118 protein-coding genes, 1 pseudogene and 1 riboswitch (2 of these 120 cut by a window edge) are annotated in these 111,314 nt (G+C 67.6%); of the genes and pseudogenes, 73 read left to right on the top strand and 46 right to left on the bottom strand.

Annotated elements, in window-relative coordinates:
- Positions 1-1,112 carry the 5' portion of a TrpB-like pyridoxal phosphate-dependent enzyme gene (locus tag FHX72_RS02080; protein WP_338110015.1) on the bottom strand. It extends 199 nt beyond the left edge of the window, so the window shows 1,112 of its 1,311 coding nt (coding positions 1-1,112); the start codon lies at positions 1,110-1,112; its stop codon lies beyond the left edge, outside the window.
- Positions 1,113-1,202: 90 nt separating this feature from the next.
- On the opposite strand from FHX72_RS02080, the gene FHX72_RS02075 reads away from it, so the two are divergent.
- On the top strand, positions 1,203-1,694 hold the full coding sequence (locus FHX72_RS02075; protein ID WP_183622748.1) for a SixA phosphatase family protein: 492 nt from the start codon (positions 1,203-1,205) through the stop codon (positions 1,692-1,694).
- A gap of 21 nt (positions 1,695-1,715) precedes the next feature.
- Here the strand turns inward: FHX72_RS02075 and FHX72_RS18745 are convergent, their stop codons facing one another.
- Both FHX72_RS18745 and FHX72_RS02070 read right to left on the bottom strand, forming a co-directional pair.
- Complete coding sequence (locus FHX72_RS18745; RefSeq protein ID WP_244963959.1) at positions 1,716-1,928, bottom strand: hypothetical protein; 213 nt, start codon at positions 1,926-1,928, stop codon at positions 1,716-1,718.
- Complete coding sequence (locus tag FHX72_RS02070; protein ID WP_338110014.1) at positions 1,898-2,692, bottom strand: cation:proton antiporter; 795 nt, start codon at positions 2,690-2,692, stop codon at positions 1,898-1,900. Before FHX72_RS02070 ends, FHX72_RS18745 begins: the two co-directional genes overlap by 31 nt.
- Between FHX72_RS02070 and FHX72_RS02065 the strand changes: the two genes are divergently transcribed.
- The 7 genes from FHX72_RS02065 (at position 2,682) to FHX72_RS02035 (ending at position 7,767) form a co-directional block, all read left to right on the top strand.
- Complete coding sequence (locus FHX72_RS02065; RefSeq protein ID WP_183624055.1) at positions 2,682-2,987, top strand: hypothetical protein; 306 nt, start codon at positions 2,682-2,684, stop codon at positions 2,985-2,987. The two genes, FHX72_RS02070 and FHX72_RS02065, sit on opposite strands and share 11 nt — an antisense overlap.
- Before the next feature lie 92 nt (positions 2,988-3,079).
- Positions 3,080-3,646 (top strand): hypothetical protein, encoded by a 567-nt coding sequence (locus FHX72_RS02060; RefSeq protein ID WP_156475856.1) that lies wholly within the window; start codon positions 3,080-3,082, stop codon positions 3,644-3,646.
- Between the two features lie 77 nt (positions 3,647-3,723).
- Entirely contained in the window at positions 3,724-4,287 is a 564-nt protein-coding gene (locus tag FHX72_RS02055) for a DUF6199 family natural product biosynthesis protein (protein ID WP_183622746.1), read from the top strand.
- Positions 4,288-4,401: 114 nt separating this feature from the next.
- Positions 4,402-5,808 carry an NAD(P)-binding domain-containing protein gene (locus tag FHX72_RS02050; RefSeq protein ID WP_183622744.1) on the top strand — a complete coding sequence of 469 codons (1,407 nt, stop codon included), beginning with the start codon at positions 4,402-4,404 and terminating at the stop codon, positions 5,806-5,808.
- Between the two features lie 9 nt (positions 5,809-5,817).
- The gene (locus FHX72_RS02045) at positions 5,818-6,177 is read left to right on the top strand and encodes a hypothetical protein (RefSeq protein ID WP_183622742.1); all 360 of its coding nucleotides are present in this window, start codon (positions 5,818-5,820) and stop codon (positions 6,175-6,177) included.
- An 85-nt stretch (positions 6,178-6,262) separates the two neighbouring features.
- Positions 6,263-6,514 carry a helix-turn-helix domain-containing protein gene (locus FHX72_RS02040; RefSeq protein WP_068495068.1) on the top strand — a complete coding sequence of 84 codons (252 nt, stop codon included), beginning with the start codon at positions 6,263-6,265 and terminating at the stop codon, positions 6,512-6,514.
- Positions 6,514-7,767: a type II toxin-antitoxin system HipA family toxin gene (locus FHX72_RS02035; protein WP_183622740.1), complete on the top strand. Its 1,254-nt coding sequence runs from the start codon at positions 6,514-6,516 to the stop codon at positions 7,765-7,767. Before FHX72_RS02040 ends, FHX72_RS02035 begins: the two co-directional genes overlap by 1 nt.
- Before the next feature lie 19 nt (positions 7,768-7,786).
- Here the strand turns inward: FHX72_RS02035 and FHX72_RS02030 are convergent, their stop codons facing one another.
- A complete protein-coding gene (locus tag FHX72_RS02030) occupies positions 7,787-8,212 on the bottom strand; it encodes a hypothetical protein (RefSeq protein ID WP_183622738.1) in 426 nt (141 codons plus the stop codon).
- 189 nt (positions 8,213-8,401) lie between these two features.
- The gene (locus FHX72_RS02025) at positions 8,402-9,085 is read right to left on the bottom strand and encodes a hypothetical protein (protein WP_183622736.1); all 684 of its coding nucleotides are present in this window, start codon (positions 9,083-9,085) and stop codon (positions 8,402-8,404) included.
- A 78-nt stretch (positions 9,086-9,163) separates the two neighbouring features.
- Positions 9,164-9,278, bottom strand: a riboswitch (SAM riboswitch).
- Between the two features lie 220 nt (positions 9,279-9,498).
- On the opposite strand from FHX72_RS02025, the gene FHX72_RS18740 reads away from it, so the two are divergent.
- From FHX72_RS18740 to FHX72_RS01995, 6 genes are all read left to right on the top strand, one after another.
- Positions 9,499-10,119, top strand: a complete 621-nt coding sequence (locus FHX72_RS18740; protein ID WP_183622734.1) for an excalibur calcium-binding domain-containing protein — start codon at positions 9,499-9,501, stop codon at positions 10,117-10,119.
- 94 nt (positions 10,120-10,213) lie between these two features.
- Positions 10,214-10,615 carry an NUDIX domain-containing protein gene (locus tag FHX72_RS02015; protein ID WP_183622732.1) on the top strand — a complete coding sequence of 134 codons (402 nt, stop codon included), beginning with the start codon at positions 10,214-10,216 and terminating at the stop codon, positions 10,613-10,615.
- The gene (locus FHX72_RS02010) at positions 10,608-13,538 is read left to right on the top strand and encodes a DUF3427 domain-containing protein (RefSeq protein WP_183622730.1); all 2,931 of its coding nucleotides are present in this window, start codon (positions 10,608-10,610) and stop codon (positions 13,536-13,538) included. Before FHX72_RS02015 ends, FHX72_RS02010 begins: the two co-directional genes overlap by 8 nt.
- Positions 13,539-13,652: 114 nt before the next feature.
- Positions 13,653-14,978 carry a sensor histidine kinase gene (locus tag FHX72_RS02005; protein ID WP_183622728.1) on the top strand — a complete coding sequence of 442 codons (1,326 nt, stop codon included), beginning with the start codon at positions 13,653-13,655 and terminating at the stop codon, positions 14,976-14,978.
- Positions 14,975-15,655, top strand: coding sequence for a response regulator (locus FHX72_RS02000; protein ID WP_183622726.1), 681 nt, complete (start codon positions 14,975-14,977; stop codon positions 15,653-15,655). Before FHX72_RS02005 ends, FHX72_RS02000 begins: the two co-directional genes overlap by 4 nt.
- 128 nt (positions 15,656-15,783) lie before the next feature.
- A complete protein-coding gene (locus FHX72_RS01995; RefSeq protein ID WP_183622724.1) occupies positions 15,784-17,073 on the top strand; it encodes an acyltransferase family protein in 1,290 nt (429 codons plus the stop codon).
- Positions 17,074-17,116: 43 nt separating this feature from the next.
- Here FHX72_RS01995 and FHX72_RS19860 read toward each other — a convergent pair whose 3' ends face one another.
- The 5 genes from FHX72_RS19860 to FHX72_RS18495 all read right to left on the bottom strand — a co-directional run bounded on the left by FHX72_RS19860 (position 17,117) and on the right by FHX72_RS18495 (position 19,879).
- On the bottom strand, positions 17,117-18,253 hold the full coding sequence (locus FHX72_RS19860) for an alcohol dehydrogenase catalytic domain-containing protein (protein WP_183622722.1): 1,137 nt from the start codon (positions 18,251-18,253) through the stop codon (positions 17,117-17,119).
- Positions 18,246-18,551 (bottom strand): putative quinol monooxygenase, encoded by a 306-nt coding sequence (locus tag FHX72_RS01985; RefSeq protein ID WP_068483728.1) that lies wholly within the window; start codon positions 18,549-18,551, stop codon positions 18,246-18,248. The genes FHX72_RS19860 and FHX72_RS01985 overlap by 8 nt, the downstream gene beginning before the upstream one ends.
- A 44-nt stretch (positions 18,552-18,595) precedes the next feature.
- The gene (locus FHX72_RS01980; protein WP_338110013.1) at positions 18,596-19,129 is read right to left on the bottom strand and encodes a glycerol-3-phosphate responsive antiterminator; all 534 of its coding nucleotides are present in this window, start codon (positions 19,127-19,129) and stop codon (positions 18,596-18,598) included.
- Between the two features lie 94 nt (positions 19,130-19,223).
- The gene (locus tag FHX72_RS18500) at positions 19,224-19,598 is read right to left on the bottom strand and encodes an FAD-linked oxidase C-terminal domain-containing protein (RefSeq protein ID WP_221186687.1); all 375 of its coding nucleotides are present in this window, start codon (positions 19,596-19,598) and stop codon (positions 19,224-19,226) included.
- Entirely contained in the window at positions 19,595-19,879 is a 285-nt protein-coding gene (locus tag FHX72_RS18495; RefSeq protein WP_221186686.1) for a hypothetical protein, read from the bottom strand. The genes FHX72_RS18500 and FHX72_RS18495 overlap by 4 nt, the downstream gene beginning before the upstream one ends.
- 66 nt (positions 19,880-19,945) lie before the next feature.
- On the opposite strand from FHX72_RS18495, the gene FHX72_RS01970 reads away from it, so the two are divergent.
- Entirely contained in the window at positions 19,946-21,343 is a 1,398-nt protein-coding gene (locus tag FHX72_RS01970; protein ID WP_183622718.1) for an IS30 family transposase, read from the top strand.
- A 7-nt stretch (positions 21,344-21,350) separates the two neighbouring features.
- Positions 21,351-21,662: pseudogene (locus tag FHX72_RS01965) on the top strand (integrase core domain-containing protein); the annotation flags it as partial.
- A 341-nt stretch (positions 21,663-22,003) separates the two neighbouring features.
- On the opposite strand, the gene FHX72_RS01960 reads toward FHX72_RS01965, so the two are convergent.
- Both FHX72_RS01960 and FHX72_RS01955 read right to left on the bottom strand, forming a co-directional pair.
- Entirely contained in the window at positions 22,004-22,618 is a 615-nt protein-coding gene (locus tag FHX72_RS01960; protein ID WP_068483720.1) for a DUF305 domain-containing protein, read from the bottom strand.
- Positions 22,619-22,705: 87 nt separating this feature from the next.
- On the bottom strand, positions 22,706-23,176 hold the full coding sequence (locus FHX72_RS01955; protein WP_183622715.1) for a hypothetical protein: 471 nt from the start codon (positions 23,174-23,176) through the stop codon (positions 22,706-22,708).
- Between the two features lie 521 nt (positions 23,177-23,697).
- Here FHX72_RS01955 and FHX72_RS19570 point away from each other — a divergent pair.
- A complete protein-coding gene (locus FHX72_RS19570; RefSeq protein ID WP_183622713.1) occupies positions 23,698-24,510 on the top strand; it encodes a peptidoglycan DD-metalloendopeptidase family protein in 813 nt (270 codons plus the stop codon).
- Between the two features lie 113 nt (positions 24,511-24,623).
- On the opposite strand, the gene FHX72_RS01945 is transcribed toward FHX72_RS19570, so the two are convergent.
- Entirely contained in the window at positions 24,624-26,687 is a 2,064-nt protein-coding gene (locus tag FHX72_RS01945; protein ID WP_244964021.1) for a heavy metal translocating P-type ATPase, read from the bottom strand.
- 150 nt (positions 26,688-26,837) lie between these two features.
- A complete protein-coding gene (locus FHX72_RS01940; RefSeq protein WP_082775565.1) occupies positions 26,838-27,500 on the bottom strand; it encodes a recombinase family protein in 663 nt (220 codons plus the stop codon).
- 296 nt (positions 27,501-27,796) lie between these two features.
- Between FHX72_RS01940 and FHX72_RS01935 the strand changes: the two genes are divergently transcribed.
- Positions 27,797-28,150, top strand: a complete 354-nt coding sequence (locus FHX72_RS01935) for a hypothetical protein (RefSeq protein ID WP_183622709.1) — start codon at positions 27,797-27,799, stop codon at positions 28,148-28,150.
- Between the two features lie 431 nt (positions 28,151-28,581).
- On the opposite strand, the gene FHX72_RS01930 is transcribed toward FHX72_RS01935, so the two are convergent.
- Positions 28,582-29,732, bottom strand: a protein-coding gene (locus FHX72_RS01930) for an IS3 family transposase (protein ID WP_183622707.1) whose coding sequence is annotated in 2 segments (ribosomal slippage) — positions 28,582-29,462 and positions 29,462-29,732 — 1,152 coding nt in all. Because the reading frame shifts where the segments join, the coding sequence is not laid out codon by codon here.
- 334 nt (positions 29,733-30,066) lie between these two features.
- Here FHX72_RS01930 and FHX72_RS01925 point away from each other — a divergent pair.
- Positions 30,067-30,576, top strand: coding sequence for a hypothetical protein (locus tag FHX72_RS01925; protein WP_338110012.1), 510 nt, complete (start codon positions 30,067-30,069; stop codon positions 30,574-30,576).
- A 430-nt stretch (positions 30,577-31,006) separates the two neighbouring features.
- On the opposite strand, the gene FHX72_RS01920 is transcribed toward FHX72_RS01925, so the two are convergent.
- The 3 genes from FHX72_RS01920 to FHX72_RS18730 all read right to left on the bottom strand — a co-directional run bounded on the left by FHX72_RS01920 (position 31,007) and on the right by FHX72_RS18730 (position 34,505).
- Positions 31,007-31,489 carry a hypothetical protein gene (locus tag FHX72_RS01920; protein WP_183622703.1) on the bottom strand — a complete coding sequence of 161 codons (483 nt, stop codon included), beginning with the start codon at positions 31,487-31,489 and terminating at the stop codon, positions 31,007-31,009.
- 1,275 nt (positions 31,490-32,764) lie between these two features.
- Positions 32,765-34,017, bottom strand: a protein-coding gene (locus FHX72_RS01915) for an IS3 family transposase (RefSeq protein ID WP_183622701.1) whose coding sequence is annotated in 2 segments (ribosomal slippage) — positions 32,765-33,735 and positions 33,735-34,017 — 1,254 coding nt in all. Because the reading frame shifts where the segments join, the coding sequence is not laid out codon by codon here.
- A gap of 125 nt (positions 34,018-34,142) precedes the next feature.
- Positions 34,143-34,505 carry a hypothetical protein gene (locus FHX72_RS18730; protein ID WP_183622699.1) on the bottom strand — a complete coding sequence of 121 codons (363 nt, stop codon included), beginning with the start codon at positions 34,503-34,505 and terminating at the stop codon, positions 34,143-34,145.
- Positions 34,506-34,589: 84 nt separating this feature from the next.
- Here FHX72_RS18730 and FHX72_RS19855 point away from each other — a divergent pair, with 84 nt between their 5' ends.
- The 5 genes from FHX72_RS19855 to FHX72_RS01885 all read left to right on the top strand — a co-directional run bounded on the left by FHX72_RS19855 (position 34,590) and on the right by FHX72_RS01885 (position 41,735).
- On the top strand, positions 34,590-34,763 hold the full coding sequence (locus tag FHX72_RS19855) for a hypothetical protein (protein WP_183622697.1): 174 nt from the start codon (positions 34,590-34,592) through the stop codon (positions 34,761-34,763).
- A 306-nt stretch (positions 34,764-35,069) separates the two neighbouring features.
- Positions 35,070-36,536: a DUF3375 family protein gene (locus tag FHX72_RS01900; RefSeq protein ID WP_183622695.1), complete on the top strand. Its 1,467-nt coding sequence runs from the start codon at positions 35,070-35,072 to the stop codon at positions 36,534-36,536.
- A complete protein-coding gene (locus tag FHX72_RS01895) occupies positions 36,533-37,213 on the top strand; it encodes a DUF4194 domain-containing protein (RefSeq protein ID WP_183622693.1) in 681 nt (226 codons plus the stop codon). Before FHX72_RS01900 ends, FHX72_RS01895 begins: the two co-directional genes overlap by 4 nt.
- On the top strand, positions 37,210-40,545 hold the full coding sequence (locus FHX72_RS19565; RefSeq protein WP_183622691.1) for an SbcC/MukB-like Walker B domain-containing protein: 3,336 nt from the start codon (positions 37,210-37,212) through the stop codon (positions 40,543-40,545). Before FHX72_RS01895 ends, FHX72_RS19565 begins: the two co-directional genes overlap by 4 nt.
- On the top strand, positions 40,542-41,735 hold the full coding sequence (locus tag FHX72_RS01885) for a Wadjet anti-phage system protein JetD domain-containing protein (RefSeq protein ID WP_183622689.1): 1,194 nt from the start codon (positions 40,542-40,544) through the stop codon (positions 41,733-41,735). The genes FHX72_RS19565 and FHX72_RS01885 overlap by 4 nt, the downstream gene beginning before the upstream one ends.
- Positions 41,736-41,851: 116 nt before the next feature.
- Here FHX72_RS01885 and FHX72_RS01880 read toward each other — a convergent pair whose 3' ends face one another.
- Positions 41,852-42,292, bottom strand: coding sequence for a pyridoxamine 5'-phosphate oxidase family protein (locus FHX72_RS01880; RefSeq protein ID WP_244963958.1), 441 nt, complete (start codon positions 42,290-42,292; stop codon positions 41,852-41,854).
- A 199-nt stretch (positions 42,293-42,491) separates the two neighbouring features.
- Positions 42,492-43,517: an NUDIX domain-containing protein gene (locus FHX72_RS01875; RefSeq protein ID WP_338110011.1), complete on the bottom strand. Its 1,026-nt coding sequence runs from the start codon at positions 43,515-43,517 to the stop codon at positions 42,492-42,494.
- A 185-nt stretch (positions 43,518-43,702) separates the two neighbouring features.
- On the opposite strand from FHX72_RS01875, the gene FHX72_RS01870 reads away from it, so the two are divergent.
- Complete coding sequence (locus FHX72_RS01870) at positions 43,703-44,128, top strand: hypothetical protein (RefSeq protein ID WP_167349032.1); 426 nt, start codon at positions 43,703-43,705, stop codon at positions 44,126-44,128.
- A gap of 50 nt (positions 44,129-44,178) precedes the next feature.
- On the opposite strand, the gene helR is transcribed toward FHX72_RS01870, so the two are convergent.
- Together helR and FHX72_RS01860 are read right to left on the bottom strand one after the other, a co-directional pair.
- On the bottom strand, positions 44,179-46,344 hold the full coding sequence (helR, locus tag FHX72_RS01865; RefSeq protein WP_338110010.1) for an RNA polymerase recycling motor ATPase HelR: 2,166 nt from the start codon (positions 46,342-46,344) through the stop codon (positions 44,179-44,181).
- Positions 46,345-46,507: 163 nt separating this feature from the next.
- Positions 46,508-47,629, bottom strand: a complete 1,122-nt coding sequence (locus FHX72_RS01860; RefSeq protein ID WP_183622685.1) for an FUSC family protein — start codon at positions 47,627-47,629, stop codon at positions 46,508-46,510.
- Positions 47,630-47,867: 238 nt separating this feature from the next.
- Between FHX72_RS01860 and FHX72_RS01855 the strand changes: the two genes are divergently transcribed.
- The 4 genes from FHX72_RS01855 to FHX72_RS01840 all read left to right on the top strand — a co-directional run bounded on the left by FHX72_RS01855 (position 47,868) and on the right by FHX72_RS01840 (position 51,900).
- Positions 47,868-48,884, top strand: a complete 1,017-nt coding sequence (locus FHX72_RS01855; RefSeq protein ID WP_183622683.1) for a siderophore ABC transporter substrate-binding protein — start codon at positions 47,868-47,870, stop codon at positions 48,882-48,884.
- Positions 48,885-49,089: 205 nt separating this feature from the next.
- Positions 49,090-50,103 carry an ABC transporter permease gene (locus tag FHX72_RS01850; protein WP_183622682.1) on the top strand — a complete coding sequence of 338 codons (1,014 nt, stop codon included), beginning with the start codon at positions 49,090-49,092 and terminating at the stop codon, positions 50,101-50,103.
- Positions 50,096-51,145 (top strand): iron chelate uptake ABC transporter family permease subunit, encoded by a 1,050-nt coding sequence (locus FHX72_RS01845; protein WP_082805523.1) that lies wholly within the window; start codon positions 50,096-50,098, stop codon positions 51,143-51,145. Before FHX72_RS01850 ends, FHX72_RS01845 begins: the two co-directional genes overlap by 8 nt.
- Positions 51,142-51,900, top strand: coding sequence for an iron ABC transporter ATP-binding protein (locus FHX72_RS01840; RefSeq protein WP_183622680.1), 759 nt, complete (start codon positions 51,142-51,144; stop codon positions 51,898-51,900). Before FHX72_RS01845 ends, FHX72_RS01840 begins: the two co-directional genes overlap by 4 nt.
- Before the next feature lie 15 nt (positions 51,901-51,915).
- Here the strand turns inward: FHX72_RS01840 and FHX72_RS01835 are convergent, their stop codons facing one another.
- Both FHX72_RS01835 and FHX72_RS01830 read right to left on the bottom strand, forming a co-directional pair.
- Positions 51,916-52,644: a glutamine amidotransferase gene (locus FHX72_RS01835; RefSeq protein ID WP_338110008.1), complete on the bottom strand. Its 729-nt coding sequence runs from the start codon at positions 52,642-52,644 to the stop codon at positions 51,916-51,918.
- A 59-nt stretch (positions 52,645-52,703) separates the two neighbouring features.
- The gene (locus FHX72_RS01830; protein ID WP_183622678.1) at positions 52,704-53,372 is read right to left on the bottom strand and encodes a GntR family transcriptional regulator; all 669 of its coding nucleotides are present in this window, start codon (positions 53,370-53,372) and stop codon (positions 52,704-52,706) included.
- A 181-nt stretch (positions 53,373-53,553) separates the two neighbouring features.
- Between FHX72_RS01830 and FHX72_RS01825 the strand changes: the two genes are divergently transcribed.
- The 5 genes from FHX72_RS01825 to FHX72_RS01805 are packed head-to-tail and all read left to right on the top strand — an operon-like array spanning position 53,554 to position 59,581.
- Complete coding sequence (locus tag FHX72_RS01825) at positions 53,554-54,846, top strand: NRAMP family divalent metal transporter (protein ID WP_183622676.1); 1,293 nt, start codon at positions 53,554-53,556, stop codon at positions 54,844-54,846.
- 29 nt (positions 54,847-54,875) lie between these two features.
- Positions 54,876-55,673 carry a LamB/YcsF family protein gene (locus FHX72_RS01820; RefSeq protein ID WP_183622674.1) on the top strand — a complete coding sequence of 266 codons (798 nt, stop codon included), beginning with the start codon at positions 54,876-54,878 and terminating at the stop codon, positions 55,671-55,673.
- A gap of 8 nt (positions 55,674-55,681) precedes the next feature.
- Complete coding sequence (locus FHX72_RS01815; RefSeq protein WP_183622672.1) at positions 55,682-57,376, top strand: 5-oxoprolinase/urea amidolyase family protein; 1,695 nt, start codon at positions 55,682-55,684, stop codon at positions 57,374-57,376.
- Positions 57,373-59,148, top strand: a complete 1,776-nt coding sequence (locus FHX72_RS01810; RefSeq protein WP_221186684.1) for an acetyl/propionyl/methylcrotonyl-CoA carboxylase subunit alpha — start codon at positions 57,373-57,375, stop codon at positions 59,146-59,148. The genes FHX72_RS01815 and FHX72_RS01810 overlap by 4 nt, the downstream gene beginning before the upstream one ends.
- A 52-nt stretch (positions 59,149-59,200) precedes the next feature.
- Positions 59,201-59,581 carry a VOC family protein gene (locus tag FHX72_RS01805; RefSeq protein WP_183622670.1) on the top strand — a complete coding sequence of 127 codons (381 nt, stop codon included), beginning with the start codon at positions 59,201-59,203 and terminating at the stop codon, positions 59,579-59,581.
- A 61-nt stretch (positions 59,582-59,642) separates the two neighbouring features.
- Here the strand turns inward: FHX72_RS01805 and FHX72_RS01800 are convergent, their stop codons facing one another.
- Positions 59,643-60,638: a Gfo/Idh/MocA family protein gene (locus FHX72_RS01800; protein ID WP_183622668.1), complete on the bottom strand. Its 996-nt coding sequence runs from the start codon at positions 60,636-60,638 to the stop codon at positions 59,643-59,645.
- 171 nt (positions 60,639-60,809) lie between these two features.
- On the opposite strand from FHX72_RS01800, the gene FHX72_RS01795 reads away from it, so the two are divergent.
- On the top strand, positions 60,810-61,376 hold the full coding sequence (locus tag FHX72_RS01795) for a dihydrofolate reductase family protein (protein ID WP_183622666.1): 567 nt from the start codon (positions 60,810-60,812) through the stop codon (positions 61,374-61,376).
- 62 nt (positions 61,377-61,438) lie between these two features.
- Here FHX72_RS01795 and FHX72_RS01790 read toward each other — a convergent pair whose 3' ends face one another.
- Complete coding sequence (locus FHX72_RS01790; protein WP_338110006.1) at positions 61,439-62,110, bottom strand: response regulator; 672 nt, start codon at positions 62,108-62,110, stop codon at positions 61,439-61,441.
- A complete protein-coding gene (locus tag FHX72_RS01785; RefSeq protein ID WP_183622664.1) occupies positions 62,107-63,321 on the bottom strand; it encodes a sensor histidine kinase in 1,215 nt (404 codons plus the stop codon). Before FHX72_RS01785 ends, FHX72_RS01790 begins: the two co-directional genes overlap by 4 nt.
- A 117-nt stretch (positions 63,322-63,438) precedes the next feature.
- Here FHX72_RS01785 and FHX72_RS01780 point away from each other — a divergent pair, with 117 nt between their 5' ends.
- Positions 63,439-64,257, top strand: coding sequence for a GAP family protein (locus FHX72_RS01780; RefSeq protein WP_183622662.1), 819 nt, complete (start codon positions 63,439-63,441; stop codon positions 64,255-64,257).
- A 39-nt stretch (positions 64,258-64,296) separates the two neighbouring features.
- Here the strand turns inward: FHX72_RS01780 and FHX72_RS01775 are convergent, their stop codons facing one another.
- From FHX72_RS01775 to FHX72_RS01765, 3 genes are all read right to left on the bottom strand, one after another.
- On the bottom strand, positions 64,297-64,737 hold the full coding sequence (locus FHX72_RS01775) for a thioredoxin family protein (RefSeq protein ID WP_156475593.1): 441 nt from the start codon (positions 64,735-64,737) through the stop codon (positions 64,297-64,299).
- Positions 64,738-64,810: 73 nt separating this feature from the next.
- Positions 64,811-65,266: a thioredoxin domain-containing protein gene (locus tag FHX72_RS19315; RefSeq protein WP_183622660.1), complete on the bottom strand. Its 456-nt coding sequence runs from the start codon at positions 65,264-65,266 to the stop codon at positions 64,811-64,813.
- 13 nt (positions 65,267-65,279) lie between these two features.
- On the bottom strand, positions 65,280-65,771 hold the full coding sequence (locus FHX72_RS01765) for a DUF4395 domain-containing protein (RefSeq protein ID WP_068477375.1): 492 nt from the start codon (positions 65,769-65,771) through the stop codon (positions 65,280-65,282).
- A 156-nt stretch (positions 65,772-65,927) separates the two neighbouring features.
- Here FHX72_RS01765 and FHX72_RS01760 point away from each other — a divergent pair, with 156 nt between their 5' ends.
- Complete coding sequence (locus tag FHX72_RS01760) at positions 65,928-66,857, top strand: aldo/keto reductase (RefSeq protein WP_183622658.1); 930 nt, start codon at positions 65,928-65,930, stop codon at positions 66,855-66,857.
- Positions 66,858-67,252: 395 nt separating this feature from the next.
- Here the strand turns inward: FHX72_RS01760 and FHX72_RS01755 are convergent, their stop codons facing one another.
- Positions 67,253-68,707 (bottom strand): ABC transporter permease, encoded by a 1,455-nt coding sequence (locus tag FHX72_RS01755; RefSeq protein WP_244963957.1) that lies wholly within the window; start codon positions 68,705-68,707, stop codon positions 67,253-67,255.
- Positions 68,704-69,453 (bottom strand): ABC transporter ATP-binding protein, encoded by a 750-nt coding sequence (locus FHX72_RS01750; RefSeq protein WP_183622656.1) that lies wholly within the window; start codon positions 69,451-69,453, stop codon positions 68,704-68,706. Before FHX72_RS01750 ends, FHX72_RS01755 begins: the two co-directional genes overlap by 4 nt.
- Positions 69,454-69,583: 130 nt before the next feature.
- Here FHX72_RS01750 and FHX72_RS01745 point away from each other — a divergent pair, with 130 nt between their 5' ends.
- The 19 genes from FHX72_RS01745 to FHX72_RS01655 all read left to right on the top strand — a co-directional run bounded on the left by FHX72_RS01745 (position 69,584) and on the right by FHX72_RS01655 (position 86,002).
- The gene (locus FHX72_RS01745; protein WP_183622654.1) at positions 69,584-70,945 is read left to right on the top strand and encodes a cryptochrome/photolyase family protein; all 1,362 of its coding nucleotides are present in this window, start codon (positions 69,584-69,586) and stop codon (positions 70,943-70,945) included.
- 128 nt (positions 70,946-71,073) lie between these two features.
- Complete coding sequence (locus FHX72_RS01740; protein WP_183623952.1) at positions 71,074-71,490, top strand: VOC family protein; 417 nt, start codon at positions 71,074-71,076, stop codon at positions 71,488-71,490.
- 53 nt (positions 71,491-71,543) lie between these two features.
- A complete protein-coding gene (locus tag FHX72_RS01735; RefSeq protein WP_183622652.1) occupies positions 71,544-71,939 on the top strand; it encodes a DUF4342 domain-containing protein in 396 nt (131 codons plus the stop codon).
- Positions 71,940-72,057: 118 nt separating this feature from the next.
- Positions 72,058-72,765, top strand: a complete 708-nt coding sequence (locus FHX72_RS01730) for a helix-turn-helix domain-containing protein (protein WP_338110005.1) — start codon at positions 72,058-72,060, stop codon at positions 72,763-72,765.
- 164 nt (positions 72,766-72,929) lie between these two features.
- Positions 72,930-73,427: a 2-oxo-4-hydroxy-4-carboxy-5-ureidoimidazoline decarboxylase gene (gene uraD, locus FHX72_RS01725; protein ID WP_183622650.1), complete on the top strand. Its 498-nt coding sequence runs from the start codon at positions 72,930-72,932 to the stop codon at positions 73,425-73,427.
- A complete protein-coding gene (uraH, locus tag FHX72_RS01720) occupies positions 73,424-73,777 on the top strand; it encodes a hydroxyisourate hydrolase (protein WP_183622648.1) in 354 nt (117 codons plus the stop codon). The genes uraD and uraH overlap by 4 nt, the downstream gene beginning before the upstream one ends.
- 2 nt (positions 73,778-73,779) lie before the next feature.
- Positions 73,780-74,697, top strand: a complete 918-nt coding sequence (gene pucL, locus FHX72_RS01715; RefSeq protein ID WP_183622646.1) for a factor-independent urate hydroxylase — start codon at positions 73,780-73,782, stop codon at positions 74,695-74,697.
- A 100-nt stretch (positions 74,698-74,797) separates the two neighbouring features.
- A complete protein-coding gene (locus tag FHX72_RS01710) occupies positions 74,798-76,321 on the top strand; it encodes a nucleobase:cation symporter-2 family protein (protein WP_183622644.1) in 1,524 nt (507 codons plus the stop codon).
- A 149-nt stretch (positions 76,322-76,470) separates the two neighbouring features.
- Positions 76,471-77,298, top strand: a complete 828-nt coding sequence (locus FHX72_RS01705) for an NAD-dependent epimerase/dehydratase family protein (protein WP_183622642.1) — start codon at positions 76,471-76,473, stop codon at positions 77,296-77,298.
- 32 nt (positions 77,299-77,330) lie between these two features.
- Positions 77,331-78,122 (top strand): helix-turn-helix domain-containing protein, encoded by a 792-nt coding sequence (locus FHX72_RS01700; protein ID WP_183622640.1) that lies wholly within the window; start codon positions 77,331-77,333, stop codon positions 78,120-78,122.
- A gap of 229 nt (positions 78,123-78,351) precedes the next feature.
- The gene (locus tag FHX72_RS01695) at positions 78,352-79,380 is read left to right on the top strand and encodes an iron-siderophore ABC transporter substrate-binding protein (protein ID WP_183622638.1); all 1,029 of its coding nucleotides are present in this window, start codon (positions 78,352-78,354) and stop codon (positions 79,378-79,380) included.
- Positions 79,380-80,426, top strand: a complete 1,047-nt coding sequence (locus FHX72_RS01690; protein WP_338110003.1) for a FecCD family ABC transporter permease — start codon at positions 79,380-79,382, stop codon at positions 80,424-80,426. Before FHX72_RS01695 ends, FHX72_RS01690 begins: the two co-directional genes overlap by 1 nt.
- Positions 80,423-81,541, top strand: coding sequence for a FecCD family ABC transporter permease (locus FHX72_RS01685; RefSeq protein WP_338110002.1), 1,119 nt, complete (start codon positions 80,423-80,425; stop codon positions 81,539-81,541). Before FHX72_RS01690 ends, FHX72_RS01685 begins: the two co-directional genes overlap by 4 nt.
- Positions 81,538-82,398, top strand: coding sequence for an ABC transporter ATP-binding protein (locus FHX72_RS01680; protein ID WP_183622636.1), 861 nt, complete (start codon positions 81,538-81,540; stop codon positions 82,396-82,398). Before FHX72_RS01685 ends, FHX72_RS01680 begins: the two co-directional genes overlap by 4 nt.
- 56 nt (positions 82,399-82,454) lie before the next feature.
- Positions 82,455-82,916, top strand: coding sequence for a LexA family protein (locus FHX72_RS01675; protein WP_183622634.1), 462 nt, complete (start codon positions 82,455-82,457; stop codon positions 82,914-82,916).
- Positions 82,909-84,240 carry a Y-family DNA polymerase gene (locus FHX72_RS19560; RefSeq protein ID WP_183622632.1) on the top strand — a complete coding sequence of 444 codons (1,332 nt, stop codon included), beginning with the start codon at positions 82,909-82,911 and terminating at the stop codon, positions 84,238-84,240. The genes FHX72_RS01675 and FHX72_RS19560 overlap by 8 nt, the downstream gene beginning before the upstream one ends.
- Before the next feature lie 98 nt (positions 84,241-84,338).
- Positions 84,339-85,061 (top strand): DsbA family oxidoreductase, encoded by a 723-nt coding sequence (locus FHX72_RS01665; RefSeq protein WP_338110001.1) that lies wholly within the window; start codon positions 84,339-84,341, stop codon positions 85,059-85,061.
- On the top strand, positions 85,058-85,216 hold the full coding sequence (locus tag FHX72_RS01660) for a hypothetical protein (protein ID WP_156475595.1): 159 nt from the start codon (positions 85,058-85,060) through the stop codon (positions 85,214-85,216). The genes FHX72_RS01665 and FHX72_RS01660 overlap by 4 nt, the downstream gene beginning before the upstream one ends.
- Positions 85,217-85,252: 36 nt before the next feature.
- The gene (locus tag FHX72_RS01655; RefSeq protein ID WP_183622630.1) at positions 85,253-86,002 is read left to right on the top strand and encodes an SGNH/GDSL hydrolase family protein; all 750 of its coding nucleotides are present in this window, start codon (positions 85,253-85,255) and stop codon (positions 86,000-86,002) included.
- A 73-nt stretch (positions 86,003-86,075) separates the two neighbouring features.
- On the opposite strand, the gene FHX72_RS18695 is transcribed toward FHX72_RS01655, so the two are convergent.
- Positions 86,076-86,222: an SRPBCC family protein gene (locus tag FHX72_RS18695; RefSeq protein ID WP_244963956.1), complete on the bottom strand. Its 147-nt coding sequence runs from the start codon at positions 86,220-86,222 to the stop codon at positions 86,076-86,078.
- A 28-nt stretch (positions 86,223-86,250) separates the two neighbouring features.
- Positions 86,251-86,427, bottom strand: coding sequence for a hypothetical protein (locus FHX72_RS18690; RefSeq protein ID WP_244963955.1), 177 nt, complete (start codon positions 86,425-86,427; stop codon positions 86,251-86,253).
- A 230-nt stretch (positions 86,428-86,657) separates the two neighbouring features.
- Here FHX72_RS18690 and FHX72_RS01645 point away from each other — a divergent pair, with 230 nt between their 5' ends.
- On the top strand, positions 86,658-87,020 hold the full coding sequence (locus FHX72_RS01645; protein ID WP_183622628.1) for a hypothetical protein: 363 nt from the start codon (positions 86,658-86,660) through the stop codon (positions 87,018-87,020).
- A 55-nt stretch (positions 87,021-87,075) separates the two neighbouring features.
- On the opposite strand, the gene FHX72_RS01640 is transcribed toward FHX72_RS01645, so the two are convergent.
- The 4 genes from FHX72_RS01640 to FHX72_RS01625 all read right to left on the bottom strand — a co-directional run bounded on the left by FHX72_RS01640 (position 87,076) and on the right by FHX72_RS01625 (position 90,742).
- A complete protein-coding gene (locus tag FHX72_RS01640) occupies positions 87,076-87,303 on the bottom strand; it encodes a hypothetical protein (protein WP_156475596.1) in 228 nt (75 codons plus the stop codon).
- Positions 87,304-87,637: 334 nt separating this feature from the next.
- Positions 87,638-88,063 (bottom strand): BP74-related protein, encoded by a 426-nt coding sequence (locus tag FHX72_RS01635; RefSeq protein ID WP_183622626.1) that lies wholly within the window; start codon positions 88,061-88,063, stop codon positions 87,638-87,640.
- On the bottom strand, positions 88,063-89,394 hold the full coding sequence (locus tag FHX72_RS19555; protein ID WP_338110000.1) for an alpha/beta fold hydrolase: 1,332 nt from the start codon (positions 89,392-89,394) through the stop codon (positions 88,063-88,065). The genes FHX72_RS01635 and FHX72_RS19555 overlap by 1 nt, the downstream gene beginning before the upstream one ends.
- A 130-nt stretch (positions 89,395-89,524) precedes the next feature.
- Positions 89,525-90,742: an MFS transporter gene (locus tag FHX72_RS01625; RefSeq protein ID WP_183622624.1), complete on the bottom strand. Its 1,218-nt coding sequence runs from the start codon at positions 90,740-90,742 to the stop codon at positions 89,525-89,527.
- A gap of 121 nt (positions 90,743-90,863) precedes the next feature.
- Between FHX72_RS01625 and FHX72_RS01620 the strand changes: the two genes are divergently transcribed.
- The 7 genes from FHX72_RS01620 (at position 90,864) to FHX72_RS01590 (ending at position 96,152) form a co-directional block, all read left to right on the top strand.
- Positions 90,864-91,310, top strand: coding sequence for a MarR family winged helix-turn-helix transcriptional regulator (locus FHX72_RS01620; RefSeq protein ID WP_068477407.1), 447 nt, complete (start codon positions 90,864-90,866; stop codon positions 91,308-91,310).
- Positions 91,311-91,424: 114 nt separating this feature from the next.
- Positions 91,425-93,074: an ABC-F family ATP-binding cassette domain-containing protein gene (locus FHX72_RS01615; protein ID WP_068477409.1), complete on the top strand. Its 1,650-nt coding sequence runs from the start codon at positions 91,425-91,427 to the stop codon at positions 93,072-93,074.
- A 64-nt stretch (positions 93,075-93,138) separates the two neighbouring features.
- Positions 93,139-93,876 (top strand): MSMEG_4193 family putative phosphomutase, encoded by a 738-nt coding sequence (locus tag FHX72_RS01610; protein WP_068477411.1) that lies wholly within the window; start codon positions 93,139-93,141, stop codon positions 93,874-93,876.
- A 16-nt stretch (positions 93,877-93,892) separates the two neighbouring features.
- Complete coding sequence (locus FHX72_RS01605; protein WP_183622622.1) at positions 93,893-94,501, top strand: DUF3090 domain-containing protein; 609 nt, start codon at positions 93,893-93,895, stop codon at positions 94,499-94,501.
- Positions 94,498-95,352 (top strand): SCO1664 family protein, encoded by an 855-nt coding sequence (locus tag FHX72_RS01600; RefSeq protein ID WP_338109999.1) that lies wholly within the window; start codon positions 94,498-94,500, stop codon positions 95,350-95,352. The genes FHX72_RS01605 and FHX72_RS01600 overlap by 4 nt, the downstream gene beginning before the upstream one ends.
- A gap of 372 nt (positions 95,353-95,724) precedes the next feature.
- Positions 95,725-95,937 (top strand): DUF2975 domain-containing protein, encoded by a 213-nt coding sequence (locus FHX72_RS19550; RefSeq protein WP_338109998.1) that lies wholly within the window; start codon positions 95,725-95,727, stop codon positions 95,935-95,937.
- On the top strand, positions 95,937-96,152 hold the full coding sequence (locus FHX72_RS01590; protein ID WP_183622620.1) for a helix-turn-helix domain-containing protein: 216 nt from the start codon (positions 95,937-95,939) through the stop codon (positions 96,150-96,152). The genes FHX72_RS19550 and FHX72_RS01590 overlap by 1 nt, the downstream gene beginning before the upstream one ends.
- 34 nt (positions 96,153-96,186) lie before the next feature.
- Here FHX72_RS01590 and FHX72_RS01585 read toward each other — a convergent pair whose 3' ends face one another.
- Positions 96,187-97,401 (bottom strand): alcohol dehydrogenase catalytic domain-containing protein, encoded by a 1,215-nt coding sequence (locus tag FHX72_RS01585; RefSeq protein ID WP_183622618.1) that lies wholly within the window; start codon positions 97,399-97,401, stop codon positions 96,187-96,189.
- Between the two features lie 151 nt (positions 97,402-97,552).
- On the opposite strand from FHX72_RS01585, the gene FHX72_RS01580 reads away from it, so the two are divergent.
- The 3 genes from FHX72_RS01580 (at position 97,553) to FHX72_RS01570 (ending at position 100,076) form a co-directional block, all read left to right on the top strand.
- A complete protein-coding gene (locus tag FHX72_RS01580; RefSeq protein ID WP_183622616.1) occupies positions 97,553-98,164 on the top strand; it encodes a maleylpyruvate isomerase family mycothiol-dependent enzyme in 612 nt (203 codons plus the stop codon).
- Positions 98,161-99,135, top strand: a complete 975-nt coding sequence (locus FHX72_RS01575; RefSeq protein WP_183622614.1) for a carbohydrate kinase family protein — start codon at positions 98,161-98,163, stop codon at positions 99,133-99,135. Before FHX72_RS01580 ends, FHX72_RS01575 begins: the two co-directional genes overlap by 4 nt.
- A 188-nt stretch (positions 99,136-99,323) precedes the next feature.
- A complete protein-coding gene (locus FHX72_RS01570; RefSeq protein ID WP_338109997.1) occupies positions 99,324-100,076 on the top strand; it encodes a sulfite exporter TauE/SafE family protein in 753 nt (250 codons plus the stop codon).
- 104 nt (positions 100,077-100,180) lie between these two features.
- Here the strand turns inward: FHX72_RS01570 and FHX72_RS01565 are convergent, their stop codons facing one another.
- From FHX72_RS01565 to FHX72_RS01555, 3 genes are read right to left on the bottom strand one after another with little or no spacing between them, the layout of a single operon-like run.
- Entirely contained in the window at positions 100,181-100,420 is a 240-nt protein-coding gene (locus FHX72_RS01565; protein ID WP_068477426.1) for a hypothetical protein, read from the bottom strand.
- Positions 100,421-100,460: 40 nt separating this feature from the next.
- On the bottom strand, positions 100,461-101,492 hold the full coding sequence (locus FHX72_RS01560) for a heme-dependent oxidative N-demethylase family protein (protein ID WP_338109996.1): 1,032 nt from the start codon (positions 101,490-101,492) through the stop codon (positions 100,461-100,463).
- Positions 101,489-101,707: a 2Fe-2S iron-sulfur cluster-binding protein gene (locus tag FHX72_RS01555; RefSeq protein ID WP_244964012.1), complete on the bottom strand. Its 219-nt coding sequence runs from the start codon at positions 101,705-101,707 to the stop codon at positions 101,489-101,491. Before FHX72_RS01555 ends, FHX72_RS01560 begins: the two co-directional genes overlap by 4 nt.
- Between FHX72_RS01555 and FHX72_RS18680 the strand changes: the two genes are divergently transcribed.
- Together FHX72_RS18680 and FHX72_RS01545 are read left to right on the top strand one after the other, a co-directional pair.
- The gene (locus FHX72_RS18680) at positions 101,695-102,012 is read left to right on the top strand and encodes a hypothetical protein (RefSeq protein WP_183622610.1); all 318 of its coding nucleotides are present in this window, start codon (positions 101,695-101,697) and stop codon (positions 102,010-102,012) included. The two genes, FHX72_RS01555 and FHX72_RS18680, sit on opposite strands and share 13 nt — an antisense overlap.
- On the top strand, positions 102,009-103,076 hold the full coding sequence (locus tag FHX72_RS01545) for an oxidoreductase (RefSeq protein WP_183622608.1): 1,068 nt from the start codon (positions 102,009-102,011) through the stop codon (positions 103,074-103,076). Before FHX72_RS18680 ends, FHX72_RS01545 begins: the two co-directional genes overlap by 4 nt.
- A 156-nt stretch (positions 103,077-103,232) precedes the next feature.
- Here the strand turns inward: FHX72_RS01545 and FHX72_RS01540 are convergent, their stop codons facing one another.
- The 3 genes from FHX72_RS01540 to FHX72_RS01530 all read right to left on the bottom strand — a co-directional run bounded on the left by FHX72_RS01540 (position 103,233) and on the right by FHX72_RS01530 (position 106,318).
- Positions 103,233-104,594, bottom strand: coding sequence for a glucose-6-phosphate dehydrogenase (locus tag FHX72_RS01540; protein WP_183622606.1), 1,362 nt, complete (start codon positions 104,592-104,594; stop codon positions 103,233-103,235).
- A 171-nt stretch (positions 104,595-104,765) separates the two neighbouring features.
- Positions 104,766-105,569: a DUF4166 domain-containing protein gene (locus FHX72_RS01535; RefSeq protein ID WP_068477438.1), complete on the bottom strand. Its 804-nt coding sequence runs from the start codon at positions 105,567-105,569 to the stop codon at positions 104,766-104,768.
- Positions 105,566-106,318 carry a TetR/AcrR family transcriptional regulator gene (locus FHX72_RS01530; RefSeq protein WP_082805728.1) on the bottom strand — a complete coding sequence of 251 codons (753 nt, stop codon included), beginning with the start codon at positions 106,316-106,318 and terminating at the stop codon, positions 105,566-105,568. The genes FHX72_RS01535 and FHX72_RS01530 overlap by 4 nt, the downstream gene beginning before the upstream one ends.
- A 26-nt stretch (positions 106,319-106,344) precedes the next feature.
- On the opposite strand from FHX72_RS01530, the gene FHX72_RS01525 reads away from it, so the two are divergent.
- From FHX72_RS01525 to FHX72_RS01510, 4 genes are read left to right on the top strand one after another with little or no spacing between them, the layout of a single operon-like run.
- The gene (locus FHX72_RS01525) at positions 106,345-107,403 is read left to right on the top strand and encodes an epimerase (protein WP_183622604.1); all 1,059 of its coding nucleotides are present in this window, start codon (positions 106,345-106,347) and stop codon (positions 107,401-107,403) included.
- A 44-nt stretch (positions 107,404-107,447) separates the two neighbouring features.
- Complete coding sequence (locus tag FHX72_RS01520; protein WP_183622602.1) at positions 107,448-108,401, top strand: WcbI family polysaccharide biosynthesis putative acetyltransferase; 954 nt, start codon at positions 107,448-107,450, stop codon at positions 108,399-108,401.
- Complete coding sequence (locus FHX72_RS01515; RefSeq protein ID WP_068477441.1) at positions 108,398-109,375, top strand: glycosyltransferase family protein; 978 nt, start codon at positions 108,398-108,400, stop codon at positions 109,373-109,375. The genes FHX72_RS01520 and FHX72_RS01515 overlap by 4 nt, the downstream gene beginning before the upstream one ends.
- On the top strand, positions 109,372-110,835 hold the full coding sequence (locus tag FHX72_RS01510; RefSeq protein ID WP_082775092.1) for a glycosyltransferase family 2 protein: 1,464 nt from the start codon (positions 109,372-109,374) through the stop codon (positions 110,833-110,835). The genes FHX72_RS01515 and FHX72_RS01510 overlap by 4 nt, the downstream gene beginning before the upstream one ends.
- A gap of 13 nt (positions 110,836-110,848) precedes the next feature.
- On the opposite strand, the gene FHX72_RS01505 is transcribed toward FHX72_RS01510, so the two are convergent.
- Positions 110,849-111,314, bottom strand: partial view of an ABC transporter permease subunit gene (locus FHX72_RS01505; RefSeq protein ID WP_183622600.1) — the 3' portion only. Its footprint extends 335 nt past the window's final position; only the last 466 of its 801 coding nucleotides appear in the window; its start codon lies off the right edge, out of view; it ends in the stop codon at positions 110,849-110,851.

Raw genomic sequence — 111,314 nt, 5'->3', positions numbered from 1 at the left:
ATGGCGTCCATGAGGCCGAGGTTTACAGCGTGGGACACCATGGGCGACATGCCGTGGTACCGGAGGCCGCCGGCGTGGATGGACGGCGGCACGAAGTCCTTGCCGAGCGTGTGCATCTTGAGCAGCGGCGTGAGCCCGGCGACGTCGCCGAAGTCGTAGCGGTACTCGCCCTGCGTGAGCGACGGGCAGGCCGCCGGCTCGCAGGCGACGAGGCGCGTCTTGGTGCCCTCCCGTAGATTGCGTCCGAGGAACGGGAAGGTGAGGCCCGCGAGGTTCGAGCCGCCGCCGGCACAGCCGAAGATGATGTCGGGCACGGCGTCGCCGGCTTCCGCGAGCTGCTGCATCGCCTCCTGGCCGATGACCGACTGGTGCAGCATGACGTGGTTGAGCACGCTCCCGAGCGCGTAGTGCGCGTTCGGATCCTGGGCGGCGACCTCGACGGCTTCGCTGATGGCCATGCCGAGCGACCCCGTGGTGTTGGGGTCCTTGGCGAGCATCGCGCGACCCGCTTCGGTGAGGTCGGACGGCGACGGATGGCAGACGCCGCCGTACACCTCCATCTGCGCCTTGCGGTATGGCTTGGAGTCGTAGGAGGCGCGCACCTGCCACACCTCGACCTCGAGCCCGAGCAGCGCCCCGGCGAACGAGAGGGACGCACCCCATTGACCGGCGCCGGTCTCCGTCGTGAGCTTGGTGGTGCCCTCGAGCTTGTTGTAGTAGGCCTGCGCGACCGCCGTGTTGGGCTTGTGCGAGCCGGCCGGGCTGCCGCCCTCGTACTTGTAGTAGATGCGTGCCCCCGTACCGAGCGCCCTCTCGAGGCGTAGCGCGCGAACGAGCGGCGCGGGCCGCCACAGCGCGTACAGCTCGCGGATGGTCTGCGGGATCTCGATGTAGCGCTCGGTCGAGACCTCTTGCGCGATGAGCGCCATCGGGAAGAGCGGGGCGAGATCGTCCGGCGTCAGCGGTTCCTTGGTGCCCGGGTGCAGGTGGGGCGGCGTCGGCTCAGGGAGATCGGCGGCCAGGTTGTACCAGTGGGTGGGAACCAGCGACGGCACTTCAACGCCGAGCGGGTCGATGGAACGGGACTGGGTGGGCGACGGCGTTGTCGACACGGACTCTCCTTCACTGGATGCGGTCCCGCGATAGTAGCGGACGCGGTCAGCCTGCCCCGAGTTGCCCTCCGCGTTCTCTAGGCTGACCTCATGCCCCGCACTCTGATCCTGCTCCGTCACGCTAAGGCCGAGCATCCGATGACTATCGATGATCGCCAGCGCTCGCTTGCTGATCGTGGCGTCCGCGAGGCCGCTGAAGCCGGTGACTGGCTGCGTGAGAATGCGCCGAAGGTCGACAAGGTGCTGTGCTCCCCCGCCGCGCGAACGCGGCAGACGCTGGAGACGGCCGAGATCCTGGCTCCCGCTGAGTTCCCGAGCGCGCTCTACATGGGCGGCGAGGACGACTACCTCGAGCAGGTCAAGGAGACCGATGCCGAAGTGCAGACGCTGCTCGTCATCGGGCACGAGCCGACGGTCTCCGGCACGGCAATCGCGTTGGCCGCGGACAAGGACTCCGAGCTGGCGCTCGAGATCCGCCACGGCTACCCAACTTCGGGAATCACGGTGCTGACGTTCCACGGCGAATGGGATGCGCTGCGCTGGAACTCCGCGAACATCACGGCGTTCCGCGCACCTCGCTAGACCCCCGCTACAGCGGCGCCGCTAGAAATCCGCAGCCAGGTCGCGCTGTGCATCCGCTGGCCGAAGTGCCATGCCGATGATCGGGAAGAGCAGCACGGAGAGCATCCCGGCCCCGACCAGCGATGAGGCGAGGGCAGGCTCGAGCACTTTCTCGTCGACGCCGATGGCCGTGACGGCGACGATGATGGGCAGCGCCGTCGAGCTCAGCAGCCCGAGGCTCGCCCGCTCGCGCACCGCGGCCCCTTGGACGCGACGAGCTGCGAGGGTACTCCCCTGATGAGCAGCAACAGTGCGAGGAACACTGGCAGCAGGATGAGCACCTGCGTGCTCCCGAGGAGCGCGTCGAGGTTGAACGTGACCCCCGTGTAGATGAAGAAGAGCGGCACGAGGAACCCGAACGCGATCGCTTCGATCTTGCTCTCGACCTGCTCCCGGTCTGATTCCGGGGCGCTGCGCATGATGATCTGCCACATGACGCCTGCTGCGAAGGCGCCGAGCAGGATGTCGAGGTCGAGCACAGCGCTGAGCCCGACGAGGCAGGCGAGCGTGAAGATGACAACCCGCACCGCGAACTGGCCGGACGTGTGGAGGCTCGCGCTGACGAGCCGGTGCAGGTGCCCGTGTTGCATGCGCACGGCGATGAGGATCGCGATGCCGGTGATGACGACGAAGAGCGCGAGCACCAGCGCCGAGATGCCGGGCGAGCGGGTGCCGAGGAAGACGGAGATCGCGACAAGCGGACCGAACTCGCCGACGGCCCCCATCGCCGTTGTCGCTTTGCCGAACGGGGAGCCGAGCTCGCCGGCGTCGCGGAGGATGGGGATGAGCGTTCCGAGGGCTGTGGAGCTCAGGGCGATGGCGATGATGACCGCCGCTTCGCCTGGCGCGATGAGGAACCCTGCTGCGAGCCCCATGGCGAGACTCACGACCCACGCCATCGACGCCCGGCCAAGCACGCCACCGCCGAGGCTGCAGAAGCGGATCTCGTTGCCTGCCACGAAGCGGTACTCAGCCTCGACGCGCATCCTCGACAAGCGAGCGAAGCAGCGCTTCGACAAGAATATGACCGTCGGCATCTTCGACCAGATCGCGCACGCGCCCTACGCGCCGGCCGCTCCCGTCGTGCCGTCCACACTGGTTCTCTCGTCGGAGGGCAAGGCCGTCGCCCCGGCGCCGATCCCCGCCGAGCTCAAGGCGTTGGGCTGGGATGTGCGGCACCTGCCTGAGGTCGGTCACCCGTTCTGGCTGCACGACGCCGATGCGACGTTCGGCGCGATCAGCGACGCGATCTGAGCGGTTGAGGGCGGATGCGGGCGGGCACTTCTCCCCCACGCGTTCGTCGCTCGCTCCCCTAGGCTGAGCGGCAAATCGATCAAGGGGTGCGCATGTTGTCCGTCGAATATCCGAGAGATGTCATCTTCACTGCGTCCTTGTTCGGCTTCGCGACGTTCGTCTGGGCGGGGTGGGCGCAGGAGCGCCCCAGGCACTGGGCGTGGCGCATCGTGTTCGGCGTGCTGGGCCTCGCGGGGGTCGCCCTCGTCGGCATCACCTTGCCAACCGCGATCAAGAACTGGTCGAGCGCGACGGCCCTCCAGGTCGATTCGGTGCCGTTCACGATCTACATCGCCATGGTGGCGGTCGAGGTTGTTGGCGGCGTCATCGCAGCGATCATCCTGCTGCGCCGCAAGAAGGGCGAGCTCATGGCGCCCGTCATGCTGCTCATCGTCGGGCTGCACTGGGTGCCCATGATCTGGGTGTTCGAGCAGCCGTTCCTCGCCCCGGTCTCGATCTGGGCGATTGCCGTCGCGATCGTCACGTTCTTCCTCCCGAGCGAGAAGCAGGCGCCGAGCTTCTGGTGCGGAATCCTGGGCGCACCGGTCTTCCTCGTCACGGGAGTCATCTTCGCGATCGTCGGACTCCACGAGTTCGCGAACATGCCCTGCGCTTGCTGACGAGGTCGTAAGCGACCAGTGACCGGCCGTTCACGAGGCGCATCCCTGCCCTCGGCGTGGGCATAGCATCGGCCCTCGTGGACTTCCTCCCGATCTTCGCGATGGCCGCGGTCTTCGCCGTCCTCGGCATCTGGCAGGCAGGTTGGCCGGCCTCGGCAGCGTCGATGGGCCAGCGGTGGATGTTCCGCGACCGCGAACCCAACTGGAGTGACGCCTACCTCGGCTACATCAGGTTCGGCGGGGTCGTCTGGTGCCTGCTGGCAATCGGCGCGACCGTGATGGCGTTCTCGTTCTCGTACCGGGCGACGCTCGCCGCGCGCTGCGAGCTGGAGCTCAAGCCCGACCTGGATGAGACTCGCAGCGCCGAGGGTTGGTCTGCGTCGGCCATGCAGGTGTTCGCGGACGAGCACGAGCTCACGTTGAAGACGGACACCACGAAGATCGACCTGCCGGAGCTGCCCGACTACGGCTCCATCTACGGACTCGACACGGAGGCGCCCGCGAAGCCGACGCCGCTGGTCACGACGACGTACACGTTCTCGACGATGGGAACGGCTGTGCTGGAGGCGTCGGTGCAGTCGGGCGGGTACGAGTCGTCGAAGCGCGACTTCGGACCAGACCCGGCTGTGTGCATGCCCTGAGTGGTGCATCCGGCGCCCCGTCTCGGCGGTATATCGCACAACTTGTTAACCTGGTGGTCAGCAGAGCGTCATACGTAACTCGACCAGACATACAGAACCAGGGAAAAACAGAACATGAGAATTGCGATCATCGGTGCGGGCCCGAGCGGCATGGCACAGCTTCGAGCGTTCGAGTCGGCGGCCGAGCAGGGGCGGGAGATCCCTGAGATCGTCTGCTTCGAGAAGCAGGCCGACTGGGGCGGGCAGTGGAACTACTCGTGGATGACGGGCCTCGACGAGCACGGCGAGCCGGTCCACTCGAGCATGTATCGCAACCTCTGGTCGAACGGACCGAAGGAGGCCCTCGAGTTCGCTGATTACAGCTTCGACGAGCATTTCGGTCGCCCTATCTCGTCCTATCCCCCGCGCCCCGCGCTGTGGGACTACATCTCGGGCCGCGTCGAGCGGGCGGGCGTCCGGAAGCACGTGCGCTTCAGCACCGTGGTGCGTTGGGTCGACTTCGACGAGGCGACGCAGCAGTTCACGCTCGTGAGCGAGGACCTTGAGTCGCGGAAGACGACGCGCGAGGTGTTCGACCGCATCATCGTCGGGTCCGGGCACTTCTCGTTCCCGAAGATGCCGACGTTTGAGGGCCTCGAGACTTTCCCCGGGCAGGTGAGCCACGCGCACGAGTTCCGCGGTGCGGAGAACCTGCGCGGCAAGGATGTGCTGGTCATCGGTTCGAGTTATTCGGCGGAGGACATCGGCAGCCAGGCCCACAAGATGGGCGCCCGCTCGGTGACGGCGAGCTACCGGACTGCGCCGATGGGCTACGACTGGCCCGTTGGCTTCGAGGAGCGCCCGCTGGTGACGAAGTTCGACGGGTCGACGGCACACTTCGCTGATGGCACGCAGAAGGACTTCGACGCGGTGGTGCTGTGCACGGGGTACCTGCACAAGTACCCGTTCCTGCCAAGCGAGCTGGCGCTCGACTCGCCAAACAACGTGTACCCGGAGGGCCTCTACAAGGGGGTCGTGTGGGAGCAGAACCCGCACCTCTTCTACCTGGGCGCGCAGGACCAGTGGTTCACGTTCAACATGTTCGACGCGCAAGCGTGGTTCGTGCGCGACGTCATCCTCGGCGACGTTGTGCTGCCCGGGGTGGATGCACGCCAGGCCGACATCGACGCGTGGCTCGATCGTTTCCGTGCGATCGGTGGGGCCGCGGATGAGATCCGCTTCCAGGCCGATTACACGCGCGACCTCATCAAGGCGACGGACTACCCCATGTTCGACCTGGACGAGGTTGTGGAGATCTTCCTCGAGTGGAAGCACGACAAGGCGGAGGACATCATGGGGTACCGCGACCGCGCGTACCGGTCCGTCATGACGGGCACGATCGCATCCACGCACCACACGAAGTGGATCGACGAGCTCGACGACAGCCTCGCGAGGTACCTGGCGCCGCTTCCGGCTGCCGAAGTTGCTTCCGATGCCGCTCCGGACCCTGCTGCGGACTCTGCTGGCGCGCCTGCGCTCTAGGCTGTCGGGATGAAGCTCAGCCGACATGACGCCGCGATCCGTCTCGACATCCCGCTCGAGATGGCGAAGCGGAACGGCCTGCCCCCGTATATCGCCGAGGAGGCGTTGGCGGAGCTGGATGCGAACCCGCCGGCTTGGCTGGCTCAGTCGCGGGCGAACCGTACGGGCAAGCGCCCGGTTTGGGCGACGCTGACGTGCGAGGTGTGCGGCACGGTCGAAAAGGTTCGGCCAAAGAAGTGGTGGCCCGAGTTCACGTATGTGTCATGCGACAACCACGATCTCCACGAGCTGCCGGAACCTGCCGCGGGAACGACTCGGGAGTTCTCGTACGGCATCGGAACTCGCTTCACGGGTGTCGTCGACTCATAGCAATATCTTGTTTTTCAGATAGGTGACTCCCATCTGAATATTCAGATACTCGAGTAGTATCTGAATATTCAGATAGGAGTTCATCATGGTCGCTCGTGCTCGGCTCAACGCTCCGGCCGATTTCGGTCTCGCGGTGCAGCAGGCGCGCCTCGAGGCCGGCCTCAGTCAGGCTGAGCTCGCCGAGCGCCTGCAGTTGTCGCAGAGTGCGGTGAGCGAGATCGAGAGCGGGAAGACGACGATCTATCTGCGGCGCCTCTTCGATCTGATGCACGAGTTGGACATCGAGTTGTCGGCGAGCTGGGAGCAGCGGGCCGACGAGTCCACGGGGCCGCGCTGATGCGCTTGGCGGTGGAGCTCTACGGCGTCGAGGTCGGACTGCTCGAGGGTGACGACTCTCGGTCCTTCGACTTTGTGGCATCCACGGCCGGTATCGCCGAGTTCGGAACAAACAGCAGCATCCTGGGGGTCGAGCTCCCGCTCGTCGCTCGCCAGACCCGGGCGAAGGCGGGCAGGCGTCGCAACTGGTTCGCGGAGCTTCTGCCGGAGGGCGATCAGTACGAGTACCTGCGCGCTCAGGCGGGACTTCGCCCCGGAGACATCCTGGGGTTTCTTGCTCGCTACGGGCGCGACGTGGCGGGTGCGGTGCAGCTCTGGGACGTCGACGATCCGACGGAGCCACGGACGCCCGGCACGAAGGCCGTCGACGACAGTCAGATTCGGGCACTCCTCGAGAACCCGCTGTCGGCTTCGCTCGGCAATCTCGCTGACGTGGGCAAGTCGTCGCTGGCGGGCGTGCAGCCCAAGATCGTACTTGCAGCGACGGAGTCCGCGACGAGTGGGACGCTCTGGAGCCAGGCATTCGGTGGCTTCCCGTCGACGCACATCCTGAAGCCGAGGCTGTCGGCGAACCCGACAGTGATCTTCGACGAGGAGTATGGTGCGCGCCTGGCGCGGCGGCTTGGGCTGGCGTCGTTCTCGACGACCGTTGCCGAGTTCGATGGCCTGCCGGCGCTTGTTGTCGAGAGGTTCGACCGGATCGATGGTAATCGGGTGCACCAGGAGGACTTCAGCCAGGTCCTCGGGGCGTCGGGCAGTCAGAAGTACCAGGAGCTGGGCGGCGTCACGAGCTTGAAGCGTGTCGCCCAGGCGTTGCGCGGTCAGTCGCGTTCGACAGATCTGATCCTGCTGGCACGGATGCTCGTGCTCGGTATCGCCGCCGGCAACCTGGACATGCACACCAAGAACCTTGGCTTGTTGCACCCTGTTGACGGTCGCACTCGATTGGCTCCCGCGTACGACGTGGTGCCGCAAGCGCATCAGGCTGGGGTGGATGGTCGACTCGCGTTGTCCGTGAACGGCCGCTACGAGCATCACCTGATCGAGCGTTCGGATGTCGTCTCGGAGATCATGTCGTGGGGACTGCGCGGCGCAGAGCGACTTGTCAACGAGACGCTCGACGAGGTTGTCGCCGCGGTCGCAACCGAGCAGCCGCTCGTGGGCGCGTACCCGAACTTGGCCGCGCAGATCCGGACTTTTGCGGAACGATTGCGCTCGGGGGAAGCAGCCGGGCGCCCTCTAGTAGTGGAGTAACGCCTGACGTTCGCGTGAGTTACGACTCGCTGATCGCCGGGCGCCACCCGCCGTCGACGGAGAGCAGGTGCAGCTCTCCGCCGATGGCGGCGTACTGCGTGAACTTGTTCGCCGACATGTCGTTCCAGATCGACCCGATGATGCGGTCTCCCGCGGTGTAGTTGGCGATCAGTTCCATGAGGAACTGGTCGTGCTGGATGAAGTCGTCGTGGAAGTCGGAGGCGAGCCAGAACCGCTCGGTGTCGGACGTCAGGCCAGCGGTCAGGCCGCAGGGAACCCAGGTGAACCAGTCACGCTCGGGAAGGAACTCGGCCCAGCGATAGTGCGGTGCGCCCGCCGCTAGGTTCGGCCCGCGGCCGGCAGCCGGGTCCTTCGAAACGATCGATTGCAGGTACTCCGTGACCCAGGCGGGCCGGTCTTTACGGAGTTGGGTCTGAATGGTCATCGAGATCGCGTAGCTCACGCGACCACCCTACGGACCGGGCTTCGGTTCGTCCTTCGCTGACTTCCAGAGCAGGTGCCGGTCGCTCGTTGCCCGCCGGACCACGGCTTCCGGGACTGGGATCTTTCCCTCGAAACCACTGAACGGTGTTCATGGCACGCGGTGCAGTGGCTTCGAGAGGTCCCGTTCACCTCAGCCTCGCGTGTTGGCCTTCCGGCTCAGGTGCTCGAGGTTCCGGTCGCGGAGCCTGCCGTCGCCGCGCGGCCCTTCGTCGCGGAAGGCGCGACGCTCGAGCTTTCGGGCGACGCAGGTTGCGCATCCACTCGGGGTGTCCCCCGCCTTGGTCAGCCAGTACCCGACTGCGCTGGCGAAGTCGCCGTTCTCGTAGGCCTCTGGGATCGCCTTCCAGTCGGCCGGCCGCAGGTGGCCTGCCCGGTAGCCGACCCTGCCCTGCTCGAACCCGGCACGCTTGAGTGCTTTCTTCGGAGAAGGGGTTTCCAGATCCTTCTCGTGAGCGTCGAGTTGGAGCCGCGCCCTGCTCTGCGCCGTGACGTTGAGCCGCAGGAACAGCATGGGTGAGTAGCCGAGCTGGTGCCATCGCCCCGCGAACTCCTGCCAGTCGGGTTTGGTGTCGAGCTGGCCCTTGCGGAACGTGCCGGAGAGGAACGCCATGGCGAAGGTCGGGGTGGCGTGCGAGTGCGGGGGCCAGCGCAGCACGGCGAGCAGCCAGTCGCGGCGCAGCTCGTGGGGCAGGTCTCGGAACGCGGCGAGGGCGTCCTGGTCAAGCTCGGCATCCCAGTCGCGCTTCGCTTGAATCAGGTAGATGCCGCTCTGATTGCGGGTGGTGTCTCTAGTAGGGGTTGATGCTTCGGGCATGGTGCGCTCCTCACGGGGACGCCACGCGGCCAGCGGATGCGCGGCGCGGGTCAACCGCGCTCAGCACCGCTTGGTGCGTGAACTGACTTGCCGCACACCGGACGGTGTCGACCCGTTCTTCCCCTGGGGCACCCCACTCAGGTGGAGGGTTGCCGTGCAGCTAGCCAGGTACTTGACGCTGCAACTCGTGAACGTGGGATGGAGATTAGCACGAAGGAAGAGATGTGACGCCGCTAGGCAGTCGCCGAATAGTTTGCGCGCAGTCCGTCGACACGGACATTCCCCTCGTCCCCGGGGAGGTTTATCGACTCCATTTTGCGGTTCTAGGCTCAGAGAATCCCTCGAAATCAGGAGACCGAATGTCGTTCTACCCTGCCCCCGTGCAGCCGCCGCAATCAACCTGGCGTTCTCGCATGACCACGTTCTCCTGGATCGTGGCAGGCGTCATGGTCGTGCTCCTCCTCATCGCGGCAACAAATGGAGGCATCGGGACATTTCTCGCGCTTGCAGGGCTGATCGGATTTTTGACCGGACTCTACGTCCTGATCACGCGTAGGAGCAGCTGGGCGGGTCTACCGCGCTCGCGCAAGCTGGGTGCGATCGTCCTTGGGGCAGGCCTCGTCGTCAGCATTGTTGGCAGCTCCATCGGTGGAGCTCAAGCTTCTCGTGAAACTCCAGTTGCCGCACCTGCTCCGACCGTTACGGTGACTTCTACCGTTCAGGCACCCACAGAGACCGTGTTCGTCACTGTCACCGCCGAGCCGGTCGCTGCTCCCGTTGCCGAAGCAGTCCCTGTTGCCGATCCAGTTCCCGTGGCGGACCCGGAGGTGGATGCGGCGCAGAATGCCCCAGCTCCGCTTTATGCAGCACCAGAACCTGAGCCCGTGGCTCCTGCACCGGCTCCCCAGCAGAGCGCTTACTTCGCGAACTGCACCGAGGCCAGAGCCGCAGGAGCTGCCCCTGTGTACATCGGCGATCCCGGGTATGCCTCACATCTTGACCGCGATGGCGACGGCGTCGGCTGCGAAAACTGAGGCAGAAACGCCTGCTCGCTAGCCCCCGCGAACTCGAATCTTCCTCGCACCATAGACTCGTCGCTACGCACGAGCTGTAGGAGAGAATCCCAAAGTGAAGAGAATAGATGTCGTCGGCGCTGTCATACTCAGGGACGGTCGAGTGCTCTGCGCTCAGCGGGCTCACGGCGGTGCCCTTGGCGGCATGTGGGAGTTTCCGGGAGGCAAAGTCGATGCCGGTGAGACACGTGAGGCCGCGCTCGTCCGAGAAATCGTCGAGGAACTTGCCTGCGATGTCAAGGTAGGCGAGCTCGTAGTCACAACCGTTCACGCCTACGATTTTGCCGAGATCACCCTAACGACGTACTACTGCGATCTGTTGGGCAGCGAGCCACGGCTTCTCGAGCACGCAGACAGCAAATGGCTATTCCCCGAGGAACTCCAGGAATTGGATTGGGCGCCTGCCGACATTCCAGCTGTCGAGAAAATCGCAGAACAGCTAGGACCTCGTGGTTGATTACGTCGACCCGCCCGGACCTTTCGAACTTGATCTCCGCTTCGGATATCTCGACAAGCATCTGACTTCTCCGCGAGTCCGCTCGCCGCGCATTGTCTGGAACGCACACGAAAACACGATGCTGAGAGTCCTCAAGCATCACCTCTCTGAGAGCGACGATTTCACGTTCAGCGTCGCCTTTGTAACGGCGCGAGCAATAGCCATGTTGAAGCAAGCCTTCGTGGACTTTCGTGGGCGAGGTCTCATTGTCACTTCCGACTATCTTAGCTTCAACGCTCCGGACGCATTTCAGGAGCTGCTGGGACTAAGAGATCTCGGCGTAGAAACACGCATTCACGGCTCATCGGCATTTCATCCCAAGGGGTACATTTTTCAACGCGACGACCATGTCACGTCCATCTTCGGTAGCTCCAACCTGACCGAGAAGGCTCTGGTCTCGAACCACGAGTGGAACCTGCAGGTTTCCGCCAATCGCGGCAGCAATCTTGCTGAGCAGCTCGACACCCTGGTTACAGAAGAGGTTCAACTGTCGGAGCCCCTCACGCAGGCTTGGATTGACGAGTACACGGTCGGCTATCAGAGACAAAAGTCCTTCGAGGTTTTGGCCCGAAAGCTCGCAGCTGCCGATCGGCGAAACACCCCTACCGACACGGGCCGCGATACGCCCGCCGCCACGGTCGCTCCCAACTCGATGCAACTCGAGGCCCTTGAGGCGCTGCGGGACTTGCGGCTGAGCGGGCAGACCAAGGGGCTCATTGTCTCCGCAACGGGCACTGGGAAGACCATTCTTGCGGCCCTTGACGTGCGCGCCGTAGAACCAGAGACGATGCTCTTCGTGGCACACCGCGAGCAGATCATCGACAAGGCGATGACTGAGTTCCAGCGCGTTCTCGGTGAACCAGGTCACGAGTTCGGCAAGCTCTCCGGGACAAGCAAAGACCGCTCAACGAAGTACCTTTTCGCCACTGTTCAAACACTGTCGCGACCCGACATGCTCAGGTGGTTTACTCCTGAGGCTTTCGACTACATCATCCTGGACGAAGCGCATCGCAGCGGGGCTCGGTCGTTTGAGCGAGTTCTTGAACAATTCCGCCCCAAGTTCCTCCTGGGAATGTCAGCCACTCCCGAACGAACTGACGGCTATGACATTTTCAAGCACTTCGACTACAACGTACCCTACGAAATTCGCCTCAAGCAAGCGTTGGATGCTGACATCTTGACCCCGTTCCACTACTACGGAATTGCTGACGTCACGCTCGAAGACGGCACGATCGTCAGCGATCAGACCGACGTCAAGAACCTCGTGTCTTCGCTCCGGGTCGAGCACATCGTGAAAACTATCGAAACCTACGGCCAGAAGGCCGAACCACCGCGTGGCCTGATCTTCTGCAGCAGTAAGGCCGAGGCGCACGAACTATCCGACCGACTGAACTCCCGCAATGTGCACGGAGAGCTCTTGCGCACGCGCGCGCTTACGGGAGAGGATTCGGTGGCAACGCGCGAACTTGCTGTCGCAGCTCTCGAACGCGGTGAGCTCAATTACCTACTCAGCGTAGACATTTTTAACGAGGGTATCGACATCCCCACGATCAACCAGGTCGTGATGCTCCGTCAAACCCAGTCCAACATCGTGTTCATTCAACAGCTGGGTCGCGGCTTGCGTAAGGCGCCCGGCAAGGAATACGTCGTCGTCCTGGACTTCATCGGGAACTACCAGAACAACTTCATGATCCCGATTGCACTCCTCGGAGATGAGAGCCTAAATAAAGAGTCGCTGAGACTCAATCTTTCGAGAGCAACCGAAGCCGATACGCTTCCTGGTCTCTCCAGTGTGAGCTTCGATCGCATCGCACTGGAGCGGGTACTCCGATCTATCTCGGAAACAAAGCTCAACGGGGCCCGACTCATTCGACGCGCGTTCGAAGACCTCAAAGCTCGCCTCGGCCACCCACCTCGACTCACTGATTTCCTGCGCTTCGAGTCCACGGATCCCTACGAGATCATCGCGAGCTACCAGAACTATGAAAACTTCGTGAGCAAGATGCTCCGACAGCCAAGCCCGATGAGCCAGGCGGGCATTGACTTCTTGACGTACGCCTCGATCGAGGCCTTCTCAAGCCGGCGACCCCACGATGTTCTAGTCATAGATTCGTTGCTGCGACAAGGAGCCGCGTCGCGCGAGCAGCTCACCCGGCGCATCGCGGAGATCGTGCCGACCACGGCAGAAGACATCGAAAGTGTCATCCGGAACCTAGATCTGAGCTTTCACACGGAACCGGATCGAGAGAAATACAAGCAGGCGATCTTGGTCGTGGACGCCAGCAGAATTGTGGACCTCAATCCCGCATTTCGTGAACTGTACACAGCGGACGAATCTTTCCGCCTGGACGTAGATGACCTGCTCCAGGCCGGGATCACCGTGAACCTCGCCCGTTACGCGAAGGGTACTCCGATGGTGCCCGGCAAGCAGTACACACGCAAAGACGCATGCCGACTCTTCGGCTGGACGAAAAATGCCTCGTCAACGCTGTATGGGTACCGAGCAAACTACACCCAGGGAGTCTGCCCCATCTTTGTGACCTACCACAAATCCGGAGAGATCTCCGCCAGCACGGCCTATGGGGACCAGTTTGTTGATCAAGCAACAATGCTTTGGTACACCCGCAGCAATCGCACTCTCGACCGACGTGAAGAGAATGCTATAGCAACTAACCAGGTGCGGCCGGAGGTTTTCGTCAAGCGAGATGACACTGACGGTGGTGATTTTTACTATCTGGGGCGTGCAACCGCAGCAGACGCCAACGACTCGCAAATGGTTGACAGTGACGGCAACGAAATTCCGGTGGTCACGATGCACCTAGAACTCGAAACCCCTGTAGCTGCCAGCCTCTACGAGTACCTGTCAGGCACACACGCGGACTGAAGGTGCCACGTTTCTTGTAACCCGTACCCGGGTACCGGCCTTCACCATCCACCGAGTGACGCCCCCGCATCCACTCCCCCACTAGCGTCGTCCTCGACGAAAGGCGTGACGCTCATGGACATCACGATCGACCAGTTGGTTCGACAGCTGCGGGAGGCACGAGACCCCGCGCCAAGGCCACTTACCCGGCTCGAGTGGATTCTGCTCTCCATCGCCACCGCCGTGCTCTTTGCCGTGTCCGCGTCGATCCTCGGTGCCGTGTACGGCGTGCACGTCGGATTCGCGCTCGGAATCTCGGCCCTCAGCACTGCGGGCCTGCTCCTCGCGCCGGTACGACCGCGCCTCGCGATCCTCCTGCACTTCGCCGGCACAGCGCTCTTCCCGTTCCCCTACGCAATGTATGCCGAGGCCTGGCCGCTCCCGGTGCCCCAGCTCATCTCCCTCAGCATGCTCCTCGCCATCATCGCGCTCCGCGAGACACTGACGCTCACGATCACCGCATGGCTCCTTAACCTCGCCGCCCCTGCCCTCGCCCTCATTCTCTTGGGGTTCGCTGCCCTGCAAGACGGCGGCAACGTGTCCCAGGAGTCCGCGAGCCTCATCGCCATCACCATCTACACGGGACTCATCGTGGCCGCCGGCTACAACCTCAGCCGCCGCAACTGGACGAAACTCGAACTCGTACAGGCGAAACGCACCGCCGAAGTGGAACACGAGCGCCGCATGGGGGCCGAAGAGCGCTCGCGCATCGCCCGGGAAATGCACGACGTCGTCGCCCACAGCATGAGCATCGTGCACATGCAGGCCAGCTCCGCACCGTTCCGACTCTCAGGGCTCAACGACGACGCCAAAGCCGAGTTCGAATCCATCGCAGGCTCAGCCCGCCGGGCCCTCCGCGAGATGCGCACCCTCCTCGGCGTCCTCCGCCTCGACGAGGACACCGAGCTCGCCCCACAGCCGCAGCTCACCGACCTCGAAGCACTCGTCGAAGGCAGCAGAAACGGCGGTATCGAAGCCGCACTCCACCTCGACACCGACCGCGACCCCAGCACGCTCCCCGACACCGTGCAACTCACCGCCTACCGCGTCGTCCAAGAAGCGCTCAGCAACGTCATCCGCCACGCGCCCGGCGCCCACGCAGAAGTGTCCGTGATGCTCCTCGGCCCCGAGCTCACCGTGCGGGTCACCAACACGGCACCACGCGCATCCACTGACCCCACAGGTGAAGCCGAAACGCAGTCGACCAGCGCGGGCTCGCCCCTCACCCCCGGCGGCATGGGCATACTCGGGATGCGCGAACGCGTCACGACCCTCGGCGGGCACCTCACCGCGAGGCCACAATCGTTCGGCGGCTACGTCGTCGAGGCCCGCCTCCCCGCGGCCGAACTTGAACAGACCGCACGACCAGCGCAGCAAGCGCCGGAACCGGAGAACGCATGACCCGCATCCTGATCGTCGACGACCAGCCCATGTACCGCATCGGGCTCGCCGCGATCCTCGGCGCGCAGGACGACCTCACGATCGTCGGCGAAGCCGGCGACGGTCAGGAGGCCATCGCTCGAGCCCGCAGCCTCCAACCCGACGTTGTCCTCATGGACGTGCGCATGCCGAACCTCAACGGCATCGAAGCGACCCGCGCGATCGCGGCCGCCGCCAACGACGGCGGGCACCCCACCCGAGTTGTCATGCTCACGACGTTCGACATCGACGACTACGTCTTCGACGCCCTCCGCGCGGGCGCCAGCGGATTCCTGCTCAAGGACGCGACGCCCCACGAACTCGTGGCTGCGGTGCGCACGGTCGCGGGCGGCGACGCACTCCTCGCGCCGAAGGTGACCCGCACCCTCATCGAGGCGTTCGCGCAGGCGCCCGCCAAGCGCAGCGTCTCCCCCACCCGCTTCAACGACCTCACCGAGCGCGAACGTGAGGTCTTCGAACTCGTCGCGAAAGGCCACTCCAACTCGGAGATCTCGAAGGCCCTCTTCATCGCCGAGCAGACCACGAAGTCGCACGTGAGCCGCATCATGGCGAAGCTGCACCTCCGCGACCGCGTGCACGCCGTCGTCCTCGGCTACGAATCCGGGCTCATCACGCCCGGCGAGACCCAACAGCAGTAGCCCGCTCGAGGGGCCGTACCAGGAACTCACCCTCTCGTACGGTTTACCGCAGCCCGCGGAGTGATGCCCCGCCCGCAAGCCGCTTTCTACGGTTCGGATGTCCGAGCCAGTAGAGAGAAGGCAGCCCCGTGACCCAGCTCACCCTCCCGCGCAGCGCAGCATCCCCAGAGCCCGACGACCGCAGCCCGTGGCGCGGATCGCAGCGCGACGCAGCCGTCGACCTCGTCCGCGCGGTCTGCCTCACGATCGTGCTGGTGCTCCACATCTCGATGGCCGGGGTCTCCGTGGTCGGCGGCGACATCAGCATCACGAACGCCGTCGAAAACGAAGGCTGGTTCGCTCCCCTCACCTGGCTACTGCAGGTCATGCCGCTCTTCTTCATGATCGGCGGCTTCGCGGCCCGAGCTCAGTGGATGCGCCTGCGGGCACGCGGGGGCACGTCGCGCGACTTCATCGCCACCAGAACGCGGCGCCTCCTGGTGCCTTCGCTCGCATTCACGGCGATCGTCACCGCGGTGCTGACCCTCGCCGCGCTGTCTGGCGTCGACGCGGCGCTCCTCGCCGAAGCGTCCCTCCGCATGACGCAACCGCTCTGGTTCCTCGCCGTGTACCTCGGCGTGACCGCCCTCGTTCCCCTCATGCTCCGTGCCCACGCGGCCGCGCCCCACGCCACACTCGTCGCGCTCGTCTCCGGGGCCATCCTCGTCGACGCCTTCCGTGCCCTGACCGGAGTGGATGCGGTTGGCGTCGTCAACTACGCCTTCGTCTGGCTCGCAATCCAGCAGCTCGGGTTCTTCTTCGCGGACTGGAAGGAGCGAGGCTCGGTCGTAGCCCCGCGCTCGCGTCGCCTGCCCATCGCCCTCGTCCTCGGCGGTGTGCTGACACTTGCTCTCCTCGTCACGGTTGCCGGCTACTCCCCCGAGCTACTCCTTGACAACAACAACCCGGCGAGCATTGCCCTCATCTTGCTCGGAACAGCGCAGCTCGGCGCGCTCATGCTGGCGCACCCCTGGTTGACGCGCGTCGCTTCCGGTGCGCGCGGCTTCGCGTTCTCGCGCTTCGTCAACGCCCACTCCATGTGCCTCTACCTGTGGCACATGCCGGTCCTCGTCCTCGTCACGGCCGTGCTCCTCGTCGCCGGAGCGTGGTGTCCAGAACCCCTCAGCCTGGCTTGGTTCGCGACACGACCGCTCATGATCGCCGTCGTCCTCGCCGCGACCGCAATGCTCATGCCCTTGCCACACGGATGGAAGCGCCGACCGAGCGCCTCGTGGAAGTCGCGGTCACGCACATCCATGGACTACGTCCCAGCGCACCGACAGCAGTCTGGCTGGGTATCGCGAGTGTTGTCACGCTGCTCCTCTTCGGCTTCTGGCCGGCGTGGGCCGGGATGCTGGCTTGCGCGCTCATGGTGCTGAGCCTGCGGGTCCGCACTCCGGCGTCGTGAGCATCCACCCGTGCTCAGTGAGGACCCGTGCCTTGGTTCGGAGCGAAGAGGCGACGAACAACACGACCATCGGCGAGAGCGTCGAGGCCGTCATTGATGTCCTCGAAGGCGGCCGTGTCGGTGTGCAGGAGCTCCATCGGGAGTCTCCCCGCGCGCCACATCTCGATGTACCGCGCGATGTCCCGGTCGGGGACGGCGTCGCCCATGTGGGAGCCAAGCAGTCGCTTCCCGGACCCGGCGAACTGCAGGGCGGGCACAACGAGCTGCTGCACGGGATGCGGAAGACCGACTGAGACGACCGCTCCGCCGCGAACGAGCATCTCGAGGCAGGCACCCATCACATTGGCGTTCCCGACCGCCTCGATCGCCAGGTCGATGCCGCCGGGCACCAACTCGGCAATAAGCGCGGCCGCGCCCTCCGGGGTGGTGACCGCGTCGGCCCCGGCCCGCAGGGCGAGCCCGTGCTTGTCGAAGTTCGGGTCCACGGCGATCACCGTGGCGTCAGGAACGGTGGCGGCCGCCATGACGGCCGCCAACCCGACGGCGCCGAGACCGAACACAACTACCGACTGTCCTGGCTGCATCTGGGCGGTATTGAACACGGCCCCCATACCCGTGAGCGCAGCACATCCGAACATGGCAGCGACGTCGAACGGCACGTCGCGGTCGATGACAACGACGGACTCGGCTGCAACGACGGCGAACTCGGCAAACGCCGAGACGCCCAGGTGATGGTTCACGCGCGCACCGCGAGCATCAGAAAGCACGGACGCGCCGTGGAGCAGATCGCCAGAACCATTCACCTCTGCCGCGCGTGAGCACAGCGCCGGCCTGCCGGCGAGGCACTCGCGGCAGCCACCGCAGCTCGGCACAAAGACCAACACAACATGGTCGCCGACAGCCACGCCCTTGACGCCAAGTCCAACGGACTCCACGACGCCCGCCGCCTCATGCCCCAGCGCCATCGGGAGAGGGCGCGGGCGCGCCCCGTTCACGACGGAGAGATCGGAGTGGCAAAGGCTCGCACGCTCGATGCGAATCCCGACCTCGCCAGCACGGGGCGGTGTGACGGCGAGAGTTTCGATGGAAAGCGGGCGGCTGTCGGCGTATGGGCGCGAAGCTCCCGCCTCGCGGAGGACCGCGCTACGCATCCGTGGCCTCGTGAAAGCGCTCGATGACCCGGTCGGCCAGGAGCGGGATGATGCGACCGACACCGATGCGCTGGAAATGCTCAGAGTCACGGTGCGCGGCGAAGCCGGCCTCGTCGTCGTAACGCTCGAGGATCACGATCTCGTCTGAATTCGTCACCCCGCGGTAAAAATCGTACGCCCGGTTGGCGGGTTCGGTGCGGCTCGCGGCGGCAAGTTCGCCGAGCAAGGTGAGGACGGCTTCCGTCTGGCCAGCCTGCGGAAAATACCGGGCGATGACCTGGAACTGCGGTGTAGACATGCGAAATACCTCTCAAATCGGGGTGGCAGTGCGAAGGCACCTGGTCAGCGTCGAGTGATCGACCAGAGCTCGACGTCACTCGTCGACACGGCCTTCGCGCCGCCCTTGAGGGCAGCTATGACGTCGTCGCGATTCTGGACGAAGCCTGCTGCAACGTATGGCGTGAGCTCAGCCAGTTCCTGCTGGCCGATGTGCGGGATCACGGGCCAGGGCATCAGCTGCACGAGGTGCGGCCGCTTCTGTCGAACGGCGTTGGTACTCCGCGGCAACGCGGATCGGTCGGTGACGAAGACCTTCTGCATCGTCACCATGCCGAGCTGGTTGGCTTTCTGGATGAGCATGGTGCGGGTCGTGATGAGCCCAGGCGTTCCTATCTTGCGCAGGTACTCCACGCCGCCACGGTCCTGCGCGAGGCCGTCACTGTTGTCGATGTTCACGAACACGAACTTGCCCGCAGATGAGAGCTTCGAAACGAGCGCCTCAAGGTCAGGGAGCGCCACGTTGGCGGCGATCGCGACCTGGCAGGGACCGGCGAGGAACGCATCGAGCCCATCGGTTCCGTACAGCGATGCGATCACGGGGTTCCGGAACAAACGCTCCTCAAGTGATCGTGGGAAATCGGTCACACTCACCGCGCACCTGCCCTCATCTCCGGACTCATTCACAGCACCATCAGGCGTCGAGCCCGAGCTTGCCGGGGTTCAGAAGATTCTTCGGGTCCAGCGCCGCCTTCACGGCGCGCAGCACCTGGAATCCCGCCCCAAACGATGCAGCCATGTACGGCGCGCGCAGGAGCCCCACGCCGTGGTGGTGGCTCAGAGTCGCCTTGTGCTTCAGGATAACGGCGTTCGCCGCATCCCATGCTGCCCGGTACCACTCGGCTCGTTGATCGACGGCCACGTCACCACGCAGCGAGAAGTACAGGCAGGCGCCGTCGACGTACGCGTGCGACTGGTGTGCTGAGCCGGCGAGCGTGCCCGGAACGGCGTTGATCGCGGCGACAACTTCGTCGTAGATCGCAGGTAGGTCACGCCACCGGCCGATCATCTCCAGAGTGTCGACCACGAAGCCGGGACTGCGTTGAAGCCCTCTGCGCTCTTGCCCGTGAGGTAGCGGGTATCGAGCCAGCGCTCGAAGATCACTGCATCGTCGAGCTTCACCCCGGTCTCAGCGCAGATGCGTTCGCTGATCTCGAGCCCGTCGTCGACGATCTCGAGTGTGCCTTCGTCGGCGACGAGCAGCACGTTCTGCTCAGGCAAGTCAAACTGCACGCCGCTCTCAAGGTTGTCGTAGAGCCGAAGCGCCGCTGGGTTCGCACCCTGTTGCATGATCTGCCGGCACGCTTCAAGGCGGATTCAATCGGTCGTCGCAACACCCTCATCCGGAGGTGTTCGATGGTTCGACGACAGCAAGCAGCAGACAAGGCGATTCGACCGAAGCTTCGGTCTCCCGTGCATCCCAAGTTCCAGCGGCCGGTCGAGGCGGCGTTCTGGGGACACATGGCGGCGGGATTGTTGGCGGAGGGAGCAGCTCTTCTTGTCGGCGTGGCGCCCGCAGTCGGTGCCCGCTGGTTCCGTCACGCTGGCGGCATGGCACCGTTCGACATCACCCAGCAGCCAACAGGCCGCTACCTCTCCTTCGCGGAGCGTGAGGAAATCGCGCTGCTAAAAGCGCAAGGCAAAGGCGTGCGTGAGATCGCACGCTCGATCGGTCGTGACGCGGGAACCATCTCTCGTGAGCTGCGACGCAACGCCGCGACACGGGGCGGGAAAGTGGAGTACCGGGCCTCGGTCGCCCAATGGAAAGCTGACCTGACCGCGAAGCGACCGAAAGTCGCGAAGCTTGTTGCATTCCCGCGATTGCGCGCCTACGTCGAGGACCGCCTCTCGGGAAAAATCACTCGCCCGGATGGCACGGTCGTCACGGGGCCCGAGCCGCCACGGTTCACGGGCCGAGGCAAGCCGCACCGCAAGGACCGAGCGTGGTCATGGGCATGGAGTCCGGAGCAGATCTCGCACCGCCTGAAGATCGATTTCCCGGATGATGAGTCCATGCGCATCAGTCCCGAAGCGATCTATCAGTCGCTCTACATCGAGGGGCGCGGCGCGCTCAAGCGCGAGCTCGTGTGGTGCTTACGCACCGGACGGGCGCTGCGCGTCCCACGGGAGCGATCACGGCGAAAGACCTGGGCGCACGTCACACCCGAGACCCTCATCAGCGAGCGCCCGGCAGAAGTAGAAGATCGCGCCGTTCCAGGGCACTGGGAGGGCGATCTGGTGATCGGGCTCGAGCGATCGGCCGTGGGCACCGTCGTCGAACGCAAGACTCGATACACGTTGCTCGTTCATCTGCCTCGCGAGGAAGGCTACCAACACAAGGCGACACCGAAGAACGGCCCGGCGCTGGCCGGCTACGGGGCGCTCACGATGAAGAACGCCCTCGCAACCACGATGTCCAGGCTGCCCGCGCAACTGACACGCTCGCTGACCTGGGATCGCGGCAAAGAAATGTCCGCGCACGCGCAGTTCCGCGTCGAGACGGGCATCCCCGTGTTCTTCGCCGACCCACAATCTCCATGGCAACGCGGCACGAACGAAAACACCAACGGGCTGCTGCGCCAGTACTTCCCGAAAGGCACCGACCTCTCCCGCTGGGATGCCGAGGACATCGATGCCGTCGCTCACGCGCTCAACACACGCCCCCGCAAATCACTCGATTGGAAGACACCCGCGGAAGCAATCAACGAGCAGCTACTCTTGCTCCAACAACTCGGTGTTGCAACCACCGGTTGAGTCCGGTCAGTACACGTCGATTCGGCTCACTGAGCACCTTGCGATCGAGGGCATCGCTCCCTCGATCGGGACCGTCGGCGACGCGTACGATAATGCACTCATGGAGACCATCAACGGCCTCTACAAAGCCGAGTGCATCCGCACGACCGTGTTCCACGACGGTCCGTACAAAACGGCCGCGGACGTCGAATTCGCCACCGCCGGCTGGGTCGATTGGTACAACCACCGAAGGCTCCACGGTAGCCTCGGAATGGTCAGCCCCCACGAATACGAGGCGGCCCACTACGCGACTCTCAACAGAGAGCCGATCCCCGCATAGAAGCGGCACAGAACCTGGGACGGTTCATTATGAGAATCGCGTGTCGCGGATTTCCGGTCCCCACTCCCCCGGTTCGTTGTCTCAGTCGCGGCGTCTCAAAACCCATGGGTTTCGCATCACCTCCACACCGAGGGAGGGATTGGTGGGGGTGGCCTGCGGGTTTCATTTTTTATGTGTCGGGATGGTCGTGCTCCCTGTCGCGGAATTCCCCGCAAGTGGCGAGCTGTGCCGTGTTGCTCGTGTTCTTGACTTGGTGATTCGTGGGGCGTGAGAGGTGCCCCGGGCTGGCGCTGGCGTGCGCTGCGCCCGGGGCACTTGTGTTGAGCTTCGTTGACCGTGCGTTACGCGAGGGAAGTGAGAAGCTCTCTCATGGTCTCGATCTCGGTTGTTTGCGTGTCAACGATCGTCTGGGCGAGGGCTGTGGCGTCCGAGTTGAGACCATTGTCGACTTCTTCTTGAGCCATCGTGATGGCTCCTTCGTGGTGCTCGATCATCTGCTCGAGGAACAGGCGAGATGCTTCGTCGCCGGCAGCGGCGTCGAGGTTCGCCATGTCCTCGTCGCTCATCATGCCGTCCATGCTGTGGTCCATTCCGGACATGGACGCAGCGCCCCAGTCGCTCAACCATTGGTTGAGTTGTTCGATCTCGGGTCCCTGCGCGGCTTTGATTTCCTCGGCGAGGGTGGTGACCTCGGGGTCGATGTCGCTCTTGGCGAGGATCATGTCCGACATCTCGACGGCTTGTTCGTGGTGGGGGACCATCATCTGCGCGAACATCACGTCCTGGTCGTTGGCGTCGCCGGTTGCCTCGGATGACGGTGATGGCGTGGTTTCAGTCATGGTGCTGTGGTCCATGCCGCCCATGTCTTCGGGTGCGCTGGTGGGTGAGCACGCGGCGAGCGTGAGGGCTACGGCGAGCGTGGTAGTTGAGAGCAGCGCGATGCGTGAGTGCTTCATGAGGGGTTGTCCGATCTGAGTCTGTGGGTGGGGATCTGCACGTTGCCCCGTGGGGACGGAGCGGTCGCGTCGCGACCGGACGAGCAATCAGATCCGGCAGACAGTCAGAACGGTCAGGGGTATGCGGAAGACATGGAACTCGGCTCTGGGTGTGGGGCCACGAGGCGGCCACGCCGTGGCCATGGTTCTGTCCGTCCCCGTCGAAAGGTGGCGGAAGAGGACGGCTGCGGCGGCCACAGTGAGGAGGAGGAATGCGCACAGCGCGACCATCACGCCCGCTGGCCCCATCAGGCAGTCGTCGCAAGGCATGACGGGAACGACGCTTCGCTGCTCGCCGTACTGGAGGCCGTCGATCGCGGCAACGTGGCCCGCCTGCGCTGCGGACGGAGCGTGTCCTGCTGGCTCGCTGACGAGGGTGTGGCTGTGCGCGGTTTCGTGCAGAGAGTGAGTCACGAGCGCGTGCACGCTCGCCAGCCCGAGCAGTATCCCCAGGAGCAGGAGCACCGTGACGGTGGTACGTGCCAGCATGCCGCGAGGTCGTTCAGGAGTGGTCTCCATGACGCCACCTCTCTCCGTTCGCACGCTCATCAGTTACCCCGGAGGGTACCCGATCATTGGCGGCAATCTCTGTGTTGCCCGCGAGTCAGTCGCCGCCCCGTGACACCTATCAGAACCTTACGTTATGAATCCGAGACAAACGTGATAATTCTGTTATCTTTGCCGGGCGGCTCCCATCCAGGGGTGGCTTGATCTGCGGGAGTGTCCACATGCACCATGACTCACACGCGAGTACTCGTCGGGAACTGCGCGCGCAGGAGCGCGCCCTGGCTGAGGCGGGTCGTGGCCCGGTCACGAGTGCAGCGCCAGTTCTGTCGACGCGGCGGGAGCGACGTGACGCGGAGCGCGCAGGTCGCATCGACCGGCGCGAGTCGCCAGCGCCAGCGTCCACGCCCAGCCTTCCAACTAGTGTTCCGGCGAGCCGGCCGGAGACCAACCATAGCTCTACGCCCGCTTTGGTGTTGGCTGAGGTCGACGCAGAATCCTCGGAGTGTGAGGGCACTGGCCTCCACAATCTCGATGTGGAGGGCGCGACGATCCGTTCGGGACGCCCCCACCGCAGCGGCAAGACCGCGCTCCGCTTCGCGGGTGGTGCGCTCGGACTGGGGATCGCCGGCAGTGTCGCCGCGTTCGCTGCGCTGCCAGCCACGGCAGTCCCAACCAACCATGATCGGGTTGCCGAGACTGGGGCGGCGGCGCTCGTGCAGCCCGCGTCCGGTGCTCCAAGCCAGACGCTCACCGTGACTGGTGAGGGAACGAGCGCGCGTGAGCGCGACTCTGTCTACTCGGTGACGACGGTGGGGTCGGCCGCCACCGCGAACCTCGCGACGCTGGTTGACAACGGCGCGTTCACGAACAACCTGTCCGCCCCCGTGCAGTGGCCGTTCCCGGTCGGTGTCGCGATTACGGACGACTTCGGACCTCGGGTCTCCCCGGGCGGCATCGGAAGTACGAACCACATGGGCGTGGACTTCGCGCCAGCCCAGGGCACACCCATCGGGGCGATCGCGGATGGCGTCGTCACGAGCGTCACCTCCACGGACAACGGTGGTCTGGGAGTGAACATCACCCTCGAGCACGTCATCGACGGGGCCACGTACCGGAGCGTGTACGCACACATGCTCGAGGGCTCCGCGACGCTCCAGGTGGGAGCCGTGGTCGGAGTGGGCGACCAGATCGGCCAAGTTGGCAACACCGGCACATCCACAGGACCGCATCTGCACCTCGAAGTCCAAGACTCCGCAGGTCAGAAGCTCGACGGCCTCGCGTTCCTCAAGCAGTACAACACCCCCAGCACCGTCGTTTCCCCACCCCTGCAAGGCGCGAGCGCCTAACCCACGCAGCCCACCAGCCGGCGCGCGGCGTGCCGTGCCCCAGCTGCGCCAGGGAGTGGCCTGCGCGGCCGGGGCAGGGAACCCACCCCAGCCGCGCACGCGCCTTCCACCCACTATCGGTCGAGAATGCGTCGTGCGCTGAGCGCGGGAGCGATGTCGAGGCGTCGGAGCAGCTGCGCGTTGAGGGCGACGACGACGGTGGACGCGGACATGAGGATCGCGCCGATCGACATGGGGAGGACGAATCCGATCGGGGCGAGGATGCCCGCGGCGAGAGGGACAGACAACAGGTTGTAGCCAGCTGCCCACCAGAGGTTCTGCCGCATCTTGCAGTAGCTCGCCCGCGAGAGCTCGATGACCGAGAGCACCGAGCGGGGGTCGTCGCTGGCGAGGACCACGCCGGCCGACGCGATGGCCACATCCGTTCCGGCACCGATCGCGATGCCCACGTCCGCCTGCGCGAGGGCAGGGGCGTCGTTCACGCCGTCACCGACCATCGCGACCTTCTTGCCTTCGCTCTGCAGTTCCGCGATCTTCGCTGACTTGTCCTCGGGACGCACCCCCGCGAAGACTCGGTCGATGCCGAGCTCGTCGCCGACGGCGGAGGCGACCGCTTGCGCGTCGCCCGTGATCATGACGACCTCCACGCCCAGCTTGTGGAGTGCGTCGACGGCCTCGCGGGATTCGGGGCGGATCTCGTCGGCAAGACTGAGCGCCCCGATGACGCGGCCCTCTCGCGCGACGTGCAGGATGATCGCGCCCGCGGCCTTCCAATCGGCGGACGCGTCGAGTTCCTCTTCGCCGAGCTCCGCGAGGAGGCGGGGGCCACCCACGCGAATCTCCGCGCCGTCCACGTCCGCGCGCACGCCGACGGCGGGCGATGACCTGAACCCGCTCGCGGTGGGCACCGACAGCTCCCGGTCCGCGGCTGCGCGCAGGATCGCCCGGGCGAGTGGATGCTCGCTGTCGGATTCGGCGGCAGCGGCGAGCGCGAGGACCTGCTCAGCGGAATGCCCAGTGGTAGGGGCGATGGCCGTCACGATCGGTTCCCCTCTGGTCAGTGTGCCCGTCTTGTCGAAAAGCACGGCGTCGACGGTGCGCATGCTCTCGAGTGCCAGGCGGTCCTTGATGAGCACGCCACCTCGTGCTGCGCGTTCGGTTGCGATTGACACCACCAGTGGGATCGCCAGCCCCAAGGCGTGGGGGCAGGCGATCACTAAGACGGTGATCGTGCGGATGACGGCCGCATCCGGAAAGCCGAGCAGCGTCCACACGAGCGCGGTGATGGCTGCGGCGATCAGCGCGAACCAGAAAAGCCAGGCTGCGGCGCGATCCGCGATTCGCTGCGCGCGCGACGTGGAGTTCTGCGCATCGGTGACCAGCCGCTGGATCCCGGCGAGCGTCGTGTCCTCGCCGGCTGCTCTCACGGCGACACGGAGCCCGGAATCAGTCGCGACGGTGCCCGCGGTGACCGGATCACCGACACCTCGTGCGACCGTGCTCGATTCGCCGGTCACCATGGACTCGTCCATGTCGGCTTGCCCGTCGACGATCACGCCGTCGGCAGGAACGCTCCCGCCGGGGCGCACGATCACGACGTCACCGACCGCCAAATCGGCGGGCGCGACCTTCGACACAACGTCCCCCTGCACTCGTTCCGCCTCATCGGGCAGCAGTGCGGCGAGCGAATCCAACGCCGAGGTCGTCTGGGCCAGGGAGCGCATCTCGATCCAGTGCCCGAGCAGCATGATCACGATCAGCAGCGCCAGCTCCCACCAGAACTCGAGCTCGTGGTGGAGCAGCCCTAGGCTCGCACCCCACGACGCGACGAACGCGACCGTGATCGCCAGAGCGATCAGGAGCATCATTCCGGGCTTGCGGGAACGGAGTTCGGCAACAGCACCCGAGAGGAACGGAGCTCCGCCCCACACGTACATGACCGTGCCGAGGATCGGTGACACCCACATCGCCCACGCCGCATCAGGGAGTTGATAGCCGAGGAGCATCGCGAACATCCCCGAGAAGACGATCACTGGGACCGCGAGGATCAGGTTCGCCCAGAACAACTTCCTGAACTGCGCGACATGGTCTCCGTGTCCAGAGTGCCCGCCGTGCCCCGCGTGCTCACTCTCCGGTTGATGGTCGTGGTGGGCGTGCTCGTTGTGATGTGCATGCATCTGGACCATGAGGTCCTCCTAGGTGCGCTGATCGGTCTCTGTTCTGAGATACCCCTAGGGGGTACAGGCGAAACAGCAAGGCTCGACGCCGTATTCCCGTACGCATGCGGACGATCGCACCCGACTCAGCAGATGCCCGCCTTGTGGTAATTACAGGCGCTTGACTGGGGTCGTTAGGCCGTGAAGTGCCGGAGGGTGTGTTCCCTCTGCGACTTCGTGTAGCTCCGCGGCTGCGGGGTTTACCTCTGACAGCCGCCGGTACAGCGTGGCGCGGGAGATGCCGAGGTTCCGGGCAACTTCGGCCACCGGGACGTCGGCCGCGATCAACTGGGCGGCGTTGCGCAGTTGGCTGTCTGTGATCTTCCGGGGGCGTCCCCCGAGGTCAGCTCCAGATGCTCGACGCTTACTCACGGAGTCCAGGACGCGTTCGCGTTTGATCTCCAACTCCATCTGCGCGAGCGCAGCCATGACGGTGAACACCATGGACCCCATCGGGGTCGACGTGTCCACGTCTCCCCCGCCCAAGTTCAGAACCCGCAGTGCGACTCCTTCGTCGCGGAGCTCTTCGGCGAGCGTGAGCATGTTGCCGGTCGAGCGTCCGAGGCGATCAAGGGTCGTCACCACGAAGGTGTCGTCACGTTCGAGCGCCCTCAACGCTGCGTCGAGTGCGGGTCGGGAGGCGTTCGCGCCTGACGCTCCTCGATCCAAGTAGAGGTCGTCGGCGCGAACACCGGCTGCGCGCAGATCGACTTCCTGTCGATCGGTGTCCTGGTGTCGGGTCGAGACGCGGGCGTAGCCGATGAGCTTGGTCATTCATGCACCATACGTCTCGCAAAACCGACCCCTGCGACACGTCCTGGGTGAGTCGGTTACGAAACATGGTTTTGAGAATCTGACTGCCGCGAGATTCCGCCGCCCGCTCCTCCGGTCCGGTGTCTCATCGGCGCTGTCGCGTAACCCTAGGGTTTTGTGACGATCTAACTATGGCGTGATTCAGCTGTGATCAGCGGTGGCGTCGTGTGCACAATCGTTAGCTGGTCCGGCAAGAACGCGGTTCTGGGCGTGGCTAGAGTGCATCAAGGTCGGGATCCAAACGGGAGGAGCTCTGAGTGACGTATCCACGCAAACTCCTCGGTGTATTCGTCGGACTAGTCACGGCAGCACTGCTCAGCACCCCCTTCGGCTTGGGTGTGATGCTCATCTTCATGTTCGCGGGCAGCTACGACGCGTCGGGCGCAGGAGCTCCGTTCAAGTCCTGCACAGAGGAGACCACCGACTGCTCTGGACCCAATGTCCTTGGAGTGATCACCGTGGGGCTGCTGCTCGCTGTTCTCACCATTTTCCCTAGCGCGGCAGGGGTCCTGGCGGGTAACTTCTCGAAGCCCGCGAGAGCGTTCTGGGCGTTGCTGATCGTTACGATTACGGCCTACGGGGTGGGGACCTGGCACTTACTGGGGGGATGACTTCTCGTGCCTACGAACGAGCCGTGAGACATCTCAAAACCCATGGGTTTCGAGATGTCTCACTCGGTGGGTGCAGCCGGGGGAGGGGTGTCACTGCAGAGGCGCGTCCGAAGAGCTCACTCGGTCGCTCATTACTCGCGCGCTGTGTGTGCTTTCTTGTGTCGGTACAGCGTCGCGCGGCTCCAGCCAACGAGGAGAACAGCTTTCTCCGCCATTCTGCCCGAGTTCTGATCACGCCAGTGCGAGAGCGCTAACCAATCGAGTCATCAGTGCGCCGACTGATCTGACGGAGCCGACCGTGCAAATCCAGAGGCTCGGGGCCACGAGCCAGCTCGGCTCTTCTGCGAGCAGCTCGGCCGTCTTGGTGGCGAACATGCTCTTCGCGGCGCTGCGCGGACCCTCATGAATGCCAAGCAGTTGAGCCGCCCCCTTCATTCGGTCCGGACGTTCTGTGAGTCGTCGGTTTCCATTTGATGGGTGCACTGTCGAGCGTACTCGGCTGGGGGTAGGTAGCCGAGCGAGGAGTGCCGGCGGTGGTGGTTGTACTCGTCCTTCCAGTCGCCGATGATGACCTGCGCGTGCAGCAGCGAGTAGAAGCTGTTGATGTTGAGGCACTCGTCGCGGATCCGGCTGTTGAACGACTCGACGTACCCGTTGCGCCACGGCGAGCCCGGAGGGATGTAGGACAGGCCGGTGCGGGTGCCGGCCCAGTCGGCCATCGCCTCGCTGATGAACTCCGGCCCGTTGTCCGACCTGAGCACCGCCGGGGCGCCCCGGGCGGCGACGAGGTCCTCGAGGTGGGCGGTGAGTCGGTCGGCGGTAATCGAGCGCTCCACGAGGCCGCCGATGCACTCCCGGGTGTGTTCGTCGACGATCGAGCAGATCTTGATCGGTCGGCCGTGCTCGTCGGCGTCGAACTGAAAGTCCACTGCCCACACCACGTTCGGCGCGTCCGCCGTCGGCGCGTCGACGGTCGAGGACCCGACGCGCTTGCGTCGACGCCGCTGCGGGACCCGGAGCCCTTCGTCACGCCACAGGCGTTGGATCTTCTTGTGGTTCACCACCCACTCCTCGGCGCGGGCGTCGTGATACGCCCGCCGGTACCCGTAGCGGGGATGGTCCTTCGCCCAGGCGCGCAGCCACTCCCTGAACGCCCGATCCGGGTCCGCGACCGTGTCGCCCTTGAGCGGTCGCCGATGCGCGGAGCGGCTCAGCCCGACCAGACGGCACGCCATCCGTTCGCTCACCCGCAGCTTGCGCTTGAGGTGATCGACGGCGGCGCGGCGCCTGTCCGGGCTTAGAAGTTTCCCTCAGCCAGCTCCTTGAGCGCGGCCTTCTCCAGCTCCGCTTCCGCGAGCAGACGCTTCAGGGTCGCATTCTGCTTCTCCAGCTCCTTCAGGCGCTTTGCGTCGTCGGCCTTGAGGCCGCCGTACTGGTTCCGCCACCGGTAGTACGTCTGCTCGGACACCACGAGCTCCCGGCACACCGCCGCGACGTCCTGACCGTCGGCGAGCATCCTGTCGGCCTGCCCGAGCTTACGGACGACCTGCTCCGGGGTGTGACGCTTCCTGCTGTTCGTCATGATCTGACCAGTCTCCCTGCCCGCGACCGCGGACAACAGGACGACTCTCATAACGACTGGACCTACGAAACGGGGTCAGCCCACAGTTTCCGGTCACGGAGACCCTGTGGATTGTGAACAACGTCCTAAGAGGCTTCCCGTAGCCTTCACATAGCTTGGTGGTTGCCAAACCAGAACTACGACAGACAGGAACGCTATGTCCTCTCTCATTCGCCAGCCCAACCCCGCCCTGCTGGCTCGCTCCGCGGCACTCTTTGCCGCGGCTGCGCTCGCTCTAACTGCGTGCAGCACTCCGGAGGCAGACACCTCCGCGGCGCCAACCACAGACACCAGCGTGACCGCAGAACAGACCACGGCCGCGCCTGAGGCGAGCGCTGAAACCACCGCCCCGGTCGGCGATGCCACCTCGATTCCGATCGGAACTGAGTTCACGGACGCAGAAACAGGTGATGTCGTCACCATCGTGTCCGCGGTGCGCGGCAACGCGACCGAGTACTACGAAGCCACGGACAACCCAAACGGCGAGATGATCTACCTCGAGGTGGCCGTGACCCCCGGGGAAGAGTTCGGTGGCACGATCAGCGCCGCAGACTTCTATCTTTTGAGCGGCGGTGAAGAAGTGAACTACGCTGCGAGCGCCAGCGATGAACTCGAAGCCGCCGGGTACACCTACTTCGACAGCGCATCACGCCGCGATGGAGCACACACGGGATTCATCCCCATCTACGTCTCCGAGACGGCCGCCACGCTCCCCGGTGCGTACATCCGACCTGAAGCAAAGATCCTCGGAGAGGACACCACTATCCCCGAGTTCCGCGGCGATTTCGAACTTCCCGCCGCATAACCAACTGTCGACCGAAACCAGGCGTCGAGGCTGATGCCGTCGCGCCCACCACTCAGGATATGAGCAGTGGGCGCGCCGGCACTCGACTCAACACCTACCACCCGCCGTACGGGTGCCGCTAGTTGTGTTGAAACCCTAGAGTTTCGCCCGTTGCGCATGGCGGGGGAGCGAGCGATACCCTCCTAGCGTCTGCCCAAGGCGTCCTTCACTCCCCACGGGGGGCGTCCTGCCCGCAGCATGGAGAGAGTGGCAGCCCGTTTGAGCCGGGCCAGATGCGTGGAGCCTCGTGCTGCGGGCGCGAGGCTCCCACCTACCTTCACCGCCGCCAGGGTTGTTGCGAAACCCATGGGTTTTGAGATGTCTCACGGTCGTTCCGCTGATGTGCGCAGTGGCTCTCTGCACGTGGAGCAGGTCGAACAACTCACGCCGACTAGGAGAGACCCTGGAACTCTCGAACTCTCTGGTCCGCGACGTCGAACTGCTGTTGTAGCTGCGCCATCGTGACAGCCAGCTGGCTCTCGCCGTCGACAAAGCCGACGTTGAAGGTCTCCCCTTCTTGCTCGCACCAGATGTCAGTGTCGTTATCCACAACGAGCGTGTCAACGTAGGCGGCGAGCTCGGGGTCCGACGCGTAAGGATGCCCCGGGGGATAGTCATAGTTGGCGCCTTGGTTCTCGAACACGTACCGGTTCCCCTCGACCCGAACGTCATCGAGGTTGAAGCGGTCGTTGAAGGTGCTGTCGAGGTAGAAGTAGTAGAGCGCGTCTCCACAAACACTGATTGCCTCGTCGCTGCCTACCTCAGGTGGAGCGGGTACATCCGGAGTCGCTGCTGCCTCCAGAGCGCTTGACGACCCACTGGGTGGCTCGCTCTCAACAGCTGAGGACCCTGAGATGCCTTCAGGCTCATCCATCGAGCCGGCTTGAGTGCAAGCCACCAGGGAACCAGTCAAGCCAAACAACACAAGGCCAGATGCGACCCTCAATTGGGAACTCATGGCCAACACTGTACGCACGGCAACGCCCACGTACGGACGAAGAGCGCAACGGACGTAGATGAAGTTGGCCAGCGTGAGCCACTCCCGGCGTTGGGGTGCATATCCCATGAGTTTTGAGAACTACCCTCAGGAGGGAGCTCGTCTAGATCCAGTGGGGCAACCAAGCAGGACGCCACCCACTGGCCGACGCGGTACGCGGGCATTTGCTGCTTTCGGTCATCGACATCTGGTGCGCACCTTCCTCGTCGTAGACACAGAGTTGTACGAGTCGTGCCATCGAGGCAAGGTAGGCGGGTGGCTCTTGCAGAGCACTCACATTCTGGCCGCGTGCTTCATCGGATAGGCCGGTCGAAACCCTGACATCGACTCTCACCGTGGTGGGTCCGTTCCTGAAATGGGACACGTGGTAGGCCGTGGCGCCGTTGAGTGAGGTGGCCAGATCGACCAACGCAGCCTCACGCCCGAATGGGTCCGACGCTGCTCGGAGAAACATGTTCCCGCCCCACAGGAACAAGAGGCAGAGCACCATGGCAGACGCTGCCGTGAACAGTCCTATACGGCAGCGGTTCACTCTGCTCTCTCGCTCGGCCGTAGTGTTCTCAGCCTGTTGCCCGCTCGGGCCGAGTCCTACGGGACCGCGGCTTGCCTCAGGCAGCGCGTGACCGTCCGTTCTCGCGTGTGGGTCCATGGCATCGAACGTACTGCGAACGGTGCAGTGTGCCGCTCTGGTCCTCGACTGATGGTCTAACGATCCGATGTACTCGCTAGAAGCTCGGTCACGAGAAGATCACGGGTTGTCGTCGCGCAACGCGATGACTGTCCCCGTGTCGCCTAGTTTCAATGTCCCGAAACCTATGAGGTGCATGGTCATTCGCGGAGAGTTTCACCGCGCGTGACTGTCGCGAGGAAAGACAGCTCGGCCCCCGCAGCTACCGCCCCAGCGACGCAGTCGCACGCATGCTTCAGCTAGTGGCTGAAGATGCGCAGACGCAGCTGAGCTCGATGGCGACCGGCGAGCTCACCTTGCGCGGAACAGAATCTAAAGTTGGCGCATGACGGAGGTGGCGTTGCTGGTTGCTCTGGGCCCCGGTCTTCTCCAACCCCAGGTGGTGGCCAGACAGATCCCCTCCCCTTCCTTCGCTATCCCTAGGGTGACTCGCCCCGGTGTGTCCGGAGAGCTGTTTGCTGGTGTCAGCCGGCTCTTTCAACCGGTTCGTTGCGAGCGTAGTCGAGTTGCTCGACCTCGAGGGGTGTGAGGTCGTCGATGGAGCCGTGGGTGCGTTCGGTGGTGAACCAGAGCACCCAGGATGCGGTCGCCGCCTCGACCTGATCGACGTCACGCCAGGGACCTTGGTGGTGGATGAGTTCGGACTTGTAGAGCCCGATCTGCGATTCCGCGAGAGAGTTGTCGTAGGCGTCGCCGACGGATCCGACGGACGGGTCGATGCCTTCGTCGACGAGCCGGTCGGTGAAGGCGATTGACGTGTAGACGCTGCCCGCGTCGGTGTGATGCGTGAGCCCCTCGAACCCGGTGATGCCTTCGCGGCGGCGGGTGAAGAGAGCCATGTCGAGGCAGTCGAGCACGAGCGGTGTGGTCATGCTCGTCGCGGCGCGCCAGCCGATGATGCGGCGGGAGTGCGCGTCGAAGACGAACGCGACGTAGACCCATCCAGACCACGTCCACACGTATGTGAAGTCCGCGACCCAGAGCTGGTTCGTGCGGAACCGGGCGAAGTGTCGGTCGACGAGGTCCGCGGGGCGGGTCTCGCGCGGATCCGTGTCGACGGGACGCTTCCGCTTCCCGCGGAGCACGCCGGCGATCCCAAGCTCACGCATGAGGCGCTCGAGCGTGCAGCGCGCGATGTCGTGACCGTCACCGCGGAGCCGCAACCAGAGCTTTCGGGCCCCGAGCACCTTGCGGTGCGCCTGCCACGCCGCCAGGATGATCGGCTTCCACCGCTCATCCGACACGGCCTGGGATGACGGTCCGCGCCCGCGGGCGTCGTAGTAGGTCGATGGGGCGATCTTCACGCCGTGCTGGGTGAGCACAGCGCAGATCGACTCGACACCCCATCGGAGCCCGCCCTCGGTGCGGTCCTTGTGTTCGTCGATGAAGGCGACTATCGCTTGTGTGGCCGGTCGAGTTCGGCCGCGAAGAAAGCTGAAGCCGCCTTCAAGATCTCGTTCGCCCGCCGCAGCTCGGCGTTCTCCCGCTTCAGGCGCTTGATCTCCACCGCCGCGTCAGTCGTCACACCGGGCCGGTCTCCCGCGTCGACCTGCTCCCGACGGATCCAGGTGCGAATCGTTTCCGGCGACCCGATGCCGAGCATCTGCGCGACCGCGGTCATCGCCTGATACTCGCTCGGATAATCGGCCCGCACCTCGACGACCATACGGACAGCGCGCTCACGAAGCTCGCGCGGATACTTACTGGGACGTCCCATAAGACAGATCCTTCCAAGGAATCCTGTCTCCGGACACACCGGGGCGAGTCAGGCACACCCAGCCCGCAATCCACGGTCTATGCGATAGGAGGCCTCAGCTCAATACCCATAGCGTCTAGGAGCATTCAAGCAATGGCGTCCGCACTCCTCGTCGTGCCGACACCCTTCGAGGGGTCAGCGCTACGCCAGTCGATGGACTTCGCGAGCAGGCCGGTGACGGCGATGAGCACCGCGACCGCGAGGGCGACAACACCAACAAGCGTCGACTCGGGTGCATCCGAGAGCCGGCCGAAGCCGACCCACGCGACGCCCCAGATGATCGCCGCCGAGACGGCCAGGTTCTTCCAGCGCCACACATAGAACGTCGCGAGACCGAGCACGGCGACGAGTGCCGCCACTGTGGAGACCTCGCCGAGCGTGCTCTCCGCAGCCACACCGGTCGAAACGATCGCGGCCCCGAGGTTCGCGAGCGTCGCGACCGATACCAACCGAGGTACAGGCCGAACGTGGTGTCGACGGCGAGGCGCTCGCCCCAGCTCTCAGCGGGATTCGCGGCGATGCGACTCACGAGCATGATGCACACCACAAGCAGCGCGACGATGACCCCGACGCTCACCCAGATCAGGCCGAACTGGGTGACCAGCAGCCACCCCGCGTTCAGGAGCATCGAGAGTGCAGCCAGCCAGCCCGTCGCGCGTGCCTTCGCTGAGGTCGTCTGCTTCGGCAGCCACTGCCAGATGACGTAGGCGAACAGGCCGATGTAGATGACCGACCAGATCGAGAATGCGGTGCCAGCGGGGGCGATGAGCGTCGCATCGGCGGCGAGGTTGCCGCTCGACGACTGATTGACCTCCGTGCCGCCAAAGAGTCCCACTCCGAAGAGGGTCCCGATGACGCAGAGGATTCCGGAAACGGTCACGAACAGGCGGCGAAGCAGATCGGGGGGCATACCAAAGAAGCTAAACGATCTAACTGAAGAGGGCGTGGGTGTTGACACGTCGGGGAGAGGACCTCGCGCAAGGTTTGTCGGTGGCATCGACCATGATGGTGAGGTGTCCGCACTTGCTTCAGCTCTCGCGTACCAGCGCCTCGTCACGAACGATGTCACGCTGCAACTCCTCCGCGCGAACACCGCACCTATCATCGCCGCCGTCCTCCGCACGCACCTCGGCAGCCCGGGCGCCCGCATCAAGGCGGAAGAGCTCTACGAACTCATCGACTCCGATCTGGAGGATCTGCGAGACCACTTCGACATGGGCGACCGAAACGGCAAGAGCTACTGCGCTGACTGGCGTGCCGCCGGTTATCTCATCCGCCGCCCCGACCCCGAGAGCCGTGGAGAGACCTTCGAGCTCTCCCCCGCCGCCTTCAACGCGCTGCGCATCCTCGAGCAGATCGAGCGACCCCGCTCCACGGCAACCGAGTCTCGACTCATGAGCCTCGCGGCCCAACTCCATCAGCTCGCCGTCGACACCGACCCGGACTCGACGAGACGCCTGGCGACGCTTCGACAAGAACGTGACTCATTGGACGACCAGATCGACCGCATTGAGCGGGGCGAGCACGTCACCCTCGACGCCAATCGCGCTGCAGAGCGCGTTCAGGACATCGTCCAACAAGCCGAGAACCTCCCTGCAGACTTCAGCCAGGTGCGCTCGAGGTTCGAGGAACTCAACCGACGTCTCCGCGCCGAGATCTTGGCCTCCGAAGATTCACGACGCCGTGTGCTCGACGACATCTTCCGCGGAGTCGACGTCATCGAGAGCTCCGACGAGGGACGCACCTTCACCGCGTTCTCCGACCTGGTCCTCGACCCGGAAAACAGTGCGACACTCGACGCCGACATCGCAGAGATACTCCGGCGAGACTTCACGGCCGACCTCGACGACCCGGCGCGTGCGCTCCTCAACACCCTCGTGCGCGACCTCAAGCGAGGAAGTCGAGACGTGCATGGAGTGCTGACGGACTTCGCTCGAGGGCTCCGTCGCTACGTCCGATCTCAAGAGTTTCAGCGCGACCGGATACTCCGCGCCTCCATCACGAAGGCGCTCTCGGCCGCGACGGAGGCGGCGCGTACCGTGAAGCCGTTCACTCCGACGTCGCACAGCGTCACGCTCACGAGTAGTCGGATCGGCAGCATCGGCGCGCTCGTGCTGCACAACCCGAGCGACTACGACATCGGCGATCCGCTGCAGGAATACGAGCCCGATCCGATCGATCTGGACCTGCTCCGACAGCTCGCCCGCGAAACAGAAGTCGACTTCGACGAACTCGAACGCAACATCGCGGCCGTCCTGAGGACCAGACAGGCTGCGACAGTGAGCGAGGTCCTCGACGCCTACCCTGCCTCGCAGGGAGTCGCGAGCGTCGTCGGGCTTCTCACACTCGCCGTGCGCGACGGTCGGGCCGACGCTGAGGCAACCGAGCGAGTCACGTGGACAAGCGCAGACGGCCACAGCCGACAAGCCACCGTCGTGACCCACACCTTCACAGCCCCTCGGGATGGAGCCTCCAGATGACAGCGCAAGTCGAGCCGACCCCGGTTGAGGAAACGGTAAGCTCCCATCCTTCGACCGGTTCACTCTGGCGGGGAGACACGGGCACCCTGTCAGAGGGATCTCGTCGTGCCCTACTCGAGGTGCTCAAAGGCCCCTACCTGTCGGGGTCACAGCAACCGAAGATCTGGGCCTCTCTCGTCGCGGACGAGACAAGCGTCCGCTCACGCCTGCACGACCTCTTTCTGGAACTCGTGATCGACCGCACTGACGAGTTCGCCTTCGTCCGCAAGATCGAGACGCAAGAGATCGACGCACCAAGCGCCCTCCGGAGCGAGCGACTCGCGTTCATCGACACCACGATGCTCCTCGTCCTGCGACAGCTGCTGCTCGCCGGCCAAGGCGAACGCCGGGTGATCATCGACAAGGATGAGGTCTTCGAGCGGCTCGACATCTACCGAGGCGACAGCGACGAATCCACATTCGCGCGCAACCTGAACGCCGCTTGGGGTCGCATGCAGAACAAGCTGCGAATTCTGCATCCGGCCGGCGACGACCGCTACGAGATCTCACCCGTCGTGAAGTTCCTCGTCGATGAGGACGAGGTCGCGGCCCTCACTGCAGAGTTCCAGCGTCTCGGAAGCACTTCCGAAAGCGCCGCGTCAGCCCCGGCGACGATCACCGACAGGAGCCCAGCGTGACACAGCTCGACCTCACCATCGAACCCCCCGAGCATGACAAGATCATCGCGCCAGGGCAGTGGCGCCTCGCCGAGGTTCAGGTCGCAAACTGGGGAACCTTCGACCAACAGATCTACCGCGTACCCATCTCCCGAAAAGGGCACCTCGTCACCGGGGCATCCGGCTCCGGCAAGTCGTCGCTACTCGACGCGATCGCCACCGTCATCACCCCAGACAAATGGCTGCGATTCAACCAGGCAGCCCAAGGCAGCAGCCGCAGCACCGACCAGCGCAGCATCGTCAGCTATATCCGCGGCGCCTGGTCACGCACCGCCGATGACGAGCTCGACCGAGTCGTGAGCGCTTTCCTCCGCCCCGCAACGACCTGGTCGGGCATCGTCCTGCGGTACGACAACGGCACCGGAGAGTCCGTCACGCTGGCTCGCCTCTTCTTCCTCCGCGGCAGCAGCGTCTCCAAATCGGACCTCGCCGACGCGTGCATCATTGAGCGCGGCCCACTCGACCTCAGTGAACTCGAGCGCCACGTGCCTCGCGGCATCGACGTTCGCGGCATCAAGTCGCAGTGGCCGGATGCACTCGTCACCTCGAATTGGTCGCACAAAACGTTCTACGCTCGCATGCGTAAACTCCTCGGCATCCGCGACGAGAATGCCCTCCAGCTCCTGCACAAAACCCAGTCGGCGAAGAGCCTCTCCAGCCTCGACCAGCTGTTCCGCGACCATATGCTCGAGATGCCCGGAACCTTTGCTCAAGCCGACAACGCCGTCGAGCAGTTCGGAGAGCTCAAGGACACCCACCAGCACGTCGTCGACCTCCGCCGACAGCGCGACCACCTGGCGAAGCTCGCCGAGCACACGGGCACGTACGACGACGCGATCGCTATCGCGGCCGAGCGCGCAGAACTTGCCGAGAGCGTCATCCCGTATCAAAAAGGCGAAGGCCTGCGACTCGCGGAAGCAGAGACACGCGCCCTCGAAGCACGCACATCGACCCTCGCGGATGCCCTCACCGAGGCGGACTCGCGGCACCGTGCAAGCGATGAATCCCTCAGCATCGCGCAGCAACGTGTCGACCGATCCGGTGGCGGAAGCGCGGCAGAACTGAGGCGACACGTCGACGCCGCCCGCCTTGGAATCGCCTCTTCCGAGCAACGCGTCGCCCAGTTCACCGCTCAGCTGAAGATGGCCGGCATCGACGACCTGCCCCGATCAGCACGTGAATTCGCGGAGCTCACCTCGAGCATCACACAGGAGCTCGAATCGCTTCACACCACACCGCCCAGCCTGCACGCCGCGCATGCCGCGCACGCGGAGGCCAAAGCCGAAGGCGAACGAATCGATCGAGAGCTCGCAGCGGTTCGAGCGTCCGCGACGGCCGTTCCAGCTCGCCTGATCAACATTCGAGACCGCATCGCGCAGGAGCTCTCGATTCCGCTCCGAACGCTGCCGTTCGCCGCTGAGCTCATCCAGGTTCGCCGAGAATACGCTTCCTGGACGGGAGCCATCGAGCGCGTGCTGCGTCCGTTCGCCCTCACCCTGCTCGTCCGGGATGAGCACCTGCGCGAGGTTCGTGGCTGGGTCGACGAGCATCACCTCGGTCAACGACTCGTGTACGAAGCCGTCTCGTCATCCGTCGAATCACCGAAAGCCTCGTCGAACGACCGTTCCCTCGTGAATCGGGTAGAGGTGCGGAGCGGCACATTCCAGGCCTGGGTGGCGCGCGAGCTTTCGACGCGCTACGACTACACCTGCGTCGAGACCACCGACGAGTTCGACCGCTACACGCGCGCAGTCTCGATCAATGGGCAGATCAAGACCTCAAAGACACGCTACGTGAAGGACGACAGCAGCGCGTTGAATCAGCGCCAGAACTGGGTGCTCGGCGACAGCGAGACGAAGCTCGAGGCGCTTCTCGAGGCCAAGAAGCTCGCGGACCCAGAACTCGCTCAAGCCGCGCAGAAACTCGATTCCCTACTGACCGAGGCGCGAGCACACGACGAGCGCCGAGGTGCCATGCGCGCTGTCGTCTTGCAGTCCTGGAACGACCTTGACGTCGGCGCGGCACGGCTACGTGCCACCGAACTCGCGGCCCAACTCGACGAGCTCACTCGTGAGAACGCCGATTTGCAAGTTGCGTTGCGGGCCGTCGAGACCGCACGCACCCAGAGGGATCTCACCGACGCGGCAAGGCGCGAAGCAAGAGCCGCCGTCGACCTGGCGGAACGCGAACTCCGAGACGTTCGCGGTGCCGCCTCCGAGCTGCGCGCCGAACTCGCGTCCGGGAAACTCGTGACGCCGAGCGAGGAGCTGCGAGCCAGCCTCGAAACACGATTCAGAGCAGTGCAGAGGAAGATCTCCCGCTCCAACATCGCGGAGGTCGGTACGACCGTCATGGTGCGACTCAACCAAGAGCGATCCGCCGCCGAGCGCGGCGCTAGGGAATCAGCGAACAGCATCGTGCAGTCCGCCACCTCATTCAAGGAAAGGTGGCCTGCAGCCGCCGCAGATCTTGGCGCGAATATCGACGACCGAGGGGGCTACCTGAGCTTGCACGACAGCATCGTCGCGCACGGGCTGCCCGACCATGAGCACAACTTCCTGCGGCTCCTCCGCGAGAGATCACGGGAGCTCATCGGCTTCCTGCTCGACGAGATTCGAGGAGCACCACGGCAGGTCGAGGAGCGCATCCGCGAAGTCAACGTCTCCCTGCGCGCGTCGGCATTCGACGCCGGCACGCACCTGCAGATCAAGGTCAAGACCCGCCGAAGTGAGACAGTGCTGCGCTTCCTCGACGACCTGCGCGCAGTAGCCGGAGGGAAGTGGATCGACGACTCGCTCACGGCAGCCGAAGCGCGCTTCTCCGTCCTAGCCGAGCTGATGAGAAAGTTCGCATCAAGCGAGCACGCCGACCGAGTGTGGAGGACAGAATGCCTCGACACAAGACGACACGTGACGTTCCTCGCCGAGGAGCGAAACGCAGAAGACGTCACCATCGCCACCTACGATTCGGGCGGCGCCATGTCGGGAGGTCAACAGCAAAAGCTTGTCTTCTTCTGCCTCGCAGCTGCCCTGCGCTACCAGCTCGCTCGGTCAGGGAACGATCTCCCTACCTACGGCACCGTCGTGCTCGACGAAGCTTTCGATAAGGCGGACACCACCTACACCCGCATCGCGATGGACGTCTTCTTCGAGTTCGGTTTCCACATGGTCCTCGCGACGCCTCACAAGCTCCTCCAGACAATCGAGCGGTACATCACGGGCATCACCTCGGTCGCCAACCCGACACGTCGGCAGTCAGAGCTCACCGAGCTTGAGTGGACTGAAGAGCCATGATCACCGTCAAGGACGCGCGCCAACGAGCGAAGGATGCACTCTCGAAGCGGATGGCCTCGCTCGCCGCGTCCACGGCCGAAGCTGAGGCGTATGAGTTTCGCCTTGCGCTCAAGGTGCCGACCGAACGAGCCGTGCTCGACGACATCGAATACGCAGAAACCTGGGCTCGGGACTGGGCTCACGTCGCTCCGACGCTGCCCCGCAACGCCACACTCGCCTGGGCAGATCGTCGCTGGTCCCGAGTTGGCCAACAACGCATCCCAACCGTTCTCGAACTCCACGGCGCTGAGGAGGTCGCGAGGTTCGTCGGCGGCCAGACAAAGCACGATTGGCTGACACTGCAGGAACGGTGCAGCGCACTGCTTCGGCTTGCGCAAGAACAATCGGGCAGCGCCACTGACGACGGGCAAGTTCGTGCGGCACTCAAGCGACACAGCAGCTACCTCATGCAGGCGAGCGACGGCGACTTCGCAACCCTCCTGCAAGTGTGCGACTGGCTCGTCATCAATCCCGACAGCGGGCTCCGTCCACGGCAGCTCCCGATTCGTGGGGTCGACACGAAATGGCTCGGAACACATCGTGGGATCGTCACCAGCTTCGTCACCGCCTGCACGGCTCGCCCCGGCCTTGGCCTCACGGAATCGACCCACACGATCCGGATGCGCATCCTCGACCCCGAACTTCACCCCAGCGGTCCGCTCGATTTTGCCGCCACAGAGGGAACGATCCAGGCGCTCGGCCTGAAGCCGCAAGTTGTGTTCGTCTTCGAAAACCTCGAGAGCGTGCTCGCCATGCCGACCTGGCAAGGCGCCGTGGTGCTCCACGGATCCGGATATGCAGTCGACTCGGTCGCTCGTATCTCCTGGATCCACAACGCACCCCTCGTGTACTGGGGTGACCTCGACGAGGCAGGCTTCGGCATCCTCAACAGACTGCGCAGTCACGCAAGCGAAGTGCACACCGTACTCATGGACGAGGAGACTCTTATCGGCCACCGCGACCTCTGGGGATCAGATTCTTCTGCCCGGGGCTCACGTTTCCCTCGCATCACGACCAGCGAGGGCACAGCGCTTCAGCGCCTCCGCGACGAGGGCAACGTCCGACTGGAGCAGGAACGCATTCCCTGGGCGACAGCTCTGCTCGCATTGCAACAGAAGGCGCGTGCGGTTCGCAGTCAGCAGGTCAGCTGAGGGCCGCAATTCTCTTCATTCCCAGCACGTTCGCCACACGAAGAACGGACTCAAACGCAACGCCCGCTGTCAGCGCCCTCTCACCGCTTTCTTGCTCGTGATCAGAATCGAAATTTTCATGCGAAAGTGGCCCGGCCCCGCACAGCTGGGATCGGGCCAATCGAGCTTGTTGAAGTCGCGCTACAGCTCAACCTTGCCACTGTCGCCCTCGATCGGCTCGCCAGACACCTTCGACTTGATGAAGCTGAAGACGGTCGCGACGCGACCACCGGGGTGTCCCAGTACTCGCCTCCGCTCGCCGTGAACTTCAGCACGCCGACATTCGGGTCCTCGGGCCCGTCCGGGAACCACGCCTCAGCCGCCGGGTTCCACAGCTCGCCGTCGAACTCCGCCTCCTGGATCGTGAGGGGATGCGCGACCAGCGACCCGGAACCCTCGATGGTCGTGAGCATGCCGAAGCGGAACTCCTTCACGAGCTTCGCGATCTTCGCGACCTCGTCGGCGTGGGACGCGTTCGAGTGCGTGCCGTGGCCGTCGTGGGTGGTGTGGTCAGTCATGTGTTGCTCCTGGGGGTAGGATCCTGCGCGCTGAGGCGCCCAACAACGGGCGCTCCCGTATCCGGGACTCCGCGAACGTACGCACGGCGCATCCGCAACGCCCTCGTGTCGCCCGGGCGCCCACCGTGCACTCCCCGCGCGCCACCTGGGAGGATCGCCCAGGCTGACAGCTCGTGCCCGATGACTGCGTCGGCCTGGACTACCGGCGTGCCCCGTAGCCGACCATCTCGCGGAGCCAAGCAACGCCCCGCACATTCGCCCCAACCTCGGTAACTCGTTCGCCGAGTTCTCGGTCGCTCGTGACGACGGTTACCGACTCCCCCAGTGTCAGGCGGCGGCGAGCCTCATCGACGATTGCGTCGTCACCGGAGGCAGCGGCCCTGACCACGCTGACGGAGGCGTGCGCCGCCGATTCGCTGGCCACCGGGCCGCGGGCATCTCGGGCGGCGCCCTCGACGACCACAGCGAACTCGGGGAACCAGCGGTCCCCGGCGAGGCCGAGTTCATCCGCACAAATACCCCCACCGGTCGCACTCCACGAGGAGTTCGAAGGGGCACCCAGAGAGGAGTTGAAGCTCGAGACGCTGGATGCGGCGTCCGAGGACCCTGCCGACGCGAAGTTGTTCACCCTCGCCAGCAGCCGCTCGGCAGCCCCGACGCGGTCGCGCCACCAGCCGTCCGGCACCGAGCCGACGACGTTCGCGGCGTCGACGATGATCGTGGGCCTCACCGCGAGCACCGAACGCAGCCCGGGCCAGCTCGCCGCGAAGCCGTGGTGCAGGGGAAGCGCGTCGACGTCGTCGATGGGCACCCACCGCAGCTCGAGGCTCTCGGCGTCGGCGATGACGGGGTCGAACGGGTCCGTCACGCGGGCCACCAGGGTCGTGTACCGCCAGAAGCCGAGTTCGAGCACACTCGTGAACAAGGGGGCAACGGCGTCGGCGGGCACGCCTGCCTCCTCGGCCGCCTCGCGCAGCGCGCCGACGGCTGGCAGCTCACCTTCGTGCAGCGCCCCGCCCGGAATGCCCCAGGTTCCCCCGTGGTGGCTCCACTCGGCGCGGTGTTGCAGGAGGATGCCGCGCTGCGGGTCGACGGCAACAAGTCCTGCGGCCCCGAACCGGCCCCAGTAGCGCTGCCCGGTCTCCGAGTACACCCAGGCGTCCCCCGGATCGCGCGGCCCATGCAGGCGTCGAGACACCTGGCTGCTCGCGGGGGAAGTCGTCACCCCGCCAGCTTCACACGACGGAGGCACCCTGCCAAGGGCCCTGGCCCATGGACGTAACAGATCGAGGGGTTCCCTTCTGGCGGTACCGGGCCGACTCTGCAGGCACCCGGCCTGTGGATGCGCGCCCCTCCACAGGCCCGAAACGTCCGCGCTCCTGCCCCGCTCACCGCGCGCAGACTCATCGCATGACAGCGACACCAGCTCCGATGACCCAGCCCATCTCCACCGACACCGAGGTCCTGCGCCACGTGACCGGCCTCGTCGGCCAGGCATACCGACGCCAGCTCTGGCTCATGTTCCTCGACTCGGACGACTACCCCCTCTCGGTGCTCATGCCGATCGAGGCGTACCCGCACCGACCCACCTACCCGCAGCTCGAGAAGATCGCGGGTGCGATCGCCGACATCATGGAGGATGTCGAGGCGGCGAGCGTCATCCTCACGTGGGAGCGGCCGGGTCCTGGCGATTCGACGCCGGACGAGCGGCTGTGGGCGGCGGCCCTCGGCATCGCGTGCGAGGTCAGGGAGCTCTCCGTGCGGGCACAGCTCCTCGCATCCCGAGAGGGCGTGCGCCTCTTTGAGAAAGCCGAGTACTTCGCCGTAGCGGCGTGATGCACGACCCTGGAGGATCGGCCTAGAGAGCGTGCCTGACGCCCCGGCTGTCAGTCGGAGGTCAGCACGACAAGTTGCTGCGTCGCCCTCGTCATGGCGACGTAGCGGTCGACCGCCCCCTCGATGCCGGTTCCGAAGTCTTCCGGATCGATGAGCACGACCAGGTCGAACTCGAGGCCCTTGGCCGTCTCTGGCGTGAGCGAGCGCACACGGCCCCGGTTGTCGAAGCTGGCCTGTGCGTCGCTCCCTACCGCGGTGATGACACACGCGATTCCCTCGAGGTTCTCGTCGAGCCAGGTGTCCAGCACCCCCTGGAGTTCGGCGATACCGCCGTACACAACTGGCAGGCCGCTGCTGCGCACCGACACGGGCACGTTGGCGTCCGGAAGCGCCTCGAGGATGACGGGCGCCGCCTCGACCATGACCTCCTCCGGGGTGCGGTAGTTGATCGTGAGCTGCGCCACCTCGACCTTCGGCAGGCCGATACGGCGCAGCCGCTCCTCCCACGTCTCACGGAACCCGTGGCGCGCCTGCGCCCGGTCGCCGACGATCGTGAAGCTTCGCGACGGGCACCTCACGAGCAGCATCGCCCACTCGGCGTCCGTGAGCTCCTGGGCCTCGTCGATCACGACGTGCGCGAAGGGTCCCGCCAGCTCGTCGGAGTCGACGGGCGGCAGGGAATCCTCGTCGATGAGCGATCGCTGCGCGTCCTCGACCCGAAGCATCGTGACGACCCCCTCACCGTCGTCGTCACCCTCGATCAGGTTGTCGACCACGTGCGACATGTTCTCCTGCTGAGACGCCAGCGCCTCAGCCCGTCGCGCCCGCTGCCTGAACTCGTTCGGGTCACCCGTGAGTCGCCTCGCGGCGTCGATGAGCGGCAGGTCCGAGGTGGTCCAGGCGCGTGCATCCGCCCGCTGCAGCTGCCGCACCTCGCCCGCGCTCAGATCGGGGGCGCACCACTGCAGGTACGCCGGCACCGACCACAGGTCGGCGATCACCGACGCGGGGTCAAGCAGCGGCCAGGCCTTCGCGAACGCCAACCGCAGCCGCTCGTCTCGCAGCAGCGACGCGCGCACCGTGGACTCGGCGACCTCCGGCGAACGCTTGTCGACCAGCAGCCGCAGCACCTCCTCCCACACCTGCTCCCGCGCCTCGTTGTGCGTCAGCCCGGGCTCGTACGCCACAAACGCCTCGGCCCAGTCGGCCGCATCGAGAGTCAGCTCCTGCGAGTCGGTGGTCGTCACCGTGAACGGAGCCCGCGGCGGACGCTGGTGGTACCGCACCGCCTTCCCAACGGCGCGCACCAGGTCAAGCGACGACTTCAAGCGGGCGACGGATGCGTCGGACTCGTCACGCGCCTTGGCCCCCTCCGGCAGCAGGTCACGCAGCGTGCACAGGTGCACACTGTCCTCCCCGAGGCTCGGCAGCACGTTCGCCACGTAGTTCAGGTACGGGCGGCTCGGGCCCACGAACAGGACCCCGCCGCGCCCCTGCTTGAAGCGCGGGTCCGAGTACAGCAGGAACGCCGTGCGGTGCAGTGCGACCACGGTCTTCCCGGTGCCCGGGCCTCCATCCACGACAAGCGCCCCGCGCGAACCCGCCCGGATGATCGCGTCCTGGTCTGCCTGGATCGTGCCGAGCACATCCCGCATCTCCCCAGAACGCGCCGTGCCGAGGCTTGCGATGAACGACGACTGGTCATCGAGCGCCACCCGGCCTGCCATGTCGCCAGGCACGAACACCTCGTCCCAGTAGTCGACGACCCGCTCGACGTTCCAGCGGTAGCGGCGCCGACTCGCGAGGCCATGCGGATTCGCGTGCGTCGCCGCGAAGAACGGCTCGGCCGCCGGCACCCGCCAGTCGATCAGCAGACGACGCCCGTCCTCGTCGGCGAGCCCGAACCGGCCCACGTACACGTCAGGCGAGCCGTCCGCCGGCGTCATACGACCGAGGCAGGCATCAACCCCGAACCGCTCGAGCCCACGCAGCTGCCGCGAGAGGCGGTGGATATCCGTATCCCGGTCGAGCGCCTGCTGTCCGGCCCCACCGTCCGTCAGGCGCAACTCGTCGAGCCGCGACGCAAGCTCACGCTTCTGGCGCGACAGCGCGTCGGCGATCGCCGCGAACTGGTGGGCGTCCTCCCCCACAAGAGCGGGGTCCGACTTGAACGACAGATGCGGCGGCAGGGCAAAGACTTCAGCAGGAGGTGTCACGATCGCTCATTCTGGTCCCTCGACGGGGTCTTGCGGCAAGCCCCCTGGTGATCTATACCTTGAAAGAGGCAGGCAACCCCGAACGGCCGCGCGAATCGGGCCCTTGGATCGGCCCCTCCACCTGGCCCTCGCCCCTGCCCCATGACGCGGGCACGCCCTCGTGTCATCTGATGCCCACGCTCGTTTTCCCGGGCATGTCAGGCCGCGACCATGGCCGCCACTCGAGCGCGACGGCGATCCCAACTGCGACCGCCACCCCGATCACCGTCTCCACGCCACGCTCCAGCAGCAGCTGCGCAGCCGAGACATCACCGGCGAGGCGCCCCATGACAAGCACAAGCGGCGTCAGGAACAGCAGCCCGATCGTGTAGTTGCGCACGATGAACAGCTCGACGCCACCCTGCAGGGCGATCACGAGCAACACCACAGCAAGCCCACTCGGTTCGAACGCGAGCAGCACCGCCGCAACCCCGAGGCCGAGCACCGTGCCAACAAGTCGGTGCGTCGCCCTCAGCACCCGGTGGAACCCCGTCGCCGCAGAGAGCCCCGCAATCGCCGACACCATCGCCCAGTACGGATGTCCGATGCCGATCAGCAGCGGAATCGCGCCAGCGATCAGCGTGCCGACCGCAAACATCACCCCACGACCCAGCGCCGACGAACGCACCGGCCGGACCGACCTGATGGAGCCCGTCACGGGCGCAACGCCGGGCGCATCCGCCGCCTTCCTCCCCACCTTGCGGGATCGCGACCTGTCCGCGAGCGCCCCGACCGCGCCGAACGCGAGCCCGAGCAGCAGCGACCAGACGGCGGTGAGCACGGCGACGCAGATCCCGGAGACCAGCGTCTTGCCATCCACCGCGAGAGCCGCGATGCCGGCGAGGGCGAAGATCTGGAACATCGGCCCGGGAGGGGCCCAGCGCACCCGGTCGCCGAGGAGTGACATAAGGAATGCCCACGCGGCGGCGGCGGGGAGCACAAGCCAGGCACGATCGGGCGACAAAGCGATGAGCGCGCCCACGCCGACGGAGGCGAGCAGCGAGGCGGCCGCGATCGACTGCAGGCAGAGCCGACCGAAGGCGCCAAGCCCGCGGCCGTAGACGCTCGTGAACGCGCCGAAGACGGCGAAGATCGCGAGCCCCATGGAGTCGGTCGCCCACAGCAGAACGAGCGGGACCCCAATGGCAAGCGCCACCCTGAGCGCCACCCAGTGGTCCCGCCGGTACGGGCCCATCATCGTGAGGTCGCGCCAACCGGGGATCATCTGGGGACGGGAAGCAGGCATTACTCCATTGTCTCGCGCGCGTCGGGCACTTCTCCCCCAACCGACCCCGGCCACGTCGGTGAACTTAAGATAGGCTCTCCTTACTCGAAGCCGAGTCGTGCTGACTGTTCAGCACGACCCGCAGGTTTGGCCCGTCCGCCCCCGAAGCGCCCGTGCGGCCCTGCAACGGCTTTACATCCGTGCCCGAAAACACCACCTGTGCGCGAAACACAGCCCATCCCCACACTGAGGATCCGCCATGCCCAAAACGCTCACCACCCCCACCCGGCGCACCGCCGCCCGCATCCAGGGCGCCGGCCTGCTCGCCGTCTCGGCGCTCCTGCTCGCCGGATGCGCCCCCGCGGACTCTGCCCCCGCAGCCGACGCGGAAGCGACGACCGCAGCATCCGGAACCGTGACGATCACCGACAACCACGGCGAGATCGAGGTTCCCGTGAACCCCGAGCGCGTCGTCGCGCTCGACAACACCACGTTCCAGACGCTCAGCGACTGGGGCGTCGAGGTCGTCGCGGCCCCCAAGCCGCTCATGGAGAGCGTCTGGCCGGACCTCGCCGGCGGCGAAGAGGTGCTCGACGTCGGGCTCCACCGTGAGCCGAACCTCGAGGCAGTTATCGAAGCCGAGCCCGACCTCATCATCGGCGGCTACCGCTTCCAGGATTACTACGAAGACCTCAAGGCGATCCAGCCGACCACCATCGAGATCAACGCCCGCGACGGTGAAGAGGCCACAAGCGAGCTGAAGCGCCAGGTCGAGATCCTCGGCCAGATCTTCGACAAGGAAGAAGAGGCTGCCGAGACGATCGCCGCCTTCGACACCGCCATCGCCGACGCCAAGAGCGCCTACAACGGCACCGACACGGTGGTCGGCCTCATCACGTCCGGCGGCGAGATCGCCTACGCCGCACCCGGCGAGGGCCGCGGCGTCGGTCAGCTCTTCCCCACGATCGGCCTCACCCCGGCCATCGACCAGGCCGCTGAGGACGCCTCCCACGGCGACGACATCAGCGTCGAAGCCATCGCCCAGGCCAACCCAGAGTGGATGATCGTGCTCGACCGCGACGCAGGCACCGGCGAAGAGGGCGCAACGGCAGCCGCCGACCTCATCGCGGGCGCTGAGGCTCTCCAGAACGTGCCAGCCGTGCAGAAGAACCAGATCGTCTACCTCGACCCGTCGTTCTACCTCGACGAGGGCATCCAGGCCTACACCGGCCTGTACGCCGACGTCGCGGCCGCCTTCGCTGGCGCAAACAGCTAGGCAGCGCACCCACTTCGTGCCCCGCTGCCCGGAAGGCGCCCCCACGTCGTCCGGGCAGCGGGGCACGACGCAATACCCCGGTAGCTGAGCAAACACCCGTAACCCAGCCAGACCCGGTATCCCCGCAAGACCGGGGAGCTCACCAAGACCAGGCCAGCCAAGCAGAACCGGAACCGCGAGCCCGCCACGCAACGACAGCGAGCGAATGACAGCAACAGCCCCACCTCCCGCAACACCAGCATCCCGTGCCGTGCAGGCGCACCGGGTGCCGCTCCTCAACCGCCGCGGCGCACTGCCCATCGGCATCGCCGTCGTGATCGGCCTCGCCGTGCTCTCCCTGTTCGTGGGCGCCTACGACATCGCGGGCAACGAGTTCGGCGGCGAGATGATCTGGATCTCCCGCGTGCCCCGCACCGTCTCGCTCGTGCTGGCGGGCTGCGCCATGAGCGTCTCCGGCCTCATCCTGCAGCTCCTCACCCAGAACCGCTTCGTCGAGCCCACCACGACGGGCACCACCGAGTGGTCGGCGCTCGGCCTGCTCGTGAGCTACATCGTCGTGCCCACCGCCGGCCTCACGACCCGAATGGTCATGGCCAGCGCCTCCGCCTTCATCGGCACCATGGTCTTCCTCGCCGTGCTGCGCCGCGTCGCGCTGCGCTCGGCCCTCATCGTGCCGCTGATCGGCATCATGCTCGGCGCCGTCGTCTCGGCCTTCACTACGTGGCTCGCGATCGAGACGAACTACCTGCAGATGCTGGGCACCTGGTTCATGGGCAGCTTCACGAGCGTCGTGCGCGGCCGCTACGAGGTGCTGTGGATCGTCGCCATCATCGTCGTCATCGCCTACTTCGTCGCCGACCGCTTCACCGTCGCCGGCCTCGGCAAGGACATCGCCACGAACTTCGGCGTCAACTACAACCTCGTGATGTTCATCGGCACCGCGCTCGTAGCCATCGCGACCGGCGTCACGACCGTCGTCGTCGGCTTTCTCCCGTTCCTCGGGCTCATCGTGCCGAACCTCGTCTCCATGGCCCGCGGCGACAACCTCAGGTCGAACCTGCCGTGGGTGTGCGTGCTGGGCGTCGGCATCATCATCGTGTGCGACATCATCGGCCGGGTCATCCGCCTGCCGTTCGAGCTGCCCGTCTCGATGATCCTCGGCATGGTCGGAGCCGCCGTCTTCATCACCCTCCTGCTCCGGATGCGGCGCGATGGCTGACACCGTGCCCCGCTTCCCGAGATCAACGGCCCGCCGCGTCGGCGACAAGGTCAGCGACGCGTCCAAGCCCGCCAGGCCACCCCGCCTCTGGCTGCGCTTCAGCATCCTCGGCGCCCTCGTCGTCCTGTCGGCCGTCGGCGTCCTGACCTACGACATCGCCATGGAGCCGGGCAGCCGCGGCTTCTGGCTCGCCGTCAACCTGCGGGTCGTCACGGTCGCGACCGTCATCGTCGTCGCCGCCTGCCAGGCCGTCGCGACGGTGCTCTTCCACACCGCGACCGGCAACCGCATCCTGACCCCCTCGATCATGGGCTTCGACGCGATCTACGTCGTCTTCCAGACTGCCCTCGTGTTCTTCCTCGGCGGCGCGGCCCTCGCCTCGACCGACGGCCTCCCCAAGGTCTTCCTGCAGAGCTTCCTCATGGTGGGCTTCGCGACCGTGCTCTACACGTGGCTCTTCTCGGGCAAGCGCGGCAACCTGCACATCATGCTGCTCATCGGCGTCGTGTTCGGCGTCGGCTTCGGCTCGCTCTCGACCTTCATGCAGCGCCTCCTCACGCCGAGCGAGTTCGACGTGCTCTCGGCGAAGCTCTTCGGCAACCTCAGCAACTCGAACCCCGAGTACCTGCCGTGGGCGGCGCTCATCATCGCTGTGGTGCTCGCCTTCGTCTGGCGCACCAGGAACACCCTCGACGTGCTCGCCCTCGGCCGCGACACCGCCGTGAACCTCGGCGTCGCCTACAAGCGCAAGGTGACGGTGCTGCTCATCCTGACGGCCGTGCTCATCTCGATCTCCACGACCCTCGTCGGCCCAATGACCTTCTTCGGCTTCATCGTCGCGACCCTCGCCTACCAGCTGACCGGGTCATCGCAGCACAAGCACGTCATCCCGTTCGCGATGCTCCTCGGCATGCTCACCCTGCTCGGCGGCTACTTCGTGCTGCGGCACGTGTTCTACGCGGCAGGCACCCTCTCGATCATCATCGAGTTCGTCGGCGGCCTCTTCTTCATCGTGTACCTACTCAGGAAGGGCGCCCTGTGATCTCGCTCTCGAACGTCACCAAGACCTACGGCAAGTCGACCGTGCTCGGGCCCGTCACCCTCGACATCCCCGCCGGCGGCATCACGGCTCTCGTCGGCCCGAACGGCGCGGGCAAGTCGACGCTGCTCACGATCGTCGGCAGGCTGACGGATGCGAGCACCGGCACGGTCACGGTCGGTGGCCACGATGTGACGAAGGCGAAGAGCCGCGACCTCGCGAAGGTCGTGTCGATCCTCAGGCAGGAGAACCACTTCGTCACCCGCCTCACGGTGCGCGAGCTTGTCGGCTTCGGCCGCTTCCCCCACTCGCAAGGGCGGCTCACGCCGGACGACAAGCAGCACATCGACCGGGCCATCGAGTTCCTCGACCTCACGGCCCTCGAGAACCGCTACCTCGACCAGCTCTCCGGCGGCCAGCGGCAGCGCGCCTACGTCGCCATGGTGCTCGCGCAGGACACCGACTACATCCTCCTCGACGAGCCCCTCAACAACCTCGACATGAAGCACGCCGTCGCCATGATGGGCCAGCTGCGCCGGGCAGCGGATGAGCTCGGCAAGACGTTTGTCATCGTCATCCACGACATCAACTTCGCCGCCGCCTACGCCGACAACATCATCGCCCTCACCGATGGCCAGCTCGCTCACTCGGGCAGCCCAGAGGACCTCATGACCACGGAGACCCTCGAGCACGTCTTCGGCACACCGATCCAGGTGCGACGCGACGGTGACTACCCGCTCGCCGTCTACTACCGGTAGGCGCGCTGTACGGAGCTACTGCTGCTGCAACTGCTGTTCGAGGCCGTCGAGCCAGTCTCCGACGACGGTTCTCGCGGCGGCAGTGAGGCGCGGCGCGAGCGCGAGGGCGTCCGCGCGGATCTCCCGCGGGTCGAGCCCGTGGGCCGCCAGCTCGTAGGCGTTCGCGACGAGCCACGTCTCGACCATCTGCGGGTCGACCTCGAGATGGAACTGCAGGCCGAGCAGGTTCGGGCCGGCGGCGAACGCCTGGTTCGGGAACCCAGGGGTCTCCGCGAGGCGCCGGGCACCGGCCGGGATCTCGAACTGGTCGCCGTGCCAGTGCAGCACCGGCACATCCCGAAGGCCCTCGAGCACCGACCCGGCGCCCTCGTCCGTGAGCGTCAGCGGGGAGAAGCCGATCTCGACCCGCCCCGTTGGCGCGACCCCCGCCCCCATCGCCGCCGCCATGAGCTGGGCCCCGAGACATACCCCGAGCGTCGGCCGCTTCGCCTCAACACGCGCCTGAATCGCCGCGATCTCGGGGGTCAGGAACGGGTACCGTTCCGCATCCCCAACACCGATCGGCCCGCCGAGCACCACGACCAGGTCGGCCGCGACGAGCTCCTCGACCGCGTCCCCAGCCGAGAAGTCATGCTCCCCGGCCTCCAGGTAGCGGATGCGGTACCCGCGTTCCGTGAGCACCTCGCGGAGCAGGCCGAGGTCTTCGAAGACGACGTGGCGCATGACAAGAGCGGTGGGAGACACGGTGAGCTCCTTCTGGTTGCGGGGATGGTCGAAGGCGGACAACGTCGGAGGACCCTGGCTCAGAGAGTCGGGGCCGGGGCGATGCGCGCGTAGGCGGCAAGCACCGTGCGCTCCGACCTCACGAGGTACTCGTCGAGGGCCTCCGCTGCCCCGGCCGTGTCGCCAGCGAGGTGGAGTTCCAGCACGCGCTGGTTGAGGTCGATGTAGGGGGCGTGCAGGTACTCGAGGTCCTCGAGGAAGCCGAAGGCGAGCCGCAGCTCTGCCGAGACGTTGGCGTAGACGCGGTCGAGGCGCTCACTGTCCGCGAGCGCGACGATCGCCGTGTGGAAGTCCATGTTCGCCGTGCCGACCGCGGCCCAGTCGCCGGCCTCCCGGCCCGCAACGGCGCGTTCGACTGCCTCGCTCATCCGCGCGCCTGCCGGGTGGCGCCCGGGTGCGGCCTTCAGGGCCTGCACTTCGATCATGCGTCGCACCCGGTAGATGTCGAGGATCGAGGCCAGCGACGGGATCGCGACGAACACGCCGGCGTTCGGCCGCCTCGTTAGGAGACGCTCGAGGGTCAGCATGCGGAATGCCTCGCGGAGCGTGTTGCGGGAGACGTCGAGGCGCTCCGTCATCGAGCTCTCCGAGAGCCGCTCGCCCGGGGCGACCTCGCCCGCGACGATCATCTGGCGGAGGCTCGAAGCCGCCCGTTCGGCCCGGTCGAGGGTCTCGTCGGCTGCGTTCACGCTTCGAACTCTACCGGCGGGCGTCCACGAGCGTTCACGCCGCTGGTTGCCTGAAACACCCCCGATACATCTTGTAACAAGACATTTACTCGTCTATCGTTGAACAATCTGTTGCTCAGCGTTGAACAACCGTAGGGTTACGGCAATCACTCGCTGCTCCCCTACCGAACTGGAACGAGTTATGTCCTCCACACCTCCTCCCGCATCATCGGCGTCATCCCCCGCCGGCTCCGCTCCGTCTGACGAAGCGAGCACTCCCGAGAAGCTCAAGCACTACGCGAAGGCTCGCCGCAATTCCCTCATCGGCGCCCTCTTCCTCATGGCCACCTCGGCCATCGGCCCCGGCTTCATTACGCAGACCGCGACCTTCACGCAGCAGCTCGGCGCGGCCTTCGCGTTCGGCATCCTCGTCTCCGTACTCATCGACCTCGCCGTCCAGCTCAACATCTGGCGCATGATCACCCTCTCGGGCAAGCGCGCGAGCGACCTCGCGAACGACGCCCTGCCGGGCAGCGGCTACGTGCTCGCGGTCCTCATCGTCATCGGCGGGCTCGTCTTTAACATCGGGAACATCGGCGGCGCGGGCCTCGGCCTCAACGTGCTGCTCGGGCTCGACGTGAAGGTCGGCGCCGTCATCAGCGCCGCCATCGCCATCGCGATCTTCCTCATCAAGCGCGCCGGAATCGTGATGGACCGCGTCGTGATCGTCGCTGGTATCGCCATGATCGTGCTCACGGTCATCGTCGCGATCGTCGCGCAGCCACCCATCGGCGACGCGCTCCGCCAGACGATCCTCCCCGACACGATCAACTTTGCGACCATCACGACGATCGTCGGCGGCACGGTCGGCGGCTACATCGTCTACTCGGGAGCGCACAAGCTGCTCGACTCCGGTAACGCCGGCCCCGAGCACATCAAGGAGGTCAACCGTGCGGCGGTGACCGGCATCGTCATCACCGGCATCATGCGCTACGTGCTGTTCCTCGCCATCCTCGGCGTCGTCGCGAGCGGCGTTGTGCTCGACACGACCCTCAACCCCGCCGCCGACGCCTTCCAGGCAGCAGCCGGCGAGGCTGGCTTCCGAATCTTCGGAGCCATCTTCTGGCTCGCGGCCCTCACGAGCATCATCGGCGCCGCGTACACGTCGGTGTCGTTCCTCCCGGTCTTCTCGCGGCGCATCGCGGGCCGCGTTGCCGACTTCTGGACCGTCGGCTTCATCGTCTTCTCGCTCGCCGTCTACCTCTCCATCGGCACCCCGCCAGCAACGCTGCTCGTGTTCGTCGGCGGCTTCAACGGCCTCATCCTGCCGATCGGCCTCACCCTGTTCATGTACATCGGCTGGTTCCGCCCCTCGAAGCTCGGCGGCGCCAAGTACCCGAAGTGGCTGCTGATCATCGGCACGCTCGCGACCATCATCACCTGGTACATGGCCGTCAACGCGGTCGGACCGATCTTCGAACTCCTCAACACCTGACCCACATCCCCGAGCGAAAGGCTGACTCCATGAACGCACGCTCCATCGACCTCAACAGCGACCTCGGCGAGGGCTTCGGCCGCTGGACCCTCGGCGACGACCAGGAGATGCTCGGCATCGTCACGAGCGCCAACGTCGCCTGCGGCTTCCACGCCGGCGACCCGCGCGCCATCCGCTCCACCGTGCGTGGGGCAGCGGATGCGGGGGTCGCGATCGGCGCGCACGTCGGCTACCGCGACCTGGCCGGGTTCGGGCGCCGCAACATCGACGTCGCCTCCGACGACCTCGTGGCCGACGTGATCTACCAGATCGGCGCCCTCCAGGCCCTCGCGGCCGCCGAGGGGACCAGCGTGAGCTACGTCAAGCCGCACGGCGCGCTCTACAACACGATCGTGCACGACGAGCGCCAGGCTGCCGACGTCGTCGAGGCCGTGCGCCTCGTCGACCCGAGCCTCGTCCTGCTCGGCATGCCGGGCTCGGCCGTCCTGCGCCTCGCGACCGAGGCGGGCATCCCGACCGCGATCGAGGCGTTTGCCGACCGCGCGTACACGCCGCAGGGCACGCTCGTTTCCCGGCGCGAGCCCGGCGCCGTGTTGCACGACGTCGACGAGGTCGCGAAGCGCATGGTGCGCCTCGCGACCGAGGGCCTCCTCGAGGCCATCGACGGCAGCACCCTCGAGCTGCGCCCCGACTCGATCTGCGTGCACGGCGACAGCCCCGGCGCCACCGACATGGCGAGGCAGGTGCGGCTGGCGCTCACCGAGGCCGGCGTCGACCTGCGTCCATTCGCTCCCGCGCCCGCCGCCGTCCGAGCCCCGGGGAGCTGAGCCGAACCGTGAGAGTTCTCACCGCCCGCGACGACGCGGTCCTCATCGAGTGCACCAGCCTCGACGAGACGATCGCCCTCTTCGACGCCCTGACGGCCCTCGAACTGCCTGGCGTCGGCGAGATGGTGCCAGGGGCCCGCACCCTGCTCGTGCCCTTCCGGCCAGCCCGGGTGACGTCAGAGGAGATCGAGGTCGCCGCCAGGAGTGCCGACCTCAGCGGCATCCGCGCCGGCACGCCGCGACGCCTCGAGATCCCGACGCGGTACGACGGTGAGGACCTCACGGAGGTCGCCGAACTCCTCGGCATCTCCGCCGACGAAGTTGTGCGCCGGCACACGAACTCGACCTTCACGGTCGGATTCGTGGGCTTCGCGCCCGGTTTCGCCTACCTCACGGGCGACGACCCGGTGCTCGACGTGCCGCGCCGGTCGACGCCGCGCACCCGCATCCCGGCAGGCTCGGTCGCCCTCGCCGGCACCTACAGCGGCGTCTACCCCCGCGAGAGCCCCGGCGGCTGGCAGCTCATCGGCACCACCGACGTCCCCATGTGGGACCTCGACCGCGAACCCGCCGCGTTCATGGCGCCGGGCGACATCGTCACGTTCAGTGTCGACGCCGCGACCACCCGAGCACGCTCAACCGTGAGCGCGACCAGCATCGTGACCTCGACGGACAGCGTGACACCGGCGGACCCAGTGACACCGGCGGACCCAGACTCGCCCCGATCGGCCGAGCAGGCGCATCCTGAACCCGCGGCCCCACGCGTCGAGACGTCCGCCATCGAGGTGCTCTCCCCCGGCCTGCAGACGCTCTTCCAGGACCTGGGACGCGACGGCTACGCGAGCATGGGCGTCTCGGCCTCCGGGGCACTCGATGCGCCCGCCCATCGGCAGGCGAACCGCCTCGTCGGCAACAGCCCGGGCGCAGCCACGCTCGAAGTCGCCTACGGGGGCCTGAACGTTCGGGCACGCGGCCCGCAGGTCGTGGCCGTCACGGGTGCCGAGGTGGAGCTGACTGTGAGCGGCGCCCTGCCTCGCCGGGTGGCCTTCGGCACGGCGTTTGCCCTCGACGACGGCGACGAGCTCCGGCTCGGCTCGCCCGCGGCTGGTGTCCGCAGCTACGTCGCCGTGCGCGGCGGGTTCGACGCACCGCCCGTGCTCGAGAGCCTCGCGACCGACCTGCTTGCGGGACTCGGACCCGATGCGATCACGGCAGGAGACCTGCTCGGCGTGCGCCTGCCAGATGCCCCGCTCTCGCCCGCGATCTCCGTCGCCGACGAGGCCCCGCGGGACCTGCCATCCGCATCCGGCGACACCGTCGAGCTGCGCATCGTGCTCGGCCCGCGCGACGACTGGTTCTCCGCCGACGAGCTCGATCGCTTCACCGGCCAGGAGTGGCAGGTGACTCCCCAGTCGAACCGCGTCGGCGTCCGTCTCGAGGGCGAGGCCCTCACACGCAGCAAGAGCGGAGAGCTGCCCAGCGAGGGCTGCGTCAGCGGCGCGCTGCAGATGCCGCCGAGCGGGCAGCCCGTGCTCTTCCTCGCCGACCACCCGCTCACCGGCGGCTACCCAATACTCGGTGCCGTCATCAGCGCCGACCTGCCCCTCGCCGGTCAGCTGCCAGTCGGCGCCAAGGTGCGCTTCCGCATCGTCGACCCGCGCACCCACCAACCACGCACCAACACACCAGGAGAACTCCGATGACCCGCATCAGCAAGGTCCTCATCGCGAACCGCGGCGAGATCGCCGTGCGCGTCGCCCGCGCGTGCGCCGACTACGGGGTCGCCTCGGTCGCCGTCTACGCCGACTCCGACGCCGACGCCCTGCACGTGCGCCTCGCCGACGAGGCCGTGCCGCTCGAGGGCAGGACCTCGACGGAGACCTACCTCGACGCCGACAAGCTCCTCGCCGCCGCCGCCGCGACGGGTGCAGACGCCATCCACCCCGGCTACGGCTTCCTCTCCGAGAACGCCGACTTCGCGCGCGCCGTCGAGGCCGCCGGGCTCGTGTGGATCGGCCCGACGCCAGAGGCCATCGAGCTCCTCGGCGACAAGATCTCCGCCCGACGCCTCGCGGAGAAGGTCGGGGCGCCGCTCGTCGCCGGCACGAGCGGGCCCGTCGACTCCCCCGCCGAGGCCAGCGCCTTCGCAGAAGAGCACGGTCTCCCCATCGCCATCAAGGCCGCGTTCGGCGGCGGCGGCCGCGGACTCCGCGTCGCGCGCCGCCTCGACGAGGTCGAGGAGCTCTTCGCCGCTGCGGGCCGCGAGGCCGTCGCGGCCTTCGGTCGCGGCGAGTGCTTCGTCGAGCAGTTCCTCGAGTCTCCGCGTCACATCGAGGCGCAGGTCCTCGCCGACACCCACGGCAACGTCGTTGTCGTCGGCACACGCGACTGCTCCTTGCAGCGCCGCAACCAGAAGCTCGTCGAGGAGGCCCCCGCGCCGTTCCTGACCCCGGAGCAGCGGGAGCGCATCCACACCTCCGCCCGCGACATCTGCGCTGCCGCCGGCTACCGCAGCGCCGGCACGGTCGAGTTCCTCCTCGACGCGAACGGCGTCATCTCCTTCCTCGAGGTCAACACGCGCCTCCAGGTCGAGCACCCCGTCACCGAGGAGACCGCCGGCGTCGACCTCGTCATCGGCCAGCTCCGCATCGCCGACGGGCTCGCCGTCGAGGCCGCCGAGTTCGAGCCGCGCGGGCACGCCTTCGAGTTCCGCATCAATGCCGAGGACCCGGCCCGCGGGTTCCTGCCGGGGCCAGGCACGATCTCGCTCTTCCGGGCGCCATCGGGGCCAGGCGTGCGCGTCGACTCCGGCGTCGAGACCGGCTCGGTCGTCTCCGGCCAGTTCGACTCGATGCTCGCGAAGCTCATCGTGACCGGGGCGACGCGCGAGGAGGCGCTCCGCCGTGCACGCCGCGCCCTCGCCGAGTTCGAGGTGGAGGGTGTGCCAACCGTGCTGCCGTTCCACCGCGCCGTGCTCGACGACCCCGACTTCATCGGCGGCGAAGGCCCCGACGGAGTGCCTGGCTTCGGCGTGCACACGCAGTGGATCGAGACGACCTTCGCCGAGCGGGTGCCTGAACAGGCCCTCACCGTCGAGGCCGCAGCCCCCTCCGTCGTCTCGACCTGGATCGAGCTCGACGGGCGCAGGGTCGCCATACGGCTCCCCGCCACCCTCTTCGCTGCCGGCGGCTCGGCTGCCGCGGCGTCGCCTGCCGGTGCGGCAGGTTCGGCAGAGGCCGCGGATGCTGGAAGCGGGTCTGGCTCGTCGGTCACGGCCCCCATGGCGGGCACGCTCCTGCGCTGGCTCGTCGATGACGGCGCGGAGGTCGAGGCTGGCACCGCGGTCGCCGTGGTCGAGGCGATGAAGATGGAGACGCCCGTGCAGGTGAAGGCGGCTGGCACCCTGCGCCATCGCGCCGTGGCGGGCAGCCCGATCTCGGCTGGCGAGGTGCTCGCAGAGGTCGAGTCGAGCTGATCGCCAGCGGGCGGCGCCGACAATGTCGGTGAATGCAGGCAGACTGGAACGCATGAGCGAACCAGCTGCCCGCGCCCACCATTCGATCGACTATCTCGAGTTCGGGGTGACCGACCTCGCCGTCGCGAAGCAGTTCTACGGCGACGCCTTCGGGTGGACCTTCAACGACTACGGTCCGGGCCCCAACTATGTCGGCATCCGTCGCCCCGGTGGCGCGGAGACCGACGAGGTGGGCGGCTTCCGCCTCGACCCGCAGGTCACGCCGGGCGGCGCGCTCGTGCTCCTCTACTCCGACGACCTCGAGGCGAGCATCGCCCAGGTGCGCGCGGCGGGAGGCGAGGTCGTCAGCGGGCCGTACGAGTTCCCCGGCGGCCGCCGGTTCCACTTCACGGACCCGGCTGGCAACGAGCTCGGCGTCTGGTCGAGCTCTTAGCTCGCCCCGGTCGAGCATTCGGCAGATCGCAGTCGAGCCCGCTCTAGCCCGCTCTAGCCCGCTACAGCGTTGTCGCCTGCGCGGTGATGCTGGCTCGCACCTCATCGAGCACCGCCATGATGGCGACTGACTCGTCGAGCGGCATGCGCGGGCTCTCGAGCTCACCGGCGTGGAGGCAGCGCTCGACCTCGAGCGCCTGGAACTGCATGCCCCGACCGACGTGCTGGGGCTTGTCGAAGCGCAGGAGCTCGCGCCGACGGCTGCCGCCGTCGTAGACCGTGAACGAGGTCGACGCGTAGAAGACTGCATCGACGTCGATCCACCCGTCCGACCCGGCGATGGCCGCACTGTTCGAGCCCGGCGCATCCATGCGCGTGAGTGTCGCCGAGCTGCGGCCTGCGCCGTGGCGCATCAGCACGGAGGCGGCGAGGTCGACGCCGAGCTCGGACGCCTCGCCGTCGGCGAGGATCGTCGTGGCCGGACCGAGCAGCTGCGAGGCTATCGAGATGCCGTACACCCCGAGGTCGGCCATGACCCCGCCGCCGAGCGCGGGGTTGCCGTGCCGGCTCGTCGGAGATACGTCGAGGTTCTGGAAGTGCGAGCTCGTGACGCTCACGAGCTCGCCGATGGCTCCGCGTACGATCACGTCGCTGATCGCATCCGCCGTCGGCAGGAAGCGCGTCCACATCGCCTCCATCGCGAAGACCCCCTTCGCGCGGGCGGCCGCGACGACACGCTCCGCCTCGGCCGCGGTGTTCGTGAACGACTTCTCCACAAGTACCGGCTTGCCGGCCTCGATGGCGAGCAGCGCCTGCTCTGCGTGGAACGACTGCGGCGTCGCGATGTAGACCACATCCACGTGCGGGTCAGCGACGAGGTCCTCATAGCTGCCGTGAGAGGTGGGGATGGAGAACTCGGCGGCGAACTCGGCCGCCTTCGCCGCATCCCGCGAGCCGACGGCCGCGACTTCGAGCCCCTGGGCCAGGAGATCGGTCACGAAGGTCTTCGCGATGTTGCCTGCCCCGAGAATTCCCCATCGAACACGTCTGGTAGCCATCGAAAAACCCTAACGTCGCTCCCGGTGGACCCGCTAGGACCCGACAGGGGATGCACACTGTCTGGGCTGTCCGTCACGTTCCCCGCTAGCCTCCGACCCAATCGCAAGTGATCTAGCATTTCCCTCGATTCGCGCGGGCGCGGATCGACATCACGCCTTCAGGAGGACCTCATGCGCCAGCTCATCATCACCGCCTTCGTATCCGCCGACGGAGTCATGGAGGCCCCAGGCGGAGAAGAGGGCTACCGGAACTCCGGCTGGACCTGGCAGGACATCGAGTTCGACCCTGCCGCCTACACCATCAAGGGCACTGAGCAGCTCGAAGCCGGTGCGCTCCTCCTCGGCCGGAAGAGCTACGAGGCGTTCGCGCCGGTCTGGCCCGGCATGACCGAGGAGTTCCCGCAGTACAACTCCATGCCCCGCTACGTGGTCTCCGCGACGCTCGAATCGGACGACGAGCGCTGGCCCGCGACGATCCTGCGATCCATCGACGACGTCGCCGCGCTCAAGGAGGGCGAGGGCGACCCGATCATCGTGCACGGCAGCGCCGAGCTCGGCCAGGCCCTCGCAGATGCCGGCCTCGTCGACCGCTACAACCTGCTCGTGTTCCCACTGCTTCTCGGCGCCGGGCGGCGCCTCTTCAGCGAGACCGACAAAGCCACGCAGCACCTCAAGCTCGTCGAGCACGAGGTCTACCCGAACGGCATCCAGAAGCAGGTCTTCGACGTCGTCAAGTAGCGCCGACGTCGTCAAGTGGCGCCAGGATCAAGTAGCGCCGCGGGAGCGGAGGCGCGCGGGCTTCAGCTGCTGAGCCCCGCGCGCCTCGCCAGCACGGCGGCCTCCATGCGGGAGGCGACCCCGAGTTTCGCCAGCACGCGCGAGACGTGAGTCTTCGCCGTCGACGCGCTGATGTGCATCCGCTGCCCGATACCGACGTTCGAGAGCCCCTCGCCGAGAGCGGCGAGCACTTCGCGTTCCCTCGCTGTGAGCTCCTCGAGGCCCTGCACGTCCGGAGCCACTTCGGTGCCGGGCTCGCTCGTCTCGGCGAAGCGATCCAGGAGGCGCCGCGTCACCTCCGGCGACAGCGCGCCCTCACCGCGGGCGACCGCCTCGACCGCCGACTGCAGAGCCGGGCCAGTCGTCGACTTCAGCAGGAACCCGGCAGCCCCTGCTCGAACGGCGCCGAACACGTACTCGTCGAGGTCGAAGGTCGTGAGCACCAGCACTTGGGCGAGGGATTCGGCGGCGATCGCCTTGGTCGCCTCGATCCCGTCGGTGCCTGGCATGCGCACATCCATGAGCACAACGTCAGGGCGAAGCGCCCGCGCGTTGCCGATCGCGGCCGCCCCGTCGGCTGCCTCGCCGACAACGTCGATGCCGTGAGCCTCGAGCAGGAGTCTCAGTCCGGCCCTGATCGCGGCGTGGTCGTCGGCGATGAGCACCCTCACGCGGGCTGCGGTCGGCTCGGTCACGGTGCGCTCCCCGTGTGCGTTCCTTGAACCGGGGCCGCCGCACCGGCGCCCCTCGGCACGGTCGCTGCGACCCGCCACCCCAGCTCTCCCGCGAGCGGGCCAGCCTCGAGGGTTCCGCCGAGGCGCTCGGCACGCTCACGGATCAGACCAAGACCGTTCCCGGTGCCAGGCGCGCCCTCGACGCGCCTGCCTCCCGTCGACGTGACGACCACTGAGACGGTGTCCTCTGCCTCCTCGAAGCGCACCTCGACCGCCGCCCCCGGCGAATGCCGCTCGGCGTTCGTGACCGACTCGGCCACGACCCGCGCGAGCGCCTGCTCGGTTGCAGCGGATGCGCTCGGCACATCCCCGACGATCGTCGCTTCGACCGAGCCTGCGGCCGCGACGATCTCAGCCACCTGGGCGAGGCGGGGCGGGGCGACCGGCGCCTCACCTTCGGCGTCACCGCTCCGCAGGATGAGGATCATCGAACGCATCTCGTCGAGCCCGTCGAGGGCCGAGCTGCGGATCGCCTGCAGCGCCCCAGCCTCCCACGGTGCGACCTCGGGACCTGCGAGGGCCGCCTCCGAGGTGATGGCGATCGCCGAGAGATTCGCCGCGACCACGTCGTGGAGGTCGCGAGCCATGCGCTCCCGCTCCGCACGCACGGCCTCGCCACGCTCAAGCTCGAGGAGGCGCTCGGCGTCATCCGCCCTCGCTTCCTGCACGCGGGCCAGCTCCGCGCTCTGCCGCACCGAGCTCGCCCACCAGAGCGGGGTGCCGAAGATCGCGAGGGCCTGCAGGCTGAAGAAGACTCCCTCGCGGAGTGATTCGCCGAGCAAGAGCGGCACCACGAACGCGGCGACCACCGCCGCCGCGACAAGTGCCTGCACGAGCCGCAGAGCCATCGTCGAGCCGAGCCTGCCGACCACGTAGAGGGCATCGAGCACGAGCACGGCAACACCGACGGCCCCGCCGAGCGCGAGCGTCGCGGCGGCCAACGCCACGCAGACGGCAAGCACTGCGAGCGGGAACCGGCGCTTCTGCGTGAGAGCCAAGCCGCCAAGCGCGATCGCGCCGAGGCTGACGCCGAGCTGCTGGCCGGAGTCGAAGAGCGCGAGCACCACCGCCGCCGCCACCACAACAACCGTCGTCACCGCGTCCTCGTCGAGCCCCGGTCGGGCCAGGATGCGCGGGGTCGCCCGAGCGCTGGGCCGACGCGGTGCAGTCATGGCTCCATCCCAGCACACCGTCGCCGGCCAGGGGTCACCCAAACGATGTACCCCACCCCGGCGAAGGGCGCCGTTCGGGCGACGCGGGCACTGGTCCCCGCGAACGAGGCTTGCCCCATGACCACGGAACTCCTGCTCTCACTGCTCGGACTTGCGCTCGTCGACAGCCTGAGCGCGGGCACGCTCCTCATCCCGATCTTCTTCCTGCTCGCGCCTGGGCGCATCCGGCTCGGGCGCATCCTGACCTACATCGTGACGATCGCGAGCTTCTACTTCCTCGTTGGGCTCGTGCTCACGGCGGGCGCCTCCGTGTTCCTGGAGAACGCCGCGGCAGTGCTGGAGACCCCGGCCGCGTACACCGTGCAACTTGTGCTCGGGGCAGGTCTCCTCGCGGTCGCGATCCTCATGCCGACGAAGAAGAAGGTGCCAGTGGGCGCCGACCTCGCGCAGCGCGGACAAGACGGGCAGGTCGCGCAGGGTGGCGTCGCGCATGACGCGCATGACGTGCAGGGCACTTCCGCGGACCACGAGCCCGCCCAGGGCAGGCTCGCGCGTTGGCGCGAGCGCGCGCTCGGCAGCGGCTCCCCCGCGACCGTCGTCGTGCTTGCGCTTGCGGCCGGACTCATCGAGCTCGCGACGATGATCCCCTACCTCGCAGCGGTCGGCCTCCTGACCGGATCGGGTTTGGGCTTCGGAGGCTCGGCCCTGCTGCTGGCCGTCTACTGCACGGTGATGGTCGTGCCCGCGCTCCTGCTCGTCTTCGCGCGGGTCGCAGCGCGTCGGGCTGTCGAGCCGCCCCTGCGTCGGCTCGCCGACTGGCTGAGCCGCAACGCCGCCGAGAACACTGCGTGGATCATCGGCATCGTCGGATTCCTGCTGCTGCGCGACGCGCTTTCCAACTCGGCGAGCTTCGACTTCTGGCCGTTCAACACCTGAGACTTGACTTGACTGGACTTGACCTGGCTGGCGGGAAGCTCAGCGCACGCTGAGCTCGATGAGCTGCGCCTCGACCGACTCGCGCAGCGGCGCCCCGTCGAAGCGGCCCGCCCTGTTCCCGCCGGCGTCGAGCAACAGCACCGTCGGGGTCACGACGATGTCGTAGGGCAGCACCAGCTCGGGACGGATACTCGTATCCACTTCCGCGAACACAACTCCGGCGGACGTCGCCGCGACGTCCTGCAGCATCCACCGCGTGAGTGCGCATTCTGGGCTGTCTGGCGCCGTGAAGAGCACGATCGTCGCGCGGCGGCCGGGCAGTATGTCCTCCGGAAGCAGCTCGAGGTCGAGCTCGGACTGCTCGGGCTCCGGCTCGCCCTCGCCGTCGAACCGGCTGACGCCACGCCTCGCCAGCCACCCGACAACGGCGACGATGAGCACAAGCGCCATGATCACGAGCAACACCACTGATCCATCCACGGGCTCAGCCTCGCATATCCGGGGGTCGAAGGGGCAGGTCAGTCTTCCGTCGAGCCCGCGGCCCGCGGCGCCGCTACGTGCTCAGCTGCAGCAGCTGATCCTCGAGGTCCGAGCGCCTCGGCGGGCCCCCGATGCGTGCGACGCGCGTCCCGGACTCACCGAGCACCAGCACGGTCGGCGTCTGCCGGATGTCGTGGCTCCTGGCGAGGTCCTGCCGGTGCGTCAGGTCGACCTCTGCCACCACCACGCCGGGTGTCTGGGCCGCGAGCTGGTCGAGCATCCGCTTCGTCGCCGGGCACTTCGCGCAGAACGCGGTCGAGAACAGGATGAGCGTGGCCCGACTGCCCGGCTCGGCGTCCTCGGCAAGGAGGTCGAGGTCAGAGGCGTTGGCTGTCGGCGCTTCGCTCGTCCCTGCTGCAGGATCCGAGGCACGCTTCAGGCGTCCGTTCGCGCGTTGCAGCACCAGGCCGATGACGGTCGCGACCACAACAAGCGCGCCGAGCACGAGCGCGGCAACCGAGGCATCCACGGTGTGTCCGCCCCTAGCTCTGCGCGGCCGGCGGCCGGATGACGCCGACGCGCAGGAGCAGCACGTACAGCTGGCAGCCGAGGCAGTAACCGAACACGGTGTTCAGGAAGGCGGCGATGAATGCGGCGCCCGCGGCGACCGGCACCGCGAGCGGAACCCCGAGCACGTGCAACACGATGCCGACAAGCGTCACCGCGAAGCCCACCCCCTGCGCGAACGTCGGCGGGGCCGCGTCCTCGGTCTCAGCCGGCGGGGCGAGCCGAGGGCGGATGACGGCGGCGAAGATGCGCCCGTACGGGTGCCGCTGGATGCCCGCGAACGCGCCCCACGCGAAGAGCGCCGAGAGCGCGACAAGCAGCAAGAAGCCCGGCTGGGCGAGCCGTTCAGCGAACGTCGTCGCGGCCGGCGCGACAAGTCCGAGGAAGACCGTGACCAGGAGCAGCACGGCGGTGATGGCCGCCCCGAACCGTGGCCCGCGAGGGTCGATGCGAATCTGTGCCGACATGACGCTCCATCTTCGGGGGACGACGCCTGGAGGAAGGGCTTCCAGGCGGCAGTGGATGCTGTGCCGAAAGGGTAGGCGCGTGACGCGGCCAAGGGAACGACTGTGACGCTCCAAGACGACCTGCTTCGGCGCCCGCGGAGTTGAGATGATTCCCCCATGAAGACTTTCACTCTCCCGCAGACCGACGTGCGCGCTTCGAGCATCGTCCTCGGTCAGATGCGCATCATGGACCTCGACGACGAGCAGCTGCGCACCCTCGTTGGCACGGCGCTCGACGCCGGCGTCAACGTCATCGACCACGCCGACATCTACGGTGGCGAACGCCACGCGTGCGAGCGTCGCTTCGGCGAGGCCATCCGCTTCTCCCCCGCCGAGCGCGAGAAGGTGCTCATCCAGTCGAAGGTCGGTATCCGCGAGGGGTACTTCGACTTCTCGGCCGAGCACATCCTGCGCACCGTCGACGAGTCGCTCGAGGCCCTCGGCACCGAGTACCTCGACGTCCTCCTCCTGCACCGCCCCGACACGCTTGTCGAGCCGGACGAGGTCGCGACGGCGTTCAACGAGCTCCACAACCGCGGCAAGGTGCGCCACTTCGGCGTCTCCAACCACACGCCGGCTCAGGTCGAGTTGCTGAAGTCAGCTGTGTCGCAGCCGCTCATCATCAACCAGGTGCAGCTCAGCATCACGCACGCGCCGATCATCGCGTCCGGCATCGCAGCCAACATGGTCGGCCTCGACCAGTCGATCGACCGCGACAACGGCATGCTGGACTACGCGCGCCTGAACGGCATCACGCTGCAGGCCTGGTCGCCCTTCCAGAAGGCGTTCTTCGACGGCGTCTTCCTCGGCGACCGCGAGAACTTCGCCGAGCTCAACGACGTGCTGGATGCGCTCGCCGACAAGTACGGTGTCACGCCGACCGGCATCGCGACGGCCTGGATCACCCGGCACCCCGCGAACATCCAGGTGGTGCTCGGCACGACGACCCCGAGTCGCGTGGCCGAGTCGGCCGCGGGCTCTGACGTGCACCTCACGCGCGAGGAGTACTACCGCATCTTCACGGCGGCAGGCCACACGCTGCCGTAAGCGGCGCACCCCACGCCGACGTCCCAAGCGCAGCGGCCGCGCGCACGCCCCCGCGGGCGCAGCGTTCGCAGGCGCAGCCTCCGCGGGCGCAGCCTCCGCGGGCGCAGCCTCCGCGGGCGCAGCCTCCGCGGGCGCAGCCTCCGCAGGCGCAGCCCCCGCAGGCGCAGCGTTGTGGCAAAGTGCTGCTCTCGAGCTCGGCGGCAGCACTTTGCCACAACCCTGAGCTGCGGCGAGCGAGTTCGGTCAACTTTTGGGTCGAGCGAGCTCCGCGAGGCGCAAAAAGCCCCCGCACAGGGTTGTGGATCGTTGCTGTTCCGGATCTTCGGAACAGCAACGAGCCACAACTTTCGCGCGACGCCGGGGCGCGGCCGAGGCGCGCGGGCGCCGCGGGCGCGTCAGTCGACCGCGAGCGCCGCGACCGGGGAGACGCGCGTGGCCCGGCGGGCGGGTAGCAGGGATGCGGCGACCGTGATGAGGAGCGTCACAATGAGCACCCCTGCGACGGTGACCCACGGGATGCTCGGCACCACGAGGCGCCCGACAAGGGACCCGAAGGTGGCCTGCGCGCCGACCCAGCCGTAGAAGACGCCGAGCAGCAGCCCGAAGAGCGCCGAGGACACGATCATTGCGACGGCCTCGGTCACGATCATCCGGCGAACCTGCCCGACCGTGAAGCCGAGTGCCCGCAGGAGGCCGAGCTCACGCTTGCGCTGCATGACGCTCAGCGAGAGCGTGTTCACCATGCCGACGGCCGCGAGAAGCACCGAGAAGCCGAGGAGCACGCTCATGATCGCGGTTGTGACGTCGATGACCTGCTCGAACGCCGCGTACATCTCCGGCTCCATCTGCCCGAACTCGAGCGTGATGGCGCGGAACGTCTCCGTGGCCACGGCGAACATCGTGACGAGCGTGATGCCGATGACAAGCCCGATCACGGCGCGACTGCTGCGTGCGGGGTTGCGTACAGGGTTCGCCGCCGCGAGACGGGTCACGGGCCCTCGACCGAGTGCCCTCCCGCTGAGGCTCATAAGGGGCGGCAGGATGACCGGGGAGCCGATCACGACGCCGACAAACGAGAACATTCCTCCGACGACGCTCACGAGCACGCCGGTCGGGCTGGACAGGCCGAGGAAGACTCCCCCGACGAGCATGGCGACGCCGAGGGCGATGAGGATCACCGCGGTGACGCTGCGCCCGCGACCGGCCCTCAGCTCCTGCATGGTCGGCTCGGCGACTGCCGAGGTCGCCGCGATGGGAGACACCGTCAGGACACGACGCGAGCCGACCCAGGATGCGATGACCGTGGCCGCCGTCACGGCGAGCACTGGTGCCAGCACGGCCGGATGCACGATCGGGAAGGGGAACGGGTCGAGCGCGCCGTTGGTGATCGCGAGCTGGGCGCCGAGTGCCGTCAGACCCACGCCGAGTGAGGCACCCGCTGCTGCACCTGAGGCGCCCTGCACGAGCCCCTCGCGCACGGTGCGGGCACGGAGCGAGCGTCCGGACGCCCCGATAAGGCGCAGAAGCGCGATCTCCTTCGTGCGCCCCGCGATCACGGTGGCGACGGAGTTCGACGTGACCACGGCCCCGACGAAGAGCGCGATCGTGAAGAAGAGCGCAGCGATGGTGCCGAGCACCGTCGCGAGCTGGCCGATCTCGCTGAGCCCCGACGCGTCGAAGTAGGCGGCCAGGTCGGCGACGATCATGATCAGCACCGTGCCGAAAGCCGCGGAGAGTGCGGAGACGAGCACAACCGCTGCGCCGCCGCTGCTCTGCTGAGACTCCGGCGCGCGGTGCGCCTTGACGGCGCTCGTGGTCTTCGAGGCGTTCTTACCGGCGACGGCACTCATGCTGCCGTCTCCATGGAGAGCATGAGGCTGGAGATCTCGGCGGCGCTTGTACGAGGCCGGTCGGCGACGACCTTGCCGTCGGCGAGGAACACAACCCGGTCGGCGTGGCTCGCGGCGATCGGGTCGTGGGTCACCATCGCGATCGACTGGCCGTACTGGCTGCTCGCGGTCGAGAGCAGCGAGAGCACCTCGCGGCCCGTCTTGGAGTCGAGGTTTCCCGTGGGCTCGTCGGCGAAGATGAGCTTCGGCCGAGTCGCGAGCGCGCGGGCGATGGCGACGCGCTGCTGCTGCCCGCCCGAGAGCTCGTACGGCCGGTGCGCGAGGCGCTGGGAGAGGCCGAGGGTCTGGATGAGGTGCGCGATCCACTGCTCCTCGTCGCGGGAGACGGAACGGCCGTCGAGGTCGAACGGCAGCATGATGTTGCCGCGCACATCCAGCGTGGGAACGAGGTTGAAGGCCTGGAAGATGAAGCCGACCGCGCGGCGGCGCAGCACCGTCAGCTCGGCGTCGTTCATGCCGGTGATCTCGGTGTCGCCGAGGAACACGCGCCCGGCCGTGGCACCGTCGAGGCCCGCCATGACGTGCATGAGCGTCGACTTCCCCGAGCCGCTCGGACCCATGATGGCCGTGAACTCACCGCTTCTGATGCCGAGGCTGACGCCGTCGAGCGCGGCGACGCTGCCGTGGGAGCCGTAGATCTTCCGAACGTCGATGACGCTCGCGACAAGTGAGGATGTGGTGTTCATGTCCTCGACGCTACGGAGGCACCCCGGGCGAGCGCGTCCGCCCCTGGTCGCCCCCGCATGGTCCTCTGGGATGACTCTGGCCTGCCCCGCATCCAGCCAGCGACCGAGGTTGTCCCCCTAGCCTTGCCGCATGGTCTCCCCTACGCTCGTCTGGTTCCGCGACGACCTGCGCCTCCACGATCACCCGGCCCTGCACGTCGCGCTCGAACGCGGCGGGCCGGTCATCGCGCTGTTTGTGCTCGACGAGGAGTCGCCCGGCGTGCGGCCGCTCGGCGGGGCTGCCAAGTGGTGGCTCCATCACAGCCTGGCCTCGCTCGCCGCAAGCCTCGAAGAGATCGGCGGCGCGCTTGTGCTGCGCCGCGGCGTCGCCCGGGACATCGTCCCAGGCGTCGCCGCGGAGGCCGGTGCTGAGCTTGTCGTCTGGAACCGCCGCTACGGCGGGGCCGAGCGCGAGATCGACGCCGACATCAAGCAGAGCCTCATCGACGGCGGGACCGAGGCGCACAGCCTGCCGGGCTCGCTCCTCAAGGAGCCCTGGCAAATCCAGACCGGACAGGGTGAGGCGTACCGGGTGTACACACCATTCGCGAATGCCTGCCAGAGCCGCTTCCAGCACGAGCCGCCCCGAGACCCGCTTCCTGCCCCGGATGCGCTCCCCCGCGGCTCGAAGGCGACGTCGCTCGACTCCGACAAGCTCGACGCGTGGACGCTGCTGCCCACTCGCCCTGACTGGGCCGAGGGCCTGCGGGACGAGTGGACGCCTGGCGAGCAAGGCGCCCACGAGCTGCTCGAAGCTTTCCTCGACGGGGCCGTCACCGACTACAAGAACGACAGAGACCGGCCCGATCTCGTCGGCACCAGCCGCCTGAGCCCGCACCTGCGCTGGGGCGAGATCTCCTCAGCGCAGGCCTGGCACGCGCTCGACGGCCGTACGGGGGAAGGCGCCGCGACCTTCCGCCGCGAGCTGCTCTGGCGCGAGTTCGCGTGGCACACCCTGTACAGCTTCCCCGAACTCCACAAGCGCCCGTGGCGCGCGGCCTACGAGGATTTCCCGTGGCCAGAGCTCGACCGGGACGCCCTCGAGGCCTGGCAGCGCGGGAACACCGGGATCCCGATCGTGGATGCAGGTATGCGCGAGCTGTGGCGCACCGGCACCATGCACAACCGCATCCGCATGGTCACCGCATCGTTCCTCACGAAGCACCTCCTCACCGACTGGCGCCGGGGCGAAGAATGGTTCTGGGACACGCTGGTCGACGCCGACCAGGCCTCGAACCCCTTCAACTGGCAGTGGGTCGCCGGCTCCGGCGTGGATGCTGCCCCCTACTTCCGCATCTTCAACCCGGAGCGGCAGGCCGAGCGCTTCGACCCGCACGGCGCCTACGTGCAGCGGTGGGTTCCCGAGGCAGGCAGCGGGGAGTATCCGGCGCCGATCGTGGGTCTGAAGGAGGGCCGAGAGGCCGCGCTCGCGGCCTGGCGGGAGGTCCGCTGACGCGCCTCGCGCCACCGGCGACGCGCTCTCGCGCAACTGTCGGAGGCCGGTGCTAGATTGCCCGCACGCTCGCGTGGCAGGGGATTCGCGCGGCGCAGAGGCACTGAACTGCAAGGGGAGAAATCATGGTGGACTACCGCATCGAGCTCGTCGGGGTACCTGTCGCAGACGTCGACCGATCACGCGCCTTCTACGGCGACACGCTCGGGTGGCCCGTCGACCACGACCAGGTCGTGAGCGACGAGATCCGCTTCGTGCAGGTCACCCCTCCTGGCTCAGCCTGCTCGATCGCCTTCGGCACGGGCATCAGCGACATGCCTGCCGGCTCGCTCCGCGCGCTCCAGTGCGTCGTGACCTCCATCGAGGAAGCCCACGCCGACCTCAAAGGCCGCGGCGTCGAAGTGAGCGACATCGACGAGCAGGCGTGGGGTCGCTTCGTCTACTTCGCTGATCCTGACGGCAACACCTGGTCCATCCAGGAGTTGCCCGACTACTCCAAGATGGCCGAATGGCAGGAGGAACAGGGCGCCGAGTCCCTGCTCTGATCGACCCTCCACAGCACGATCCACCCACCACCCCCAGCGGAAGGACACACGACATGACAGAGAAGAAGAACGGCTACGAGGAGTTCAAGGTCTCCGGCGAGAACCTGCTCGGCAAGGTCAAGGAGCTCATCCACGAGGGCAACGTGCGGCGCGTGTTCATCAAGAACGACGACGGCACGACGCTGCTCGAGATCCCCCTCACCGCCGGCCTCGCCGTGACGGTCGTCGCGGCCGCACTCGCTCCCGTGCTTGTCGCCGTCGGCGCCATCGCGGCGCTCGTGACACAGGTCACGGTCGGCGTCGACCGTCGCGGACCGGATACGACCGAGCCCGGTTCCGACACGGCAGGCGCCTCAACAGAAGCTGACGGCGTACCGAAGAGCGACGTGGCTGCTCCCGCCCCTTCGGCGAGTGCCACCGACCCGGACCTCGGCCCGACCACGGCCTAGTTCCTCCCGACCGGTGGCTCGGAGTCAGGATGCTCCTGACTCCGGGCCACCGGTTCCAGGGGTGTGAAGCTCGCGCTTGCTACTCTGTGGTTCCCCAGAGTCGAGAGGTGCGTGCAGAGTGCCAGAACCAGAGACGCTCATCCCCCAGTCGTCGGCCGAGGTGGCTGCGGCCGCGACGCTCGCCGAGCAAGCTGGCGACGCGGCCGAACTCGGCGCTCGCCTGCGAGCGCTCCGCGAGGAAGCCGGCCTCTCCCTCCGAGAGCTGGCCCGCCGCTTGGACATCTCCGCGAGCGCGGTGTCGCAGATCGAGCGGGGCGTCATGCGCCCAAGCGTCAATCGGCTGATCGCTATCGTCGGCGAACTCGGCGCATCCATCACGGATGTCTTCGCGGGCGGCACGAGTTCGTACGCCGAGCGGTCAAGCTTCGGTAGCTACAGCCTGCTGCGGAGGGGCGAGATAGCGCCGGTGACGCTCGACAGCGGCGTCATCTACCGCCGCCTCTCCGGCTCGCGCACCTCCGGAATCGACCACTTCGAGTCGACCTTCCCGCCCCTGAGTTCGGCCAGTTCCGGCGACGCGGCCTCGTTTGCGACGCACGCGGGTGTCGAGTCTGGGGTTGTCATCTCCGGCGAGCTCACCGTGGAAGTGCACGGCGACACCGTGACGCTCCGCCCCGGCGACTCCATCACCTACTCGTCGGAGACTCCGCACCGGGTGAGCAATCGCAGCTCGGAGCCCTGCGTCGCGAACTGGGTCATCGCCCGGGCGCCGCAGGCCGACCCGAGCAACCCACTGTTCTCGGAGGCACGGGCGGCAAGGCGGTAGCCCTCCTGCGTGCGGGCGTGGCCCGAGCTGCGTAGAGGTGCGCCCCACCTTCGCTCCCGAAACCGCTCCCGAAACGCATCGAAATCTCTCCTTTACCTCGCTGAAATCTCCCACCGTGCGTGAAGGGATAGCTTTACGGCTATCCACCACGGAGGGATCCGACTTTGCTCATCAGCGACTACAACCGGCTCAGCGGGGCCAGCGCCGTCGACTTCGCGGCGACCCTCGTCGCCATCCCGAGTTTCGCGACCGCGCTGGCCAGCTCGCGCCCGTTCGCCTCGAAAAGCGAACTGCGGGAACGCGCCGCCGAGGCAGCCGCCGCCTGGGATGACGCGGAGGTGGAACTGGCGCTCTCCGGGCACCCGCGCATCGGCGAGCGAGCCGCTGCTGCCGAGCCGGGCGCCGGGCACTCCGCCCGCGAACAGGGTGCCGTGGCGGTGGCCGACGCCGACGTCCTGGCCCGCATCGCAGACGGCAACCGCCGCTACGAGGCGCGCTTCGACCGCATCTTCCTCGTCCGCGCTGCCGGCCGATCCCCGGCGGAGATCCTCTCTCAGCTCGAGGAACGCCTCGGCAACGACGACGCGACAGAGCTTGCCGTCGTCGCCTCCGAGCTGCGCGACATCACCCTCCTGCGACTCGACGAATCGGTGACCGAATGACCAGCCAGATCACGAGCCACGTGCTCGACAGCTCCGTCGGACTCGCCGCGGCGGGCGTCCGCATCCGCCTCCGTTCCCTCTCCGGGCAGGAGCTCGGCGAGGCGGTGACGGATGCGGATGGTCGCGTCACCGACCTCGGCCCGGCCCTCCTGCCTGCGGGAACCTACGAGCTCGTCTTCGAGACCGGCGCCTATTTCGCCGCCCGCGGCGTCGACACGTTCTATCCGCACATCGCCGTCGCGATCACTGTCGCCGCTGCAACCGAGGTATCCGGCGACGGAGCCGCACCCCACTACCACGTGCCGCTCCTGCTCAGCCCATTCGCCTACTCGACCTACAGGGGGACCTGACCATGACCGATGTGACCGTGAGCCTCGGCGCCAACAAGTACGGCAAGGCCGAGAACCGCCTCGTCAAAATCACCCGCGACACGGATCGCCACGAGATCGAGGACCTCAACATCACGAGCCAGCTCAGGGGCGATGCGCTTGTCGGCTCGTACCTCGAAGGCGATAACTCCCTGGTGGTGGCCACCGACACGCAGAAGAACACCGTCTACGCGTTTGCTCGCGAGCACGGCGTCGGGTCACCCGAGAGCTTCCTGCTGAAGCTCGGCAGCCACTTCGTCGACGAGTTCGAGTGGATCGAGGGCGGCCTGTGGCAGGCCGAGCAGTTCGCGTGGGAGCGCATCCTGGTGGACGGGGACGAACATGACCACGCCTTCGTGCGCAAGGGCCAGGCGACGCGTCTCGCGACCGTGCAGAAGATCGACGGCGCGACCCACGTCACGGCGGGGCTCAAGGACCTGACGGTGCTCAAGTCGACGGGCAGCGAGTTCCGCGGGTTCCCTCGCGACAAGTACACGACCCTCGCGGAAGCGAGCGACCGCATCCTTGCCACCTCGGTCACGGCCCGCTGGCGCTACACGCCCGAGGCCGTCGAGGTAGAGCCCGACTACAACGCCCTCTACGAGGGGATCTCGGCCGCACTGATCTCGACGTTCGCGACCGTGCACTCGCTGGCGCTGCAGCAGAGTCTCTGGCAGATGGGCAAGGCGGCGATCGAGCAGTTCCCCGAGATCGCCGAAGTGCGCTTCGCGATGCCGAACAAGCACCACTTCCTCGTCGACCTCTCGCCGTTCGACCTCGACAACCCAGGCGAGGTGTTCTTCGCCGCGGACCGCCCCTACGGCCTCATCGAAGGAACCGTCATCCGAGACGGCGTCGCACCGGCGCCCGAAGCGTGGACTGACACGCCCGCGTTCATCTAGCACCGGCGCCCGCCCCGCACCCAACGAAGCGCTCCGAACCCGATCCACCTGGCAGGGCTGTTTGTCGACCCCTTTTCCGTCGACCCAAGAGAGGTCAACCATGTCTCCCGAACCCAGCACAGCTTCGGTCGCAACAACAGCCGATTCGGCCCCAGCAGCAACGGAGGTGCGCCCAGAAGACGAGCGCCTCAGCCCAGGCAAGACGATCGGCTACGGAGTCCAGCACATCGTCGCGATGTTCGGCGGCGTCATCGCCGTCCCCCTCATCGTGGGCGGCGCCGCCGGACTCGACGTGGGCCAGAAGGCGCTCCTCGTCGCCTGTGCGCTCTTCGTAAGCGGCGCCGCGACCATCCTGCAGACCATCGGGGTCCCCTACTTCGGCTCGAAGCTGCCGCTTGTGCAGGGCATCTCCTTCGCGGCCGTCTCGACGATGCTCGCCATCATCGCGGGCAACGGCGAGGCCGGCCTGCAGACCGTGTTCGGTGCCGTCATCGTCGCAAGCGCGATCGGCCTCATCATCGCGCCGTTCTTCGCCAGGATCGTGCGCTTCTTCCCCGCCGTCGTGACGGGCTCGATCATCACCGTCATCGGCCTCTCCCTCATGCCCGTCGCCGGGCGCTGGGTGACCGGCTCCGACCCGACGGCCGAGGGCTTCGCTTCCGCCGACAAGATCGGGCTCGCTCTCTTCACGTTCGCCGTCGTGCTCATCCTGAGCAAGATCAAGGCGCTCTCCCGCCTCGCCGTCCTGCTGGGACTCGCGATCGGCACGGTCTTCGCCCTCGTGCTCGGGCAGGCCGACTTCGACGCCGTCGGGTCAGCATCCGTCTTCGCCTTCCCGCAGCCATTCGCGTTCGGGATGCCCGTCTTCGAGATCGGCGCCATCGTCTCGATGACCATCGTGATCCTCGTCATCATGGTCGAGACCACGGCAGACGTACTCGCCGTCGGCGAGGTCGTCGGCACCAAGGTCGACTCACGCCGCGTCGGTGACGGCCTGCGCGCCGACATGGTCTCCTCGCTGCTCGCCCCCATCTTCAACTCGTTCCCCGCGACCGCCTTCGCGCAGAACGTCGGGCTCGTCGCCCTTACGGGCATCAAGAGCCGCTTCGCCGTCGCAGCCGGCGGCGGGCTGCTCGTGATCCTCGGCCTCTCACCGATGGCAGCCGCCGTCTTCAGCGTCATCCCGAGCCCAGTGCTCGGCGGCGCGGGCATCGTGCTGTTCGGCAGTGTCGCGGCGAGCGGCGTGCGCACCCTCTCGAAGGTCGACTACAACGGCAACAACAACATGATCATCGTCGCCTCGGCGCTCGCCTTCGGCCTCATCCCGGTCGTCTCGCCGCAGTTCTGGCACGCCTTCCCGGAATGGTTCGTGACGATCTTCGACTCCGGCATCAGCTCGGCCGCGATCGTAGCCGTGCTCCTCAACCTCTTCTTCAACGTGTGGCTGCCCGGCACCCCGAAGGAGCCGTCGAACCTCGCGGCCGCGCCAGCGCTCCGCGTGCAGACCGAGGAGCTGCGGGTCCTGAAGTCGGGCGGGTCGCTCGACGAGCACTCCTACGAGCCCGACACAGCTCCCGTCGAGCAGGGCACGCGGGTGCGGAAGCCCGGGGCCGGCGAGCGCTAAGCACGGGAGGCGGTCAGCGCTGAACGTGCGAGCTGGCGAGCACTCGAAACCGGGCAGGGCCGGGGCGTCTGGAATGCCTCCGGCCCCGCCGCGGTTGCACTGCTGTGTCACGGGCGACGCCCAAGTTCGACACGACGGAAGGCAACCACATGAAGGTGTTTCTGACTGGAGCGACCGGCTACATCGGCTCGGCAGTCCTGCGGGCCCTGCTCGCGAACGGCCACGTCGTAACGGCGGCGGTACGCAGCGAGGAGAAGGCCGCGATCGTGCGGGAGGCGGGAGCCAAGGCCGTTGTCGTCGACCTGACCGACCGGTCCGCGCTCGCCCCACTCCTCCGCCAGTCGGAGGGCGTCATCCACACGGCCTCCGCGGCAGACGTTGACCCGACGTTCGTGCCGGCCGTCCTCAACGAGCTTGTGCATTCCCCGACGCAGTTCGTGCACACAAGCGGCATCTGGCTGTTCGGGAACAACCCGGCCATCACGGAGCAGTCGGAGCCGGATGCGCCCGAGATCGTCTCCTGGCGCGTGCCCATCGACCGCCAAGTCATCAACAGCAACGTCAACACCGCGATCGTCGCGCCCGCCGTCGTGTACGGCGGGCAGGGCGGCCTCCCGCAGCTCCTCGCCGGCGACGCCTCCGCCCCGGTTTCGCTCGTCGGCGACGGCAGCCAGCGCTGGACGCTCGTGCACGTCGACGACCTCGCTGACCTCTACGTGCGGGTCCTCGAGAAGGGCGCGGCCGTCGGCTACGTCATCGCGGCGAGCGGCGAGAACCCGACGGTGCGCGAGATCGCCGAGTCGGCGGATGCTCCCGTCGAGCTCGCGACGGAAACCCCGGATGCGAGCCGCGAGCGCCTCGGGGGCCCTTTCGCCGATGCCCTCCTCCAGGACCAGGCCGCGACCGGAGAGTACGCCCGCGAGGCCTACGGCTGGGCCCCGTCTCACGGCGGGTGGCTGGCAACCGAACGAAGCTGAACCGCGACCGGTCGACTCCGTAGGCTGAGACCATGAGCACGCTCGACGTGCCGGACGTCGACCGGCGCAGCCTGCCCCTCTACGAGGCGGGCTCCGTCGAGGTGCCCTACGTCATCGACGGCATGGACGAGGCGATCACCCGCAACACGTTCTGGGAGGAGCACTCCCACCCGACGCACGAGCTCATCTGGAACACGCGGGGTGCGTCCTCGCTGACCGTCGGGCCGCGCACGTGGACTATCACTCCGACCGTCGGCCTCTGGATCCCCGCCGGCGTGCGCCACACGGCGTGGACGCCGGCGGGCACCTGGTACCGCACCGCCATGTTCAGCGTCCAGACGACGACCCCGATCGCGGAAGAGCCGGTCGCGGTCGACGTGACCGACCTGCTCCGCCTGCTCCTCGACCGCCTCGCCGAACCTGAGCTCGACGACGCGTCGCGGTCGAAGACCGAGGCGATGGTCCTTGACGTCCTGACTCCCGCGCCGCACGAGCTTGTGGTGCGCATCCCGGCCTCCGACCTGCTCACCCCCATCGTCCTGGCGCTGGATGCGGACGTTCGGGACGCGCGCACGCTCCACGAGTGGTCGGCGCAGCTCGGCGTGAGCGCCCGCACGATCACTCGCCAGTTCCAGACCGAGACCGGGCTCGGGTTCAGCCGCTGGCTCGCGGCCTCTCGGATCCAGCGGTCGATCGTGCTGCTGACCGACGGCGAGAGCATCGACGACGTCGCCGCCGCGGTCGGTTTCAGGTCGGCCAGCGCGTTCGGGACAGCCTTCCGTCGAGTGACAGGTACGAGCCCGGGCCGGTTCCGCGCGCAGTGAGCGGCCGCCAGGCCACGCCGCCCGTGTCCGTTTCGCGAAGAATCGTGTCAGTTCGCCTCGATTGCAAAGCCGCCTCGAGTCCTTTAGCTTTGGTAAGGCACGCCTAACAGGGCACGATCTCGAGCCCGTCCGGCGGCCGCCGACTTCACCTCCGCGCCCACCTCTTCGCCGCCTCGCGGCGACCTTCGGCGCGCGGGAAACGCCCGAGCTGCACCCTCGAAAGGACACCATGCCCCGCGCATCCAAGCTCGTCGCCCTCGCCGCGACCGCGCTGCTCACGGCAGGTCTCGCCGCCTGCTCGACGACCCCGGCAACCGACGCCCCTGCGGGCGAGGCGAGCGGCGACTTCACGCCGATCACGATCGAGCACGCGCTCGGCACGATCGAGATCACGGAGAAGCCGGAGCGCATCGCGACGGTCAACTGGGCGAACCAGGAAGTGCCCCTCGCGCTCGGCGTCGTGCCCGTCGGCATGGCTCGCGCAGACTTCGGCGACGACAACGGCGACGGCATCCTCCCCTGGGTGAGCGAGAAGCTCGAGGAGCTCGGCGGGGAGACCCCCGTGCTCTTCGACGAGACCGATGGCGTGGACTTCGAGGCCGTCGCCGACACGAACCCGGACGTCATCCTGGCCGCCTACTCGGGGCTCACGCAGGAGGACTACAACACGCTCTCCGAGATCGCACCGGTTGTCGCGTACCCGGACACGGCGTGGGCAACCTCCTGGCGCGACATGATCCGCCTCAACAGCCAGGGCATGGGGCTTGAGGCCGAGGGCGACGCGCTCATCACGGAACTCGAGGGCGAGATCGAAGCCACGGCGGCCAAGTACCCCGCCATCCAGGGCAAGAAGACCATGTTCCTCACCCACGTCGACGAGACCGACCTCAGCCAGGTCAGCTTCTACACGACGCACGACACCCGCAGCGCCTTCTTCGAGGACCTCGGCATGGCATTCCCGCAGAGCCTCATCGACGCCTCCGCAAGCACCGACCAGTTCTCGCAGACGATCAGCGCCGAGCAGACCGACACGCTCGCCGACGTCGAGATCATCGTGACCTACGGCGGCGAGGACCTCGTGCAGACTCTGCAGGGCGACCCCGTGCTCTCGCAGATCCCCGCCGTCGCCAACGGCTCGATCGTCAACCTGCCTGGCACCGAGCCGCTTGGCACTGCCGCGAACCCGACGCCGCTGTCCATCTCGTGGATCCTCGACGACTACGTCGCGCTCCTCTCGCAGGCAGCAGACAAGGCCTAGTGACCCAGACCGCTCCTCCCGTAGCCGCCGGGGGTGTTGCCATCGTGCGACGCCCCCGGCGGCTGCGGGCGCTGTGGTTCCTGGTCGCGATCGCCACCCTCGGCGCGCTCATCGTCATCTCCGTCATGATCGGCTCGCGCGACGTCAGTTGGGCGGATGCGGTGGCCGTGCTCGGCGGGTCGACCAACGGCTTCGATGAGGCGGCGGTCGCGAAGCGCATCCCGCGCACCTTCCTCGCCGTCGCGGTCGGCGCGGCGCTCGGCGTGTCTGGCGCCGTCATGCAGGGCGTGACGCGCAACCCGCTCGCCGACCCCGGCATCCTCGGCGTCAATATGGGCGCATCCCTCGCCGTCGTGACGGGCATCGCGTACTTCGGCCTCACCTCGGCCTCGAGCTTCATCTGGGTCGCCATCACGGGCGCCGCCCTCGCGGCGGTGTTCGTCTACGTCGTCGGTTCGCTCGGCCGCGGCGGCGCGACGCCGCTCAAGCTCGCCCTCGCGGGAGCCGCGACCTCGGCGGCGCTCGCCTCGTTTGTGACCGCCATCATCCTGCCGCGCGGCGACATCAGCCAGAGCGCCAGGTCGTGGCAGATCGGCGGCGTGGGAGGCGGCACCTGGGACAGCATCTCGCAGGTGCTCCCATTCCTGCTCGTCGGGTTCCTCATTAGCCTCGCCTCGGCGAAGGGCCTCAACTCGCTCGCTCTCGGCGACGACCTCGCGGCCGGCCTCGGCGAGCGCGTCGCGATGACGCGCGGCGCCGCGGCCCTCGGCGCGGTTGTGCTGTGCGGCGCCGCAACGGCCGTCACGGGCCCCATCGCCTTCGTCGGGCTGGTTGTCCCCCACGCGTGCCGCCTCATGTTCGGCGTCGACCACCGCTGGGTACTGCCCTTCTCCGCTGTCGTCGGCGCCTCCCTGCTAACGGGAGCGGATGTGCTCGGTCGCATCCTGACCCGCCCCTCCGAGATCGACGTGGGCATCATCACTGCCATCATCGGAGCCCCCATCTTCATCTGGATCGTCCGCCGCTCCAAGGTGCGTGCCCTGTGACCACGACACGCTCCTCAAGCCCGGCCTCTTCAGCTTCGGCCGCCTCGTCTCCGACTTCCCTCGCACCCTCGTCCACCGACTCGGCGATCGAGGCGACGGCGCGCGCCGTCGCCCGCAGCCGCAACCGGAGGGCCGCGCGACGCCGCCTCACGATGCTCGTGCTGGTCGCGCTCATCGTCGTCGTGTTCGTGTTCTCACTCATGTACGGGCAGACCTTCTACGGCATCGACCAGGTCATCGCGGTCGTCCTGGGTCAGGATGTGCAGGGCGCGACCTTTACGGTCGGTCGCCTCCGCCTGCCCCGCGCGGTCCTCGCGATCCTGGCAGGACTCGCGTTCGGCCTCGCGGGCGTCACGTTCCAGACCATGCTGCGCAACCCGCTCGCGAGCCCCGACATCATCGGCATCTCGTCTGGCGCGAGCGCGGCCGCGGCGTTCGGCATCGTCACGCTCTCGCTCGGCGCGAGCGAGGTGTCGTTCTTCGCCATCTTCGTGGGTCTCGGCGTCGCCATCCTCATCTACTTCCTGTCGTTCAAGGGCGGTGTTACGGGCACCCGTCTCATCCTGATCGGCATCGGCATCGCGGCGATGCTCGACAGCATCACCAACTACGTGCTGTCGCAGGCCGCGCAGTGGGACCTCCAGGAGGCGCTGCGCTGGCTCAACGGCAGCCTCAACGGCGCATCCTGGAACGCGATCCTCCCCGCCGCGATCGCCATCGCCGTGCTGGTGCCCGTGCTCCTCGCGCAGAGCCGCAACCTCTCAGCGACCCAGCTCGGCGACGACACGGCAGCCGCCCTCGGTGTGCGCGTCAATCGCACTCGGCTCATCGTCATCGTCACCGCGGTCGGGGTCCTCTCGTTCGCGACGGCTGCCGCGGGCCCCATCGCGTTCGTGGCCTTCCTCGCCGGCCCCATCGCGGCCCGCCTCTTCGGCGGCGGCTCGCTGCTCATCCCAGCGGGCCTCGTCGGCGCCCTGCTGGTGCTCGTCGCTGACCTCGTCGGCCAGTTCCTGCTCGGCACCCGCTACCCCGTCGGGGTTGTCACCGGTGTGCTCGGCGCCCCCTTCCTCATCTACCTGATCATCCGCACGAACCGCGCGGGAGGCTCGCTATGACCGTCGACCACACTCTCACCGTCGAGAAGCTCACGCTCGGCTACGGCGACCGAGTTGTCATCGACGAGCTCGACCTCCTCGTGCCGCCGGGCAAGGTAACCGCGATCGTCGGCGCGAACGCGTGTGGCAAGTCGACGCTGCTGCGATCCATGTCGCGGCTCCTCTCGCCGCGAGACGGGCACGTGCTCCTCGACGGCAAAGAGGTGCACAAGACGCCCGCGAAGCAGCTGGCGCGGATGCTCGGGCTCCTCCCACAGTCGCCCATCGCCCCGGAGGGCATCACGGTCGCTGACCTCGTCGGCCGGGGACGCCACCCGCACCAGAGCATCCTCTCGCGGTGGAGCCACGACGACGACCTCGCCGTCGCCGCGGCCCTCGAGGCGACCGAGACGACGGCGCTTGCCGACCGGCACGTCGACGAACTCTCCGGCGGGCAGCGGCAGCGCGTGTGGATCGCGATGGCCCTCGCCCAGCAGACCGACCTCCTGCTGCTCGACGAGCCCACGACGTTCCTCGACGTGAGCCACCAGGTCGAGGTGCTCGACCTGCTCACCGACCTCAACCGCTCGCGCGGCACCACCATCGTCATGGTGCTCCACGACCTCAACCTCGCGGCACGGTACGCCGACCACCTCATCGCGCTTGCCGACGGCGGGCTTCACGCTGCTGGCGTCCCGACCGACGTGCTCACTGTCGATACCGTGCGCGCCGTGTTCGGGCTCGAGAGCCTCGTCATCGACGACCCGGTTTCTGGCCGGCCGCTCATGGTGCCGATCGGACGCCACCACTCGACGGGCGCATCCGTCACACTCTCCGGAGGTTCATCCGCGACAATTGGGACGCGCACACGCGTGTGATCGAAGCGAGCCGGCCCCAGCCCCGCCTCGCCGGACGAACGACAGGGAGGCCGAGTATGAGCGATGCACGTGTCGAAGTCCTCGCCTCCGTGTCGCCGCCCGCTGAGGAAGGGACCAGCTCGGAGCCGCCCGCGCCCCTCGCGGAACGCGCAGAAGAGGCGGTGCCCGCCGGCTTCCCGTCTCCAGCCCAGGGCTACTACTCCGGGCCCGTCGACCTCAACCGGCACCTCATCAACGACCCGGCCGCGACCTTCATCGTGCGCGTCAGCGGCGACAGCATGATCGGGGCAGGCATCTTCGACGGCGACGAGATCATCGTCGACCGGTCGCTGGAGCCCCACGACGGCAACGTCGTCATCGCGGTCGTCGACGGCGAGCTCACCGTCAAGCGGCTCCGGTTCGACCACGGCCGCGTGCGACTGGTGCCCGAAAACCCCGCATACGCCGACATCGTGCTCGAAGAGCTCAGCGAGCTCACCGTGTGGGGCGTCGTCACGAGGTACCTCCACCGTGTCTGAGACCGCCCCCGGCTCCCCTGCCCTCGGCGCACCCGCGCCCGCTTTCTCGTCTCCGTCATCGATCGCCATCGTCGACGCCAACAACTTCTACGCCTCGTGCGAGCGCATCTTCGACCCGAGCCTCGAGGGCAAACCCATCGTGGTGCTCTCCAACAACGACGGCTGCGTCATCGCGCGCTCCGAGGAGGCGAAGGCCGCCGGCATCCCCATGGGCGCGCCCTGGCAGGCCATCGCCCCGGAGGCCGCGATGAAGGGGGTCGTCGCCCGCTCGAGCAACTACGAGCTCTACGGCGACATCAACGCCCGCACCATCGAGCTCCTCGGCAGGTACACGCCGTCTCAGGAGGTGTACTCGATCGACGAGAGCTTCATCCGCCTCCCGAGCGACCGCCGCGAGGCCGTCGCCGCCGCGCGCGAGATCAGGGTGGCGATGCGGAAGCTCATCGGCATCCCCGTCAGCATCGGCATCGCTCCGAGCAAGACGCTCGCGAAGCTCGCGAACCGCGGCTCCAAGTCGGAGCCTTCGCTCGGCGGCGTGTGCCACCTCGGTGCCTACGGTCGCGATCAGCTCAGCGGAATCCTCGGGTCGATCGACGTCGGCGATGTGTGGGGCGTCGGTCGCAAGATGGCCGCGAAGTACGTGGGGCTCGGCATCCGCACCGCCCTCGACCTCCGCGAGTCGTCGCCGACCGCCATCCGTCGTCGCTACGGGGTTGTGCAAGAGCGAGTGGTCCAGGAGCTACGCGGCATCGACTGCCTGCCCATCGACGAGGTGCCATCCGAGCGCGAGCAGATCCAGTTCTCCCGCTCGTTCGCCGTCCCGATCTCGACGGTGCAGGAACTCGAGGAAGTGCTCTCCGTCTACACGCAGCGCGCCTCGGCCCGCCTACGCGCACAGGGCTCACTCGCGAGGGCGATGAGCTGCTACGCGGCGACCTCGCCGTTCCGTGAGGGGCACGAGTCGCACGCCGTTTCGGTCGCCTTCCCCGAGCCGACCGACGACCCCGTGGTGCTGTTCCGCGCGGCAGCCACGGCGCTCGGGCCGCAGCTGCGGTCGGACCTCAAGTACGTGCGCGTCGGGGTCTCACTTTTCGAGTTCGTGGCTCGCGACTCCTACGCCGCGCTCGACATCTTCGGCGAACGCAGCGAGGACCGGCGCGTCGGCGAGGCCCTCGACGCCGTCGCGGCCAAGTTCGGGCAGGAGTCGCTCGGGCTCGGCATCGCGGGGCTGCGCGGCGGACGCACCTGGACCATGCGCCGCGAGATGATCTCGCCGCGCGCGACGACGCATTGGGATGAACTCGCCGTCGTCAAGGCCGAGTGAAGGCGGAGTCAAGGCCGAGTGAAGGGCGAAGGAAAGCGCAGGGAAAGCGAGCATCTCCGCCTGGGAATAGCTGCGCGAGAGGGCCTGTTGCATTGCGTGTGACGACAGCAGCGCAGGACGCACCCCAGAACATTCCGCAGGCCAGCTCAGAGCAGGCACCGATCCGCATCGACATCTGGTCGGACATCGCGTGCCCCTGGTGCTACATCGGCAAGCGCAAGCTGGAGAGCGGCATCCAGCAGTTCTCAGCGGGCGGCAACGCGCCGGCCGTCGAAATCGAGTACCACAGCTACGAGCTCTCCCCCGATACGCCCATCGACTTCCACGGGTCGACAACCGAGTACCTCGCCGAGCGCAAGGGCCTCCCCGTCGTGCAGGTCGAGCAGATGCTCGACCGCGTCACCGGCATCGCCAAGGACGTCGGCCTCGACTACGACTTCGACTCGGTGCAGCACGTCAACACCGTGCGCGCCCACGAGCTCATCCACTTCGCAAAGGCGAACGGCCGCCAACTCGAAGCGAAGGAGCGCCTCCTGAAGGCCTACTTCGTCGAAGGCCAAGACCTCAGCGACATCGAAGTGCTCGCCGACCTCGCCGCCGAGCTCGGCCTCGACCGCGCGGCAGCCGTGCACGCCCTCGAGGAGCGCGTGCACCACGACGACGTCCTGGCCGACCAACAGCAGGCGCAGGCCTACGGCATCCAGGGCGTCCCCTTCTTTGTCATCGACGGCAAGTACGGGGTCTCCGGAGCGCAGGAAGCCGCGACCTTCGCCGACGTCCTCACCAAGATCACGAGCGACCGCGAAGAGACCACGGAATGAGCGAGGACGCCAGCGCGGTCACGAGCGCGACGCTCGATGCAGATCGAGCAGTGAACGCAGAGGCCACAGCCGAGGAAGCGACATCGCTGCCCGGCGGCTTCACGATGCTCGGAGGTGCGGGGAAAGCCTGCGAAGGCGACTCCTGCATGATCTGAGTGGGGCCTACGAAGGAGTGTGATGGACTCTCCCTCATGGGATTCACGAGTTTCGCGGCCGTCGGAGATAGCTTCACCGAGGGAGTCGGGGACGAGCTGCCCGACGGGCAGGTCCGCGGCTGGGCAGACCTCGTCGCGCAGGGCCTCGCAGTCTCCTCACCAGAGTCGGTCACGTACGCGAACCTCGCCATCCGCGGGCGCCTGCTCGACGCGATCCTCGAGGAGCAGCTCCCCGCCGCGATCGCCCTGAAACCGCAGCTGTTGAGCCTCAATGGCGGCGGCAACGACATTCTGCGACCCCGCGTCTCCATCGACGAGGTGGCCCAGCGGCTCGTCGACGGCGCCAAACAGGCCCTGGACGCCGGAATCCACGTCATACTCCTGTCTGGAGCCAACCCCTCGGACCACCTGCCCATGGGCAAACGCATCGGTGCCCGCGGCGACGCGCTTGCGGCCGCCGTGCACGCGAAGATCCCACCGCAGCCGGGCCTCACGTTCGTCGACAACTGGGCAGACCGCGAGCTGCGCCACCTCGACTACTGGTCGCGCGACCGCCTCCACATGGGCGTAGCCGGCCACCGTCGAGTCGCCGCCAACGTGCTCACCGCGCTCGACGTTCCTGCGCCCGACTTCGGGCCAAGTGCCCCGAGCATCCAGCGCCCACGCAACTCCGAGTACTGGCGCGAGTACGTGCTCCCCTGGATCGGCAGGCGGCTCACCGGCAAGTCCTCCGGCGACACTAGGAAGCCCAAATACCCGACCCTGGACCCCGTAAAGACGCAGTAGCAGTCCCTCGAGAACAGGCAGCAGCTCCCTCGCGGTGAGGCTCCCTCGCGGCAAGGCACCACCGTGCGGCGCCCTACTTGTAGAAGCCCTCGCGCAGTTGGATGCCGTGCTCGGGCCACACCTTCATGGCGGCGAGCATGCCGGTCCACCCCATCGAGTTGCCGAAGGCCGCCTTCGCGCCGGCATCCGTCAGGCTCCAGGCGGACTCACTGATGCTCACGCGAGTGCGGGCCCCTGCGTCGACCGGCTCAGACTCGAACGCCGTCGTCGTGAAGTACTCGGAGAGCTGCGCCGGGTCGGACCGCCTCGTAGACCTCTTCCACCGGCTTCGAGACGAAGCCAAAGATGGTGAAGCCGAGCTCCGTGAGCTCCCCTGCGCCGTCCCTAGCCCCGTCGCCAGCACGCACCGCGTTGTCTTCAGTCATGAGAAAACTCTCTCACCCAGGCTTCATGCCGTATAGTGGCTAAGTCGACGCACGGTCACCCCGCTTCTCGCGGACATTCCAGATCTTGCCTGTCGCCATCCGCGCCACCGGATCCGTGGCCACCAGGACCCAAGTCCGAGACGCCCAGTCGGCTCACGAGCACACTCTGCTCACGAACACGAACGGGCAGACCAGCACGCGCCCACCCAAGCGCGCACATGCTTGAAAGAATGCGCCCCGCCAACGCAGGCGGGCTGCGCCGCAACGAAACGAAGAATCGCATCACACTCGCAATACCATTCACCCTGCCCGCACCACGTGTCTCCTGGCGACAAGCCGACGACGACGTGTACGCGGCGACCATCAGCGACGAGTTCGCTGGCTTCATCACGATCGCAGACACCGGTCTGCACACGCTCCAGGGCCCCCAGGGCCAGAGCATCGGCGACTACAGCACGCTCGACGAGGCCCAAGAGGCGCTCGCCGAGGCCTTGTTCCCCGTGGAGCATGACCAATCCGACGTCGCCGCGGCACGACCGCGCCGTCGCCGCACCGGCCGACGCGGCCCCGTCAACGCCCGCATCGCCAGCTAGGACTCCAGGTGGCGGGGCTCCGTCTCCGGATGCCCCGTCACCTGATTGAGGGTCCTCAGCTCTCCCCGGGAGCGTCGCGCTCCCCTAGGGCGTCGCCGTCGGCCACCCTGACCGTCGGTGGCGCAACGGCCGGGTCCGTCGCGTCTTGATGCGCCTGGCCAGACAGCACCGGGTCCGGCCTCCAGCCGTGCGCGTGAAAGTGCGTGCTCTCTCCGGAGCCGCCCTCGTCTCTCCAGCGCTCCTCGCCCTCTGGGACTCCCTCTTCGAGGTTGACTTCACCCATGATCGTCGCCGCCTCACTGCGCTCGGATCTCGCGGGCAACTGACTGCCACCCGACTCCATCGAGGTAAGCACTCGAGGCTCCGAATCGGATGCACGCGAGACGAGCAGCGGCTCCGGATGTGCGCGCGACAGACGTGTGTGCGCGACATTTGCTCTCGCCGCGCCGACCGACCTAGGGAGTGTCTGACAATGGATCGCTGCAGCGAGCACGGCCTGGTCGTGCGAGATGCAAGGCGGAGAACGAAGCCCAATGCGGAGCATTGCGTGAGTTCTCCAACGCAGCAGATCGCGCGATCAGGACGAGCGGAGTAGGCGAGACATTGTCAGACACGACCTAGTCCTCGAACGGCTCAATGGCCGTGATCTTCGCCGACCACGGGCAGTACACGTCGCTCGTGACCGTGCCGTCTTCGACGTACTCGGGCAGGCCGTCGCAGACCTCCGTCGTGAAGTCCGCGAACTCGAGCGTCGCAGGGTCGATGCGCCAGGTCCACGGTTCGTTCACCGAGGCGTCGTCGCGCACGACGGTCCCGACAGGGATCGCCGATACGTCCTCACCGTCCAGGAGCTTCTGGGCGTGCTCGACGAGCTCTGGAGTCGCGAGCTCGATCTTGGAGCTCTGATCCACGACCTGAAAGGTGGCGACCGCCCTCGAGGGTGGCGCGTCCGACCGGGGTGAGCATCCGCTCATGGCCGCGACAGCGCCTGCCGCGAGGAGGAATGCTAGGGCCGTGGATGCGGCTCGACGAGTCTTGAACATCAGGAACCTCCGTTGATGGGGACGTGCTGCTCGAGCCACCGCTCGAGCTCTGGGAGTGCTTCGTAGGCGATCGTGCCGTGGCTCGCACCTGCGACCGTCACGGCGTGCACGTCAACACCGATCGATTCCTCGTGGGAGACGAACGCGGCGGTGTCCGCCGGCAGCACCAGTTCGTCCGCGCTCCCTTGCGCGACGAAAAGCGGTGCGTCGAAGGGTTTCGCCCCGGCGGAGTTGTCGCTCAGGAGCGTCGCCCACGGCTCGACGGCGGTGGGGTCGTGCAGCGTGAAGTTGCCGACGAGCGGCTGTCCGATCTCGTGCAGCTCGGTGAGGCTGCTGAGCAGGCAGAGCGAGTTCATCTCCGGCGTCTTCTCGATGGCGGCAGGTGTGAGGATGCTCGGGAGCTCCACCCCCGGTACGTCCGCGTAGACCTTCGCAAATGCCGCGAACGCGTACGAGCCGATCGTCACGCCGGAGATGTCGTCGAGGTGCGAGCCCATGAGCTTGGTCAGGTCGGCGGCCGGCGCCGCAGCAGCGACGGCGGCGATCTTCAGCTCGGGTGCGTAACTCGAGGCCTCCTGTGCCGCGAAGAGCACGGCCCGCCCGCCCTGCGAGTGCCCCCACAGCACCACGTCGTCGCCGGCCTGCGCCGCTTCGAGCTGCTGCGCCGCGCGGACCGAGTCGAGCACGCTCCTGGCAGCCGTATCCCCGACGAGGTACGAGTCCAGCCCCGCTTGCTTGCCGTCGGCCGTCTCGATGCCCATGCCGAGGTAGTCCGTCGCGACCACCGTGTAGCCGCGGTCCAACATGAGGCGCATCCCCTCGATACCGATGAACGGGTCGAAGGCCCTCGACGGCGCGCACGAGGGATCGGTGCCGGTCGTGGGATGCCCCCACGCGAGCACCGTGCGTCCACCGGCGGGCGCCTCCCCATCCGGAACGACGACAACCCCAGTGACCAGCACGGGGGTGCCGTCGAGGTCAGTCGACGAGTACATGATTCGCCAGGCCTGCGAACCGACGGGCGTGCCCAGGAGCTGCTCGCTCCGCACCAGCGTCCCCGGGGTGCTGGGAACCTCCCCGCCCGGCTGCTCGTAGAACGCGGCGAGGTCACCCTGCTCGATCGTATCGCCGCTCACACGGAGCACCTCGGCGCCCACGATGATCGCAACGACCGCGAGCGCGCCCGTGAGGATGAACGCGGCGACACGCCTCGTCGACCGGGCTCGGGGCGCAGAGCCTGCAGCGCCGCGGGGCGCACCGAACGGACTTGTCTGAAGTGGTGAGTCGTGAGGTGCAGAGTCCTGAGGTGGGTCCGGTGTCGGCTCTGCCACGTGCTTGTCCTGTTCTGAACTGGCCGAGCCTCCGGGCGCATCCGGCTCGGATGCACCCGGAGGTGAGCGACGACGCAGCCAGCGGGGGTTCGGGGCTACGACATCAGTTTCGGCCCGGCCGCGCACCCGGTCAAGCGGAATGGGCGGGAGCGGGCGCCACCTGCGCGGTCGGCAACTCGCTCGCTCGCGCCCCGCGGCGGAGCTCGCCGCCAGGCATGACGCCCGCGATCAGCAGCGCCACGAGACCCGCGAGCGTGACCGCGGCACCTGCCCACAGCGGCGACGCGTAGCCGAGACCGGCCGCGATCGTCAGTCCGCCCACCCACGCCCCGAACGCGTTCCCCACGTTGAAGGCCGCGATGTTCGCGCCGGACGCGAGCGTCGGAGCGTCCCCGGCGAAGTTCATGATGCGCATCTGGAGGCCGGGCACCGTCGCGAACCCGAAGCCACCCATGAGGACGAGAAGCACCAGCGTCGCGACCTGACTGGACGCGAGCAGTGCAAACGCGACGAGGCTCACGATGAGCCCGACAAGCAGCACGAGCAGGGTCCGCCCGAGGTTCCGGTCTGCGGCCCTACCGCCGACGATATTGCCGACGAAGAGACCAACCCCGAAGAGCACAAGCAGCCACGGCACGGTGGACGCGGCGAACCCGGACACCCCGGTGAGCGTGAACGCGATGTAGCTGAACGCCCCGAACATTCCGCCGTAGCCGAGCACCGTGATGATCATTGAGGCCCACACCTGCCCTGAGCGGAAGATGCGGAACTCCGCGAGGATGCTGCCCCCGCCGGTTCGCCCGACCGTCGCGGGGATGAGCAGCGCGATGCCGATGAGGGAGACGACGCCGATGACGGAGATCACCCAGAACGTCGAGCGCCAGCCCGCGGCTTGCCCGATGAAGGTGCCGATCGGCACGCCGAGCACATTGGCGAGCGTGAGCCCCGCGAACATCAGCGAGATGGCTGCGGCCTTGCGGTTCGCGGGAACCAGGTTGGCCGCGACGACCGCCCCGATACCGAAGAATGCGCCGTGGCTGAGCGCCGCGACGATGCGCCCAAGCATCATCATCTCGTAGCTGGGCGCCAGCGCCGAAAGCACGTTGCCTGCGATGAAGATCACCATGAGCCCAACGAGTGCTTTCTTGCGGTCGATGCGGGTGATTGCGACCGTCAGGCCGATCGCCCCGACGGCAACGGCGAGTGCGTAGCCGGAGATCAGGTAGCCGGCAACCGCCTCCGAGACGGCGAAGTCGGCTGCAACCTCTGGCAGCAGCCCCATGATGACGAACTCGGTCAGCCCGATCCCGAACCCACCGAGGGCAAGCGCGAGGAGCGCGATAGGCATGTTTCCTCCAGCGATATACGGCGCGTGCAGTAGTTGCACACGCAATGAATTAGATGGTTGCACACGCGCTATATCCGCGCAAGTGGAGTACCATTCGGGGAGCAAGTACCGAGGAGGACACATGGGAATCGCCGACGACGCGGTGGAAATCCGCGCACGCGGATGGCGCACACTCGCCGCGCTGCACGGAATCATCGAGATGGAACTCGAACGCTCGCTGCAGCGCGAGCACAAGCTGTCCGTCGTCGAGTTCACAGTGCTCGACGCCCTGAGCCGCCAAGACGGCTGGCACATGCGGATGCGCCAGCTGGCCCGTGCGGCCGCCCTCTCGAGCAGCGCGACGACGCGCCTCGTGACTCGCCTCGAAGACAGAGAGCTACTGACCCGCATCCTCTGCGACGACGACCGGCGCGGGATCTACACCGAACTCACACCCTTGGGCCGCGAACTCCTCGAGCGAGCCCGACCCACGCACGACTCGGTGCTCGAACAGTCGCTCACCGAGGCGGCAGAGGTACCCGAGCTCGCGCCGATCGTCGGGGCCCTGCACGCCGACGCCCTCGTCTAGCCGTCACTGCCGCGTCGAGCAGCCGCTCGTGACCACGCCAGGCGCGCCCCCTCAGCGCATCCCCCACAGCGCGTGCCGTCCCCGCGCGGCGCGGGAGTGCGCGACCATAGAGCAATGACCGCAACCCTCGTCGCCAAGGACCTCGCCGGTGGCCACGACCATCGAACCCTGTTCTCCTCGCTGAACCTCGTCGTTGCCCCCGGCGACGTGGTCGGCGTCGTCGGCGCAAACGGCGCGGGCAAGTCGACCCTGCTGCGCCTCCTCGCCGGCATCGACGAACCTCTGGAAGGCAGCGTCTCACTGGCCCCGGCCGACGCCTTCATCGGCTGGCTCCCCCAGGAACACGAGCGCGTCGCGGGTGAGACCGTGGCCGAGTACGTCGGGCGACGCACGGGAACCACCGAGGCGACCAGGGAGATGGATGCGGCCGCCGAGGCGCTCGCGGAAGAAGCCAAGCCGGGTGCCCCTGACCCTGGCGAGGTCTACGCGGTCGCCCTCGAGCGCTGGCTCGCGAGCGGCGCCGCCGACCTCGAGGAACGTCTCCCCGCAGTGCTGGCCGAGCTCGGCCTCGAGCTGAGCGCCGAAGCCCACATGACGTCCCTCTCCGGCGGGCAGGCCGCGCGCGTCGGCCTCGCCGCGCTCCTCCTCTCGCGTTTCGACATCGTGCTGCTCGACGAGCCGACCAACGACCTCGACCTCGACGGACTCGAACGACTCGAGGCGTTCATCCAGGGCCTTCGCGGCGGGGTTGTCCTCGTGAGCCACGACCGCGAGTTCCTCGCCCGCAGCGTCACCCGCGTGCTGGAACTCGACCTCGCCCAGCACAGCAACCGCGTGTATGGCGGCGGCTACGAGGCGTTCCTCGAGGAGCGCGCGACCGCCAAACGCCACGCGCGCGAGGAGTACGAGGAGTTCGCGGAGAAGAAGGCCGACCTCGTGGGGCGCGCCCGCACGCAACGCGAATGGTCGAGCCAGGGCGTTCGGAACGCCATGCGCAAGGCGCCGGACAACGACAAGATTCGCCGCAAGGCCTCCACCGAGTCGAGCGAGAAGCAGGCCCAGAAGGTTCGCCAGATGGAGAGCCGCATCGCCCGCCTGGACGAGGTAGAAGAGCCGCGCAAGGAATGGCAGCTGCAGTTCACGATCGGCGCGGCGCCTCGCTCCAGCTCCGTCGTCTCAACGCTCTCGCGCGCCGAGCTCCACCTCGGCGAGTTCACCTTCGGCCCCGTCTCGGTCCAGGTCGACGCCGGGGATCGCATCGGCATCACCGGGCCGAACGGCGCGGGCAAGTCGACGCTCCTCCGCCTACTGCTCGGGCACATCCGACCTGACTCGGGGACCGCGAGCCTGGGCTCAAGCGTCGCCATCGGCGAGATCGACCAGGCCAGGGCCGCCCTCACCGGGCCGGCTCCGCTTGCCGAGCAGTTCGAGGCGCAGGTGCCGGACTGGCCAAGCGCCGAGGTGCGCACTCTGCTCGCCAAGTTCGGCCTCAAGGCGGACCACGTGGGGCGCCGCGCCGACGAGCTCTCCCCGGGCGAGCGGACCCGGGCGGGCCTCGCACTCCTGCAGGCGCGCGGCGTGAACCTCCTGGTGCTCGACGAGCCGACGAACCACCTCGACCTCGTCGCGATCGAACAGCTCGAGCAGGCCCTTGAACACTACGAGGGCACCCTCCTGCTCGTCACCCACGACAGGCGGATGCTCGAGACCGTGCAGCTGAACCGCGCCTGGCACGTCGAGGGCGGGCAGCTCACCGAGCGCTGAGGCGCGCAGGCAGGCCGGCACGCGCGCAGGGACCTCCCGCGACCTACCGATTAGGGTGACTCGCATGGCCACCGTCATCCTCGTCCGACACGGACGCACCACGGCGAACGCGAGTGGGCTGCTCGCGGGACGCACCCCAGGAGTCTTCCTCGACGAGACGGGCAGGTCACAGGCCGCCACGGCAGGGGCGAGGCTCGCCTCCGTGCCGCTCGCCCGCCTCGTGACAAGCCCTCTTGAGCGTTGCATCGAGACGGCCGCAGCAATCCGCGCGCAGCAGCCCACCGACGCGTACTCGGATCCGCACCTGCAGCCAGCGCTCGAGGTGATCGACGACAGCATCACCGAATGCGGCTACGGCGCCTGGCAGAACCGGAAGCTCGCCGAGCTCGCGAAGGAAGAGCTCTGGGCCACCGTCCAGACGCAGCCATCTGCCGTGACCTTCCCAGAAGGCGAATCGATGGCAACGATGCAGGCGAGAGCCGTCGCGGCTATCCGCGGCCACGACGCCGAGGTCGAGCGCGAGTTCGGACCTGGCGCCGCCTGGGTCGCGGTCAGCCACGGAGACATCATCAAGTCGGTGCTCGCCGACGCACTCGGGATGCACCTCGACCTGTTCCAGCGCCTCGCCGTTGGCCCAGCATCCATCTCGATCATCAGCTACGGCAGGGCACGCCCGAGCGTTCCCGTCATCAACTCCGACGCAGGGGACCTCTCCTGGCTGGCCCCGCCCCCGACTTCCGCGGCGGGCGCACCCCATTCGGGCGACGCAACCGTCGGTGGCGGCGCAGGCCGGGCCGCCTGAGCATAGGCTTGAGCACATGACGACCCTCGTGCACGAATTCGACTGGCCGGACCGATTTGTCGTCGGCACGCTCGGTAAACCCGGCGAGCGCACCTTCTACCTGCAGGCCCGCGACGGAGCTCGCGTCGTGAGCGTCATCCTCGAGAAGGAGCAGTCGGCCCTGCTCGCGGAGAAGGTCGACGAGATCCTCGACCAGATCATGCTCGAAGACGGAAACCGCTACAGCGTGCCGAGCTCGACTCCCGTCGAGCTCATCGACGAGGAGCCGCTTGACACCCCAGTCGACGGCCGCTTCCGCGTCGGCACCATCGGCCTCGGCTGGGAGCCCGCCACGGCGCAGGTGATCCTCGAGGTGATTCCCGTCGTCGAGGTCGAACTCGAGATCGACGCAGACGTCGACACCGAAGCCCTCGAGGCCGAACTCGCCCGCATGGCGGGCCTCGACGAGCTCGTCGAAGCCGCCGAACCGGAGGAGCTCCTTCGGGTGCGCATCCCAGTCGGCTCCGCCCGTGCCTTCGCGAAGCGCACCCTCGAGATCGTCGGCGCCGGTCGCTCCCTGTGCCCGCGCTGCGGCCTCCCGATGGACCCGGAAGGCCACAACTGCCCGGCTGACGACGGCCTGTGACCGAAGCCGAACCGAGCGGGAAGGCGGTCGGCGGCGCCACGCCAGACGGGGCTGAACCGGACGCGGAGTCGAGGTCCGGCGAGACGCTCGAGCTCACCGCCCGCGTCATGAGCGCGTCGAACGCGACGTTCGTCGGGACGTACACGGCTCCGGGGGCCGACCCGGTCGAAGTCGTGTACAAGCCGTCGCGGGGAGAGAAGCCGCTCTGGGACTTCCCCGGCAACGACCTCGCAAACCGCGAGGTCGCCGCCTACCTCGTCTCTGAAGCCCTCGGCTGGAACATCGTGCCGCGCACCTGGCTCGGTGACGGGCAGTTCGGGCCCGGGATGCTCCAGCTCTGGCAGGAGATCGACGAGTCTCAGGAAGCCGTCGACCTCGTCGACGCGACGGATGTCCCTGAGTCGGGGTGGCGTACCGTCCTGACCGGCGAAGACGAGACTGGCCGCGAAGTCGTGCTAGTGCACGAGGACTCCCCACCGATCCGCCGCATGGCGATCTTCGACGCCGTCGTCAACAACGCCGACCGCAAGGGCGGCCACGTGCTCGCCATGTCCGACGGGCACCGGTACGGCGTCGACCACGGCCTGTCGTTCCACGTCGAGCCGAAGCTGCGCACCGTGCTCTGGGGGTGGCTCGGCGAACCGTTCACGGACGACGAAGCGGCGAGCATCCGAAAGCTCCGCGAGGCACTCGATGACTCGAGCGACGGTGGCCTCGGAGCGCAACTCGCCGCCCTGCTCTCAGGCGCGGAGCTCGAACAGCTCGCCGCCCGCGTCGACCGCCTCGCAGAGGAAGGCGAGTTCCCGCCCCCGGAGGGCGACATGCCAGCCGCGCCCTGGCCGCTCTTCTAGAACGTTCCGCTTCGCTCACGTGCGCCCGCTGATCGACGAACCTGCGGTAACCTATCGATAATCGATAGAAAAACATCGTTGTACAGCAGGAGGTCACGCCGTGGGCACCGTCACCATCTTCATACTCAAGACACTCATCGCCGTGTCGCTCATCGGCTCACTCGGCGTCCAGCTCCTGCTCCTGCCGCTCGTCTGGGCTGACCTCGCCGGCGTTCCCATGGTGGCCCGCGTCGCGCTCGTGGCGCTTGCCGCGATCTTCGTTCTCACGCTGCAGGTCAGCGCCGTCTGCATCTGGCGCCTCCTGACGATGGTCCGTAGCGGCTCGGTCTTCTCGCAGGGGCCTTCCGCTACGTCGACACGATCATCGGCGCCATGGCCGTCGCGGCCCTCACGATCTTCGTGCTCGCAGTCCTGCTCGCCCCAGGCTCTGCAGCGCCCGGCCTCATCGGCCTCCTCTGCGGCGCCGCGCTTGTCACGGCAGGCGGAGCCCTTCTCATGGTGGTGATGCGCATGCTCTTGCGCCTTGCCACCCAGCGCGAAGCAGAGGCGCTGAGCCTCCGCGGCGAGCTCGACGAGGTCATCTGATGGGCATCGCCATCGACATCGACGTGATGCTCGCGCGACGGAAGATGTCCGTCGGCGAGCTCGCCGAACGAGTCGGCATCACGCCTGCCAACCTCGCCGTCCTCAAGAACGGCCGCGCTAAGGCCGTGCGCTTAACGACCCTCGAGGCGCTCTGCGAAGCCCTCGACTGCCAGCCAGGTGAGCTCCTTCGCTGGGAGCCTGCCGCCGCGGAGTGAGATGCCAGGGGCGAGACGCGACTCGGCTCCCCCGCTAGCCGCGGGGCTTCAGGACGACCTTGATGCAGCCGTCGGCCTTCTTCTGGAAGACGTCGTACATGCGGGGCGCGTCCTCGAGTGGGACACGGTGGGTCACGAGGTCCTCCGTACCGAGCGGGTCGCTCGCATCCTCAACAAGCGGCAGCAGCTCGGGGATCCACCGCTGCACATTGCACTGCCCCATGCGCAGCGTGAGCTGCTTGTCGAACATCGTCATGAGCGGCATGGGGTCCGCAACTCCAGCGTAGACACCGCTCAGCGAGACGGTTCCGCCGCGACGCACTGCGTCGAGAGCCAGCACGAGTGCCGAGAGCCGATCGACTCCCACCGTCTCGATGACCTTCTTCGCGAGCGCGTCTGGCAGTAGGCCGGCACCCTTCTGTGCTAACCCGGCCAGGCCAGCAAGACCAGCACCGCCGGCGGGGCCCGCTCCGACGCCGTGCGCTTCGAGACCAACTGCATCCACGACCGAATCGGGGCCGCGGCCACCCGTCGCCTCCCGGAGCGCATCCGCCGTGGCCTCGTCGAAGTCGAACACCTCCACCCCGTACCGTTCGGCCAGGGCCCGCCGCTCCGGCACCGGGTCGACGCCGAGCACTCGGTACCCGAGGTACCTGCCGATGCGGGCCGCGAACTGACCAACCGGCCCGAGCCCGAGCACGGCGAGCGTTCCCCCCTCGGGCACGTTGGCGTACTGCACCCCCTGCCACGCTGTCGGGAGGATGTCGCTGAGGAACAGGTAGCGCTCGTCGGAGAGCGCATGCCCGACCTTGATCGCGTTGTTGTCAGCGCGGCGCACGCGCAGGAACTCGGCCTGCCCGCCCGGCACCGAACCGTAGAGCTCCGTGTACCCGTAGAGGGCGGCACCGGTCCCCTGCTCGCGGTTCTGCGTGACGTCGCACTGGGTCGACAGCCCCGAGTGGCACATCTCGCAGTCTCTGCAGGCGATCACAAACGGCACAACAATTCGATCCCCAACTGCGAGTTTCCTCACGCCGTCGCCCACTTCTTCGACGATGCCCATCGTCTCGTGGCCAAGGATGTCGCCCCGCGCGAGGAACGGCCCGAACACGCTGTAGAGGTGCAGGTCGGACCCGCAAATCGCGGCCGACGTGACCCTGATGACCACATCCCCCGCATCCTCGATGGTGGCCCTGGGGACCGTCGCAACTTCGACCTTGCCGTTCGACTGCCACGTCACTGCGCGCACGGGAGTTCCTCTCGTCGGGGGATGATCCCCTGAGGCTACGGATGCTCGCCCCCTCCTCCGACGGGGTTGACTTCACAGCTCCCCTCCGCCGCGACGAGCGCTACCGCCGTGACGCTCGCAGCCACGTCATGGAGACGGTAGCGTCGGTCAGGTGAGCCGAGAGAAATCGCACTGGAGCATCGTGCACGCCGAACGGCGAGCCCTCGTCGCCGACCTCGAACACCTGGACGACGCAGACTGGGCCACGCCCTCGCTCTGCACCGGATGGACAGTGCACGACGTGCTCGCCCACCTCGTGAACGACGCCAGCACCACCCGGTTCCGGTTCGTCGCGCGACTGGCTGCGGCGACGTTCGACTTCGACGCCCTCAACCAGCGCGGCGTCGAGGAGGAGCGCCGGGCTCGGCCGAGCGACACGCTCGCGCGCTTTCGCGAGGTCACCGGCCGCACCACAAGCGCGCCGACGCCGGCAGCGCAGCGCTACGTGGAGGCAATCGTGCACGGCGAGGACATCCGTCGGCCCCTCGGCATCGCGCACACCTACCCCGTCGGCGCCGTACTCGAAGCGATCGCCTACCAGCGCAAGACGCCCGTGGCGATGGGTGGCGGGCGCGAGCTCGCCGCCGGCCGCCGCCTCGTGGCAACGGACGCAAGACCCGAACCGTCCCTCTCGCTCGGCCAAGGACCGGCCGTTCGAGGAACCGCAATCGACCTGCTCCTCTGGCTGAGCGGTCGCGACGTCGCACCGGAGGCGATCTCATGAACCACCACGATGCATCCACCGATGTGGGAACCCTCGGCGCACGGGAGGCCGGCGACCTCGCCAGCGCGCTTGTGCTCGGAGAGGCGCTTGTCGACCTGCTGCCGGGCGACGCCGACTCCCCCGACGGCCGGGCGCTGCCCGGAGGCTCGCCCATGAACGTCGCCGTCGGCCTCGCCCGCCTCGGCCACTCCGCCAAGCTCGCGGCCCGACTCGCCGACGATGAGCTCGGCAGACTTGTGCTCGACCACCTCGAAGCATCGGGCGTCACCCTCGTCGACGGCGCGCTCGACGGGCAGCGCACGTCCACCGCGAAGGCGACCCTCGACGAGCACGGGAGCGCCAGTTACGAGTTCGACCTCGACTTCTCGCTGCCAACCCCAGACCTCGCGGGTATCGAAGTCCTGCACACGGGCTCAATCGGCGCGGTCGTCGAGCCAGGTGCCGCCGTCGTCCGCGTCGCGTTCAGCGACGCGAGAGCGCGCGGCGGGATCCTCACGAGCTACGACCCCAACGTTCGCGCTGCCATCATGGGCGAGCGCGACTCCGTGCGCGACCGCGTCGAAGCGCTGATCGCGCTCAGTCACGTCGTGAAGCTCAGCGACGAGGACGCCGAGTGGCTGTACCCCGGATTCACCCCCGCCGAGGTCCTGCAGCGCTTCGTCGAGCTCGGCGCGCGCCTCGCCGTCATGACGCGCGGCGGCGACGGCGCCCTCGCGCGCGCCGGGGAGCGCGAGCTGACCGTGCAGGCACCGCCTGTCCGCGTCGCCGACACGGTCGGGGCTGGCGACGCCTTCATGTCCGGGCTGCTTCACGCCGTCTCGGCGCCGAGCATCCGCAACAGCCTGCTCGTAGACGATCCCGACCTGAGCTGGGTGGATGCCGCCCTCGCGACCGCGGCACGCAGCGCGGCGGTCACGGTCGCCCGCGCCGGCGCGAACCCGCCCTGGCCAGAGGAGCTCGCCGGCGACTGAACCGGGCCTGCGGCTCGCCGGAACCGCGTGTGAAGCGGCGCGCGCCGTGTGCTTCCCCCGCAGAGTTGGCGCGCCCGCGGGCCAGCTACTCATCGAGCCCCGGCCTCACGCACCGGGAAGCGCGTCCCGAGACTCACGCACTTGTCGGCACGACAGGACAAACTCGGCCTCGGGCCTAGACTCGTTGAGTGCTCGAGCTGCTCCCCCAACTGCCCGCCTTCGCCTGGGCGCTGCTCGCAGCCGCCGCCTTCGCTGTCGGGATCTCGAAGACCGCCCTGCCCGGAGTCACGACCCTGTCGGTCGCGACATTCGCCGCGGTTCTCCCGGCCAAGCAATCGACCGGCGCCCTCCTGGTGCTACTCATCGTCGGCGACATGTTCGCGCTCTGGACCTACCGGCGCCACGCCGACTGGCCGACGCTCGTCAAGCTCATCCCGGCGGTCGCCGTCGGCCTGCTCGCGGGTGCCGCCTTCCTCGCCTTCGCCGACGATGGTTGGGTGCGGCGCGTCATCGGCATCATCCTGCTAGTCCTCGTGGCGATCACCGTGTGGCGCCGCTACCGAACCCCGGAGACACCAAGCGACCGGGCCGCCAAGGTCGCCCGTGCCGGCTACGGCTCCCTCGGCGGGTTCACGACGATGGTCGCCAACGCCGGCGGACCCGTGATGTCGATGTATTTCCTCGCCGCCAAGTTCCCAGTCAAGGCCTTCCTCGGCACGGCAGCCTGGTTCTTCGCGATCGTCAACATAGCGAAGCTGCCGTTCTCGATCGGCTTAGGACTCATCACCCCGGGCACCCTCATACTCGACCTGCTCCTCGTGCCGCTCCTCATCGGGGGCGCCTTCCTCGGTCGCTGGCTCGCGCCCCGCCTGAGCCAGAAGCTGTTCGACCGCATCGTGCTGGTACTGACCATCAGCGGCGCCGTCTACCTGCTCGTCTAGGCGCCCAACCTGGCCCTCTCGCTGACGCCGACTGCGGTGTCGATCGCCGGGACGTTCAACAGCAGGTTCAGCGGGTAATTCAGCGGATCATTCAGCGGGAGACGCTACGAGGTGCGCCGAAAGAGGGCCTTGAGGCGAGACACTTGGCGGTCGGTGAAGTCGTTCGAGAGCTTCATCGTCTCGGCGGTCAGGTTGCCGCCGGCCATGATCGACCGGAGCGTTGCCTCGGCTCGCTCCTGCTGAGTCGGGGCCTTCTGCTCTCCAGGAGCGTCGGGCCCTTCGGTGCCGCGCTCGTGCTCCTGCGCGCTTCCGCGCTCGCTCGAGACCTGCTCAGCATCAGCCATGACGGCAAGGCTACACAGCAGTTGCTGGCACCGGTTCTCGTCACGCGGCCCCGGCGGCGCTTCCCTCGCAGACGCCACCGAACTCCCGCAGCCAGCGGACGCCGACCTCACGAGTTCGGAGCACGCCCTTGTACTCGGCCATGTCCTCAGGCAGTTCCTCGAGCACCTCCACCGTGCGCGCCGCCCACGCCGGCACCGTCGCGAGGGCGGAGAACGGCAGCAGGTAGCTGCGGATGAGGAACATGATGGCGTTCGATTCCGGCAGGCGAATGAGGTGCTGGACCTCGGTCCGCAGGTTAAGTCGGTCGCCGACGGCGGCGAGCGGCCCGTCCACAAGAGCCGTGCGGTCGGGGCCCCACTCCGGGTAAGTCTCCGTCGACGTGTCGAGCTTGCCGTCGACCGTGAGCGTCCAGTTGGTGCGACGGTAGCTCTGCCCTGGTTCGAGCCGCATGAGGAAGGCCTGCGCGCGCGGGATGACCCCTTCGTCGTGCACGCGCGGAACCGGGCCGTGGATCTCGAGGAAGGACATCCCGACGTCGAAGCCGAACGACCAGTCTGCGGCGAACGTCACGAGTCCGGCGTCCGCCCACAGCTCGCCGTCACGTTGATCGAGGAGCACGATGTCCTCCTGCACCTGCTGGCCGATGAACCCGAGTGGCCCTTCCGGCATCGACGACGCCTCGCCGACCGCAAAGCAGCGGTCGATGCCGAGAAGCCCGTTGTGCCAGTGCCAGCCACCGCCCTCGCGCGTGAGGCTCATGTGCTGCGGGTAGGCGGCCGCCAGCTCCTCCATGAGCACGAACATCGCATCCCACGCGGCCGGAACCATGTGCGGCAGGCACTGCAGTCGCGACGGGTCGGAGCTCAGGATGCTCGCGCGCTCGGCGAGCTCGCCCAGGTAGGCGTGATCGATGTCGACGGGATGCTCACCCCAGGAGCCGGCCGTCGTCGCGCGCGGAACTGACGCGGGCTCCACGTTGGTGCTGTAGCGGTACGTCTCCTTCGGGAACGGGAATGGGAAACCGGCGACGGCGACCGAACGATCGATCTTGCGGGTGTTGGATGCGGTCACAGTTCGAGCTCCAGGATCTCGCCTCTCGGGCGGGAGACGCACGGCATGAGGCAGTCACCGCGGTCCTTCTCCTCATCGGTGAGGAAGCTGTCGCGGTGCTCGATTCCCGCGGCCTGCGCCGCCCCTGAGCCGGGCCGCACACGGACGGCGACGCGGCACTCGCCGCACACGCCCTGCCTGCAGAGGTTCGGCACCGGCACGTTTGCGGCGAGCAGGGCGTCGAGGATGGTCGTGCCGGACTCGACTCGGATCGTTCGGCCGAGGCCGAGGAGTCTGGCTTCGAACGGTTCGCCCGGACGCGTTCGACGGCCTCAACGTCGCGCCGGATGCGTTCCCTGACGGGCTGACCGACATCGTCGACTACCTGGTCCCTGAGCTCCAGGAGCGCTGCCTCTACCCGAGCGCCTACCCAGCTACGACGCTCCGCGGCAACCTCGGCCTGCCAGAGTCGGTCGCGCACCGCGCCCCCGGCCTTGCGGCCGAACGGCCGTCCGCAGGCGAAAGGGCGCGCGTCGCGTGAGCGACGCGACGCTCTTCACTCCGTTCACGGCACGCGGGCTGACGATCGACAACCGGCTCTGGCTCTCCCCCATGTGCCAGTACTCTGCCGTCGACGGCGTGCCTGGCGACTGGCACCTCGTGCACTTGGGGGCCAGGGCGAGCGGCGGCTTCGGGCTCATCTTCACGGAGTCGACCGCGGTGCTGCCAGACGGTCGAATCACGACGGCAGACACTGGTCTCTGGAACGACGAGCAGGAGGCCGCCTGGGCTCGCATCGTCGATTTTGTCCACGAGCGCGGTACGCCGATCGGCGTACAGCTCGGGCACGCGGGACGGAAGGCGTCCATCCCGGTGCCCTGGTCTGGCCACAGTGGAACCGTGCCGCCGGAGGACGGCGGCTGGCAGCCGATCTCGGCGGGGACCGACGCCTTCCCAGGTTTCGCGAGGCCTCGGGCTGCCACGGAGGGCGATCTGGCGGAGGTCGTGCAGGCGTTCGCCGACTCTGCCAGGAGGGCCGTCCGGGCGGGATTCGATGCCGTTGAGGTCCATGCTGGCCACGGCTTCCTCCTGCATTCCTTCCTCTCGCCGCTGACGAACCGCCGAGATGACGAGTTCGGCCCCGACCGCGAGCTCCTCCTGTTCCGGGTCGTGCGGGCGGTGCGGGATGCGATCGGGCGAGACATCCCGCTATTCGTGCGCCTCTCGGCCCTCGACTGGGTCGAGGGTGGCGTCACGGTCGAGGACAGCGCCAAGACAGCAAGAGCCCTGAAGGAGCTCGGCGTCGACCTCGTGGATGCGTCATCAGGAGGCCTCGTGCCTGCCGACATACCGCTTGGCCCCGGCTATCAGGTCTTCGCCGCCGAACACCTCCGCGCCGCCGCCGGGGTCGCGACGGGTGCGGTTGGCCTCATCACTGACCCTCTCGAGGCAGACCGCATCGTGCGGGAGTGGCGGGCGGACGTCGTGTCGGTCGCGCGGCAGGGACTCCGCGACCCTGCTTTCGGATTGCGCGCGGCGCATGAGCTCGGAGCCGCCGCGTCGTCAGCCTGGCAGCCTCAGTACGAGCGAGCCGTCGGGGCCTAGATGCCTGGGCCGTTGAGCTAGGGACCGGAGCCGTGTGAGCTCAGGCCCCGAGCCGCATGAGCTCAGCACCAGGGCCGGCCGGGGGCAGGCCGTTGAGCCGATGGCGCCCAGTCAGCGAGTAGTCGGTCAGCGAACAGTCGGTCAGTGAGCACCAAGTCAGCGAGCGCTCTCGGCCGCGGCTTCTCCGGCCGACCCTGCCGCGTATTCACCGAGGCCGCTCGCGTCCGGTTTCCAGGCGTCGAGCACCGGCGTCACGATGCGCCAGAGCTCCTCGGCGACGTCCCCGCGCACCGAGAGCAGCGTGCTGCCAGTCAGCATTCCAGCGATGACCCTCGCGTACGGGTCGGCGCTGTTGTCGCCGGCCGGGGCGCGGAGCGGGATGCGCGTAGCCGGCACCCGATCGTCTCCTGGCGTCAGGACCATCTCCTGCCGCGCGCCGCCGATGCCCTTTGCCGAACGCAGCACGAAGGGCACGTCGCGCCACCTCGGGGTGTCGACCCGCAGCGTGATCTCAGCGAGCGTCTCGGTGTTCCGGTCTTCGTCCACGTCCGCTTCGTCGACGTAGGCTGGCAGCGGCTTGCCTCCGACCTCACCCGCCGTGTACCGCGCCCGGCGCGCAGAAACGGGGCTGTCGTCCCACACCCGGACAGCCCGAAGCACCTCCGCCACCGCCTCGTCGACGGCCCCGGCGCGGTCAGCGGGTCGCTCCATGGCCGCGAGCGCGAGGATGAGCAGGAGATGGCTCTGCAGCATGTCCCGCAGCGCGCCGGTCTCGTCGTAGAAGGCGCTTCGCCCCTCGATGCCGAGCTCCTCCTCGAAGATGATTTCGACGCGACCCGGCCGCGGATGAGTGCCCGCGCCGCCGCTCGCGTCGTGTTCGCCGCTCGCATTGTGTTCGCCGCCCGCGGCGTGGACCCCGCCCACGCCGCTCTGCTCGAGGAGCTCGCGTGACCTGATCAGCTCAACGGCGGCCGGCGTTCCGAGGAAGTGGTCGATCCGCCAGAGGCGGTCCTCAGGGATCACCGCGGCGAGCGCCCTGTTCAGCTCGCGCGCATCCGCTTCGCTCTCACCGAAGGGCTTCTCGATCGCGATCCTCAGGTCCTCCGGCAGTTCCAGCTCGGCGAGCGCGGCCGCGACCTTCTTGCCCATCGCCGGCGGGAGGGCGATGTAGAGCAAGGGGGCGCTCGGGCACGCCTGGAGCAGCGCGCGCAGCTCGTCGGCCGAAGACGCGTCGGTCTGCACGAACTCTGACCTCGATACGAGGGCGTCGATCGTCGACCGCGAGACGCCGGCACCCTCGAGGCTCCGCTCTACGACCCCACGCCACTCGTCGCGGGACTGCGCGGTGCGAGCCGCGCCCACGATGTGCACCTCGACCCCTGGGCTCGCGTCGACGACCCTCGCGATCCCCGGCAGCAGGAAGCGCTCCGTCAGGTCGCCCCCGGCGCCGAGGATGGCGATCGTCCGCGCGACCTGGCCGTCGACGGCGACCTCTGGAATCTCCGTGCTCGTGTGCATGCGACCTCCCGGTGCTGGTCTGGGTGGGGGTGGTTTGAGTGGGGTTAGCTGGGTGCGGTGAATCGGGTCGGGTGAATCCGGTCGGGTGAATCCGGTCGGGTCGGCTTGGCTGGGGCTGGTATCGGCGCGAGACTACGCGCTGGCGCCAGGGAATCCGCCGGTCGCTTCCGCTCAGGGGCCTTCGAGCGGAGACGAACGAGGCACGATCGTGTACTCGAACTCGCCGACGTAGCGGAACAGGTCGCCCAACAGCGGCGCCCGCAGTCGGACGTCCACACATTGGCGGCCATCGCCGTCGGGATGCGCGCGCTCGTCGAGCGTCATCGTCACGACCCTCGGCAGCGGCACGCGCAGGAAACGCGCTCGAGCCTCCGCCCCACTCCCCTTGACCTTCTTCCCCCTGCCCCTGCCCCTTGCGGTCCTCCTCGCAATGGGCAGGGGCATCCGGAGCGCCAGCCGAGTTGAGCGCATCCGCAGGCCACCCTCGTGGACGTGGAGCTCGAGCTCGACCTCCAGCCCGCGACGCCGTCCGAGCCCGTCGAACAGGCGCGGGGTTCCGTCGGCGCCGCGGACTACCCGCATGGTGTCCTCCATGACCCGCGTGATGCCTGGGAAGGCGAACTCGCGCCGCGCCGAGAGCGCGCCGCCACGCGCAGGGGTGTTGGTAACCGTGAACGGCACGTCGCGCCCACCCTCCGGGAAGAGGATGCGACGCCACGCGAGCAGGGAGAACACCGGGCGCAGGATCCGGTGACGAGGACCGGCCCACGAGTACACGCCGCGACCGCGGCCCTCGTGACCGGCCGGGATGGAACCGAAGTAGCGGCGCAGCTGCGGGTGCAGCCGGGCGACCTCGCCGCCGAGGACCCGCTCGTAGACCGAGAGCTCCGGCGACGCGTCACGGCCGGTCGCGCCCATCGAGTTCCGCTCGCGTGTCATGCCCGGCTCACCGGCCACGTCCGCCGCACCCGTCATGCCCGGATGGCCCCGGCGAGCGCCAGGAGCTCCCGAAGTGGCGCGCGCACGACGGGGATTCGTGTCAGGGGAAGCGTCATTCGAAGCAAGTTGAGGGCACGGTCGAGGATGCCCCGCGTGCGCTCGCGGCCGGGCGACGAGTCGTACACCCAGAGCAGCGCGAGCAGCAGGTGGCTCAGGACCAGGGCCTGAGGGAGGCCAGCCCTGAACTCGTCCGGGAGCGGCGACTTCGCCCCCTCCACAGCGCGCTCGAAGAGCCCGCGGATGACCGCGAGCGCAGGCGCGGATTCCTCGGAGAGCGGGTTGATGGGCGACCGTGGCGAGACCGAAGCGGCAAGGAACTCCGGGGCGTGCGAATGGTACGGCTCGAGCTGCTCGAGTCCCGTGCGGTAGACGATCGCGAGTCGGTCGACGAGATCACGGACCCCCTCCAGCTGCGGCAAGGCGGCTCCCGAATGCGCCTCCTGCACGTCGAGGTACAGCTCCTGCACGAGGTGGTTCTTCGTCGCGAAGTGGTAGTTCGTGGTTCCAACCGAGACGCCGGCCTCCTCGGCGATCCGCCTGACCGTCGTCGCGTCGTAGCCGCGCTCGCGGAATGAGCGGAGGGCGACATCGCGGATGAGGGCGCGCGTGCGCTCACGCTTCGAGGGCTGAGCCGCTTGGGAGGTCTCCCCGTTCTGCCCGTCGAGCTGGTCAAGCTGGTCAAGCTGGTCAACCCCATCGAGCCCGTCATTCTCAAAACTGAACATGTTCAGAAAGTACTACACTTGGCCTCATGGAACAGCAGAGCCACGCCAGTCAGGACCACGATCTGGAGAAGAATCAGGATCAAGAGCAGAAACAGGACCAGGAGCCGGCACAAGCGCCACGAGTTGTCATCGCAGGCGCGAGCGGGTTCGTGGGTCGCGCCCTGGCCGCCGACTTCGAGCGTGATGGATGGGAGGTCGTGCGCATCGGGAGGCACGAGGCCGTGCGCTGGGGCGATGCCGACGCGATCACGCGCGCCATCGATGAGGCACAGGTGCTCATCAACCTGGCGGGCAAGTCCGTCAACTGCCGCTATACCGACGCCAACCGGAACGAGATCCTGCGCTCGCGCGTCGAGACCACCAGCGAGCTCCGGCGGGCCGTCGCTGCTGCGGCAACCCCTCCCCGGGTCTGGTTCAACGCATCCACCGCCACCATCTACCGCCACGCGACCGACCGCCCGAACACGGAGTCGGGTGGCGAGCTCGGCAAGGGCTTCTCCGTGGACGTCGCCAGGAGCTGGGAGCGCGCGTTCTTCGAGGGCGAGCTGCCGCGCACCCGCCGTGTGGCACTGCGCATGGCGATCGTGCTCGGCGACGGGCCAGCCGCGAGCAAACTCTTCACGCTCGCCCGCCTTGGGCTCGGCGGCCCGAACATCGACGGCTGGGCGCCGAACCACCTCCGCTACCGGGGAATCGGGCCGACGCCGAGCGGCGACGGACGAGCCCCGCAGTACCGCACGCACGGGCGCCAGAAGTTCAGCTGGGTGCACGTCGATGACGTCGTCGGGGCGGTTCGGTTCCTCCTCGAACGCGACGACATCGACGGCGTTGTCAACGTCAGCAGCCCGAACCCGAGCGACAACCGCACGCTCATGGCGGGCATCCGCCGGGTTGTGCGCGCCCCGTTCGGCATCCCGTCCTGGCGGTGGATGCTCGAGCCTGCGATGGCGGTCCTGCGCACCGAGCCGGAGCTCATCCTGAAGAGCCGATGGGTGACGCCCGAGCGGCTCACGGATGCCGGCTACCACTTCGTGCACCCGGAACTCAACCCCACGCTGCGGCTCGTCGCCAGGGAGCTAGACTGAGCCGCCCCCACTCCCATCGGCAGGTTCGGAGACCTCTTCCCTCGATGACGCACGCCACCGCACGCCTCGCGCACTTCGCGGAGTTCTTCGCGTCGAGCGACGCCCCGGACGCCGATGCCAGCACCAACGCCAGCACCAACGCCAGCACCAACGCCAACGAGCAGCCCATAGGTCTCGCCATCGGCAACTGCCAGGCCGAATCGCTGCGCCTCGCGCTCGGTGACGACGTGCGCTTCGTGCCGACGCCACCCGTGCACGAGCTCGAGCCGGGCGACCTGCCGCACCTCGAGTCGTGGCTCGCGCGGGCGAGCTTCCTCGTCACTCAGGCGATCCGCGATGACTACCGGGGGCTGCCCGTGGGCACGAGGCAGCTCAGCGCGCGGCTGCGAGCCGGGGCACGCACGGCGCTCTTCCCCGTCATCCGGTTTGCTGGCCTCTACCCGTTCCAGGCGATCATCCGCCCGCCCTCCGATACCTCGCTCGTGCCGCCGCTTGTCCCGTACCACGACCTCCGCACGCTCGCGGAGGCCGGTGGCGTGGATGCGCTCCCCCGTCAGGCTTCGCCGGCGGCGGTCGCAGCGGTGGCCGCGGAGTCGATCTCCCAGCTTCGGTTCCGGGAGGAGCGCCACGGCACCGTCGCGGTCTCCGATCTCTTCGAGCGCCCCTCCTTTGCGCAGGCGCGCACGATCAACCACCCGGGAAACCCCGTCTGGCTCGAAACGGCGGCGCGGGTCAGGCGCCAGCTCGGGCTTCCCGAGATCGAGCTGCGCCTCGATCGCGAGATCCTGAACTCCATCCACGCACCGCGAGAGCAGTCAGTGGTCGACGCGTGGGGGCTCGACACCGAGGCGACCGACTCCTGGACCGTCGACGGAGCGCACATCGACACGGACCGCGTCCGCTCGGCCCACCTCGACTGGTACGCGGCCCACCCGGACGCCGTCGAAGCCGGACTCGCGCGGCACGGAGCGACCATGGAAGCACTGAGGGCGGCGTGAGCGCCCCACCCCTGCTGCTCCATCGCGACGACGAGACCCACGGCGTCGACCAATACGCGCGCGCCGTCGCGACAGCCGTGGCCAAGCTCGACGCCGCCGTCACCTACCGCAGCGCACACGGACTCGACTCCGGGGAGCTCGCGCACGTGCACTTCACGGACCGCCTCTGGGGCAGCACCCCCGAACACGCGGCGGAGCGTTTCGAGCGTCTCGCCGCACGAGGGCCCGTCAGCGTCACGCTCCACGACGTCCCGCAAGCGTCCGACGGCGAGCGCGGCTTCCCTCGCCGCACCGACTGCTACCGACGAGTGGTCGAAGCTGCGGCCGGCACCGTCTGCAACAGCCTGCACGAGCAGCGTCTGCTGGAGCTCGCCCTCGGTCGCCGCGTCCAGGTGCATGTCGTGCCGTTGCCCGCTCAGCCCCCGCAGCCGCGGCCCGCGGGCTGGCGGCCGAGCAACGAGGTCGCCGTGCTCGGCTTCTACTACCCGGGCAAGGGCCACCTCGAGGTGGTGGAGGCCGTCGCGGCTCTGCCCATCGAGAGCCGGCCGCGCGTCGTGGCGCTGGGGTGTGCCTCGTCAGGCCACGAGCAGGAGCTGCTCAACCTCGGGCGGCACGCGGCGCAGCTCGGTGTCGGCTTCACGAGCACCGGCTTCCTGTCACGCGAGGAGCGTCTCGCGCGCAGTCGCGGCATCGCAGTCCCGATCATCGCCCACCAGCATGTCTCGGCTTCGGGCTCCCTCACCGACTGGCTCTCCGCTGGCCGCAGGCCGCTGACGGTCGATTCCGACTACTTCCGCGAGATGGACACGATCCGCCCAAACACGATGCACCTCGTCCGCACGGGACACCTCGCCGAGGCTCTGCAGGAAGCGCTCGAGCATCCAGAGTCGACGTGGCTCGAAGACACGACGTCGACCTCCCCGAGCCTCGAGGAGATCGCGCGCGCCTACCTCACCTGGTGGGCTGCCCTGTGACCCGCGAGGCAGCCGCGACCCAGGACCCAGCGGCGACCCGCAAGGCAGCCGCGAGTAGCGCCTCGGCTAGCCGACCCCCGTTCGGTCGCTCGGTCCCGGGCAACCGCTGGGACCTCGTGGATGCTCGCGAAGCAGCCGTCGCCGCATCCGCCCGGTCGGTGTCCGTCATCGTCGCCCACTTCGAGCAGCAGGCCGAGCTCGACCGCACCCTCGCCGCCCTCGCACGCCAAACGCATCCGGCGGGCCTGCTGGAGGTCATCGTCGTCGACGACGGCTCGCGCGAACCGCCGACCGTGCCATCCGGTGTGCGGTTGCTGGTGCAAGAGGACCTCGGCTTCCGTGCCGGAGCCGCGCGCAACCTCGGGGCACGAGGCGCGAGCGGCGACGTCCTCTGCTTCCTCGATGCCGACACCTCGCCGGAGCCCGAGTACGTCGCCAGGATGGCGGCACTCCCATCTGTGCTGCCAGAGGCAGTTGTCGCGGGCCACCGCAAGCACGCCGACTTCGCGGGAGTGGATGCAGGGGCTCCGGTCGAGAAGTTGGGACCGGAGCACGAGTTGCCTGAGCCCGCCTGGCTCCTCGACGCCTACAGCGGGTCCCGCAACCTGCTCGACGCGGACGACCGCTCGTACCGGTTCGTGATCGGGGCCGTGTTCTCGTGCACACGTTGGTTCTTCGCCGAGACTGGCGGCTTCGACGAGGACTTCCTCGGCTACGGCGGCGAGGACTGGGAGTGGTCGCACCGCGCGTGGCTGGCTGGCGCCGTTCTCGCCTACGAGTCCTCCGCCGTGGCCTGGCACGATGGGCCGGATTGGGCAGGTCGGAGCGCCGAGGACACGAACCGGCAGGAGCAGAAGAACCGCGAGACGCTCCTGCTCGCCCAGAAGATCGGCGTCGAGGGCTCCCGCCCGCTGGCGCTCCGCACGGCGGCCCCCGACGTCGTCGCGATCCTCCATTCCGCGCCGAGCTCGGGCGCGGCGTTCGTCTGCGTCGACACGTTGTTAGCCCAGCTCCCCCACGCGCGCGTCGTCGTCCCGCCCGACGTGCATCCCGTGTTCGGAGGCGACCCGCGCGTGACCCCCGCGACCGAGCCCGCGCCTCGTGGGCGGGTCCGCGTCGACCTGGACGTGCCCGTGCATCTCGGTCGCCCAGAGCTCGCGGCGGCGCGACCGTCCGAGTCCGAGTTCAAGCCCGTGTCCAAGCCCGAGTCCGAGCCCGCCGCAACGGAGACGACCACCCTGCGGCGAGCGATAGCGCGGGTCGGCATCTCAGACTTGGGTGCCGTGCACCTCGACACTCACGTCTCCGTCACGTCGGAACGCGCTCTGCGCCGCGAGGAACGCTGGGGAGACGCGGCCGGCTGGCGAACGGAGGACGTCGCCGACGCCTCGATCTCCGCCATCCCTGTCGACGTCAGCGTCGCAGCCTACCTGGGCGGTTGGCTCTCGCTCGAAGACTGAGTCGGCCCCTGCATCACCCGCGGAGGTCCCGGCGTTGCAGCGCAACGACGGCGCCAGCGATGAACAGCGCGCTCACGCCCCAGAGCCCGCCAACGCCCACGATGCTTACACCTTCCACGAGCGGAGGCTGGTGGAAGGCCCAGGCGTACGGCGAGAGGAGGTGCAGCCACTCGAGGGCGGCAACCTGACTGGCGACGGCGTTGAGCGCATAGCCGATAACTGCGATGCCTGCGGCGGCCGCGAGCGCCCAAACCCGACGGCCCGTGAGCGCGCCCGCGAACAGCCCGGCCGTGCCGCTCAGCAGCGCCTGCCCGAGAAGAGCAAGGCAGGCGCCGCTCAGCTTCCAGCCGTCGAGCCCAAGCTGGGCGGAGCCGTTGAGCGCGGCGATGACGATGCCGGCGAAGGCCACCAGCCAGGCGAGACGCGCGATGAGCGCGAGCGCCGCCTGTCCGGCGTAGGAGGCGCGGCCGATGGCGTGG

The organism is Pseudoclavibacter helvolus (genome assembly GCF_014191305.1).
GTDB lineage: Bacteria > Actinomycetota > Actinomycetes > Actinomycetales > Microbacteriaceae > Pseudoclavibacter > Pseudoclavibacter helvolus.
This window is presented reverse-complemented; position numbering and strand designations above follow the sequence as displayed.

What these genes read in the sequence shown, in the direction of transcription:
- FHX72_RS02075 (WP_183622748.1), top strand. Translation starts at nt 1,203, where the DNA reads ATGCCCCGCACTCTGATCCTGCTCCGTCACGCTAAGGCCGAGCATCCG.
- FHX72_RS02060 (WP_156475856.1), top strand. Translation starts at nt 3,080, where the DNA reads ATGTTGTCCGTCGAATATCCGAGAGATGTCATCTTCACTGCGTCCTTG.
- FHX72_RS02050 (WP_183622744.1), top strand. Translation starts at nt 4,402, where the DNA reads ATGAGAATTGCGATCATCGGTGCGGGCCCGAGCGGCATGGCACAGCTT.
- FHX72_RS02045 (WP_183622742.1), top strand. Translation starts at nt 5,818, where the DNA reads ATGAAGCTCAGCCGACATGACGCCGCGATCCGTCTCGACATCCCGCTC.
- FHX72_RS02040 (WP_068495068.1), top strand. Translation starts at nt 6,263, where the DNA reads ATGGTCGCTCGTGCTCGGCTCAACGCTCCGGCCGATTTCGGTCTCGCG.
- FHX72_RS02035 (WP_183622740.1), top strand. Translation starts at nt 6,514, where the DNA reads ATGCGCTTGGCGGTGGAGCTCTACGGCGTCGAGGTCGGACTGCTCGAG.
- FHX72_RS02030 (WP_183622738.1), bottom strand. Translation starts at nt 8,212, where the DNA reads ATGACCATTCAGACCCAACTCCGTAAAGACCGGCCCGCCTGGGTCACG.
- FHX72_RS02025 (WP_183622736.1), bottom strand. Translation starts at nt 9,085, where the DNA reads ATGCCCGAAGCATCAACCCCTACTAGAGACACCACCCGCAATCAGAGC.
- FHX72_RS18740 (WP_183622734.1), top strand. Translation starts at nt 9,499, where the DNA reads ATGACCACGTTCTCCTGGATCGTGGCAGGCGTCATGGTCGTGCTCCTC.
- FHX72_RS02005 (WP_183622728.1), top strand. Translation starts at nt 13,653, where the DNA reads ATGGACATCACGATCGACCAGTTGGTTCGACAGCTGCGGGAGGCACGA.
- FHX72_RS02000 (WP_183622726.1), top strand. Translation starts at nt 14,975, where the DNA reads ATGACCCGCATCCTGATCGTCGACGACCAGCCCATGTACCGCATCGGG.
- FHX72_RS19860 (WP_183622722.1), bottom strand. Translation starts at nt 18,253, where the DNA reads ATGCGTAGCGCGGTCCTCCGCGAGGCGGGAGCTTCGCGCCCATACGCC.
- FHX72_RS01985 (WP_068483728.1), bottom strand. Translation starts at nt 18,551, where the DNA reads ATGTCTACACCGCAGTTCCAGGTCATCGCCCGGTATTTTCCGCAGGCT.
- FHX72_RS18500 (WP_221186687.1), bottom strand. Translation starts at nt 19,598, where the DNA reads ATGATCGGCCGGTGGCGTGACCTACCTGCGATCTACGACGAAGTTGTC.
- FHX72_RS18495 (WP_221186686.1), bottom strand. Translation starts at nt 19,879, where the DNA reads ATGCAACAGGGTGCGAACCCAGCGGCGCTTCGGCTCTACGACAACCTT.
- FHX72_RS01970 (WP_183622718.1), top strand. Translation starts at nt 19,946, where the DNA reads ATGGTTCGACGACAGCAAGCAGCAGACAAGGCGATTCGACCGAAGCTT.
- FHX72_RS01960 (WP_068483720.1), bottom strand. Translation starts at nt 22,618, where the DNA reads ATGAAGCACTCACGCATCGCGCTGCTCTCAACTACCACGCTCGCCGTA.
- FHX72_RS01955 (WP_183622715.1), bottom strand. Translation starts at nt 23,176, where the DNA reads ATGGAGACCACTCCTGAACGACCTCGCGGCATGCTGGCACGTACCACC.
- FHX72_RS01945 (WP_244964021.1), bottom strand. Translation starts at nt 26,687, where the DNA reads ATGCATGCACATCACAACGAGCACGCCCACCACGACCATCAACCGGAG.
- FHX72_RS01940 (WP_082775565.1), bottom strand. Translation starts at nt 27,500, where the DNA reads ATGACCAAGCTCATCGGCTACGCCCGCGTCTCGACCCGACACCAGGAC.
- FHX72_RS01920 (WP_183622703.1), bottom strand. Translation starts at nt 31,489, where the DNA reads ATGGATGAGCCTGAAGGCATCTCAGGGTCCTCAGCTGTTGAGAGCGAG.
- FHX72_RS19855 (WP_183622697.1), top strand. Translation starts at nt 34,590, where the DNA reads ATGATGCACACCACAAGCAGCGCGACGATGACCCCGACGCTCACCCAG.
- FHX72_RS01895 (WP_183622693.1), top strand. Translation starts at nt 36,533, where the DNA reads ATGACAGCGCAAGTCGAGCCGACCCCGGTTGAGGAAACGGTAAGCTCC.
- FHX72_RS01885 (WP_183622689.1), top strand. Translation starts at nt 40,542, where the DNA reads ATGATCACCGTCAAGGACGCGCGCCAACGAGCGAAGGATGCACTCTCG.
- FHX72_RS01880 (WP_244963958.1), bottom strand. Translation starts at nt 42,292, where the DNA reads ATGACTGACCACACCACCCACGACGGCCACGGCACGCACTCGAACGCG.
- FHX72_RS01870 (WP_167349032.1), top strand. Translation starts at nt 43,703, where the DNA reads ATGACAGCGACACCAGCTCCGATGACCCAGCCCATCTCCACCGACACC.
- FHX72_RS01860 (WP_183622685.1), bottom strand. Translation starts at nt 47,629, where the DNA reads ATGCCTGCTTCCCGTCCCCAGATGATCCCCGGTTGGCGCGACCTCACG.
- FHX72_RS01855 (WP_183622683.1), top strand. Translation starts at nt 47,868, where the DNA reads ATGCCCAAAACGCTCACCACCCCCACCCGGCGCACCGCCGCCCGCATC.
- FHX72_RS01850 (WP_183622682.1), top strand. Translation starts at nt 49,090, where the DNA reads ATGACAGCAACAGCCCCACCTCCCGCAACACCAGCATCCCGTGCCGTG.
- FHX72_RS01845 (WP_082805523.1), top strand. Translation starts at nt 50,096, where the DNA reads ATGGCTGACACCGTGCCCCGCTTCCCGAGATCAACGGCCCGCCGCGTC.
- FHX72_RS01825 (WP_183622676.1), top strand. Translation starts at nt 53,554, where the DNA reads ATGTCCTCCACACCTCCTCCCGCATCATCGGCGTCATCCCCCGCCGGC.
- FHX72_RS01820 (WP_183622674.1), top strand. Translation starts at nt 54,876, where the DNA reads ATGAACGCACGCTCCATCGACCTCAACAGCGACCTCGGCGAGGGCTTC.
- FHX72_RS01810 (WP_221186684.1), top strand. Translation starts at nt 57,373, where the DNA reads ATGACCCGCATCAGCAAGGTCCTCATCGCGAACCGCGGCGAGATCGCC.
- FHX72_RS01805 (WP_183622670.1), top strand. Translation starts at nt 59,201, where the DNA reads ATGAGCGAACCAGCTGCCCGCGCCCACCATTCGATCGACTATCTCGAG.
- FHX72_RS01800 (WP_183622668.1), bottom strand. Translation starts at nt 60,638, where the DNA reads ATGGCTACCAGACGTGTTCGATGGGGAATTCTCGGGGCAGGCAACATC.
- FHX72_RS01795 (WP_183622666.1), top strand. Translation starts at nt 60,810, where the DNA reads ATGCGCCAGCTCATCATCACCGCCTTCGTATCCGCCGACGGAGTCATG.
- FHX72_RS01785 (WP_183622664.1), bottom strand. Translation starts at nt 63,321, where the DNA reads ATGACTGCACCGCGTCGGCCCAGCGCTCGGGCGACCCCGCGCATCCTG.
- FHX72_RS01780 (WP_183622662.1), top strand. Translation starts at nt 63,439, where the DNA reads ATGACCACGGAACTCCTGCTCTCACTGCTCGGACTTGCGCTCGTCGAC.
- FHX72_RS01765 (WP_068477375.1), bottom strand. Translation starts at nt 65,771, where the DNA reads ATGTCGGCACAGATTCGCATCGACCCTCGCGGGCCACGGTTCGGGGCG.
- FHX72_RS01760 (WP_183622658.1), top strand. Translation starts at nt 65,928, where the DNA reads ATGAAGACTTTCACTCTCCCGCAGACCGACGTGCGCGCTTCGAGCATC.
- FHX72_RS01755 (WP_244963957.1), bottom strand. Translation starts at nt 68,707, where the DNA reads ATGAGTGCCGTCGCCGGTAAGAACGCCTCGAAGACCACGAGCGCCGTC.
- FHX72_RS01750 (WP_183622656.1), bottom strand. Translation starts at nt 69,453, where the DNA reads ATGAACACCACATCCTCACTTGTCGCGAGCGTCATCGACGTTCGGAAG.
- FHX72_RS01745 (WP_183622654.1), top strand. Translation starts at nt 69,584, where the DNA reads ATGGTCTCCCCTACGCTCGTCTGGTTCCGCGACGACCTGCGCCTCCAC.
- FHX72_RS01735 (WP_183622652.1), top strand. Translation starts at nt 71,544, where the DNA reads ATGACAGAGAAGAAGAACGGCTACGAGGAGTTCAAGGTCTCCGGCGAG.
- uraH (WP_183622648.1), top strand. Translation starts at nt 73,424, where the DNA reads ATGACCAGCCAGATCACGAGCCACGTGCTCGACAGCTCCGTCGGACTC.
- pucL (WP_183622646.1), top strand. Translation starts at nt 73,780, where the DNA reads ATGACCGATGTGACCGTGAGCCTCGGCGCCAACAAGTACGGCAAGGCC.
- FHX72_RS01710 (WP_183622644.1), top strand. Translation starts at nt 74,798, where the DNA reads ATGTCTCCCGAACCCAGCACAGCTTCGGTCGCAACAACAGCCGATTCG.
- FHX72_RS01705 (WP_183622642.1), top strand. Translation starts at nt 76,471, where the DNA reads ATGAAGGTGTTTCTGACTGGAGCGACCGGCTACATCGGCTCGGCAGTC.
- FHX72_RS01700 (WP_183622640.1), top strand. Translation starts at nt 77,331, where the DNA reads ATGAGCACGCTCGACGTGCCGGACGTCGACCGGCGCAGCCTGCCCCTC.
- FHX72_RS01695 (WP_183622638.1), top strand. Translation starts at nt 78,352, where the DNA reads ATGCCCCGCGCATCCAAGCTCGTCGCCCTCGCCGCGACCGCGCTGCTC.
- FHX72_RS01680 (WP_183622636.1), top strand. Translation starts at nt 81,538, where the DNA reads ATGACCGTCGACCACACTCTCACCGTCGAGAAGCTCACGCTCGGCTAC.
- FHX72_RS01675 (WP_183622634.1), top strand. Translation starts at nt 82,455, where the DNA reads ATGAGCGATGCACGTGTCGAAGTCCTCGCCTCCGTGTCGCCGCCCGCT.
- FHX72_RS01660 (WP_156475595.1), top strand. Translation starts at nt 85,058, where the DNA reads ATGAGCGAGGACGCCAGCGCGGTCACGAGCGCGACGCTCGATGCAGAT.
- FHX72_RS01655 (WP_183622630.1), top strand. Translation starts at nt 85,253, where the DNA reads ATGGGATTCACGAGTTTCGCGGCCGTCGGAGATAGCTTCACCGAGGGA.
- FHX72_RS18690 (WP_244963955.1), bottom strand. Translation starts at nt 86,427, where the DNA reads ATGACTGAAGACAACGCGGTGCGTGCTGGCGACGGGGCTAGGGACGGC.
- FHX72_RS01645 (WP_183622628.1), top strand. Translation starts at nt 86,658, where the DNA reads ATGCGCCCCGCCAACGCAGGCGGGCTGCGCCGCAACGAAACGAAGAAT.
- FHX72_RS01640 (WP_156475596.1), bottom strand. Translation starts at nt 87,303, where the DNA reads ATGGGTGAAGTCAACCTCGAAGAGGGAGTCCCAGAGGGCGAGGAGCGC.
- FHX72_RS01635 (WP_183622626.1), bottom strand. Translation starts at nt 88,063, where the DNA reads ATGTTCAAGACTCGTCGAGCCGCATCCACGGCCCTAGCATTCCTCCTC.
- FHX72_RS01625 (WP_183622624.1), bottom strand. Translation starts at nt 90,742, where the DNA reads ATGCCTATCGCGCTCCTCGCGCTTGCCCTCGGTGGGTTCGGGATCGGG.
- FHX72_RS01620 (WP_068477407.1), top strand. Translation starts at nt 90,864, where the DNA reads ATGGGAATCGCCGACGACGCGGTGGAAATCCGCGCACGCGGATGGCGC.
- FHX72_RS01615 (WP_068477409.1), top strand. Translation starts at nt 91,425, where the DNA reads ATGACCGCAACCCTCGTCGCCAAGGACCTCGCCGGTGGCCACGACCAT.
- FHX72_RS01610 (WP_068477411.1), top strand. Translation starts at nt 93,139, where the DNA reads ATGGCCACCGTCATCCTCGTCCGACACGGACGCACCACGGCGAACGCG.
- FHX72_RS01605 (WP_183622622.1), top strand. Translation starts at nt 93,893, where the DNA reads ATGACGACCCTCGTGCACGAATTCGACTGGCCGGACCGATTTGTCGTC.
- FHX72_RS19550 (WP_338109998.1), top strand. Translation starts at nt 95,725, where the DNA reads ATGGCCGTCGCGGCCCTCACGATCTTCGTGCTCGCAGTCCTGCTCGCC.
- FHX72_RS01590 (WP_183622620.1), top strand. Translation starts at nt 95,937, where the DNA reads ATGGGCATCGCCATCGACATCGACGTGATGCTCGCGCGACGGAAGATG.
- FHX72_RS01575 (WP_183622614.1), top strand. Translation starts at nt 98,161, where the DNA reads ATGAACCACCACGATGCATCCACCGATGTGGGAACCCTCGGCGCACGG.
- FHX72_RS01565 (WP_068477426.1), bottom strand. Translation starts at nt 100,420, where the DNA reads ATGGCTGATGCTGAGCAGGTCTCGAGCGAGCGCGGAAGCGCGCAGGAG.
- FHX72_RS01540 (WP_183622606.1), bottom strand. Translation starts at nt 104,594, where the DNA reads ATGCACACGAGCACGGAGATTCCAGAGGTCGCCGTCGACGGCCAGGTC.
- FHX72_RS01535 (WP_068477438.1), bottom strand. Translation starts at nt 105,569, where the DNA reads ATGACGGGTGCGGCGGACGTGGCCGGTGAGCCGGGCATGACACGCGAG.
- FHX72_RS01530 (WP_082805728.1), bottom strand. Translation starts at nt 106,318, where the DNA reads ATGTTCAGTTTTGAGAATGACGGGCTCGATGGGGTTGACCAGCTTGAC.
- FHX72_RS01525 (WP_183622604.1), top strand. Translation starts at nt 106,345, where the DNA reads ATGGAACAGCAGAGCCACGCCAGTCAGGACCACGATCTGGAGAAGAAT.
- FHX72_RS01520 (WP_183622602.1), top strand. Translation starts at nt 107,448, where the DNA reads ATGACGCACGCCACCGCACGCCTCGCGCACTTCGCGGAGTTCTTCGCG.